The sequence below is a fragment of the Nonomuraea sp. NPDC050383 genome (genome assembly GCF_044459125.1).
GTDB lineage: Bacteria > Actinomycetota > Actinomycetes > Streptosporangiales > Streptosporangiaceae > Nonomuraea.
Window position 1 is genome coordinate 391330 of sequence record NZ_JBITIP010000003.1, and the last position, 108998, is coordinate 500327.

Below are 108998 nucleotides of genomic sequence, written 5' to 3' on the forward strand. Positions count from 1 at the left end.
GTACGCCGCGTCATCGTCAACACCGCCATCAGCCGGGCCCGCCGCCGGAAGATCCTGAGCATCATCCCGACGCGCGTCCTGCCGGAGACGCCGGCGCGCTCGGCCGACGTCGACCTGCGCCACGTGCTCATGGACGCGCTGCGCGACCTGCCTCCCCGGCAGCGCGCGGTGGTCGTCCTGCGCTACTGGGAGGACCTCAGCGAGGCGCAGGCCGCGGAGGTGCTCGGCTGCTCGGTCGGCACGGTCAAGAGTCAGGCGTCGAAGGCGCTGGCCAAGCTCCGTACGGCGCTTGGCGAGGAATCCATGGAAGGAGTGATCGGCAATGCCCGCGCTTGAGGACCAGCTCCGCCAGATCATGGCGGACGAGACCGCGAAACTGCACGCCGCACCGGACCTCGCCTGGCGGGTCATGCGGTCCTCCCGGCGGAGAAGGGGACGGGGCAGGATCGCGGCGGTGGCCACGTCGCTGGCCGTCGCCGCGGCGGCGCCCCTCTATCTGACGGTGGCCCCGGGCGCCACGCAGGCGCCCGCCGCCCACGAAACGGCCTCGGCCTCGGAGGCGCCGGCCGAGCCCGCCATCGACGACACCCCGGCCGCGCCGTCCGAGCCCCCGAGCCTCGGTGACCTGGGCGACGGGAAGGCGTTCGGGCGGGTCAAGGTGGGGTACCTGCCCGACGGCCTGCAGTGGTCCCACTGGTCCGTGGACTACGGTGACGCGTACACGACCTCGTGGAACTACGACGGCGACAAGCACGGCTTCTACTGCGTCCAGATCTATGTGTACGAGGACCAGACCGTCCAGGAGATCGACGACCGGGTGAAGGCGCACCGTGACGAGGGCGAGGGCGAAGAGGTGACCGTCGGCGACCGGACGGGATACACGGTCGTCCAGGGGGTGGGCGAGGACGGCGGGAAGGGTACCCCCACGCTCTTCCTGAACATGGGCGAGCGGCGGCGGGCCGAGATCATGTTCAGCCCGATGTACGTCAAGAAGCTCGACGGCCCCGAGGCCGTCGCCCGCGAGCTGAAGAAGATCGCCGAAGGACTCACCGCCGCCGACTAGGGGCGCATCGCCTCCGGGGCCGGCTGGATCCGATCCCGGAGGCCCGCAGGCCCTGGAGGCGTCGCGACCAACGATCAGCTGGTGATGCGCGTCCGGGCACGGAGCAGGGAGGCCACGATCACCTCCTCCCGCTCCGGGCTGAGGCGGACGAGGGGGATGGAGCAGCTCAGAGCCTCGTTGGGGACCGCGGAGCCGAAGTGCAGCGCGACGGCGAAGCAGCGCAGGCCGATGGTGGACTCCTGCTCGTCCACGGCGTGGCCGCGGCGCCGGATCTCCTGGAGCTCGCCGCACAGCGCCGCGCGGTCGGTGATCGTGTGGGTGGTGCGCGGCTCCAGGGTCTCCGGCAGGAGCTCGTCCACCTCCTCCCAGGGACGCTCGGCGAGGATGGCCTTGCCGAGGCCGGTCGCCCATGACGGCAGCCGCCGGCCGGGCCGGGAGACGACGGCCAGGGAGTGCCGGGAGATGTTGGTGGCCAGGTAGACGACCTCGGATCCGTCGAGACGTGCCAGGTGCACGGTCTCGTCGAGCTCGGCGTTCAGCTCGTTCATCACCGGCTGCGCCCGCTGGACCACGTCGTCCCGCTCGACGTACGCCGCCCCGGCGCGCAGCGCTCGGATGCCGATCCGGTAACGGCCGACGCCGTCGGTCTCCAGCCATCCCGTGTTGACCAGGGTGGTGAGGAGCGCGTAACCGCTGGCCCGGGGCATGTCCAGCGCGGTGGACACGTCGCGCAGCGAGCACGCCTCCTTGGCGGAGCTGAGGTATTCGAGCACGGCGATGGTCCGCTCGGCCGATTTGACGCTGCGGACGCCTCCTCCGGTCTCGGGGGGGCCGGTCGATGCATTGGGGGACATGATCCCCATCTACACCCCTCTTGACGTTTATGGAAACACCAACTTAATGTCTCGGCTACAAATATAGATGCGGTCTCCATATGTAGACAAGAGGTAGCCGTTGATGTCCTCCACCGTCCCGCGGGTCGCCGCCACGCTGACCGGTCTGCTCGCCTTCCCCGTCACTCCGTTCACGGAGTCGGGGGACGTGGACCTGTCCCGTTTCCGATCCCACCTGACCGACGTGCTCGACGCGAAGCCGGGTGCGATCTTCGTCGCCTGCGGGACCGGTGAGCTGGCATCCCTGACCGCCACCGAGCACCAGGCGGTGGTGAGCGCGGCCGTCGAGCACGTCGCCGGCGCCACCCCCGTGCTCGCCGGCGTCGGCGGCGGCACCCGGACGGCCGCGGAGTTCGCCCGTGCCGCGCAGGCCGCCGGGGCCGACGGCGTGCTCGCGCTTCCGCCGTACCTCCAGGTCGGTCCGCAGGCCGGGCTCGTGTCCCACTACCGCGAGGTGGCCGCCGCCACGGACCTGGACGTGATCCTCTACCAGCGCGGCACCGCGATCTTCTCGCCCGAGGCGGTGGCCGAGCTCGCCGAGGTGGACAACATCGTCGCGCTGAAGGACGGGCACGGCGACATGGAGCTGCTCCAGCTCATCCAGATCGCCACCGGCGGACGGCTCCCCCTGCTCAACGGCATGCCGACCGCCGAGGTCTTCGCCCGCTCCTATGTCGGTCTCGGCGCCCGCGCCTACTCCTCGGCGGTGCTGGCGTTCCTCCCGGAGGTCGCCGTCGCGTTCTTCCAGGCGTTCGAGAAGGGCGACGAGGCGACCCAGGACCTCCTGCTGCGCGAGTTCTACGCCCCGCTCGCCGAGCTGCGCCAGACCACTCCCGGCTACGCCGTCTCCCTGGTCAAGGCCGGGCTGGAGATCCGCGGCCGCTCCGCGGGACCCGTCCGCGCGCCGCTGGCCCAGGTCACACCGCAGCACCGCGAGCAGCTCGCCCGCATCATCGACCGCGGGCTCGCCGCCCTCAGCGCGACGCCCGTCGCATAGCACGTCGCCTGCCCGGCACCGGCAGCAGGCGTTTTCGGAGGAACCATGACCACAACACCGCGCGTGTTCAACACCCCTCACCGCCGTCAGGCGGCCTCAGCCCTCCTGGCACTGGGCACGATCCTGTCGGCCGGCGCCTGCTCGGTCGCGAACAGCGACCCGGAGCCCTCGTCCGGAGCGGCGGCGGCCACCGTCCGCATCGTGCTGCCCGAGGAGCCCCCGACGCTGGAGCCGTGTGACGCCTCCCTCACCGCCACCGGGCGTGTCACCCGGGCCAACATCACCGAGGCGCTCACCGAGCGCGACCCCAGCACCGGGGCGCTCCAGCCGGCGCTGGCCACGGAGTGGAAGCAGGACTCGCCGACCGAGTGGACCTTCACCCTGCGCAAGGGCGTGAAGTTCCACGACGGCACCGCGTTCGACGCCAAGGCGGCGGCCTTCTCCATCGACCGCACCCTCGGCTCCAAGATCGACTGCAACGTGAACGGCTACGTCTTCGGCGGCATCAAGCTCACGGCGACGGCCGTGGACGACGCGACGCTCAAGGTCAAGACCGCCAAGCCCGACCCGATCCTGCCGCTGCGGCTGTCGTTCGTCGAGGTCGTGCCGACCACCACGAGCACCACCGGCAAGGTCCGCGAGCCCGTCGGCACCGGCCCGTTCAAGCTGGCGAAGTGGGACACCGGCCGCAGCCTCCGCCTGGAGCGGTTCGCCGGCTACTGGGGCAAGGCCCCCGAGTTCGCCGCCGCCGAGTACGTCTGGCGTACCGAGGGCAGCATCCGCGCGGCCATGGTCAAGAGTGACGAGGCGGACGTGGCCATCGGCCTCGCCCCGGAGGACGGCGCCGGCGACTCGGCCGTGCAGTTCCCCAACAACGAGACCTCCTACCTGCGCATCGACGCCACCAGGCCGCCGCTGAACGACATCCGCGTGCGCCAGGCGATCAACTACGCCATCGACCGGAGCGGCCTCGTCGCCTCGGTCTTCGCCGGGCTGGGCAAGCCGGCGGGACAGCTCGTCCCCGAAGGCGTGACCGGACACAGCACCGCCATCCAGCCGTGGCCGTACGACATGGCCCAGGCCAAGAAGCTGATCGCGGAGGCCAAGGCGGCCGGCGTCCCCACGGACACCCCCATCAAGATCATCGGCCGGAACGGGATCTACCCCAAGGCCGCCGAGGCGATGGAGGTCGTGCAGAACTCGCTGATCGAGGCCGGGCTGTCGGTGAAGATCGAGATGCTCGACGTGAACGCCTGGCTGGAGTACCTGCTGCGCCCGTTCCCCAAGGACCCCGGCCCCACCCTGCTCCAGGCCCAGCACGGCAACCAGGCCGGTGACGCGGCCTTCACGATGGGCCAGATCTACGGCAGCAAGGGCGCCCAGAGCAGCTACGGCACCGCCGAGCTGGACAACCTGATCAACACCGCCGAGCAGGCCTCCGCGGAGGAGCGCCAGGCGGCGTTCGCCAAGGCGCTGGAGTACCAGAACAAGGAGGTCGTGCGGGACGCGGTCATGGCGCACATGACCGGCATCCTCGCCCTGTCGCCCAAGGTCTCCTACAAGCCCAACGCGGCCACGAACGACGAGATGCGCCTCGCCGACATGCACCCGGCCGGCTGAGAGGAACGCGTGTGCTGACCTTCCTGCGGCGTCGCATCGTCTCCAGCGCGATCCCGCTGGTCATCGTGGTCCTCGGGGTGTTCTGCCTGGCGCGTCTCACCGGCGACCCGGCGAACCTCTACCTGCCGCTCAGCGCCACGCCGGAGATGCGGGCCGAGTTCTCCGCCCGGCACGGGTTCGACCAGCCGCTGCTCGTCCAGTTCGGCGAGTACCTGGGCCAGGTCGTACGGCTGGACTTCGGCGAGTCGCTGCGGACCGCGCAGCCGGCGGCCGAGGCCGTGCTGCGGGCGTTCCCGGCGACGCTGCAGCTCGCGGGGGCGACCATGATCCTGGCGATCCTGGGCGCCGTCGTCGTCGGGAGCTGGGCGGCCTACCGTCCCAACTCCGTCGCGGACCGGGTCGCCAGCTTCACCTCGACCACCGCGGCGAGCATGCCGGACTTCTGGTTCGCCATCATGGGCGTCCTGGTCTTCGCCGTGGCCCTCGGCTGGCTGCCCACCTCGGGCACGGAGGGCGCGGCGGCGTGGGTGCTGCCCGTGCTCACCCTGCTGATCCGGCCGTTCGGCGTGCTCGTGCAGGTGGTGCGCGGGGCGATGGTCACCGCGCTGTCCGCGCCGTACATCAAGGTGGCGCGGAGCAAGGGCGCGGGCGAGATCCGCGTGGTGTTCGGCCACGCGCTGCGCAACGCCGCCCCTCCGGCGCTGACCGTGGCCGGAGACCTCACGGTCGGGCTGGTCAACGGGGCCGTGGTCGTCGAGACGATCTTCGGCTGGCCGGGCATCGGCAAGCTGATGATCACCTCGATCCTGCAGCGTGACTTCGCGGTGCTGCAGGCCGCGGTCCTGGTGACCGCGCTCACGATCTTCGCGCTCAACATCGTCATCGACGCCTGCTACGCGATCCTGGACTCCCGTGTCCGCCAGGGCGTGACGACATGACCAACGGAGACCTCATGTCCACGACTCAGGCCGGGCCGGAGCGGCCCGCCGAGACCCCCGCCGCGGGGCCCGCCGCCGTCCGGCGGGTCACCTGGTGGCGGCTGCTGCTGCGGGACCGGTTCGCCTGCGTGGCGGTGGTGATCCTGCTGGTCGTGGCCGCGTGCGCCATCATCGGGCCGATCCTGCTCGGCGACCTGGCCACCCGGCAGAACCTGCGGGCGGTCAACCGGCCGCCGTTCAGCCTCGACGACGGCTTCGCGTTCCTGCTCGGCAGCGACTCGCTCGGGCGCAGCGTGCTGGCCCGGCTCATCGTGGCCAGCCGCACGACGCTCTCCGTCTCGGTCCCGGCCGTCCTGATCTCGCTGGTCATCGGGTCGGTCTGGGGCATGTGGGCCGGTTACCACCGCGGCCGGCGCGAGAACGTCTCCATGCGGATCGCCGACGTCATCCTCAGCTTCCCCTCGCTGCTGCTGGCCGTGGTCGTGCTGTACGTCTTCTCGCCCAGTGCCATGAACATCGTCCTGGTCCTGGCCGTCGCCCGCATCCCGATCTACCTGCGGGCCGCGCGGGCGGAGTCGGCCGAGCTGCAGAGCCGGCTGTTCGTCGACGCGGCGCGGACCTTCGGCACCGGCAGCTGGGCCATCATCGGCCGGCACGTGGCGCCGACCGTGCTGCCGACCCTGTTCACCGTCGCGACCCTGGACTTCTGTTTCGTGATGCTGACCGAATCGTCGCTGAGCTTCCTCGGCATCGGCATCCAGCCGCCGGACATGAGCTGGGGCCTGATGGTCGCCCAGGGCCGGCAGGTCCTCCAGAGCGCCTGGTGGATCGCCGTCTTCCCCGGTCTCGCCATCGTGGTGACCACCGTCTCGGCGACCGTCCTCGCCTCGTGGGCGCGGCTGGCCATGGACCCCGGACAGCGGTGGCGGCTCACCCTGCCCCGCTCCCGGCGCAAGATCAAGGAGGTGCGGGCGTGAGCGAGTCGAACGGCACGGCGATCGCCGCCGCGAAGCCGGGACGGCCGGTGCTGGAGGTCGACGAGCTGGCCGTCGACATCAGGACCCCCGCCGGGACGGTCCGCGCCGTGCGCGAGGTCAGCTTCTCCGTCCGCTCCGGCGAGACGCTGGCGCTCCTGGGCGAGTCGGGCTGCGGCAAGAGCATGACGGCGCAGGCCATCGTCGGCCTCCTCGACCCGGTGGCGCACGTCGCCGGCGGCGCCGTGCGCCTGGACGGGACCGACATCCTCACCCTGTCGCCGGCACAGCGCCGCAAGCTGGCCGGTCCCGGTCTGTCCATCGTGTTCCAGGACGCGCTGACCGCGCTGAACCCCGTGCAGACGGTCGGCGCCCAGCTCGCCGAGCCGTTCCGGATCCACCAGGGCCTGTCGCGCCGCGCGGCGCGGCAGCGGGCCGTCGAGCTGATGGAACGGGTCGGCATCCCCGAGCCGGGCGCCCGCGTGAGCGCCTATCCGCACCAGTTCTCCGGCGGCATGCGGCAGCGGCTGCTCATCGCGCTGGCGGTGGCCCTGCACCCCAAGGTGCTGCTGGCCGACGAGCCCACCACCGCCCTCGACGTCACCGTGCAGGCCCAGATCATGGAGCTGCTGCGCGAGCTGCGCACCGAGCAGCAGACGGCGCTGATCCTGATCACCCATGACCTCGCGGTGGTGGCCGAGCAGGCCGACCACGTGGCCGTCATGTATGCGGGCGCCGTCGTCGAGACCGGCCGGGTGGCGGACGTCTTCTCCAGCCCCCGCCACCCCTACACCCGCGGCCTGCTGGACTCGGTGCCGGCCGAGGTGGCGCGCGGCACCACCCTGAAGTCCATCCCGGGCAGCCCGCCCGACCTGCACTCCGTGCCCTCGGGATGCGCCTTCCGCGCGCGCTGCCCGATGGCCGGCGACGTGTGCGCGGAGCAGCGCCCTGTCCTCGTCGAGACCGGCCCCGGCCGTCTGTCGGCGTGCCACCACTGGAGGGAGCTGACCGATGACTGAGCCCGCCACGCCCACCCTCGCGGCGAAGGAGACGGCCGTTCCCCTGCTGGAGGTGACAGGGGTCAGCAAGTCCTTCCACGTGGCCCGCGGCGCCTCCGGCCGCAACCGGCTGCGCGCACTCGACGGGGTGGACCTGCGGCTCGGGCACGGCGAGACGCTGGGCCTGGTCGGGGAGTCCGGCTGCGGCAAGTCGACCCTCGCCCGGGTGCTGCTCATGCTGGAACGCCCTGACCAGGGCACTGTCCGGTTCGAGGGCGTGGACCCGTTCGCGCTGCGCGGCAAGGAGCTGCTGAAGTGGCGGCGCCGGGTGCAGATGGTGTTCCAGGATCCGTTCGCGTCGCTGAACGCCCGGCTGTGCGCCGAGGACATCGTCGGCGAGCCGTGGCGCACGCACCGTGACCTGGTGCCGGTCAAGGAGCGCGGCAAGCGGGTGGCCGAGCTGCTCGACATGGTGGGGCTGCGGGCGAGCGACGCGCGCCGTTATCCGCAGGAGTTCTCCGGAGGCCAGCGCCAGCGGCTCGGGATCGCCCGCGCGCTGGCGCTCGAACCGGACGTCATCGTGTGCGACGAGCCGGTGTCGGCGCTGGACCTGTCGGTCCAGGCGCAGGTGCTCAACCTGCTCACCGACCTCCAGGCCCGGCTCGGGGTGTCGTACGTCTTCATCTCCCACGACCTGTCCGTGGTCCGCCACGTCGCGGACCGCGTCACGGTCATGTACCTCGGCAAGATCGTCGAGACCGGCCCGACGGAGCAGGTCTTCGACCGGCCCCGCCATCCCTACACCGCCGCGCTGATGTCCGCGGCGCCGGTGCTCGACGTCAGCCAGGGGGCGCGGCGGGAGCGGATCCTGCTCAAGGGCGAGGTGCCCTCCCCGCTCGACCCGCCGTCGGGGTGCCGGTTCCGTACCCGCTGCTGGAAGGCGGAGGACGTCTGCGCCCAGGACGTGCCGCCGCTGGAGCCGTCCCTGGGCGAGCCGCTGCACGCGGCCGCCTGCCACTTCCCGCTCCAGGAGGCGCCCGCCAGGTGAGCAGGCCGGGTGAGCGGGCCGGGTGAGCGGGCGTCAGTGGTGCGGGCGCATCCAGCCGAACGTCCGCTCCACGGCCCGGCGCCAGTTGTCGTACTCCTCGTCGCGGCGCTTCGGGTCCATGGCCGGCAGCCACTGGGCGGCGCGGTGCCAGTTGCGGCGCAGGCCCTCCAGGTCCGGCCAGTAGCCGACGGCCAGCCCGGCGGCGTACGCGGCCCCGAGTGAGACGGTCTCGGCCACCATGGGGCGGACGACCGGGACATCCAGCACGTCGGCGATGTACTGCATGAGGAGGTTGTCGGCGGTCATGCCGCCATCGACCTTGAGACCGCGCAGGTCGAGCCCGGAGTCCGCGTTCATGGCGTCGACGACCTCGCGGGTCTGCCAGGCGGTGGCCTCCAGGACCGCCCGCGCGAGATGCCCCTTGGTGATGTAGGACGTGAGCCCGACGATGACGCCGCGGGCCTCGCTCCGCCAGTGCGGGGCGAACAGCCCGGCGAACGCCGGCACGATGTAGCACCCGCCGTTGTCGTCCACCGTCTTGGCCAGCGTCTCGATCTCCGGAGCGCTGTTGATCAGGCCGAGACCGTCGCGGAACCACTGCACCAGCGCCCCCGTGACGGCGATCGGCGCCTCCAGGGCGTACACCGCCGGCTCGGCGCCGACCTGGTAGCCGACGGTCGTGAGCAGCCCGTGGGTGGAGCGGACCGGCTCGTCGCCGGTGTTGAGCAGCAGGAAGCCGCCGGTGCCGTAGGTGCACTTCGCCTCGCCCGGCGCGAAGCAGGTCTGGCCGAACAGCGCCGCCTGCTGGTCGCCCAGCGCGGCGCCGATGCGGACGCCGGGCAGGACGCGGCTGGCCACCCCGTACGTCTCGGTCGAGGGCCGGATCTGCGGCAGCATGGCGCGCGGGACGCCGAAGAAGTCGAGCAGGTCGTCGTCCCACTCCAGCGTGGTCAGGTCCATCAGCAGGGTGCGGCTGGCGTTGGTGACGTCGGTGAGGTGCAGGCCGCCGCCGGGGCCGCCGGTGAGGTTCCAGATGAGCCAGGTCTCCATGGTGCCGAACAGCACCTCGCCCCGCTCGGCGCGCTCCCTCAGCCCGGGGGTCTCGTCGAGCAGCCAGCGCACGCGCGGGGCGGAGAAGTAGGTGGCCAGCGGCAGGCCGCAGCGTTTCTGCACCATCGAGGAGTCGGGACGGGCGGCCAGGTCGTCGACCAGCGCGTTCGTCCGGGTGTCCTGCCACACGATCGCCCGATGGAGGGGCAGGCCGGTGCTCCGGTCCCACAGGAGGGTGGTCTCCCGCTGGTTCGCGATGCCGACGGCCGCGAGCTGGTCCAGGCCGACCCCCGCCTGGCGGAGCGCCGCGGGGGCGATGCGCTCCAGGTTGCGCCAGATCTCGACGGCGTCGTGCTCGACCCACCCGGGGTGCGGGAAGTGCTGGCGATGCTCGCGCTGGGTCACCGACACCAGGCGTCCCTGCTGGTCGAAGATGATGCACCGGGTCGACGTCGTACCTTGGTCGATGGACATTACGTAGCGCGCGGCCATGGCGTTCACCTCGGTATGTATGAGTTAGGTGTCACCAGCGCGAGGCACCGAGGTCCCGGGAGACCGCGCGTGCGGCGTCGCGCACGAACGTCACCAGGACGGTGTTGGGCTGGCCTTTGGCGTCGCATATCCGTTCGACGGCGCCCGAGATCCCGATGGCTCCGACGACGAGTCCGCCGTGACCGCGGATGGGAGCGGCGATGGCGGCCTCGCCGACGGCCATCTCCTCCACCTGCGAGGCCCACCCGACCTCGCGGATGCCCGCCAGGCTGCGGGCCAGATCCCGGGGGGCGACGATGGTCCGGCGGGTGTACGCCTCCAGCGGCCCGTTGCCGAGGGCGGCGCTCGCGCCGGAGTCGAAGGCCAGCAGCACCTTTCCGAGGGCGGTGGCGTGCATCGGCATCAGCGAGCCGACGTCGAGGGTCTGCAGGGTGTCGTCGGGACGGAAGACGTGGTGCACCACGAGGACCTGGCCGTCGAGGACGGTGCCGATCTTGACGGATTCGCAGCTCCGCGCCGCGAGCGCGTCCGCCCAGTTGATCGCGCGTGAGCGGAGCTCGTTGACGTCCAGGTAGCTCGTGCCGAGGTGGAGCAGGGCCGCGCCGAGCTGGTACTTGCCCGTCGCCCCGTCCTGCTCCACGAAGCCGACCAGTTGCAGGGTGCGGAGCAGTCCGTGGGCCGTGCCGCGGGGCAGCCCGAGCGAGGTGGCGATCTCTCCCACGCCGAGTCTTCCCGAGCTGCGCGCGAGGAGGCGGAGGATGGCGGCTCCTCGCTGGATGGACTGCACTGGACCAGGCACGGCATCGAGCCTAGCCCTCTGCGGCCGACGTTCGACAATGTCGGCAGTGGTCAAGAAAAAAATTACACATATCACCTCATACAGGGCGCGATGTGCGCTGCCCCATAGCATCAGACCATAATCCCGCATGTCATAGCTGACTAGTGTTCGACATTGTCGGCACCATGTCGTTGACGCTGTGGTTTTCCTCACTTAGCTTCCAAGTCATCCGTGAGGTGGTGGTCGCCTCACCGGACTTCATGCCTTCGGCGGCATCCGTTCCTGCCCGAGGACGGCGATGTGGCCGGGCACTTCGAGGAGGAGACATGGCGGAACGGTTGAAGGCCCGTACCATGCTCGGCGAGCTGGCCGCCGAGTTCGCGGGCACCCTGATCCTCATCCTGTTCGGCGTCGGTGTGGTGGCCCAGGTGGTCGCGGGCGGCTTCGGGGACCACGACAGCATCGCGTGGGCCTGGGGGCTCGGCGTGACCCTGGGCGTCTACGTCGCGGCGCGGATCAGCGGCGCGCACCTCAACCCGGCCGTCACCATCGCCATGGCCGTGTTCAAGGGCTTCGAATGGCGGAAGGTGGCGCCGTTCGCGCTGGCACAGATCGCGGGGGCGTTCGTGGCAGCACTCATCGTCCGCTTCAACTACGCCGAGGTGCTGGCCAAGGTCGATCCTGGCCACACCGTCAAGACGCAGGGCGTCTTCTCCACCCTGCCCGGCAACGGCGTGCTTCCGGTCGGGACCTGGGGCGCCTTCCGCGACCAGGTGATCGGCACCGCGATCCTGCTGTTCCTGATCCTGGCCGTCACCGACGTCCACAGCACCCCGCCGCTCGCCAACCTCGCGCCGTTCATCATCGGCCTGATCGTCGTCGCCATCGGCATGGCCTGGGGCACCAACGCCGGGTACGCCATCAACCCGGCCCGCGACCTGGGGCCACGTCTGGCGTCGTTCATCACCGGGTATCACACGGCCTGGCGAGACCAGTACGGACAGCTCTATTTCTGGGTGCCCATCGTGGGGCCCATCATCGGCGGTCTGCTCGGCGCCGGCCTCTACCAGCTCCTGGTGGGACGGTTCCTGCCGATCGCGGAGGGCCCCGAGCCCGGCCGGGTTCCGGAGAAGGACTCGCTCGAGAACGCCTGACCACCACCCCATCCCGTTGAGGAGGCACGATTCCATGCCGGACTTCGTCGGAGCCGTCGACCAGGGAACGACGAGCACCCGCTTCATGATCTTCGATCACGGCGGCAGCGAGATCGCCCGCCACCAGCTCGAACACGAGCAGATCCTGCCGCGCGCCGGCTGGGTCGAGCACAACCCGACGGAGATCTGGGAGCGCACCCGGGCGGTGATCGAGACCACGCTCACCAAGGCGAATCTCGTGGCCTCCGACCTGGCCGCGCTCGGCATCACCAACCAGCGCGAGACCTCCGTGGTGTGGAACCGCGCCACCGGCCGGCCGTACTACAACGCCATCGTCTGGCAGGACACCCGCACGGACAGGATCGCCTCGGCGCTGGACCGCGACGGCAGGGGCGACGTCATCCGCGCCAAGGCCGGTCTGCCGCCCGCGACGTACTTCGCCGGCGGCAAGATCCAGTGGATCCTGGAGAACGTCGAAGGGGTGCGCGAGGCGGCCGAGGCCGGCGAGGCGATCTTCGGCACCACCGACACGTGGCTGCTGTGGAACCTGACCGGCGGCACCGACGGCGGGCGGCACGTCACCGACGTGACCAACGCCAGCCGCACCATGCTCATGAACCTCGAGACCCTCGACTGGGACGACGAGCTGCTGTCGTTCTTCGGCATCCCGCGGCAGATGCTGCCGAAGATCGTGCCCTCCTCCCACGCCGAGGGGTTCGGGCACACCCGCGCCGACGGCCCGCTGCGCGCGGAGATCACGCTCGGCGGCGTCCTCGGCGACCAGCAGGCCGCCACCGTGGGGCAGGTCTGCTTCGGGGTCGGCGAGGCCAAGAACACCTACGGCACCGGCAACTTCCTGCTGCTCAACACCGGCACCACCCCGGTCCACTCCAAGCACGGGCTGCTCACCACGGTGTGCTACCAGTTCGGCCAGGAGGCTCCGGTGTACGCGCTGGAGGGCTCCATCGCGGTGACCGGCTCGGCCGTGCAGTGGCTGCGCGACCAGCTCGGCATCATCTCGGGCGCCGAGCAGAGCGAGTCCCTGGCCCGGCAGGTCGAGGACAACGGCGGGGTGTTCTTCGTGCCCGCCTTCTCCGGCCTGTTCGCCCCGTACTGGCGCTCCGACGCCCGCGGCGCGATCGTCGGCCTGTCGCGCTACAACAACAACGCGCACATCGCCCGGGCCACCCTGGAGTCCATCTGCTACCAGAGCCGGGACGTGGTCGAGGCGATGCGCCAGGACTCCGGCGTCACCCTCGACGTGCTGCGGGTGGACGGCGGCGTCACCGCCAACGACCTGTGCATGCAGATCCAGGCCGACGTCCTCGGCGTCCCCGTCTCCAAGCCCGTGGTGGCGGAGACGACCGCGCTCGGCGCCGCCTACGCCGCCGGGCTCGCCGTGGGCTTCTGGAAGTCCACCGACGAGCTCAAGCAGAACTGGCAGGAAGATCGCCGCTGGGAGCCCACCTGGTCGCAGGACCAGCGCGACGCGGGCTACGCCACCTGGAAGAAGGCCGTCACCCGCACCCTCGACTGGGTCGACGTCGGCTGAGCCGCACGACCGCCCGGACCGTGGCCCCGCACGCCCATGCGGGGCCGCGGCCCCGGGCCCGCACGATTCTCTGAGATGAGGAGCCTTACTGTGACATCTGTACCGCTGGGACCGGCGTACCGCGCGGAGACGCTGCGACGGATGGGCGACGACGAGTTCGACGTCCTGGTCGTGGGCGGCGGCGTCGTGGGCGCCGGCGCGGCGCTCGACGCGGTGTCCCGTGGCCTTTCCGTCGCGCTCGTGGAGGCCCAGGACTGGGCGGCGGGCACGTCGAGCCGGTCGAGCAAGCTCGTCCACGGCGGTCTGCGCTACCTGGAGCAGCTCGACTTCAAGCTGGTCAGGGAGGCCCTCAAGGAACGCGGCCTGTTGCTGACCAGGCTCGCGCCCCACCTGGTGCGCCCGGTGCCGTTCCTGTTCCCGCTGCGGCACCGGCTGTGGGAGCGGCTCTACGTCGGCGCGGGGATCGCCCTCTACGACATGCTCGACGGCGGGCGCGTCCTGCCCCGCCACCGCCACATGAGCCGGCGCCGCGCGCTGGCCGCCGCGCCCTCCCTGCACCCGGAGGCGCTCATCGGCGCGGTGCAGTACTACGACGCGCAGGTCGACGACGCGCGGTTCGCGATGACGCTGGCGCGCACCGCCGCCGGGTACGGGGCGGCCGTCGCGACCCGGACGCGCATGACGGCGCTGGAGCGCGACGGGGCTCGGGTCACCGGCGCCCGGGTGCGCGACCTGGAGAGCGACCGCGAGATCGTCGTGCGCGCCCGCCAGGTGATCAACGCCACCGGCGTCTGGACCGACGAGACCGCCCAGCTGGCGGGCAACGAGGGCGGCCTGCGCGTCCGGGCGTCCAAGGGCGTCCACATCACCGTTCCGCGCGACCGGATCACCCTCCACACCGGCCTGATCCTCCGTACGGAGAAGAGCGTGCTGTTCACCATCCCGTGGGGACGGCACTGGATCATCGGCACCACCGACACCGACTGGAACCTCGACAAGGGCCGTCCCGTGGCCAGCCGGGCCGACATCGACTACCTGCTCGACCACGTCAACCAGGTGCTGGGCACGCCGCTCACGCACGAGGACATCGACGGCGTGTACACGGGGCTGCGGCCGCTGCTGGCCGGGGACGCCTCCGACACCGCCAAGCTGTCCAGGGAGCACACGGTCGCCCGGCCCGCGCCCGGCCTCGTCGTCATCGCCGGCGGGAAGTACACCACCTACCGGGTCATGGCCAAGGACGCCGTGGACGTGGCCGTACGGGAGCTGGACGCGGCCGTGCCGCCGTCGGTGACGGACCGGCTGCCGCTCCTCGGGGCGGAGGGGTACGAGGCGCTGCGGAACGGCCGCACCCGGCTCGCCGCGCGCGCCGGCATCGACGTCGCCCGCGTCGAGCACCTGCTCGGGCGCTATGGCTCGGCCGTCGAGGACCTCATCGGGCTGATCGAGGCGGACGCCTCGCTCGGCGAGCCCCTGACCGGGGCGGCGGACTACCTCCGGGCGGAGGCGGTGTACGCGGTCACCCACGAGGGGGCGTTGCACCTGGAGGACGTGCTGGTGCGCCGTACCCGCATCTCCATCGAGGAGCGTGACCGGGGCATCGGCGTCGCGTCCGAGGTGGCGGAGCTCATCGCGCCCGTGCTCGGCTGGGACGAGGAGGACATCAGGCGGGAGACCGACCGCTACCGGACGACGGTGCACGCCGAGATGTCGGCGGAGCTGCAGCCCGACGACCTGTCCGCGGTCGCCGCCCGCGAGGAGATCTTCGACGGGGCCGGCCCGCTCGAATCCTCAGCGGGCCGGCTCTGACGAGCCCCCGCGGGCCAGGCGCCGGCCGAGACGCTGCATGGGCTGCTCGATGAGGCGATGGGTGAGGCGGCTGGCCGGCAGGATCAGCAGCAGGGCGGCCGCCACGGTGGCCAGCTGGTGCGGCAGGGGGGACCAGCGCCGCTCCCCCAGGATCTCCATCATCACGAGGAGGATCGGGAGATGCGTCAGGTAGAGCGAGTAGCTGATGCCCCCGAGCCAGGTCAGGGGGCCGGGCAGGCGGCGGGCGCGTAACGCCATGCCGCCGGCGAAGGTGGCGGCGGCCAGGGCGATCGTGGTGATCCACACGTCCGGTCGCACCCACCACCAGCCCGCGCTGATCGCCCAGATCGGGACGGCGGCCACGGCGGCCAGGGTGAGCGCGACCGGCCACAGGGAGCCCGAGCCGCGCTCCCACCGGTGGATCGCGGTGCCGGCGAACATCACCGCCAGCATCGCCAGCCCGAACCACGGCACCCGGCTGCTCAGCAGCGGCAGCGCCAGCCCCATCACCCCCAGGACGCAGGAGGCGAGCGTGGACAGCCGCCCCGTGAGCACGCACGCCATCCCGGCGGCGAAGACGCCGAGCGAGATCCACGCCGGCCACGCTCCCGACAGCGGCGCCGAGGACATGGTGACGCCGGCCACCAGCGCCGCCGCGCCCAGCACCACCGCGATCAGGCCACGGCCCGCGTGCGCCCCGACGGCGAACAGGGCGGCGACCACCAGGTAGAAGACCATCTCGTACGACAGCGTCCACATGGTGTTGACGACGCCGCCGACACCGACCACGTCCAGCAGCATCGTGGCGTGGGCGGCGGCCGCGTGCGGCTCGCGCGGCACCTCCTGGCGGACGGGGATCCACCATGACAGGGCCAGCATCAGCCCCAGGACGGCGAGGTAGAGCGGGTAGAGCCGGAAGAAGCGGCCGATCCAGAAGGCGCGCACGTCGCCGCCGCGCTCCAGCGAGACCGGGATGATGTACCCGCTCACCATGAAGAAGACCAGCACGCCGTAGACGCCGAGGTTGAACTGCGTGGGCCGCAGCCACGGCATGGACCAGGTGAGCAGGTGCTCACCCACCACGGCCAGCGCGCCGACGCCACGCAGCGCGTCCAGCCAGGCGAGCCTGCGGGTCACCGGCCGGATCGCCTCGGAGGGGGTGGCTGGGGCGAGTGACATGTCGCCAAACGTACCGAAATGCTGAAGTTCCAGGGCGGCGACCGTCTCAGTTGGGCCACGACCTGGAGCGCGGCTCGGACGTGCGGATACGCTGGACAGGATCCCCGCTGGTGCCCGTCGCGACGGCGACGGCATCGACGCAGCGACGGAGAGGCGGCGACATGACACGCCTTGCGATCGGGACGGAGCGGCACGGCGATGTCGCGGTGGTCCACCTGACGGGCGAGCTCGACATGAGCACGCAGCACCTGCTGGCCGATGCCCTCGGCGAGCCGCTGTCCGCCGAGCGGCCCAGGATCGTGGTGGACATGGCCGGGCTGAGCTTCTGCGACTCCAGCGGGCTCTGGCAGCTCATCAACTGCCAGCGCCAGGCCGAGGCCCGCGGCGGCGGGCTACGCCTGATCGGCGTGCACGGCATCATGGCCCGGCTGCTGGTGATCACCCAGCTCGTCGACCAGTTCCCGCCCTATGGCACGCTCGAACGCGCCTGCCAGTGGTCCACGCTCCCCTGATCGCCCGCCTCCGCTGAGTCCCGGCGCTACGATGGCCGCCCGTGATCATCAAGGAGGGTGCCGTGGCGGGCTTCGGAGTGCTGTGCGTCCATGCCCATCCCGACGACGAGGCCATCTGGACCGGCGGCACGCTGGCCAGGTACGCCGACGAGGGCGCCAGGACGGCCGTCGTCACGTGCACCTGGGCCGAGGGGACCGTGCGGGCCGGGGAGCTGGAGCGCTCGCTCGGCATCCTCGGCGCGGGCGAGCCGAGGCTGCTGGGCTACGCCGACGCGAACAAGCCCGAGTCGGCTCCCGGCGCCCCGCGGTTCCTGGACGTGCCGTTCGACGAGGCGGTGGGACGGGTCGTCGGGCACATCAGGCGGTTCAGGCCGGACGTGGTGCTCACCTACGATGCGTACGGCTCCTACGGGCATCCCGACCACGTCCACGCGCACCGGGTCACCATGGCCGCGGTGGAGGCGGCCGGGTACGACCAGCTCCACCCCGGCACGGGCGAGCCGTGGCGGCCCCGGGCCCTCTACCTGTCGACCGTTCCGCGCTCCGTCGTGGTGTCGCACTGGCGGTCGGTGTTCGGGACGGACCCGGAGCCGGGCCAGACGCTGCCGGGCGTCCCGGACGAGCAGGTCACCACGCGGCTCGACGTGGGGCGATGGGCCGAGCGCAAGTGGGAGGCCATGCACGCGCACGCGTCGGAGGTGGGACGCGGCGCGTCGATGACCCTGCTGACCGGCCTGCCCGAGCAGGCACGCGCCCAGATGCTGGCCAACGAGTGGTATCGCCGCGTCGGCCACACGGGCCCGCCGGAGACGGCTCTCGGCGCGTAGCCGGGTCTCCGCGGGCCCGTTCGCGGCGGCGGGGTCAGCCGGTCGGGAAGGCGTCCGGGGTGCGGATGCGGTCGCGCATGTACGTGCCCGACTGCGTCAGGACGGCCGTCCCCGCGTATGTGCTGCCGGAGCAGGTGCCCGGCTTGAAGGCGGCGCTGCTCTCGTCGGCGTCGGAGTACGTCCAGTTGGCGTAGCTGATCTTGTACTGGTCCAGCAGGTTCAGCCAGGTCGTGGTGCTGGCGAGGTCCACCGTGCCACCGCCGGTGTAGGTGACCGTGCCGAACTCCGTGACGAACAGCGGGATGCGGGTGGCCGCCCGGCTGACCGCCGCCCGGTAGGAGTCCCCGTGGGAGGCGGCGTAGAAGTGGAAGGTGTACATGACGTTGGCGGCGTTGACCGGGTTGTTGACGACCTCGCTCTCGTTGCCGCCCTCCGACACGCCCAGCGACGACCAGCCGCGGGTGCCGACCACGACGACGGCGTCCGGGTCGTTGGCGCGGATGACGGGGATGACCTGCTCGGCGTAGCTCTTGATGGTCGACCAGCTCACGCCGTTGGGCTCGTTGGCGATCTCGTAGATGACGTTCTTCTTGGCGGCGTTGCGGGTGGAGACGGCGGCGAAGAACGTCTTGGCGCGGTCGAGGTTGTACATGGGGTCGCCGGGAGTCAGCGTGTGGAAGTCGATCAGGGCGTACATCCCGCGCGCCTCGGCCATGTCGACGAGGTTGTTGACCTGGGCGGTGAAGGCCGGCGGGTTGGTCTCGTAGCCGTCCTCCTGGACGTACATGGAGATCCGGAGCAGGTCGGCCTTCCAGTCGTTGGCGAGCGCGTCGAGGGAGGCGGTGTTGTAGCACTTGGCGAACCACTGCAGGCCGTGCGTGCTCATCCCGCGTAACTGGATGGGCTTGTTGTACTGGTTGCAGAGGTTGACGCCGCAGACGCGCAGTTGCCCGTTGATGCCGACGGGGGTGCCGTCCGTGGGCGGGACGGTCGGGGTCACCGTGGGGGTCGGGCCGGGGGTCGTGGAGCCGGTGCAGGTGACGCCGTTGAGCGTGAACGAGGTGGGCGCCGGATTGGCGCCCGTCCAGCTCCCGTTGAAGCCGATGGTGGTCGAGGCGTTGGTGGCGAGCGAGCCGTTGTAGCTCAGGCTGCGCGCGGTCACGGCGGCGCCGTTCTGTCCGTACGTGGCCGACCAGCCCTGGACGACCTTCTGGCCGGCGTCCGGGAAGGTGAAGCCGAGGGTCCAGCCGTTGACGGGGTCGCCGAGGTTCTTGATGGAGATGTTGGCGCTGAAGCCGCCCTGCCAGGTGCTGGCCGTGTAGGTGACGGCGCAGCCGGTGGCGGCGGCGGCGGTGACGGCGGGGGTGACCGCCACTCCTCCGAGGGTGAGCGCGGCGACGGCGCCGATCGCGAGGGCGGCACGTCCGCGGAGCGGGCGCGGGAGCAACTTCACGGTGGTGGCCTTTCGGGTTCCGAATGAGCCGGTGGGGGGATCGCGGGAGGCGTGCCGGCGGGGGGCGCGCGATCGGGGGCAAGGTATCAACGTGGGTGCTCTGAGCTGTAGGAACGTGCCCGTCCCGGCCATGCGGCGGCCGGGGAGATCGCGGGTGTTTGTCCTGTTCGGCGGGGTCGGCGCGGGGTGCCCGGTGGTTGAAAGTTTCAGGTCGGCCGAAAATCTACAGACGTTGAATTCTGGCGGGCGCCGACCTAGCGTGAGGTCGTCATGCCGACGACCACGGTGAGGGAGAGGGACATGCTCGAAGTCATCGGCGCGGGCCTGCCGCGTACCGGGACGACCTCGATGAAGGCGGCGCTGGAGCGCCTCGGCTTCGGCCCGTGCTATCACATGTTCGAGGTCATGACCCATCCCGACCACGTGGATCGGTGGCACTCGGTCACGGCCGGCGAGGTCCGCGGCCGGGAAGGGTGGGACCGGGTGTTCGCGGGAGGCTACCGGTCGGCGCAGGACTGGCCGGCCAGCCACTACTGGCGCGAGCTGGCCGAGGTCTATCCCGACGCGAAGGTGGTGCTGACCGTCCGCGACCCGCGCTCCTGGTATCCGAGCATCAACATGCTCCTGTCCGGTCCCGGGGCCGCCGCGGCGACCATGAACGGCCGGCCGTTCGAGGAGCTTCCTGAGCCCGTCCGCGCGATGCTCACCGGCATGGGCCGGATGGGGCCGGTCCTGGAGGCCATCGGGCGGTCGTACTTCGGCCCCGGCTGGAGCTTCGGGCAGGGCGTACCCGACGAGGAGTACGCCGTCGAGGCGTTCGAGCGGCACGTGGCCGCCGTCAAGGCGGACGTGCCCGCGAAGCGCCTGCTCGTGTTCGACGTGCGCGAGGGGTGGGAGCCGCTGTGCGGCTTCCTCGGCGTCGAGGCGCCCGCGGAGCCGTTCCCGCACCTCAACGACGCCGACTCGATGCGGCAGACGTTCGAGCGCTTGATGAGCGGCGAGCCGATCACCTTTCCACAGCCTCGCTGACCGCCTCCTCCCGCTCCTCCTGACCCTTGTCCTGACCGCGGGAGCGCAGCAGGCTCGCCGTGACCGCGGTGACGAGGATCGCGGCGACCACCCCCAGTGAGAGAGCCGTCGGAATCTTGTACACCTCCAGGAGCAGCATCTTCACGCCCACCCAGACCAGCACCAGCGCCAGGCCCAGCTTGAGGTAGGTGAACCGGTGCATCAGGCCGGCGAGCATGAAGTACATCGCCCGCAGGCCGAGGATGGCGAAGGCGTTGGAGGTGAAGACGAGGAACGGCTCCGAGGTGACCGCGAAGACGGCCGGGATCGAGTCCACCGCGAAGACGATGTCGCTGACCTCGACCAGCACGAGCACCGCCAGCAGCGGCGTGGCCACCCAGCGGCCGCTCTGACGCACCAGGAACCGCTGACCGTGGTAGTCGTCGGTGACGGGGATCAGCCTGCGGAACAGGCGCAGCGTCCTGCTGCTGCCCGGATCGATGCTCTCGTCCCGGTGACGGGCCATCCGGATCCCGGTCAGCACCAGGAAGGCGCCGAACACGTACAGGACCCACGAGAAGCTCGCGATGAGCACGGAGCCGGCGGCGATGAACACGCCGCGGAACACCAGCGCGCCCAGCACCCCGAAGAACAGCACGCGGTGCTGGTAGCGCGCCGGGACCGCGAAGTAGCTGAAGATGATCGCGAAGACGAAGACGTTGTCGACCGCCAGCGACTTCTCGATGAGGTAGCCGGCGTAGTACTGCCCGGCGAGCTCGGCTCCCCACAGCCACCAGATCACGGCGCCGAAGGCCAGGCCGAGCGCGATCCAGATCGCCGACCAGAACGCGGCCTCGCGCACACCGACCGCGTGCGCACGCCGATGGGAGAACAGGTCGATCGCCAGCATGACGGCGATCACGCCCAGCACGGCAGGCCAGGCCCAGAAGGGGACGTCCAACGTGATGCCTCCGGTCCGATGTCGTCGGCCGGAGGTCTCCCCGCCCTCCCACGGCTCTCGCGCGCGAGACGGCGTCAGGACCGGGCGGGCCTCGGGGCTCGCCGTATTGACGACCCTGACGGTTTCGGGTACTCCCCTCCGCCCACCAAGGTACGACAGGGATATCTCATGTCAAAATCCCCCACGGACCCTCCAAGGCTGCCCGTGACAGCGGCGCGTGTCCCCGGGCGGCGGCCCGGACCGGCCGCCCCGGCACGACAGGCCGGACACGACAGGTCGCGGCGCGCGGGCGATCCGCCCCCGTGGCGGGGCTTCAGCGGTCCGCCGCGACGCGGCGCACGGCCGCCACGATGTCGCTGTTGGGCAGCCCCTTGAGGAGGTACTCGGCGACGCCTGCCCGGCGCATCTCCTCGACGGCGCCGGAGTCGCCGTAGGCGGAGAACGCCATGACCCGTGTGCCCGGGCAGCGGTCGCGGATCACCCGGGCCGCGTGGGCGCCGCCGCCGGGCATCCGCACGTCGAGGATGGCGACGCGGGGCGTGTGGCGCTCGGCCAGGGCGATGGCCTCCTCGGCGTCCCGGGCGAGCGCGACGACGCTGAGGTCGGGCTCGGCCTGGAGCACCTCACTCAGCACGTCACGGATCATGGGCTCGTCGTCGCCGATGAGCACGGTCAGCCGCCCGCCCGCCGGCGTACGACCGTCCTCTCCGGTCATACGCGACCGTCCTCACCGCCCGAGGCCAGTGCGGGCACCCAGAACTCGACCATCGTGCCGTCGTCCGGCCGGCCTCGGATGCTCCACCAGCCGCCCGCCATCTCGGCGCGCTCGCGCATCTCGATGAGGCCGAAGTGGTCGGGCACGGCGAGGAGGCCGGCGGGGTCACTGACGCCGACGCCGTCGTCGGCCACGCGCGTCAGCACGCCGTGGCCGCTGGAGGCCAGGGACACGGTCACCGCCTTCGCCTGTGCGTGCTTGCGGACATTAGTCAGCGCCTCCTGACATATCCGAAAAATCGTGATCGCTGTCTCGGCGGGTGGCTCCCGGTCGAGCTCGTGCCGCAGCGTGTACGTCAGCCCCGCGCCGGTCACCACCTGGTCCAGGTACGTGGTCAGCCCCTCCACCAGCCCGTCCCGGTCGAGCCCGGGCGGCCGGAGGCGGAAGGTGAGGTCGCGCAGCCGGTGGATGGCCGCCGACACGGTCTCGTTGAGCCGCCGGGCCCCCACGGCGTGCTCGCCCTCCAACTGGTCGGCGAGCAGTTGCAGGCGCATCCCGACGGCCACCATCGACTGGATCGTGTCGTCGTGCACGTCCCAGGCGATGCGGCGCCGCTCCATCTCCTGCGCGTGGACGAGGTGGGTCAGCAGCCTGCTGCGCTCGTCCAGCGCCCGCTCGGCGGTGCGCCGCTCGGTCATGTCGCGGGTCACCTTGCCGAACCCGCGCAGCTCGCCGGTGTCGTCGTACAGCGCCGTGATCACCACGTTCGCCCAGAACCGGGTGCCGTCGGCCCGCACCCGCCAGCCCTCGTCCTCCAGCCGCCCGTCCGCCGCGGCCACCACCAGCTCACGGGCCGGCTTGCCCGCCGCCACGTCCTCAGGCGGGTAGAAGGCCGAGAAGTGACGCCCGATGATCTCTTCGGCCCGGTATCCCTTGATCCGCTGCGCGCCCGCGTTCCAGCTCACGATCCGGCCCTGCGGGTCCAGCATGAAGATCGCGTAGTCGACGACGTTCTGCACGATCAGCCTGAAGCGCTCCTCGCTCTCCCGCAGGGCCCGCTCGGCGATGCGCCGCTCGGTCATGTCGCGCGTCACCTTGCCGAACCCGCGCAGCTCGCCGGTGTCGTCGTACAGCGCCGTGATCACCACGTTCGCCCAGAACCGCGTGCCGTCGGCCCGCACCCGCCAGCCCTCGTCCTCCAGCCGCCCGTCCGCCGCGGCCACCACCAGCCCATGAGCCGGCTTGCCCGCCGCCACGTCCTCAGGCGGGTAGAACACCGAGAAATGACGCCCGATGATCTCTTCCGCCCGGTATCCCTTGATCCGCTCCGCGCCCGCGTTCCAGCTCACGATCCGGCCCTGCGGGTCCAGCATGAAGATCGCGTAGTCGACGACGTTCTGCACCAGCAGCCGGTAGTCGGTCTGGGCGATCTCGGAGGGGCTTGACTCAGGCATAGTGCAGCTTCGCACGCCCGGATGTCAGTTGGCCCAGACGGGGGCGGGAACGGCGGCCAGCTCGCACCAGACGACCTTGCCGTCCCCTTGCGGAATGGACCCCCAGCGGATGGACAGGCGCTCGATGACGTTGAGGCCCCAGCCGCTCTGCGGGCCGGGCTCGCGCGGCTCGGGCAGCCGGGGACTGGAGTCGCGGACCTCGATGCGCACCCGGGAGGGGCCGACGACCAGGTGGAGCACCGGCGCGCCGGCGCCGTGCACCAGTGCGTTGGTCACCAGCTCGGAGACGACCAGGAGCGCGTCGTCGTGCAGGCCGGTGTATCCGCTCTCGGCCAGCGCCCGCCGGGTCAGGTCGCGGGCCGTCGTGATGCTGTCGAGCTCTTGCGTCAGATGGTGCTCAACCGCATACACCGAACCCTCTGTACCCATCCTCTCAGGATCGCCGGTGTACCCCGGTGTCACGAGAGTCACCGGCTCCATCTGGTCTGGTGCAGTCGTGGCGTCCCGAGTAGTGCATCTGCGTCAGTCGATGAGGCCCTCGCGACGGGCGATCGCGACCGCCTCCAGCTTGGAGCCGGCACCCAGCTTCTCCAGGACGCGCTGGATGTGGTTGCGGGCGGTGTTGTGCGCCACGCCGAGCCGCTCGCTGATCTGCGCCGTGCTCGCCCCCTCGGCCAGCAGGAGCAGCGTCTCCCGCTCCCGCGCCGTCATCCCCGCCCCCGCGAGCCGGATCCTGCCGGTGAGCCGGTCCAGCACGCCGGCCAGCAACTCCGGCGCGAACGCCACCCCACCCTCGGCCACCTGCCGCACCGCCGCCTCCAGCTCGTGCAGCGCCGACGACTTCAGCACCAGGCCCACCCCGCCGGCCTCGGCCACCCGGGTGGCGGCCGACGCGGACGCCTCGCCTGTCAGGACCAGCACCCGCGCCTCCGGGGCGGCGGCCATGAGCCGGCCGATCGCGGAGATCCCGTCGCCGTCCGGCAGCCGCCGGTCCAGCAGCACCACGTCCGGCTTGAACCGCGCCGTGTCGGCCACCGCCGCCGCGATCGACGCGGACCGCCCCACGACCTCCACCCCGTCCGTCTGTCCCAGGGCCAGGCCGATCGCCTCGGCCACCATGTCGTGATCCTCGACCAGCAACAAGCGGATCGACGGGGACGCCGACCCTGCGGGGGGCGGTGACATCACGGGAATCCTCACGACGACGATGCGCGGCGCGACCATGCCGGCACGACCATTCTCCCGCGTCCGAAGGCTTTCAATCACGCCGGGTACCACTGTGGTGACATCCGGATGTGCCCCGGTATGACCTGCCTCCCGGTCAGGGTGTGAGGACACACGTCGACGAGGCGGAGCGTCATGACCCCTGCCTTCGACGCCGAGGGATCGGTCATGCGGTTCGGCCGGACGACCGCGCCGGCCGATCGGCCGGTCGGAGGGTCGGGGGTCGGCCGGTCGGAGGGTCGGCCGGTCGGAGGGTCGGGTACGCCCTCGGACTCCGCGTGCAGGCGGGCCCGCCGGCGGCGTCGGTGGCGGCTCGCCTGCACGCGGTCTGCTTCGCGTGGGGCGCGGGCTCCGCTGGTGGGCCGGGTCACCTCGGCGGCTACTCGGCGTAGGGCTGGTCCGCTCCCTGGGCGCTGTAGCCGAGACTCCAGACGTAGCCGTCCGGGTCCGCGAAGGAGCCGCCGTACCCGCCCCACGGCAGGGCGCCGGCGGGCTTGAGGATCGTGGCGCCGGCCTTCTCGGCCTCCGCCATGATCTCGTCGACCCGCGCCTCACTGCGGACGACGTACGTGAGCACCAGCCCGCTGAAGCCGTTGCCTTCCGGGCTCGTGCCCACCTGGTCGGCCAGGCCCTCACGGCCGTAGAAGCCGACGGGCGAGGCTCCGTCCGACTCGAAGAACACCGAGATGCCGTAGTCGTTCTTGATCTTCCAGCCGAGCCCCTCCGTGTAGAACTGCTTGGCCCGGTCCATGTCCCGGACGGCGAGGAGGATGGAACTGACGTGCGCCTTCATGCCTTGTCTCCTTCGTTCTTCGGGGGTGATCCCCGTGGAGACAACGCTACGGAGAGCCCCATGCCCGGCGCTTCTTCATTCCTGATCGGTTGGTCGCCCGTGCCCGGGTGACCGGCGCCGCTGCCCTCCCGGCCGTCCTGCCCTGGCCGGTCAGGCGGCTGCCTCCACCCGGGTGAGGGAGCCGCTGATCGCCACCGGGTTCCTGATCAGGTTGAGGATCGGGCAGACCCGCTCCACCTCGGCGTGCAGCCGGGCCAGCTCCTCGTCCGGCGCGGGCGAGGACAGGCGCACCTCGTACCGGAAGTCGTACGGGTGGACGGGGATGCCCGTGGCGTCCGGCGCCTGGGCGCGCGGGTCGTACTGGGCCTGGACGTCGACTTCGAGCGAGTCGAGCGGGATCTCCAGCTCCGCCGCCTTGATGAGGAAGATGTGGGTGACGCAGCTTCCCAGCACACCGGCCTGGAGCTCCGGCGAGCCCGGACCGAGGCTGTAACCCGCCAGGTCGGGACCGCTGTCGCTGATGATCTGGAAGTCTCTGATCCTGATGCGGCGCACGCCGCTGCGGCCCTCGGCGGTGACGTGGGCGTGCAGCGGCACGGGGCCGCCCGACGGCGCGGCGCGCCGGGCCAGCAGCGCCTCGCGCTTGTGGGACAGGTATTCGCGAAGAGTGGTCATTGCGGGAGATGTCCTGCTTTCCGGGAGGGGCGGTCAGGTGAGGGTCACTGGGCCGCGCGGGGTGTCGAGGTGGGCGCGCAGCGCCGGCTCCGGGCCCTCGGTGACCTCCAGCCCGGCCTCCAGCGCCGCCAGGTCCGCCCGTACGGACTCCGGGTCCGGATGGGACGCGGTGAACGACACCAGGCCGAGCTGCGGCAGTCCCGAGGCGGCCGGGTGCGGCGCGTCGCCCCAGTCGATGAGGAACGGCACCAGCCGCACCGCCTCCGGGTCGTCCCGGCGGGTGAGCACCCAGTCGAGCCTGACCCCGTCCGGCCGGACCCGGGAGAGCGGCTCGACCTTCCCCGGGTCGTAGCCGCGCTCGCGCGCCCGCCGTACGCGTGCCTCCAGGTCGTCGCCGCGCACCGCCCACGCGGTCAGCCGGGGCTCGGTGAGCGTCTCCAGCCCGAACGCCCGGGGCCGCGCGCCCGGACCGGCGGCCGGGTCGGGGCCGATGATCTCCAGGTACGCGCCGGGGCCGAGCCCGACCAGGTGATTGGCGGTGCCACCCGGGTGACTGCCGCCGGGGACCGGCTGCACGCCGGTGCGCTCGGCGAACTCCTCCACGCCGGCGAGCAGGTCGGGCACGGCGTAGACCAGGTGGTCCAGTTCGAGATGGGTCATGACCTACTCCTTGTTCGAGCTGTTGGAGCCGTTCGAGCCGTTCGAGCCGTTCGAGCCGTTCTGGCCGTTCGAGCCGTTCGGGCCACTTCGGCCGTTCGGGCCGCTTGACCCGTTCGGGCCGGCCGGCGCGGGTGGGGCGGTCGGCTCGCCGAGGGACAGCATGAGCCGGTTGGCCCAGTTGAAGAACGCCGCCGCGTGCAGGACGTCGCTGATCGCCAGGTCGTCCAGACCGGCGGCGCGCAACGCGTCGAGGTGCCCGGCGGTGAGCGCCGACGGGGTGGCGGCGAGCGCCACGGACGCGTCCACGACCGCCCGCCACACCCGGTCCTGCTCCGCCCCGACCCCCTCGTCCAGCAGCCGCTCGACGTCGTCGGGCCGCCTGGAGTAGTGGGCGGCGAAGCGGGCGTGCACGGAGGCGCAGAAGACGCAGCCGTTGTGGCGCGAGGTCGCGGTGGCCGCCAGCTCCCGCTCGGCGCGCGGCAGTCCGCCGTCGGCGTTGTGGAAGATGTCGAGGTCGGTCTTGGTGCGCGCGTGCAGGACGGCGGGGTCGCGGGCGAGCAGGCGGAAGTACGGCGAGTCGACGCGTGCCTGGTCGATCAGCGCCTCGCGGTGGGCGTCGGTCAGCTCGGCCTCGGCGAGCGGCTCCAGCCACGGCTCCCAGCCGAGCCGGTCCGTGGTGAAGGCGAGTGGTGCGGCGGTCAAGGACGGGCCTCCTGGTACTCGTGCGAGGTCTGCGTGGTGGCGCCGAGCAGGCGCAGGCCGGTGGCGACCCGGATCTGGAAGGTCAGGAACGAGACGAGCTGCGAGAGGGTCACGATCCCGGTCGTGCTCCAGCCCGCGCGGGCCAGCGCCCGCAGCGCCTCCTTGTCCGCCTCGCGCGGCCGGAACACGAGGAGGTGCGCGTGCTCGAGCGCGGCGGCGAGCCGCTCACCGAGCGCGGTGCGGTCGCCGACCCGGTGGACGAGGCCGGGGACGCTCTCGCCCGCCAGCGGGCCCTCGGGGTAGATGCCGTACGGTCCGGTGGTGGTGGCTGCCTCGACCTCGGCCGCCACGGCCGCCGCCAGCTCGGGGGCGTCGGCCGCGAGCAGCCCGGCGTAGTGCCCGATCGCCGGGGCGTCCTGGTGCAGCCCCGCGACGAACGCCGCCACCGCGTGCCGCTCCACCCGGCTCACCTCCCCCGTGCCGGTGTCCGGGGCCGGGGCCGGGGACTCGGGGAAGAGGGCGAGGTAGCCGCGCTGGGCGTGGTCGCGGGCGTCCGGGCGGCGGCGCCGGAGCCGGTCGAGCGGGGAGCCGGGCTCGATGCCCGCCAGCCGGTCGATGATGTCGGTGCTCATGGCGTACTCAGTTCGTTCGGTGAAGGGACGGGGACGGGGACGTGTTCGCCGGTGAGAGCCCGTCCGGGGAGGGGGGCGCCCAGCCGAGAGCGGGCGCGACCTCGGTCGCGAGCAGCTCGATGGAGCGCAGGATGCGCGGGTGCGGCGGATCGACGGAGTGGACCTGGAAGACCAGGTCGGTGACCCGGTCGAGCGTGGGGTCGGCGCGCAGGCTCGCGATCACGTCGTCGGGCGTGCCCACGTGGACGTCGAACGCCGCGACGAGCCGCTCGATCCCGCCGTCCGCCGGCACGGGGAAGCCGCTCAGCTCGAAGTGCCGTACGGCCCGCGCCAGGCCCGTCTCCGCGTACCGCAGCGCCTCCTCCCGCGTGTCGGCCACGAACGCCGTGCGGGAGGCCATGATCCTTGGTGCCGCCCCGGCCGGCAGGTGCTCGTAGTAGGCGTCCACGATGGGCCGCTGGATCTCGGCCAGCGTCAGGCCGGGCGCGTCCTTGGGCCGCGGCTGCGTGCGCGACAGCATGAGCCCGTTGCCCGCCCGCCCGGCCCGCTCGCCCCCGCCGACCGAGAACGTGGCCTCCCACACGGCCCCGAGCAGCCGGGGGGCCGCCGGGTAGAGCCGGTTGCCGCCGCCGAGGTCGCCGCCCGACCAGGCGTTGACCAGCACGGCGAGGTGTTCGGCGTACAGGGCGGCGCGTTCGGCGCTCTCGCGGCCGAAGGCGGCGAACGACGACGGAGTGCCGCCGCTGCCCACGCCGACCTCCAGCCGCCCGCCGGAGAGCTGGTCGAGCACGGCGGTGTCCTCGGCCACGCGTACCGGGTGCTCCAGGGGCAGCGTGATGATGCCGGTGCCGAGCCGGATGCGGCTGGTCTTGGCCGCGACGTGGGCCAGGAGGACGAGCGGGGCGGGCAGGCCGCCCTCGGTCGCGCTGAAGTGGTGCTGCGCGACCCACGCCGTGTCGAAGCCGTGGCGCTCCGCGTGCGCGATCTGCTCGGCGGCCAGGCGGTAGCGCTCGGCGGGCGGCGCGTCGTCGAGGAGGCGGGTGAAGAACCCGAGCCGGCGGCCGGTGACCGGGTGCTCTGTCATCGGGCCGCCTCCTGGGCGGCCGTGCCGGGCACGGCGGCCAGCAGCGCGCGGGTGTAGGCGTGGCTCGGGTTCTCGAAGAGCCGCCGGGTCGTTCCGGTTTCCACGATGCGTCCTTTGCTCATGACGGAGACGGTGTGCGAGATCTGCCGCACCACCGCCAGGTCGTGCGAGATGAACAGGTAGGTGAGTCCGAGGTCGCGTTGCAGGTCGCCGAGCAGGTCGAGGATCTGCGCCTGGACGGTGACGTCCAGGGCCGAGACCGCCTCGTCGAGCACCACCACCTGGGGGTCCGGCGCGAGCGCGCGGGCGATGGCGACGCGCTGGCGCTGCCCGCCGGACAGCTCCCCGGCCCGGCGGCCGAGCACGTCGGCGGGCAGCGCGACCCGGTCGAGCAGGTCGCGCACCCGGTCGCGGCGGGCCCGCCGGTCGCCGAGGCCGAAGTTGCGCAGCGGCTCCTCGACGATGTCGGCGATGCTCTGCCGGGGGTCGAGCGAGCCGTACGGGTTCTGGTAGACGAGCTGGACGTCCCGGCGCAGCGCCCGCAGCCGCGCGCCGCGCAGCCCGGCCGTCTCGACGCCGCCGATGGCCACCGAGCCGGAGGTGGGCTCGGCCAGCCGCATGACCATGCGGGCGGTGGTGGTCTTGCCCGAACCGGACTCGCCGACCAGTGCGTGCGTGGTGCCCCGCGGCACCTCGAAGGAGACCTCGTCCACGGCGCGGAACGGCCGCCCGCCGGCGCGGAACTCCTTGACCAGGTCGCGCACCACGATGGCCGGCTCGCGCGGCTCGTCCGCGACGAGGAAGTCCGGTGCTCTCAGCGCCGGCGCGTCCCGCAGCAGCCGGGCCGTGTACGCGGCCCGGGGCGCCCCGAGCACGGCGCGGGTGGCGCCCCGCTCCTCGATCCGCCCGTCCTTCATCACGACCAGCCGGTCGGAGCGGTCCATGGCCACGCCCAGGTCGTGGGTGACGAGCAGCACCGCCGTGCCCGACTCGGCGCGCAGGTCGTCGATCAGGTCGAGGATGCGCCGCTGCACGGTCACGTCCAGGGCGCTGGTGGGCTCGTCGGCGATGATGAGCCGGGGTTCGAGCGCCACGGCGATGGCGATCAGCACCCGCTGCCGCATACCGCCCGACAGCTCGTGCGGGTACTGCCGGGCGCGCACCTCCGGATCGGGCAGCCCGACCCGTTCCAGCAGCTCGACGACCCGGCGCGCGATCGTGCGCCGGTCGCCGCGCCGGTGGATGCGCAGCGCCTCGCCGATCTGGGCGCCGACGGGCTTGACCGGGTTGAGGGAGTTGGCCGGGTCCTGCGGCACCAGGCCGATCTGGGCGCCGCGCACCGCCTGGAGGCGGCGCTGCGACCAGCCGGCGATGTCGGTGCCGCCGAGCAGGATGCCGCCGCTCTCCACTCGCCCGTTCGGCGGGAGCAGGCCGATGACGGCCTGGGCCGTGGTGGTCTTGCCCGAGCCCGACTCCCCGACGACGGCGACCACCTCGCCGGGGTCCACGGTGAACGACACCCCGTGGACCGCCGGGCGGGGCTGTGCGCGTCCCCGGCGTCCCTTCCGCGTGTACGACACGGTGAGGTCGCGAACCTCCAGCAGGCTCATCCGCTCTCCCTCCCGATGGACCGGCTGATCCGGCTGGCCGCGAGCACGACCGCCACCACCACCGTTCCCGGCAGTGTGGTGAGCCACCACGCGGTGGCCAGGTAGTTGCGCCCCTCGGCGATGAGCAGTCCCCACTCCGGCGTGGGGGGCTCCGCGCCGTACCCGAGGAACCCGAGCGTGGAGATGGCCAGGATCGCGACGCCGAACTGGAGGGCGGCCAGCGCGACGACCGGGACGAGCGAGTTGGGCAGCACGTGCCGCCACAGCACCGCGAGGAACCGGCCGCCGCTGCCGAACGCCGCCTCCACGTAGTCGGTACGCCGTACCCGCACCACCTCCGAGCGCGCCAGGCGGGCGAACGAGGCGACGGACCCCACTCCCACGGCGATCGCCACGTTGACCGTGCCGGGCCCGAGCAGGATGATCACTGTGAGCGCGAGGAGCAGCCCCGGCACGGAGAGCAGCACGTCCACGACCCGCATGACGACCTCGTCCAGCGCCCCGCCGGCCGAGCCGGCGAGCAGGCCGAGCAGCGTGCCGAGCACCAGGCCGACCGCGACGGCGACGAACGCGCCGGACAGCGAGTGGACGGCGCCGTGCACCACCCGGGCGAACAGGTCACGGCCCACGGCGTCGGTGCCGAACAGATGGCCGGGGCCGGGTGCGGTCAGCTTCTCCGCCGGCACCCCGGCGATCGGGTCGTACCCGGTGAACAGGCCGGGCGCGAGCGCCCACAGGGCGACCAGCACGACCAGCGCCCACGAGAGGATCAGGCCGGGCCTCACGCGACGGCCCTCCTCAGTCTCGGGTCGAGCACCGGGTACAGCAGGTCCACGACCAGGTTGACGAGCACGAACACCGTCGCGGCGAGCACGACGACGGCCAGCAGCACCGGCGTGTCCTGGGCGTTGACCGCCTGCTCGGTGAGCCGGCCCACGCCGTTGCGGCCGAAGACCGTCTCGGTGACCACCGACCCGGCGATGAGCTCGCCGAACGTCAGCCCCGCCACGGTGAGGGTGGGCGGGAGGGCGTTGCGCGCCACGTGCCGCCACAGGATCCACCCGGGCGAGGCCCCCTTGGCGGCGACGACGGGCACGAACGCCTGGGCCCGCACCTGGTCGAGGCTGCGCGCGAGGATCTGCGCGATGGGCGCCGAGATCGGCACGGCGAGCGTGAGCACCGGCAGCAGGAGCTGCTGCGCCTCGCTGCCGCCGATCACCGGCACCAGCCGCAGCCGGAACGAGAACACCTGGATGAGCACGATGCCGAGCCAGAACGCCGGGACTGAGATGAACAGCGACGGCACCGCCTGGAGCGCCCCCCGGATCCAGCCGAGCCGGGCGTGGCAGGAGGCGAACGCGACGGCCACGGCGATCAGCACGGCCAGCGCGAACGCCGAGCCCGCCAGCCTCGCGGTGGCCGGCAGGCCCTCGGCCAGCCGCTCGGCCACGGGCGTCCCGGTGTCGATCGAGTAGCCGAAGTCCGCCCGCAGGAAGCCGATCAGCGTGTGCAGGTAGGCGCCGGGGCCGTTCGTGCCGTAGTAGGCGCGGATCTCGGCGATCTGCTCGGGTGACAGGCCGAGCTCCGGGTTCTGGAACTTGATGAGGATCGCGTCACCGGGCAGGAGCTGGAGGAGCACGTAGCCGGCGGTGAAGGCGGCCCACAGGACGAGCGCCGCCTGCCCCGCGCGCGACAGGAGGTACCTGGCGGATCCGCTCATGACTTCCAGACCGAGTAGAAGCTCGGCCGGGCCACCGCTTCGAAGGCGACGCCGTGGACGTTCGGCGCCACGCCGTACACCTGCGGCTCCTCGAACAGCGGGATGGCGTACGCCTGGTCGATCACGTAGCGCTGGATCTCGGCGACCTTGGCGTTGCGCTTGGCCACGTCGGCGAGGGCCGACTCCTCCTCCAGCAGCCGGTCGAGCGTCTTGTCGTTCGACAGGATGACGTCGCGGTTCTTCGTGTGGAAGTGGCTCTTGATGACGTCCTGGTCGGCGCGGCCGACCATACTGTGCGCGATGGCGGTCTTCTCCGCGTTCTTGATGTCCACGGCCTGCGTGCCGGCGTCGGCGGGCCGGATCTCCAGCTTCACGCCGAGCTTGGCCCACTGCTGGCCGACGAGCTCCAGGGTCTGCTTCGACAGCGGCTGGGGGCCGGAGACGAAGACGCCGAGCTGGAGCTTCCTGCCGTCCTTCTCGCGGACGCCGTCGGCGCCCTTCGCCCAGCCGGCCTCGTCGAGCAGCTTCGCCGCGGCGTCGGGGTCGTAGGCCAGCTCCTTGGACAGGTCGACGTAGCCCTGCGCGAGGTGGCTGAGGACCGACGTCGCGACCGGATAGCTCGGGGTGAAGAGGGTGTCGACGACCTCCTTGGCGTTCGTGCCCTTCTGGAGCGCTCTCCGGACCTTGACGTCCCGCAGGATGCTGTTGGCCGGACGCAGGTAGAGGCCGTTGTTGACGCCCCGGGTGGGCTCGGCGCGGATGGTGAACCCGGCGTTCTTGACGGTCTGCTCGTCGTACGCCTGCACGTAGCGGACGTAGTCGGCCTGGCCGGAGGTGAGCGCGCCGACGCGGACGTTGTCCTCGGGCGTCACAATGATCTTGATCTGGTCGAGGTACGCGCGGCCCTGATGGGCGCTGGACTTGGGCGCCCAGTCGTAGTCCTTGCGGGCGGCCAGGTCGATCTCCTTGTCCACGACCTGACCGGCGAGCGTGAACGGGCCGGAGCCGACGACGTTCTTGAGCTGGCACTGCTCCTCGTACGGCAGGGAGATCGTCTTTTTCGACACCAGGCCGGCGCCGATGACGGAGGTGCCCTGGAGGAAGCCGGGCGAGGGCTTGCCGAAGTGGAAGCGCACGGTCTTGTTGTCGATGACCTCGCTGCGCTCGTAGTTGTTGACGAACTCGGCGACGGGCAGCTTGAGCGCGGGGTCGCCCTTGCCGTACACGTCGAAGTTGGCCGCGACGGCGTCGGCGTCGAGCGGCGTGCCGTCGCTGAAGGTCACGCCGTCACGCAGGTGGAAGGTGTACTGCGTGGCGTCCTTGTTCACCTCCCACGAGGTGGCGATCCACGGCTCGATCTCCAGCGTCTCCGGGTTCTGCCAGGTGAGCTTGTCGGTGAGCTGGTTGAGCACGCCGCCGTTCGGATAGAAGCCGGCCGCCGGCAGGTAGAGGCAGGTCGGCGCCTGGTGTTCGAGGTACGTCAGCGTCCCCCCGTACACCGGCTTGCCGGCCGCCGCGGCGGCGCCGGCGGCCGGGGCCCCGCCGCCGCCACAGGCGCTGAGCAGGCAGGCGGCGACGGCGGCGGCGAGGGACGCGAGGACCGGGCGGGGTGTGGACGATGACATGCGAATGCCCTTCGGGGAACAGGGGGACAGGCCGCCGGGTCCCAGCCCGGCGCCTAATCCATATTAACCTACCTGTTTTATAGGCATTAGGCACGCCCGCATGCTGAGACGGCCCTGCGTCAGGGCGTCAGGTTCGCCGCTACGGGGCGCCGGGCCCCTCGTCGGGCTCGGCGTCGTCGTCGGGCAGGTCGTACCAGTGGACGTCGCCGGGGAACTCCTCCGGCTCGCCCGAGCCGTGCGCGCCGGCGGCGTCGTGGGCGGGTCTGGTCGTGGTCACGGAGGACTCCTCCAGAGGAGGCGCGCCGGTACGCCCCGGCGCGCGCAGCACAGGGTAACAACCGATCAGGAGGCGGCCAGGCGGTCGCGGTCGTGCGGGGCGTCCCAGTCAGCCTCCACCGGCTCGACGGCGATCCGCACGAGCCCGTCCCCTCCGGACGAGCTCGTGCGGATCGTGGCGAAGTCGGTCGTCTCCCGGAAGGCGGGCCGCTGGTAGAGGTCGCGGGCGTACCCCCACAGGGCAGGGAAGTCGGTCAGGGCCCGCTCGCTGATCCGCGCCTGCGGGTTGTGGAGGAGGTCGAACCGGGCCAGCGTCGGCCACAGCCGCACGTCTGCCTCGGTGATCCGGTCGCCGAGCAGGAACCGCCGCGTCGCCAGCCGCTCCTCCAGGCGCTCCAGCGCGGCGACCGCGCGGTGGCGCGACTCCTCGTACTCGTCCTGCGTCCCGGCGGCGGCCACCCTGCCGGGCGCGTGGTTGACCTCCTGGAGGATCTCCTCGTTGAGCGCGTCGATCTCCTCCCGCCGGTCCTCGGGGTAGAGGTCCACGGACGGGTCGGCCCACTCCCGGAACTGGGTGCCGAGATCGAGGGTGATGTCGGGGAAGTGGTTGCTGACGATCCGGCCGGTACGCCGGTCCCAGAGCACGGGCACGGAGATGTGGCCGCGGTAGCCCGGCTCCGTGGCCTCGTAGGCCTGCTCCAGCAGCGTGAAGCCGTTGACCGGGTCGGGGCCGCGGCGCTCGCGGAAGGCCCAGCCGCGGCCGTCGCGGTCGTCGTCCACGTACGACAGCGACACCACGTCCTCCAGCCCGGCCAGCTTCCGCGCGATCGCGGCGCGCTGCGCCCAGGGGCAGACCCAGGCGACGTAGAGGTGGTAGCGGCCGGGCTCGGCCCGGTAGCCGCTGGAGCCGTCGGCGGTCACCCGGTCCTGGAAGGGGTAGATCGGGCGGCTCCACATCGGGGAGGTGTGCAGGCGGCCGGGTCCGTACGGGCCGTGGGTCTCAAGATCGGCCACGCTGGCGTAGGCGGGCGCGTCCGTGGTCGCGGTCATCAGAGAGGCTCCTCACATGTAAAACCAGTAGGAACAGTAGGGAACAGGTAGACGGATGGACCTCGATACGGATGCGGTCAGTCAGGAGGCGGCCAGGGCGGTGGGCGGCAGCGGGATGGCGGGGAACGGGTTGTCGGGCAGCAGGATCACCCGGCGTGCCCGGGCGGCCTGGCCCGCGGCGTCGAGGTGGAGCAGCGCGGCGCCGATGCCGGCCGCGCCGACCATGTAACCGGTGTCCGCGCTGACCTCCTCCGGCCGCAGCCGCCGGTACGCCTGGTACCACCGGTAGCCGTGACCGTCGTGGTCGCTGGCCCGGCCGATGAGGTTGCCGGCCAGCGTGCGGGCGAAGTCCAGGTGGGCCACGCGCCCGGTCGCCGCCCACAGCCCGACGAACAGCTCGATCAGCCCGGCCGCGCCGCAGCACTGGCAGGCCACGTTCCAGTAGCCCTCGGTCTGCCGGTACGGCACGCCGCTGCTCGTGATGCCCCGCGCCAGGCGCTCCACCCAGTCGAGGTCGCCCGGGTCGCCGGCCACCTGGTGCAGCTCGTAGAACATCCGCGCCACCCCGGCCGAGCCGGAGCAGAAGCCCAGGTAGTGCAGGCCGCGGGCGTGCGGCACGTGGTGGGGCACCACCGCTGAGTCGCCGCTCACGATGCTGACCTCGCGCACGAAGTCCGCCCCGCTGCGCGCCGCGCGCAGGAAGCGGTCGTCGCCGCTGACGCCGTACAGGCGGGCGAGCAGGAACGCCGTGCCGGCCGTACCGGCGAGGAAGCCCGGCGTCACCGCGTCCACCGGCAGGTCGGCGCAGTCGCCGAACAGGTGGCCCGGCACGGGCAGCCGCGCGATGCGCAGACCGGCCTCGACGGCGAACTCCTCGTAGGCCGGCACGCCCAGGTGGGCCCCGGCCCTCAGCAGGCCGAGCACGATGCCGCCGTCGCCGCGCTGCGCCGGGTCGGGCGACCAGCCGGCCTCGCCGTCGGCCGTGCGGCCCCTGCTGACGATCAGGTCGGCGATGGCCCTGGCCTCGGACTCGAAACGGGCGTCGCCGAGAGCCCAGCCGGCCTCCATGAGTGCGATCATGACGCCGGTCAGGCCATGGTAGAGAGAAAGGTCGCTCTGGTCACGCCAGGTGGCGGCCAGGCGGCGGGCTCCGGCCCGGGCGTCGTCGAGGTACGCCTCGTGGCCGGTGGCGGCGGCGAGCTCCAGGAAGAACAGCACGATGCCCGCGCCGCCGGAGTACAACGACCAGGGCTCCTCGGGGGTGGCCGCCGACCGGCCGCGGAGATCGGGGTTCGCCTGCCAGTGCCGGCCCTGCGCGTCGTCCACCGCCGCCGACCTGATCCACCTGCCGGCCAGGATCGCGGCGGTCAGCGGGGATTCCGCGCGGGCGCTGGGTGAGCGGGTCCTGTCCAGACTCATGACTAGATTATCCCACACATTTGGTAGGAAAATAAGGATTGACGGAGCATGGAGAGAAGGAAGGACGAGGACGATGCCGCTGCCCCACTTCCTGGTGATCGGCGCCCCCAAGGCCGGCACCACGGCCCTGCACGCCGCGCTCCAGCAGCACCCCGGACTCCATCTGCCGCACGTGAAGGAGCCGAAGTTCTTCCTGACCGACGGACCGCCCCCCACCCGCGGCGGCCCCGGCGACGCGCCCACCTACCGGGAGCACGTCTGGCGCAGAGCCGACTACGAAGCCCTCTTCGCCGGCGCGCCGCCCGGCGCCCTGCTCGGGGAGGCCACCCCGTTCTACCTGTACGACCTGGACGCGCAGCGGCGCATCCATGCCCTCATCCCGCACGCGAAGCTGATCGCCATCCTGCGCGATCCCGTCGAGCGGGCCCACTCCAACTGGACGCACCTGTGGTCGGCCGGGCTGGAACCCATCGGTGACGTGGTGCGCGCCTGCGCCGACGAGCGCCGCCGGATCGCGGCCGGCTGGGCGCACTTCTGGCACTACGTCGGCCTCGGCCGGTACGGCGAGCAGCTCGCGCACCTCTACACCCTCTTCCCCCGCGACCAGGTCCTCGTCTTCCGTTACCGCGACCTCGTCGACCGGCCCGCCGAGACCCTCGACCGGATCACCGGCTTCCTCGGGGTCGAGCGGGGCCTGGTCACCGAGGTGCCCCGCGAGAACGTCACGGCCCACCCCGAGCAGGACGGGCGGCACCGCCTGCTGGCGGCGGCGACCCGCACGGCGCGCTTCCTGCCGCACGGGCTGGAGCGGGCGCTGAACGGCCGCCTGGAGCACCTGATCCAGCGTCGCGGCAAATCTCGCCGGCCGCTCACCTGGGAGCAGCGGCGGGCGCTGATCCCGTACTTCGCCAAGGACGTCGAGCTGCTGCAACAGGTCACGGGGGCGGACTTCAGCGACTGGCTGCAGCCACGGGAGCGCTCCGGCGGCCTGGTGGGCGCCCGCCCGCCGGGCCAGCGCCAGGCCCGCAACGGCCGCCCGAAGCAGGGCTGACCCGCTCGCCGTCCCCGCCCGCGCCCCGACGACGAGGCGCGGGCTCATGCGAGGCATGGGCCGGGGCGCCGCTCAGGCGGGGCGGAGCTCGGTGCGCAGCTCGTGGCTGCCGTCGGCGCAGGTGTACTCGTAGTACAGGCGCACCCCGCCCTCCGGCAGGTCCACCACGTCCAGGTAGCGCAGCCCGCCGCCCCCGTGCGGGGACGAGGCGGCCGGGGCGTCGCCCAGGGGTGTCAGCGCCGCCGGGTCCGTCCCGGTCGCGATCCCGGTGCGCTCCTCGTAGTTCTCGGCGGCGCTCGCCCGGCCGTCGTAGAAGGCCAGCACGCCGGCCGGGGTGAAGCGCACGGCGCTCACCCGGGTGCCGCGCGAGTCCCACGTGCCGGGGCGGCCGCTCAGGGCCGTGCCCTGCCACGTCCAGGACAGGCCGTCGTCGCTGGTCGCGTAGTCGGTGACCATCTGGTCGGCCTCGTCGGGGTCGGCCAGCGGGTGGCAGGAGGCCCACAGGTGCCAGGTGCCGCCCCGCCGTACGATGACCGGGTCCTTGACGCCCGTCTTGGGGTCGCCGGGCAGGACGGTGGCACGCGCGGCCGGGTCGAAGGAGCCGGGGTCGTCCGCTTCGAGGACCTCGACGCGCCAGTGCTTGGTCCCGTACGTGGCGCAGCTCAGGTAGAGGCGCCAGCGCCCGCCGGGCAGGCGGACGAGCGTGGGACGCTCCAGGGACTCGGCGTCCATCTCCGCCCGCGTGATCGTCAGCAGCGGCTCGAACCGCTCGCCGTCGGTGGAGCGGGCCACGACGACGGCGTGGCCGCGCCCCTCCCCGATGGGCCGGCGCAACCGGTACGCCAGGTGGATCACTCCGTCGTGGGCGACCGCGCTGGGCGCGCCCACCCAGTGCCCGGCTCCGGACGACTCGGGCACGACCGCGGCCACCGAGCGCTCCGGGGCGGGGATCAGTGCCTCCACGGCCGGGGCGTTCCCGTCTTCGATCAGCATGGGCACGAGGGTAGGCGTCCGGACCGGGAGATTCATGAAGATTCGCCCTTCATTGGCGTCGAGATCAAGGCTCCTTGACCATTCCAACAATTCCTATTGCTTTCATAGGAAATATAGCGCATGATCGAGGCCGCTGACGGGATCGGCGAACGGCGGGTGGAGGAATGGGGTGCCTCCGCCCGCCTCCTCCTCCCGGTCCGGGGACGTCGGCTCAGGAGAGGTGCCGCCTGATGGCGGCGACCTCCTCGCGCTGCTCCTCGACGAGCCTGCGAGCGAGCTTGACCGTGGGCGCGTGCTTGCCGAGGGCCTGCGCCACCTCGGCCATCTTCACGCCGGCGTCCAGGTGGTCGGCCAGCGCCTTCAGCCACGCCCGGTCGAACGCTGGTCCGGACAGCTTCTTCAGCGCCGCCAGGTCGTCGGCCGACACCATCCCGGCCATGTTCGTGCCCGACTCCATACCCGGCATGTCATGACCGGCGTGGCCCTCGTCCGGCACCTCGGCCTTCCACGAGCGCAGCCACGACGTCATCTGCGTGATGTCCTTCTGCTCGGCGGCGACCAGCTTCCCGGCGAGGTCACGCACGTACGCCGTGTCGCTGCGGTCCGGCGCCAGCTCGGCCAGCCGGATCGTCAGCCGGTGGTGCGTGATCATCTCCTGCGAGAACGAGACGTCGGCCTCCGCGTGGCCGTCCTGCGTCGCCGCCCCGGCCATCGCGGCGGGCGGGGCGGGCTGGGCCTGGGAGGCGGCTGCGCATCCGGCGACGAGCTGGACACCCAGCACGGCCAGAACGGCCACGACGCGCTTCTGGGGCATGCTCGCTCCTCGGGGATCGGTGGGTTCGGGAGTTCGGGCTCGTTCCCAGGTACGCGCCCCTCGCCCCACCGGTTCACCCCTCGGGTTAGTCTCCCGCTGTGACCTCGGTTCTGATTCTCAACGGCCCCAACCTCAACCTCCTCGGCACCCGCAGGCCGGAGATCTACGGCTCGGCCACGCTCGCCGACGTGGAGGAGCTGTGCCGGCAGGAGGCCGGCAAGCTCGGCCTCGACACGGTCTTCCGGCAGTCCAACCACGAGGGGCAGCTGGTCGACTGGATCCAGGAGGCCGGCGCGGAGGTCAAGGCGGGCCGGTGCATCGGCGCGGTCCTCAACGCCGGCGCCTACACCCACACCTCGGTCGCGCTGCACGACGCCATCGAGGGCGCCGAGCTGCCCGTGGTGGAGGTGCACATCTCGAACGTCCACCGGCGCGAGGAGTTCCGGCACCACTCGTACCTGTCGCCGGTCGCGCGCGGCATCGTGGTCGGCTTCGGCGTGTACGGCTACGCCCTGGCCGTCAACGGCCTGTACCACGCGACCAGGGCGTAGGCCGCCGGGCCCCTACCCGGGCAGGCGCCAGGCGGCCGTCCACAGGCGCGTGCCCGAGCGGCGGTCCAGCCGGCGCAGGAACGACAGCACCCCTGCGGTCCCCGTGGCCCAGGTGTACCCGGCCTTGTCCAGGTCGTTGCCCGGGAACACCGGCCGCTCCGGCTCTCCCCCGGCGCGCACCAGCATGAGCTCGGCGATCTGCTCCGCCCCGCGCCAGTGGCGGTCGTCGCCCGTGACCAGGGCCAGGTCGATCAGCGCCTCGCCCATGCCGGCCAGGCCGCAGCACTGCGAGACCACCCACGCCTGCGGGGCGACCGTCAGCCCGGCCAGCGCGCCGCGTTCGGCCAGCGCCAGGTAGCCGTCGTCGCCGTACGCCGCCGCGGCGTGCGCCAGCGCGCTGGCGATGCCCGACACGCCCTGGCACCAGGACGCGCCCATCGGCCGCGCCTCCGGCCCCGCCAGCTCGGCCAGCATGGCCTCGGCCCGTACGGCCAGGCCCGCGAACCGCTCCCTGGCCGCCTCGCCGGCCGCCGGGTCGCCGGTGGCCTCGTGGTAGGAGAGCAGGAAGTCCGCGCAGCCGGCCTCGCCGTGGGCGAACGCGGCGTCCACGGCCACCCCCGATCCGGGCGGCGGCGGCACGTCCTCCTCGGGCGCGGTGACCTCCCCGGCGAGCAGGCGCCTGGCGCACTCCGCAGCGACCTCCAGATGCCGGGGGTCGTCGCCGATCGCGGCCAGCGCCAGGTGGCCGGCTCCGATGCCGGCGACGCCGTGCGCCTGGTCGGCGCGCTGGGGGCCGTCGAGCGTGACCGGCTCGGGCACGGCCAGCTCCGGCACGGCGGTCAGCCGGGCGGCGGTCAGGAACAGCGCCGTCCCGGTGCGGCCGAAGTACAGGGACGGAGGGAGCACGGCGGGCGGCATGACGCGGGCCGTCCAGCGGGCCAGGTCGGCGGCGACGGCCTTGGCCTCGGGGTGGTGCAGCAGCTCCATGCCGACGCCGGCGCAGCCGCCGTAGACGTTCGTGACCGGCGGGCTCGCCCGGCGCGCGTCCTCGGGGGCGTCCATGAGGCGCTCGGCGAAGGCGACGCACTCGCGGGTCGTGTGGTCGAGGACGCTCGCCAGCAGGTCTCCGGTCAGCCTCGGCGGCACGGGCCGCGTCCGGGCGGGGAACGCGGACGCCCCGCCCAGGCCCGACCTCAGCGCCGCGGCGGCCTCGGTGCGCTCCTCCGGGTCCAGGCTGAGCAGCGACGGCAGCAGGCCGCGCACGCCCCCCGGAGCGCCGGGGGACATCCGCGCGAGGCACATCAGCGTGCGCTCCAGGTTGCGGACCGGGTCGGGGTCGATCATGACGGGGTTCATGCCGGTGGTGGCGAAGAACAGGGTGGCGCCGAGCGAGAAGTAGTCGTCGGCGGGCCCGGACTCCCGGTCGGTGTGCTGGTCGGGCACGCTGTAGCCGCGGCTCCAGCCCGGGAGCTGGAGGCCGTCGTACCGGCTGTTGCCGAAGTCGATGAGCGTGCAGCGGCCGTCCTCGCCCAGCACGACGTTCTTGGGCGACAGGTCCCGGACCACCACCCCGCGCGCGTGCACGGCGTCCAGCACCTCCAGCAGGCGCGCGGCCAGCGCGCCGAGGTCGCGCTCCCCTGGCCCGGCCCCGGCGGGCCGGTCGGTGAACAGGCCGTTCTCGGCCACGAACCGGTTGAGGTCGCGGCTGCCCGCGTCGGTCATGACGAGGAACTCGTCGTCGCCGTGGCGGAAGTGGTCGATCGGCTCGGGCACGCCGGGCACGCCCTTGAGGGCCTGGAGGACGCGCAGCTCGTTGCGCAGGTACATCCGCAGGTCCCAGCCCTGGGTGTTCTCGCCGACGTACGCGCGGGCCTCCTTGACCACGACGGGCCGGCCGGCCGCGTCGGTGGCCCGGTAGACGTTGCCCCGGGGGCCGCGCACGACGCCGGAGGTCACGCGGTATCGCCCGCCGATCAGCCTGCCTCCGGAGCCGGCCTCCGCGGCGGACGAGCCGGAGCCGGCCTCCCCGGCGGGTGAGGGGTCGCCGGGCCGGAACGGGTCGGTGGTCCACGGCGGGCAGGAGTACTCCGGGCCCGCCGCCCCTGGCAGCCGCTCCCCGTCCGGCCCGACCACCACCAGCTCGAAGTCCCCGTTGTCGTCCACGCGGTACTGCGGGGCGAAGGGCGCGTACCGGTAGTAGACCGGCGCGTCGCTGCGGATCCGCCGGTCGCTGACGATGCGCGGCGCGGCCATCCCGGCGAGCGCGCTCGCGAGGGCGTGCCCGATCTCCACCACCGCGTTCTGCGCCGGGTAGACCGTCATGGCCTTGCCCACGGCGCCGGGGTCGAGGTCGCCCGAGTTGAGCTCCATGAGCGTGTGCGCCGAGCGGGCCACCTTGAAGGCGCACCCGGCGGCGGCGAGGACGGGCAGGGCCCGGTCGAGGGTGTCGGCGAGGGTTCCGGGACGTGCCGAGACGTGGAGCTTCCAGCCTTGGACCGGGGTTTCCGCCTCAGGGTCGTGAACGCTGATCCACGTGTCGTCCTCGTAGATTTCCCTACCATACGAATCGGCAAATCGGGTAAGGCGGTCGCGCACATTTACGTCCATCGTGACCCTTCGATCGCGGAGCGCTTATGCCGATGAAAGGAAAGGCCACCGGAACTGCGCCGATGGCCTTTCCACAGCGCTTTGCACGGCCACGCGTCCCCGCATGGCCGCGAGCGGGTTACCGGATGGAGCTACACGATGGACGGGCAGCAGGGGAAGCTGCTGCAAACCGTGCGCTTGCAGGTGTTGACGCAGGCCTGGGGACCGTGGAGCAGCTTGCCCAGCTCACCTTCGAAGTCGACCATGAGGTCTTCGAACTCGATGACGCCTGCGTCGCGGGGCTCAAGGGCCAGCACGGACATGGGGGCTCCTTCCTTGGCCGTCGATGGACGGCCGCTGTAGGGATCTGAGCCTCGGGATGACGCTGGTAAGCGCCTTTTCCCGTGCCCTGTGCGCCGTCGAGAATCGCGTTCACGACCAAGGCGACGCACAAACGGTCGCATTATGAGCAGATATCCGGACGCATGTCCAGAGGCATCGCGGATTGCCAAAAAGGCATTTACTTCGTCCTTTACACTGCCGCGACGGTCACTTAGATTGACTCCGTGATTCGGGGAACTCCGCCGTGCCGGCTGTCACGAGAGGGCCTCCCCGCGTGAGGCTGTGGCGCAGGCGGGGGCCCGACGTCCCGGACGACAGGTCCGGGCTGGTGGTCGCCTACTGGGAGAGCCACGACGAGCACCTCCTGACCACGACGCTCGGCACCATCGCCCGCCGCCTCCCCTCGCTCGTCGCCGCCGCGCTGCGGCTGGCCTGGCAGGCGAGCCGCCGAGACACGGCGGTGGCCGTGACGGGCAGCCTCGCGGCCGGCGTGTTCACGGTCTTCGGCCTGATGGCGACCTCCGACGTGCTCGCCTCCCTGTTCGCCGCCGGGCCCACCCCCGAGCGGGTGCGGGCCGCGCTGCCCTCACTGGTGCTCGTCGCCGCCGCGGCCGGGCTGCGCGGCGCGCTGCTGACGGGCGCCGGCTGGGCGCAGGCCCGGCTGAAGCCGCTGGTCGAACGGCTCGCGGAGACCAGGCTGTTCGAGCTGACCACCCGCGTCGACCTCACCGCGTTCGACGACCACGACTTCCACAACGGGATGCGGCGCGCCCGCGACAGCGGCGTGCCCGACAGCGCGACCGTGGTCGAGACGGCCATCGCCGTGCTCACCGCCGCCGTCGGCGTGCTGGCCTCCGCCGCCGCGCTCGGCCTGCTGCACCCGGTCCTCATGCCGCTGCTGCTGGTCACGGCCGTGCCCGCCGGCTGGGCGGCCGTACGCGCCGCCCGCCTCGGCTACCAGGGGTTCTACCGGCTCTCCGCCGCGCGGCGGCGCAAGTTCATGCTGTCCGACCTGATGGCCGAGCGGTTACCCGCCGCCGAGGTGCGGGCCTACGGGCTGCGCGACTTCCTGCTCGGCCAGTACGCCAAGGTGGCGGACCTGGAGCAGGAGGTGCAGCTCGACGTGGCCCGCCGGCGCACCGCCGCCAAGGCGGCCGGCGACCTGCTGACCGGGGTCGCCACGGCCGGCGTGTACGCGGCCCTCGGCGGGCTGCTCGCGGCCGGGATCGTCCCCCTGGCGGTGGCCGGGGCGGCGGTGCTCGCCGTCAGGACCGGCCAGGGCTCGCTGACGGGCCTGGTCCAGGCCATGAACCGGCTGTACGAGGCCGGCCTGTACTTCGGCGACTACCTGGCCTTCCGCGAGCTGGCCGAGGATCGCGTCGCCCGCACGGACGGCACGCTCCCGCCCGCGCCGTTCCGCCGGCTGACCGCCGACGACGTGACCTTCACCTACCCGGGAGCCGACCGCCCCGCGCTGTCGGGCGTCAGCGTGACCGTGAACCGCGGCGAGGTCGTCGCCCTCGTCGGCGAGAACGGCTCGGGCAAGACCACGCTGGCCAAGCTCCTGGCCGGGCTCTACCGGCCGGACCAGGGCGCGATCCGCTGGGACGGCGCCGACCTCGGCACGCTCGACGCCGACGCGCTGCGCCGGCACGTCTCCGTGATCGCCCAGGACCACACGCGCTGGCCGCTCACCGTCCGGGAGAACATCGTCATGGGCGAGCCCGTGGACGAGCACCGGCTGGCCGCCGCCGCGGAGGCGTCGGGCGCGCACGAGGTGGTGGCCGCGCTGCCGGACGGGTACGACGCCCTGCTCGACCGCCGCTTCCGCGGGGGACACGACCTGTCGGGCGGGCAGTGGCAGCGCATCGCCGTGGCGCGCGGCTTCTATCGCGACGCGGCGCTGGTCATCTTCGACGAGCCCACCTCGGCGCTGGACGCGCGGGCCGAGCACGCCCTGTTCGAGCGGATCAGGAAGCACGCCGACGGCCGTACGATCGTGCTCATCACCCACCGGCTGGCCAGCGTCCGCTACGCCGACCGGGTCTACGTGCTCGACCACGGGCGCGTGGCCGAGCACGGCACACACGAGGAGCTGATGGCGCGCGACGGGCTCTACGCCGACCTCTACGAGTTGCAGGCGTCCGCCTACCAGGGGGTGCCGTGATCGTCCTCGCGTCCGCGTACCTGGCGGTGGCGGCGGTGCTGCTGGGGGCGGCCCTCGGCAAGGTCCGCGACGTGCGCGGGTTCGCGGCGACCATCGACGGCTACCGGGTGCTGCCCGCCCCGCTGGCCCTGCCCGCGGCGGTGACCGTGCTGGCCGTCGAGGTGGCGGCCGCGGCGCTGCTGCTGGCGCCGGGCCTGCGCCGGCTGGGGTCCGTGGTCGCGGCACTGCTGTTCGCGGTGTTCCTCGCGGCGATGGGCTCGGTGCTGCGGCGCGGCCTGCGCGTCGGCTGCGGCTGCTTCGGCGGCCGCGACCTGGTCGGGCCCGGGACGATGGTGCGGACGGGGGTGCTCCTGGCGCTGGCGCTCATGGCGGTCGCGGCGGGGCCGTCGCCGTTCGCGCCGGCTCAGGTGGCGGTGGCCGCCGCGCTGCTCGGGCTCGCGTTCGTGCTTCCGATCCTGCTGCCCGGTGCCGGACGTCACGGCTCGTCCGGCGGGCGTACCGATACGTCCGGTCGTACCTACGCCACCGGACGGACCGAGCACGGGCCGCGGGCCGGCACGCCGTTCGCGCTGGAAGGGGCACCGGAGCGGGCCTCGGACCGGGTCCTGTACGCGCTGGTCTCGCCCGGGTGCGGGCTGTGCACCACGATGCTCCCCCACTTCGTGGCCATGGCCGCCCGGATGGAGGTCGTCCTGGTCACCGCGGCGCCCAAGGACGAGGCCGACGGGCTGGACGGGCTGCCCCGGGTGGTGGACCCGGACGTGTACGAGCGCAACGACATCCCGTGGCCGCCGTACGCGGTCGTCACGGACCGCCACGGCGTCGTCCTCGCCGCCGGAGGCACCTCCGAGCCGGCGCAGCTCCAGGCCGTCCTGGACAGCGCCGCCTCCGCCCGTCCCGCCTGACGGACGAGGCGGTCAGAAGCGGCGGGAGCGGCGCATGTCCGAGGGACGGCCGTCGGGATCGACCGCGACCCGGTACAGCGGCATGGCCAGCAGCTTGCGCACCCGCCCCAGCTCCGGAGCCGGGTGCGGCCGCAGGCGGCCCGGCGGACGCGGGCCCCGGCGCCCGTCCCGGTGCCAGGCGTCCAGGCGCCGCGCCGACTCCGCCAACGCCTCGAAGGCCGCCTTCGGGTCGCACAGGTCGTCCACGTCGTCCGGGTCGCGGTCCAGGTGCTCGGCGGCCAGCGTGAGCCGCAGCTCCCGGGCGAACCGGCGGCCACCGGCGGGCGGGCGCGGGTCGGGCTCCTCGTCCACGACCGCGCAGCTCAGCTCCGAGTCGTACGTCCACGACCGCAGGTTGACGTTGTCGGACCCGACCGACGCCCATACGTCGTCCACCACGCAGACCTTGGCGTGGACGTAGACCGGGGTGCCCGCGTGGTTCTCCAGGTCGTACACCGCGACCCGGTCGCCGCCCGCCTGCTTCAGCCGGCGCAGCGCCTCGCTGCGGCCGATGAGGCTGGCCGGGCCGGCCAGCCAGCCGTCCTGGTCGGGATGGCGCGGCACCACGATGATCATGCGGAGTTCTTCCTCGCGCTCCAGCGCCTCCGCGAACGGCTCGATCACCTCGGTGGACCACAGGTACTGGTCCTCCAGGTACACGAGCGAGCGGGCCCTGCGCAGGACCTTCTGGTAGGCGCGGGCCACGCTCCGCTCGCCGCGCGGGGCGAACGGGTACGGGCGGCGCCGGTAGGGGTAGGTCCGCAGCAGCTGCACGGCGTGCGTCCCCGCCGGTCCGGGAGCCGGGCCCGGCGGCGGCAGCGCGGGCACGTCGTCCATCCGCTCCAGATGGTCGCGCAGCCTCCTGAACGGCTGCCGCGTCTCCGGGGCCGGGTCCTCCCACCGCTCGCGGAACACGGTCTCCACCTCCGCGACGGCCGGCCCGTGGATCGCCACCTGCACGTCGTGCCACGGCGGGCTGTCGCCGTACACGTCGGGCATGGGCGCGGCCTGCGGGTCGCCGTGGTGGGCGGCGTCGTCGCGGCGGCTGTGGCACAGGTCGACGCCGCCGACGAACGTCACATCGTGGTCAGGGTCGCCGCGTCGCCGGATGACGACGAACTTCTGGTGGTGCGCGCCGCCGGGCCGTACCCGGGTGTCGAGCACCGCCTGACCGCCGGCCGCCTCGATCTTCTCGCCGAGGTGCCGGTTCTCCTCGGCGCTGAAGCGCAGCGCGTCCAGGTGCGAGCGCCAGATCAGCCCGTTGACCAGCGCTCCCCTGGCGGCCACCCCCGACAGCGCGTCGGAGATCTGCGGTCCGCCGTCGGCGAGCCGCTCGTCGGGGTCGCCGCGCCAGTCGGCGAACAGCACCAGATCGTGCGCCCGCACGCTGTCCAGGCACGTCTTGAGCTCGGCGAAGTAGGTCGCCCCGTGGATGAGGGGGCGCACCAGGTTGCCCGTCGTCCAGGCGCCCAGCCGGGTGGCCGGGTTGTCGCGTTCGTCCTGGGTGAGGAACCAGTCCGCGAAGTCCATTCGGCTACGGCTACCCGGTGGGCGTGCGGGCATGCGTCAGCAGCCTCCACAACCGCTCGGGCGTCAGCGGCGTGACCGTGATCTCGCCGGCGACCTCCGGCAGGGCGGCGGCGACCGCGTTGCCGATGGCGGCGGGCGGCCCGATGGTGCCGGCCTCGCCGACGCCCTTCATGCCCCCGGGCGTGATGGGCGAGGGCGTCACCAGCGTCGCCAGCTCGATCGTGGGCACCTCCCTGGTCGTGGGCAGCAGGTAGTCGATGACCGGCTGGCCGTCGGCGGTGTGGACGACCTCTTCAGTCAGGGCCATGCCGATGCCCTGCGCGATGCCGCCGCTGAGCTGGCCCTCGACGATCGCCGGGTTCACCAGCACGCCGGCGTCGTTGACCGCCCAGTAGCCCTCCACCTCGACCGCCCCGGTCTCCGGGTCCACGGCGACGGCCGCGGCGTGGGCGCCGTAGGCGTAGGTGTAGGCGGCCGGGTCGTAGACGGCCCGCTCCTCCAGGCCGGGCGAGGCGCCCTCGGGCAGGTCCCAGCCGCGCCACGCCGACGTGGCGACCTCCCGCAGCGTCAGCGAGGCGCGCGGGTCGCCCTTCACCCGTACGGCCCCGTCGGTGATCTCCAGGTCCTCCGGCGCGGCCTCCAGCCGGTGCGCGGCGATGGTCAGGATCTTGTCGCGCAGCCGGGCCGCGGCCTGGACCAGCGCTCCCCCGCCGACGGCGAGCGCCCGGCTGGCGATGGAGCCGATCGGCGAGTAGGGCGTCGCCGCGGTGTCGCCCAGCACCACCCGGACCCGGCCGGGATCGACGCCCATCCGGTCGGCGGCGAGCTGGGCCAGCGTCGTCTCGATGCCCTGCCCGATCGCGGCCACGCCGGAGGCGACGACGACCGAGGCGTCCGGCTCCATGCGCAGCACCGCGATCTCGTACCCGCCGACCTGCTGCCCCGCGGACTTCATGTCCTGCGACGGCCCCAGCCCGGTCGCCTCCACGTGGCACGAGAACCCGACGCCCCGCCGGCGCCCGTCGCCGCCGGGGAACACCCTGACCATGTCCCTGAGCGTGCGCAGGGCGCGCGGGTAGTCGCCCGAGTCGTACGGCTGCCAGATCCGCGTCACGCACGGCAGCTCCTCCGGCCCGAGCAGGTTGCGCAGGCGCAGCTCCACCGGGTCGAGCCCGAGCCGCCGCGCCGCCTCGTCGATCAGCCGCTCCCGCGTGTACGTCGCCTCCGGCTGGCCGAAGCCCCGGTACGAGCCGGTCGGCGTGGTCGTCGTGACGACGCCGCGCAGCCGGACCCCTGCCCGGTCGAAGCGGTACGGGCCGGGCAGCATGATGGCGGTCACCGCGAACGGCGAGATGCCGACGTTCGACGGGTGCGCCCCGAGGTCGCCGACGACGTCGGCGTGCAGCGCCACGAACCGGCCGTCGGCGTCCAGCGCCAGCCGCGCCCGGTGGACGGCGGCCCGGGCGGGCAGGGTGGCGACCAGCCGGTCGCCGGGCGACTCCGTCCAGCGCACGGGCCGGCCGCCCAGACGCATCGCGGCCAGGCAGACCAGCGTCTCGTCGGGGTAGATGTGCTCCTTGCCGCCGAACCCGCCGCCGGTGTCGCCGCTGACGACGCGCACCCGGTCGTGGGTGAGCCCGAGCGCGTCGGCGGCGTGGTCGCGCACGTGGTGCGGCGCCTGCGTCGAGATGCGGATCGTCAGCTCCCCGTCGATGAACGTGGCGACGAGCGCGCGCGGCTCCATCGGGTACGGCGACGCCCTGCCGTACCGGAAGGCCAGCTCCACCACGTGCTCGGCGCCGGCGATGGCCTCCTCGCAGTCCGCGTCGCCGAGGACCGAGTCGGTGAGCACGTTGGAGCCCCAGTCGGGGTGGAGGAGAGGGGCGTCCGGCTCCATCGCGCGCTCCACGCCGACGACCGGGGGCAGCTCGTGCAGGTCGAGGTCCAGCAGCGCGGCGGCGTCGGCGGCGGCCTCGGGCGTCTCGGCGACGACCACGGCGAGCGGCTGGCCCACGTACCGGATGGTCTCCTCCAGGACCGGGTAGGAGGTGTCGCGCTGCCCGGCGGCGAGCGTCACGCACGGCAGCCGCACGTCGACGGCGTCGGCGGGCGTGATGACGTCGAGCACGCCCTCGACCGTCCACGCGGCCTTGGCGTCGCACCCGGTCAGCCGCCCGTGCGCGACGGGGCTGCGCACGACGACGGCGTGGGCCGTCCCGGGCAGCCGCACGTTGCCGGCGTACCTGGCCCGGCCGGTCAGCAGCCGGGCGTCCTCCCGGCGCGGCGCCCGCGCGCCCACGTGCCCGCCCGTGCCCCCATCAGTAACGGCACCATCGCTCATGGCCTGATTGTGAGCGCCGTCCCCCGGCGGGTCCATACACAACGCGCACAGCGGGAGGCGCGTTCGGCGGGAGACGCGTTCAGTGGGACGCGCGTTCAGCGAGAGGCGCGCCACTCCGCGACGACGCGCTCCACGTCGAACGGCAGCAGGTTGAGCGGCGGGCCGGACAGGCCGGTGCGGATGGCCTCGCGGATCCTCGCGTTGATCTCCTCGACGATCTGCCGCGCCTCGCGCTCGGAGCGGGCGGCGCGTGCCTCGGCCAGCGCCTCCTCGGCGTCCTTGCGCAGGGCGAGCGTCGGCGGCAGCGGCATGGACAGGCCCTCGCTGCGCAGCTTCTGCTTGATCCACCACATGTCGTCGTGCGGCTTGTCGAGGTCGGGCAGCGGCTTGCCCTTGCCCGGCAGGTCATCGAACTCGCCCCGCTCCTCCGCCTCGCGGATCTGCCGGTCGATCCACGACTCGAAGTTCACCCCGTACGGCTTGCGGTCGCTCAAGATGCGGCTCCCCGGATGACGACGGTCCCTCCTGCCAGGCTACGTGCCCCATGGGGATCATGAAATGGTGCCGTGATGGAATGGCGGGACAGGTGTCACTGAAGGAGGCCCCGTGGCCATCGTCTCGCGCGGCTTTCGCGGCCGCCCCAGAGAGGGCGGCGACCGGCTGCCGCCCGGCCAGTACCTCGTCGAGGACTTCCCCGTGCTGTCGGCCGGGCCGACGCCGCGGGTGCCGCTCGACCGGTGGGAGTTCACCATCGACACCGAGGCCGGCGAGACCCACCGCTGGTCGTGGCAGGAGCTCATGGCGCTGCCCGGCGAGCGGCCGACCGTCGACATCCACTGCGTCACCAAGTGGACCAAGCTCGGCACCCAGTGGGAGGGCGTCTCGCTCGACGTGCTCTTCGAGAACGTGGAGAGCGCCGCCGAGTACGCGCTGGTCCACTCGTACGGCGGCTACACCACCAACCTGCCGGTCGAGGACCTGCTCGACGGCAAGGCGTGGATCGTCCACACCTTCGACGGCGAGGAGCTGGCGCCCGTCCACGGCGGTCCGGCCCGGCTGCTGGTGCCTCACCTGTACTTCTGGAAGTCGGCCAAGTGGGTGCGCGGCATCCGGCTGGTGAACGAGGACTGGCCCGGCTTCTGGGAGACGGCCGGCTACCACAACTACGGTGACCCGTGGCGCGAGCAGCGCTACGAGGGCGACTAGTGGGGCGGCCGGCGACCCGCCGCGTGAGCTGGCGGCCCGCCCGGCTGACCGAGGTCCGCGACGAGACGCCCAGCGCCCGCACGCTGCGCTTCGCGGTGCCCGGCTGGTCCGGCCACCTCGCGGGCCAGCACGTGGACGTGCGGCTGACGGCCGACGACGGCTACAGCACGCAGCGCAGCTACTCGCTGGCCGCGCCCTCCGACGGTGAGACGGTCGAGCTGACCGTCGAGAGCGTGCCCGGCGGGGAGGTCTCGCCGTACCTGACCGAGATCATGGAGATCGGCGACGAGGTGGAGCTGCGCGGGCCGGTCGGCGGGTGGTTCGTGTGGCGGCCGGAGAGCGCCGCGCCGGTGCTGCTCGTCGCCGGCGGGTCTGGCATCGTGCCGCTGATGGCGATGCTCCGCGAGCGCCGCCGTGTGGGCAGCCGCGTGCCGTTCCGGCTGCTGTACTCGCTGCGCGGGCCCGGCAGCCGCTACTACGCCGAGGAGCTGCGCCGGCCCGAGCCCGGCGTCGACGTGACCTTCCTCTACACGCGCTCCACGCCCGTCCCCTGGCCCCGGCCGGCCGGGCGCGTCATGCTGGACGACCTCGCCGAGGGCGGCTGGCCCTCCTCGTTCGAGCCCGACTGCTACGTGTGCGGCCCGACGGGGTTCGTGGAGGCCGCCGCCGACCTGCTGCTCGCGCTCGGCCACGCCCCCGAGCGCATCCACACCGAACGCTTCGGCCCCACCGGGGGCTGACCGGACACCAGACATCTCGGCCTCACAACAGGCTGACCGGACCATCAGGGGACAGGCATGACCGCTGAACACCTCGACGGGAACGCGCTGGCCGGCCCGCTGGCCGAGCTGTTCGCCGTGGACGTCACCGCGGCGACCGGCCGGTGCGCGAGCTGCGGCCTGGCGGGGCCGATCGCCGCGCTGCACGTGTACGGCCCCGAGCCGGGACTGGTGGGCCGCTGCCCGGGGTGCGAGGAGGTCGTGCTGCGGGTGGTGCGCGGCCCCGGCAGCGCCTGGCTGGACCTGCGCGGCGCCCTGTCGCTCCGGGTGCCGCTGCCGGACTGACCATCAAGTCCGGCCAACCGGATATTTCGCCATCCTTACGTCCCCCATACGCGAGATAAGTACACTCGGCGTGGTTCAACCGGCCGAACATCTGCGCCACCAGGCTCTGGCCACGGGCGGTCCCCCCTCGGCCCCGTCTTTGGGAGTCATGTGAGCAGCGGGCTTGTCGACGCGCCGCCGTCCCCCCCGACCGGCACGTCCCGGCGCGGCCGGCGACGCTGGACGCGGTGGGTCCTGGTGGTCGCCGTCACGGTCGTCCTCCTGATCGCGGGCGGCGCGGTCGCCGTGTACGCCCGGCTGACCGGCAACGTCAAGCACACCGACGTGACCTCCGAGGACCTCGGCCCGACCCGCCCGCCCAAGGTCGCGGGCACGGCGCTCAACGTGCTGATCGTCGGCTCCGACCAGCGCAACGGCAAGAACGCCAAGTACGGCCGCGTGGCCGGCGAGCGCACCGACACCATCATGCTCGCCCACCTGTCGTCCGACCGGAACAACGCGATGGTCGTCAGCTTCCCCCGCGACTCGCTGGTCCAGCTCCCCGCCTGCCGCGCCAAGGGGAGCCTGCCCGGCCAGCAGGCCCACCTCGGCATGATCAACGAGTCGTTCAACTCCGGCGGCATCGCCTGCACGTGGCGGACCGTCGAGTCGCTCACCGGCATCCACATCGACCACTTCGTCAAGGTGGACTTCACGGGGTTCAAGGGCATGGTGGACGCCATCGGGGGCGTCGAGGTGTGCCTGCCCCAGGCCGTGAACGACAAGAAGGCCCTGCTCCACCTGCCCGCCGGCCGCCAGAGCCTCAACGGCGAGCAGGCGCTCGGCTACGTGCGCGCCCGCTACAGCCTCGGCGACGGCTCCGACATCGGCCGGATCCAGCGGCAGCAGATGTTCATCGCCTCGATGGTCAAGAAGGTGATGAGCGGCCAGACCCTGACCGACCCGGCCAAGCTGCTCGGGTTCCTCGACGCGGGCACCAAGGCCGTCACCACCGACCCCGGCCTCACCCCGTCCGTGATGAAGGATCTGGCGAGCAACCTCCAGGGGCTGAACGCCGGGAAGATCCGCTTCATCACCACGCCCTGGCACTACTCGCTGACCCAGCCCGGCCGGGTCGAATGGGTGCAGCCGCAGGCCGCCAGGCTGTTCCAGATCGTGGCCAAGGACCGCAGCCCGGAGGGCGTCAAGGGCGGCCAGACCAAGGTGGCCCGCTCCAAGGTCCAGATCGAGCTGCGCAACGGCACGTACCGCGGCGGCCTCGGCACCCAGGTCGCCGCCGCCCTCGAACAGCGCGGCTACCACATCACCAAGGTCGGCGACACGGCCCGCAAGCCGTACCCGAAGACCTCGGTCTTCTACTCGCCGAGCGGCGAGACCAGTGTCCCCACGCTGAGCAAGGACCTGCCGGCCGTGACGCCGCGCTCCGTCCCCAAGGCCAGGACGAGCCGGCTGATCCTCGTCATCGGCGACGACTGGAAGGGCCTGAAGCCGCTGCCGCCGGACGACACGGAGGCGATCGCGGGCTTCGACGCCACCCACGACACCTGCGCCGCCACCTGACCCGTCCGGCCGGGATGCAACCGGGCGCCTCATGGCCGCCGAAGGCGGGGGCAGGAGGTGGCCATGACCACAGACCATGGCGGTGGGCGGCCCCGGGCCGGCGAGGCGTACGACACCGGCTGTGTCGTCGTCGGAGGCGGGCCGGGGGGCGTCATGCTCGCGTACCTGCTGGCGCGCGGCGGGGCGCGGGTGACGCTGCTGGAGTCGCACGGCGACTTCAACCGCCGCTTCCGCGGCGACTCGATCGCGCCCGCAATTCTCGACTACCTGCACACGCTCGGGCTGGCCGACGAGATGCTGGAGACACTGCCCCACACCGTGGCCGGGGAGTTCGTCTGGCGGGCCGGTGGCCGCGCCTACATCCTGGCCGACTATCGCCGCGCCAGCCGCCGCTACCCCTACTACGCCCTCATCCCACAGGCCCGGTTCCTCCCGTTCATGGCGGAGAAGGCCGCCGCCTATCCCGGGTTGGAGCTGCGGATGGGGGCCCGTGTCGGCCGGCTCCTGCGCGACGGGGACGGCGGCCGGGTGAACGGGGTCGCGTACACGGAGGATGGCGTCACGCGCGAGCTGCGGGCCCGCGTGGTGGTGGCCGCCGACGGCCGCAACTCGAAGCTGCGCGGCCTCGGCGGCTTCACGGCGACCGAGCTGGGCGCCGGCCTCGACGTGCTCTGGTACGCGGTGCCGAGGACGCCGGACGACCCGCCCCTGTCGGGCCTGCAACTGGTCACCGCCCCCGGCGCCCTGCTGGCCGTGCTGAACCAGGACACGAGCTGGCAGCTCGGATACCTGATCGCCGCGGGCAGCCACGGCCGCGTCCGGGAGAGGGGCGTCGGGGCCGTCGTGGAGGCGTTCACGCGGGAGCTGCCGTGGCTGCGCGACCGGCTCTTCTCGCTGACCGACGTCAACCAGCTCACGCTGCTCCCGGTGCGGATCACCACGGTCGACACCTGGTACCGCCCGGGGCTGCTGCTCATCGGCGACGCCGCCCACGTGATCTCCCCGGTCGGGGGGAACGGCATCAACCTCGCCATCGCCGACGCCGCGGCCACCGCCAACGCGCTCCTGCCCTGCCTGCTCGACCCCGCCGCGCCGGCCGCCGCGCTGGACGCGGCCTGCCGCGAGGTGGAGGCCGTCCGCCGCCCGCCGACGGACAAGGAGCAGCGGAGTCAGCGGCGCGCCGAGCGCGCGGCGGCGGCCCGGATGGCCAAGGGGACGACGGCGCCGCCGTTCGTCTTCCGGCTGTTCGACCGGGTGCCGGCGCTGGCCACCCTGAACGGGCGGCAGAACGCCTCGCTCATCCGCGTGCCGTCGCCCCGGTCCGAGATCCTGCGGGCGTGACTCAGAGTCCGACATATCGCCGTATACAGTCCTTTCTCATGCTGTACGGCAGAGTCTCGGAGACCAGCGCGATCACCGGCCTCCTCGCCTCGGCCGCCGCCGGGGAGGGCGGGGCCCTGGTGCTGCGCGGCGAGGCCGGGGTCGGCAAGTCCGCCCTCCTGTCCCTGGCCGCCTCGCTGGGAGAAGCCTCCTCGGAAGGCCGCGCCATGCGGGTGCTGCGGGCCGGTGGGGTGGAGCCGGAGGCGGACCTCGCGTTCGCCGCGCTGCACCAGCTCCTGCGGCCCGTGACCGGCCTGCTCGACGCGCTCCCCGGGCCGCAGCGCGACGCGGTCGCCGGGGCGCTCGGTCTGGCCGCGCCCAGCTCGGACCGGTTCCTGGTGTCGGCCGGGGTGCTGTCACTGCTGGCCGAGGCGGCCGTACCGGACGGGCTGCTGTGCCTGGTGGACGACGTGCAGTGGCTCGACCGGGCGTCGGCGGACGCGCTGCTGTTCGCGGCCCGGCGGCTGCGCACCGAGGGCGTGGCGATGCTGCTGGCCGTCCGGGGTGACATGCCCGTGAAAGGGGTGCCGGAGCTGCGGGTGGGCGGGCTCGACGCGGACAGCGCGGGCGACCTGCTCGGGTCGCGGGTGGCCGTGACGCTCGGGTCCGGCGCCGGGGTGGCACCGGTCGTACGGGATCGGCTGGTGGCGCTGTCGGGCGGCAACCCGCTCGTGCTGAGGGAGACGGCGGCGCGGCTGACGGCCGGGCAGCTCGCCGGACGCGCGCCGCTCCCGGACCCGCTGCCGGGGGGCGAGCAGCTCTTCGGCGACCAGGTGGCGGGGCTGGGCGAGGCGGCCCGCCTGGTGCTGCTGGCCGCCTCGCTGGAGAGCGATCTCGACGTCGTCCTGCGCGCCTCGTCCCGTCTGAACGGCACCCTCCCCGACCCCGGGAACGGCCTCAGGAACGGGCCCGGGGACGACCCCGGGAACGGGCCCGGGAACGGGTTGGTGGAGGCGGAGGCGGCCGGTCTGGTGGCGGTGGAGGGCACGCGGGTGCGCTTCCGGCATCCGCTGGTCCGGTCGGCGGTCCACGCGTGGGCCGGCTCGGCGCGGCTGCGGCAGGCGCACGCGGTCCTCGCGGGGCTGGTCGAGGGTGACAGGCGAGCGTGGCACCTGGCCGCCGTCGCCCTGGCGCCGGACGAGGAGGTGGCCGCCGCCCTGGCCGCGTCGGCCGGGCGGGCACGGGCGCGCGGCGGGTACGGCGACGCGGCCACCGCCCTGGCCCGGTCCGCCGAGCTCACCCCCGACCCCGGCCGCCGGGCCGAGCGCCTGGTGGAGGCCGCCACGGCCGCCTGGCTCGCCGGCCGCCCAGGACAGGCCGAGACCCACCTCGCGGAGGCCCGCGAACTCGCCGAAACCCTGCCCGGTCATCCCACTGACCCCGGCGACACCCCGTACGACGAGACCGGGCGCCCCGCATCCCAGGGCGGGGTGCGGACGGTGGCGGAGCTGGTCGGGGAGATCGCGCGGTTGCGGGGCCGGTTCGAGCTGAACGGGGGCGACGCGGCCGAGGCCGTGCGCATCCTGGGCGCCGGCGACTCGCTGGAGGCGCTGGCCGACGCGTCCGAGGCGGCGAGCTACGTGGGTGACGTGGACGCCATCGTGGAGCTGGGGCGCCGGGCACGGGCCCATCCCAGGGGCTTCCTGCGGGACGCCGTGGCCGGCGTCGGCGCCATGCTGGATCCCGGCGGCGACGACGGTGAGGAGCTGCTGCGGGCGGCGCTGGCCCGTACCGGGGAGCTGCGGGAGGCCGCCGAGTTCCTGTGGGCGTGCGCGGCGGCCAGCTACCTCGGCGAGGCGGACGTGTCGGCCGAGCTGGCCGGCCGGGCGGGCGCCGTGGCCAGGATGTCGGGCATCGCGGGGCAGCTCCCGGTCGTGCTGGAGTTCGTCTCGACGGCCGAGCGCATCAGGGGCCGGCTGGCGGAGAGCGCCGCCATCGCGGAGGAGGGCCTGGCCCTGGCCCAGGAGGCCGGCTACACGAACTCGGTCGGCGCCCACCTGGCGAACCTCGCCGTCGTGGCCGCTCTGCGCGGCGAGGAGGAGACCTGCCGGCGGTACGCCGCCGAGGCGCTGGCCATCGCGATCCCGCACCGGGTCGGCCTGCGGGCGGCCGTCGCCTCGTACGCGCTGGCCATGCTGGATCTCGGGCTCGGCAGGTTCGAGGCCGCGCACGCCCGGTTCGTGTCGATCACCACGGCGGGGCCGGGCGCGGGGCACCCGACCGTGGTGTGGCGCTCGACCCCGGACCGGGTGGAGGCGGCCGTGGCGGCGGGCGATCCGGAGGCGGCGCGCGAGGCGGTCGAGGGGCTGGAGCGGTGGGCGGCCGGCGCGACGACCCCCGAGTCCAGGGCGCTGCTCGCCCGGTGCCGCGCCCTGGCCGGGGGCGGCGACGAGCTGTTCGAGGAGGCGCTGCGGCTGCACGGGGAGCCGTTCGAGGGGGCGCGCACGGCCCTGCTGTACGGCGAGCGGCTGCGCCGGACCCAACGGCCCGGACAGGCACGGGCGCACCTGCGGGCGGCGAGGGAGACGTTCCAGCGGCTGGGCGCCGAGCCGTGGGCGCGGCGGGCGCACGGCGAGCTGCGGGCGGCGGGCGAGACGGCGGCCCGGCCGCAGAGCGACGCGCTCGCGGCGCTCACGCCGCAGGAGCTGCGCATCGCGCGGCTGGTGGCGGCCGGCGCGTCCAGCAAGGAGGTGGCCGCCCAGCTCTTCCTCAGCCCGCGCACCGTCGAGTACCACCTGTACAAGGTGTATCCGAAGCTCGGCATCACCTCACGTACTGAGCTGGCCCGGCTGCTGTGAAGCCCAGTAGTCCTACGGAAGGCGTACGGGCGCCGGCCCGGCAGAGTTGCGGCATGCAAACGAACCTGATCGACATCGACGGCGTCCAGCTCCACACCGAGGAGTTCGGCGACCCGGCACACACGCCGATCCTGCTCATCATGGGCTCGATGACGCAGGGCGTCCTGTGGCCCGACGCGTTCGTGGGCCGGCTCGCGGCCGGCGGCCGGCGGGTGATCCGCTACGACCACCGCGACACGGGCCGCTCGTCCACCTTCGACTTCGCCGAGCACCCGTACACGTGGAAGGACGTCACGGACGACGTGCTGCGGGTCATGGACGCGTACGGCCTGGACAGCGCGCACCTCGTCGGCCATTCGGCGGGCGGGCTGCTCGGCCAGCTCATCGCCGTCCGGCACCCGGAGCGGGTCAGGACGCTCACCGTGATCGGCTCCTCCCCGCTCGGCGGGCACGAGGGCGAGGTGCTCATGCGGGCGCTCATGGGCGAGCCGCAGCCGGAGGGCAGCCTGCCGCCGCCCAGGCCCGAGTTCGTCGATCACTACCGGAAGGTGATCGCGAGCCCGCCGCCCGAGGGCCGGCGCGAGCGGATCGACGGCATGATCGAGGAGGCGCGGGTGCTGCACGGCACCGCGCTGCCGTTCGACGAGGACGCCGAGCGGCGGCTGCAGGAGCGCGTCCACGAGCGGGCGCGCGACCTCGCCGCCGCCGCGAACCACCGGCTGGCCTTCGCCGCCAAGCCCGACTTCGAGCCGGAGGGCGTGCTGCACCAGGTGAAGGCGCCGACGCTGGTCGTCGAGGGCACGCACGAGCCGGCCAAGCCGGGGCACGGCGCGATCATCGCGGAGCGGATCCCCGGGGCGCGGCTGCTCATGGTCGAGGGCATGGGGCACACCCTCCCGCCCGAGACGCACGAGGAACTGGCCGGCGCCATCCTCGCCCACACCGCCACCCGGACATGACCCCGGCGCGGCCGGCCGGTGGTGTACGGGGCGCCGAGGGTGCTCGACGCCCCGCTACGACTGGACGGCCGCCGGACGGTACGCCGGACCCGGCAGCCCGCTCGTGCACCACGACCCGGCGGTCCGGGACGAGCCCGAGGAGTCCGGGCGGCTCAGAAACGTCACGCTCGCGCCGGCCAGGCACGCCCGCGTCACCGCGCGGGCCCGTGCCCGTGCGCACACCTCGTGACCCGCCGCGACTGAGCAGCCCGGACCCGCCTCAACGGGCGGGCTCGGACTCCTGCTCGGACGACGTCACCGGATACAAGTCGTCACGCCTCGAGTCGACGCCGAGCTCCTCGCGCAGCCGGTCGTAGTCGATGGTGTGGCTGGTGTACTTCAGCTGGCGAGCGACCTTTGTCTGCTTCGCCTTGGCTCTTCCTCGGCCCATGGCAACTCCCTAGTCCCCGCTGTCATCCTAGCCAACAACGTTACGACTTGAAGAATTATGCAAGTGAACTGGATTAGTCTGTCACTATGCACGTGGAGGTCTACCAGGCCAAGGCCGACTTCTTCCGCACTCTCGGCCACCCCGCTCGCGTCCGAGTGCTGGAGCTGCTGCAGGAAGGACCGCTCCCCGTAAGGGATCTCCTGGCCCAGATCGACATCGAGGCGTCGAGCCTGTCCCAGCAGCTCGCGGTGCTGCGCAGGGCCGGGATCGTGAGCGCCATCCGCGAGGGCAGCACGGTCGTCTACACACTCGCGACCCCCGAGCTGTCCCAGCTCCTCGACACCGCCCGGCGCATCCTCACCGACATGCTCGCCGACCAGGGTGAGCTGCTGGCGGAGCTGCGAGCCGAGGTCACCTGACGAGCTCACCTGATCGGGGCGGCGCGAAGGTGTTCGGTTAGGCTCTGGCGCATGGTCTCCGAGCTGTTCGATCCCAAGGCGTGGCAGGCGGTCGAGGGATTCGACTTCACCGACATCACCTACCACCGGGCGGTCGACCAGGGCACGGTCCGCGTTGCGTTCAACCGCCCGGAGGTGCGCAACGCCTTCCGGCCGCAGACGGTCGACGAGCTCCACCGCGCGCTCGACCACGCCCGGCAGACCACCGACGTCGGCTGCGTCCTGCTCACCGGCAACGGCCCGTCGCCCAAGGACGGCGGCTGGGCGTTCTGCTCGGGCGGCGACCAGCGCATCAGGGGCAAGGACGGCTACCAGTACGCCGACGGCTCCCCCTCCACGGGCCGCCTGCACATCCTGGAGGTGCAACGGCTCATCCGGTTCATGCCGAAGATCGTGATCTGCGTGGTCCCCGGCTGGGCGGCCGGCGGCGGACACAGCCTGCACGTCGTGAGCGATCTCACACTGGCGAGCGAGGAGCACGCCCGCTTCAAGCAGACCGACGCCGACGTGGCCAGCTTCGACGGCGGCTTCGGCTCGGCGTACCTGGCCCGGCAGGTGGGCCAGAAGTTCGCCCGCGAGATCTTCTTCCTCGGCGACACCTACTCGGCGGCCGACGCGCACCGGATGGGCATGGTCAACGCCGTGGTGCCGCACGCCGAGCTGGAGGCCACGGCCCTCGACTGGGCCCGCAAGATCAACGGCAAGTCGCCGACGGCGCAGCGGATGCTGAAGTTCGCCTTCAACATGATCGACGACGGGCTCGTGGGGCAGCAGGTCTTCGCGGGCGAGGCGACCCGGCTCGCGTACATGACGGACGAGGCGGCCGAGGGGCGCGACTCGTTCCTGGAGAAGCGGGCGCCCGACTGGTCGCCGTACCCCTGGCACTACTGAGATCTCCCACGATGGAGATCGTGGTGCCGCCGGCGCTGACCGCGCTGCACGTGAAGCTCGACGGTGAGGCCGGGCGGGCCTGGTCGGCGGGGCTGCCCGCGCTGGCCGAGCGCTACCTGGAGGAGTGGGAGCTGCGCCTCGACGGCGGGCCGTGGCACGGCATGGTCTCGCTGGTGCTGCCCGTGGTGCGCGCCGACGGCACGCGGGCCGCGCTCAAGCTCCAGCCGGTGACCGACGAGAACGCCACTGAAGGCCCCGGCCTGCGCGCCTGGGCCGGGCGCGGCGTCGTACGGCTGCTGGAGGACGACCCGAGCACGGGCACGCTCCTGCTCGAACGGCTCGACGCGGACCGGTCGCTCTCGTCCGTGCCCGACGACATGGAGGCGCTGCGGATCCTGACGGGGCTGCTCGGGCGGCTGGTGGCCCTGCCCGCGCCGCCGGGGACGCGGCGGCTGGGCGACATCGCCCGCGGCATGCTGGACGACGTGCCCGCGACCGTCGGCGGGCTGGGCCGCGACGGCGACCGGGAATGGGTGGAGACCTGCGCGGCGGCCGTCGCCGAGGTGGCGGGCGAGCCGGGCGACCGGCTGCTCCACTGGGACCTGCACTACGACAACGTGCTCGCCGGTGACCGCGAGCCGTGGCTGGCCATCGACCCGAAGCCGCTCGCCGGCGACCCCGGGTTCGACCTCATGCCCGCGCTCCACAACCGGTGGGACGAGGTCGTGGCGTCAGGAGACGTGCGGCGGGCGGTGCTGAGGCGCTTCGACCTGATGACGGACCTGCTCGGGCTGGACCGGCCGCGGGCGGCCCGCTGGACGCTCGGCCGGGCCCTGCAGAACACGATCTGGGACGTCCAGGACGGCTCCGGCCGGATGAACGAGGTGCAGCTCGCCATCGCCCGGGCCGTGCGCGAGCGCGTCTAGCCGTCACAGCCAGTAGGCCGGGTACCGGTGGGCAGGCAGCAGCCGGCCGAGCAGCACGCCGCTGGCGATCACGACGGCGCTGGCCACGGCCACCGGGGTCAGCAGGTACCACGGGGCGGGCGCGGTGAGGCCTATGAGGGCCGCGGTGGCGGCGGCCGGCGGGTGCGGGGCGCGCAGCAGCAGCATCGGAGCCGTGGTGAGCGCCGCGGCGACGGCCGCCGTCCAGATCGACGGCCCGCCCACCGCGGTCACGGCCAGAGCCACCACGGTCGCGCCCGCGTGCCCGAGGACGACGCTGCGGGGCTGCGCGAACGGCGCGGCCGGGGCCAGGGCCACGATGGCGGCGCTGGCCACGAACGGCAGCGCGAACAGCGCCAGCCCGCTCACTCTGGCCACACCGGCGAGCACGAGCAGTGCCGCGAGCGCCGCCCCGGTCGCCGTCACCACCGTCCGGACCGGCACCCGGGCGGGAGCCCCCGACACGATCGCGCTGCGGAGGGCCAGGAGGCCCCGGTACCCACCGGTCCGCTCCCCGCGCGAGCCGAGTGAGGACGGCTCGGCGAGCGGTCGTGGGCCGCCCCTGAGGTCCGCCGCCTCGGGGGCCGTCGCGTCGCCGGGATGGAGGGGGCGCCGGACGTCCGCCGGTGCCGTCCCCCGTACGCGGCCCGGAGTGGCCGCCGGGTGGTCGGGTGACGGGGCCGGGCGGGACGGGCCGGCGGGATGGTCGGCGTGGCGGCGCTTGCGCGGGCGGTGGGGCATCGAGGCTCCAGACGTGGCGGCCGAGAGGACGGGGGAGGCCGCCAACCGGCTAAATCGCTTTGACCGGTTAAGTGGTAGCATGGCAAAAGATAACCGGTCAAACCGATTTGAGAGGTTAGCCAAGTGAGAGTCCGCCCGCTTCGCGGGGAGCCCGTGGCGTTGGACCTGGTCAACACGGTGTGGGTGGAGCACGGCGCGCGGGCCGACCAGCTCGACGACCTCGACGGGGTTCGTGCCTGGCTGTCCGACCACGCGATGGCCGCCGGCCCGGACTCCGATCTGGAGGCGGTGCGCGACCGGCTCGTGCCGGCCCGCGAGGCCGTACGGGACGCGCTCGAAGGCCGGGGTCACACTGGCCTCAACGACGTGCTCGGCCATGGCGCGGTCCGGCCGGTGATGCGTGACGGCGAGCCGGGCGAGCTGGTCGTCGTGGACGAGCCGGCCTGGCTGCCGGCGTGGACGGCGGCGGCGGCGTTCGTGCGGATGATGGGCGAGCGGCCGTCGCGGGTGCGCAGGTGCGCGCACCCCGACTGCATCCTGTGGTTCCTCGACGTGAGCAAGAACGGCAGTCGCCGCTGGTGCTCCATGGAGGGCTGCGGCAACCGCGCGAAGGTGGGCCGGTTCAACCAGCGGCACAGGACCACCGGCTGACCGGCCCCTGCCGGGCATCAGCCGACGATGAGGGCGATCTTGCCGCGGCCGTGGCCGGTCTCGATCTCCCGGTGCGCGTCCGCCGCCTCCTCCAGCCGGTACGTCCGCCGGATCGGGAAGAGCAGCCGGCCCGAGGCGTACTCCGCCGCGTACCGGCCGAGGCGCTCGGCCGTGCGCTCACCCCGCGTCACCTTGATGCCCAGCTCGGCGGCCTTGCCGTGCTCGACCAGCGTGAGGACGCGGGCCCGATCCTTGACCAGCTCCAGCGAGACGTCCACCGCCACCCCGCCGGCCCCGTCGAGGGCCACGTCCACGCCGCCGGGCGCGAGCGCGCGGACCCGGTCCGCCAGGCCGTCGCCGTACACGACGGGAACGGCCCCGAGGGCGCGCAGGTGCTCGTGGTTCTCCTCGCGGGCCGTGCCGATCACCGTGGCGCCCCGCCACCGGGCGATCTGCACCGCCGCCGTGCCCACCGCGCCGGCCGCGCCGTGGACGAGCAGCGTGTCGCCCTCGCCCACCGCGAGCCCGTCCAGCGCCAGCTCCGCCGTCTGCACGGCCGCGGTCAGCGCGCCCGCCACCTCCCACGGGACCCCGCCGGGCTTGGGGGTCACGTGGGCGGCCGGCACGACGATGTACTCCGCGTACGCGTTGAGCAACGAGAACCCGAGCACCTCGGTCCCCGGCTCGACACCTGACGCACCCTCCCCCACCTCGTCCACGACACCCGCGAACTCATTGCCGGGCACGCGCGGCAGCCCGCCGGTGACGCCCGGAGGGGTCCAGCCCCGACGAACCGCCGTGTCGAACGGCTGCACGCCCGCCGCCCGCACCCGCACCCGCACCTGCCCGGGCCCGGGCTCGGGCAGGGGCACCTCCATGACCTGGAGCACTTCGGGGCCGCCGGGGGTCGCGAACGCCGCTGCTCTCATCGTTGCCTGACTCATGCGCCGAGCGTGCCGCCTCAACCGCACTTGAGGTCAAGCGATGTTTTACGTGAAACATGCTCCGGGAAGCTCCGGACGCGCACCGGCGAACCGATCACCCGGCCGTCCTCACCAGTCGAGAGCAACGGGCCGCGCCGGCTATCAGCCCAGCAGGGCCAGGGCCGTCGTGATCGAGGGCTCGCTCGCGGGCAGCAGGGGCAGTCGGACGTCGGGTGTCGGGATGAGGCCCTGGGCGTGCAGGACGCCCTTGGTGACGGCCGGGTTCGGCTCGGCGAACAGGGCGGCCGACAGCCGGGTCAGGCGATGGCCGAGGTCCCGTGCCCGCGTCACGTCGCCCGCGCTCCAGGCCGCGGCGAGGTCGGCGAAGTCCGCGGGGGCGAGGTTCGCCGAGGCCATGATGCCGCCGGAGGCGCCCGCGGCGAGCAGCGGCGAGATGACCGCGTCGTCACCGCCCAGCACGTCGAAGCCCTCGGGCAGGTCGCCGAGCAGGTCCAGGACGTCCTGGTCCACGCCGCCGGTCGCGTACTTCACCCCGGCGATCATCGGGTGCCCGCCCAGGCGGCGCAGCGTGGCGGCGCCCACGGCCTGACCGGTGCGGTAGGGGATGTGGTAGATCACCAGCGGCACCGGTGTCCCGTCGGCCAGCGCCTCGAAGTGCGCGACGACGCCCCGCTCCGAGGGGCGCAGGAAGTACGGAACGGTCACCAGCGCGGCCGTGACGTCCGGCGGCAGCTCCTCCAGCGCCGCGAGCACCGAGCGGGTGTCGTTGCCGTTGATGCCCACGGTCAGCGGCGCCCCGCGCTCCCGGCAGACCTCGGCGCATACCTCGACCACCTGCGCGCGCTCGGCCGGCGTCAGCGCCGCGACCTCACCGGTGGTGCCGAGCGCCACCAGGCCGGACGCGCCCTCGTCGAGCACGCGGCGGGCGAGCTTGTCCAGCGCCCCGGCGGCCACCTCCCCGGTGGAGGCGAACGGCGTGACGAGCGGTACGTGGATTCCCTTCAGCATGCTTCGAGCCTGGCCTGGGCCCGTACGTCAGGTCCAGTTCGGATTCGTGCGGTTGAGCCTAAGCTGGACTGATGCTCGACCCTCGGAAGCTGCGCCTGCTTCGTGAGCTGGCCAGGCGCGGCACGATCGCCGCCGTCGCCGAAGCCGTCATGTTCACTCCCTCGGCGGTGTCGCAGCAGCTCAGCGCGCTGGAGCGGGAGGCGGGCGTGCCGCTGCTGCGGCGGACCGGCCGCGCCGTCACGCTGACCCCGGCGGGTCGCCTGCTGGTGGAGCACGCGCAGGCCGTACTGGAGGAGCTGGAGCGCGCGTCGGCGGCGCTGGCGGCCGTCCGGGGCGAGCCGTCGGGGCCCGTGCGGATCGGCGCGTTCCCGACGGCGGCCCGCGCGCTGATGCCCGCCGCGCTCGCCGAGCTGGCCCGCGCCTGCCCGGCGCTGGAGCCGATGGTGTCGGAGATCGACCCCGCCGACGTCTCCGGCGCGCTGCGGGCGGGCGAGCTGGACGTCGCCCTGGTCCACGAGTACGACTTCGTGCCGCCGGAGGCGGACCCCGCGCTGGCCACGGAGCCGCTGTTCGCCGAGTCCATGTACCTGACCGGCCGGACGGCGCTCGCCGAGGCCCGCGACGACCCGTGGATCACCGGCAAGCCCGGCACGCTCTGCCACGCCATGACGATCCGGGCCTGCCAGGCGGCGGGGTTCGAGCCGCGGGTGCGTCACCAGGTGGACGACTTCGACACGGTCCTCGCGTTCGCGGCGGCCGGGCAGGGCGTCGCGCTGGTGCCGCGCCTGGCCGCGCTCGCCCCGCCGCCGGGCGTGACGCTCACCGAGCTGCCGCTGAGCCGCCGCACGCTGGCGGCCTTCCGCAGGGGGTACGGCGGCCACCCGGCGATCGGGGCGGCCGTGGCCGCGTTCCGCGCCGCGATCGGCCGCCTCCCTCTGTGAGGCGGGTGTCAGTCTGTGAGGCGGGTGTCAGTCCGTGAGCCCGGTGTCAGTCTGTGAGCCCGGTGTCAGTCCTCCCTGAGCACCTCCTCCAGCGCCACCGCGGCGCTCGACTGCTCGGCGCCGTCGTACTCGCCGGCCGTGAGAGCCACCACCATCCGCCGTTCGGGGACCACCACGATCCGCTGGCCGCCGTTGCCGGTCGCGCCCACCCACTGCCCCGGGCTCACGTACCACTGGTACCCGTAGGCGAACCCCTCCGAGATCTCGACCCGGGGCCGCAGCATCTCGCCGATCCACCACTCCGGCACCAGCCCGCGCCCGCCGTCGAGCACCAGCGACCCCAGCCCGGCCAGGTCACGCGGGCGCAGCCGCAGCCCGGCGGCGGCGAGCACGACCCCGCCGTTGGCCGTCCACTCGAACGGCATCCCGAGCGGCCCGAACAGCCGCTCCCGCGCGAACTCCTCCAGCGGCACGCCCGCCCCGTCGGCGATGAGTCTGCCGAGCAGCGCGGACGCCCCGCCGCAGTAGTGCCACCGCTTCCCGGGCTCCTCCACGACGGGACGCTCCAGGACGTACCGGTAGCGGTCGGGCGCCGCCTCCATGGCCAGCTCGCTGTTGGCGGTGCTGGTGTACGGCACGTTCTCGTTCCAGTCCAGGCCGAGGGTCATGGTCAGCGCGTGTTCCACCGTGAGGCCCTCCCTGCCCTCCGCCAGGTCCGCGTACGCGGGGAAGGCCGGCAGCAGCGGCTCGCCGGGACCGGGCACCAGGCCGTCGCCCAGGGCAATGCCGTACAGGAGGGCGACCACGCTCTTGGTCACGGACCGGACGTCGTGCAGCACGTCCGGCCCGAACGTCACGTGCCCCAGGGGCTCGCCCAGCCGGAAGTCCTCCCCGTCGCCGTACCGCTCCAGGACCACCCGCCCGTCTCGGACCACGACGAGCCCGTGCAGGCCCGGCGCCCTCCCGGCCGCCAGCAGCCCGTCGACCCGCTCGGCGATGCCCATGCGTTCCTCCTCCGTAGCCGTCGTCATGAGAACAGGCGTACAGCCTGCCACGGTGTCAGACTCCACCCCCGTGGCGCCGAGCGGCCTGAGGCTCCTCTCAGCGTCTCTCAGGGACGGCTCAGCGAGCACCAGGCAGGCTGGGCGCATGGACCAGCTCATCGGCTCCCCCGCCATCGCCCGGGGCCTGCGCGACGTCGAGGACCGGATCGGCCGGCTCGGCGGCTCCTCCGCGCTGCCGGGCATCAACGCGGGCGCCGGCCGGATCATCAGCGCCGGCGGCAAGCGGCTGCGGCCGGCGCTGACCCTGGCCACCGCGCTGGCCCTGGGCCGGACGCCCAACCGCCGGGTCGTCACGGCCGCCGCCTGCGTGGAGCTGATACACGCCGGATCGCTGGTCCATGACGACCTCATGGACGGCGCGACCGAGCGGCGCGGCGCGCGCACGCTCAACGCCGAGCTGGGCGACGGCAAGGCACTGGTCATCGGCGACTTCATGCTGGCCAGGGCGGGGCTGGCGGCGATCACCGCGGTGTCCCGGCCGGTGGCCGAGGTGCTGGCCGCGGCCGTGGTGGAGCTGGCCGAGGGGCAGTACCTGGAGACGGCCTCCCTGTACGACCCCCACCGCACCGTCGAGGCGGCGCTGGCCTCGATCCGCGGCAAGACGGCCGCGCTGTTCCGCGCCGGGTGCCTGGTGGCGGCGATCTGCGCGCGGGCCACCGCCGAGGAGCGGGCCGGGATGGCGGCGTACGGGGAGCGGTTCGGGCTGATCTTCCAGATCCTCGACGACCTGCTCGACCTGACCGCGCCGAGCGGCCTGCTGGGCAAGCCGGCGGGCCAGGACCTGCGCCACGGCGTCTACACGCTGCCGCTGCTGCTGACCCGGGACGCGGGGGCGACCGGGTCGCTGGGCGGGGAGCTGACCGGCGAGCAGGTGGAGGAGGTGATCCGGGAGCTGCGGGCGGCGGGGATGGTGGAGCTCACGCTGGAGTACTGCCGCGGGCTGGCCGCCGACGCGGTCGCCGCGCTCCCGGTGCTCCGCCACGGCGAGGCCGCGGCCCTGCTGTACGGCCTGCCGACCGCGTACCTCCGGCAGGTGAGCGAGATCGTCGGGTCGACGAGCGTCGGCTGCGATTTGTTGGAATGATTGGAAGGAATAACCCGACAGATCCCCGAAATTGTGCTCATACTGGAGGCAGCTGGCCCTCTACAGGAGCACCTCATGCGGAAGACACCCCCTCGCATGACGCCGGAGGAGGAGCTGTCTGCGACCCAGTTCCTCCAACTCGCCGCAGTCGACTTCACCGGCATCTACGCCGTCCACCTCGCCGCCAAGGACGAGCGGCTGAAGATGACCAGGCTGGGGATGAGTCTGCTGTCCGGCCCCTTCCTGGCGACCATCGCGCTCATCAGCGCCAAGGTGGTGGACCCGCGCGCCCTCACCTCCTGGCACACCGTGCCGTGGTACCTGTTCGCCCTGGTGACGGCGTTCGGGCTGCTGACCGGGCTGCCGTTCCTGCGGCTGATCGAGGCGGTCAACGCGCACGCCCGCACCGCGCGGGCGATCAACAACTTCCGCCTCCTGTACGCGACCCGGCTCAAGGACGAGCTGGCCTGGTCGCCGAACCTGCCGGTGGACCCGCGCTACCCGGAGACGTTCGCGCCGCTCGCCTGGCCGGGGATCAACGTCATGATGCTGGCCGTCGCCGACAGCGCCTACCTGGTGGTCGGCGTCACCGGCCTCAGCGGCCAGGCGCCCAACGCGGTGCTGCTGAGCACCAGCATCGCGCTGGTGGCGCTGGTCCACTACTCGGTCTACTACGTGCGCTGCAACGTCACGAGGCGGCGCCGCCTGCCACGCAATCCGTACGAGTTCCCGAACGTGGAGACCTGAATGCCCGGCCCTGCGATGTGGGCGTCATGTGGGGAGGCGTGGATCTGGATGATGCGCCATGTGTGGACGGAGGGCGCGCTCGGCGACGACGACCGCGGCCCCGTCATGGAGGGGCCGCCCGTGCTCTTCGAGATGGCGCAGGTGCGGCGGGACGACCCGCTGCTGGAGAGGTACGGCGACGCCGACCGGCTCGCGCTCTACTGCCGCAAGTTCACCCAGGACACGGTCGTGTCCCCGTTCAAGTACAGCTACGGGGCCCGGATCCGGGGGCAGCTCGGGTGGGCCGTGGACCTGCTGCGCACCAAGCCGTACAGCAAGAGCGCCTGGATCTCGCTGACCGGGCCGGGTGAGCCGTACGACTCGGTGCCGTGCCTGAGCGGGCTGGCCTTCCGGATCCGCGACGGCGGGCTGGTGATGACGGCGGCGTTCCGGTCGCAGAACGCGTTCACCAGCTACCTGAACTACGTGCCGCTGTCGGACGTCCAGACCGGGGTCGCGCGGAGCCTCGGCCTGGACTGCGGTCCGATGCGGGTGTTCGTCGACGTGCCGCACCTCTACCTGTCCGACAGCACGCAGGTGCTGAGGGTCATGCGGCCGTGTCCACCGAAGCCGCCGTGAGCGGCGCGGCGATCTCCTCCAGGCCCTTCTGCTCGGCCTTGACCCCGAGGAACAGCTCCACGATCCCCGCGGCGATCATGATGACGGCGCCGATGCTGAACGCCAGCGCCGTGTCCCCCGGCACGCCGGTGGAGACCAGCCCGGCGAAGACCAGCGGACCGGCGATGCCGCCCGCCGCGGTGCCGATCGCGAAGAAGAACGCGATCGCCATCGCCCTGGTCTCCATGGGGAAGATCTCGCTGACCGTCAGGTAGGCCGAGCTGGCGCCCGCCGAGGCGACGAACAGCACCGCGCACCAGCAGGCGGTCAGCGTGACGGCGGTGAGCATGCCCTGGCTGAACAGCCACGCGGTGCCGAGCAGCAGCAGGCCCGAGCCGATGTACGTCGCCGAGATCATCGGCACCCGGCCGACCGTGTCGAACAGCTTCCCGAGCAGCAGCGGCCCGAGGAAGTTGCCGACCGCGATCACGGCGAAGTAGTACCCGGTATGCGTGTCGATCTTGTAGAACGTGGACAGGATCTGCGCGTACCCGAAGGTGATGGCGTTGTAGAGGAACGCCTGCCCGATGAACAGCGACAGCCCGAGGATCGTGCGCTTGGGGTAGAGCGCCACCATGGTGTGCGCGATCCGGCCGAAGCCGATCGACTTGCGCTGGTGGATGGTGACCGAGCTCTTCGGCTCCGGCAGGTCGCCGCCCACCTGCTCCTCGATCTCGCCGACGAGCTGCTCGGCCTCCTTGCCCCGGCCGTGGATGAACAGCCAGCGCGGGCTCTCCGGCACGTGCCGGCGTACGAGCAGGATGGCCAGGCCGAGCACCACGCCGAGACCGAAGGCGACCCGCCAGCCGATGTTGACCGGCAGGTCGTTGAGCAGCGGCACGGTCAGCAGGGCGCCGCCCGCCGCGCCGAGCCAGTAGCTGCCGTTGATGATGATGTCGATGCGGCCCCGGTGGCGGCTCGGGATGAGCTCGTCGATGGCCGAGTTGATGGCCGCGTACTCCCCGCCGATGCCGAATCCGGTCATGAACCTGAACAGGAAGAACCACCAGGCGTTGAAGGAGAAGGCCGTCATCGCCGTCGCCACCAGGTACACGACGAGCGTGATGATGAACAGCTTCTTACGCCCGTACTTGTCGGTCAGCCAGCCGAAGAACAGGGCGCCCAGACAGGCTCCGGCCACGTACAGGGCGGCGGCGGTCCCGGCCACCTGGCCCTGGGTGATGTCGATGCCGCTGCCGGGCTTGGCGAGCTGGGCCGAGAGGTTTCCGACGATGGTGACTTCGAGGCCGTCGAGGATCCAGACGGTGCCGAGTCCGATGACGATCATCCAGTGCCAGCGTGACCACGGCAGCCGGTCCAGCCGTGCAGGCACCTTGGTGGTGATTGTGCCGGTATCCACGTCCCTCATGAAGAGAACCTGGTACCCGAGCGGCGGATCGCAAACGTCGCCTCACCCGGCGGCGCGGGGCTTTCGGGCCTCCAGCATCCAGGTCCTGAACCACGGCCCGCCGTACCAGAATCGCCAGCCCAGGTCGCGCCGGCGGACGTCCACGACGCCGAGCTCGCGCAGCGTGTCCTCGTAGGCGGGCGTGTGCTGGAAGTCCGCGAGCAGCATGAGCCCGCCGGGCCGCAGCACGCGGTGCGCCTCCCGGACGGCCTTCTCCCGGCCCGCGGCGTCCGGGATGTTGTGGATGGCCAGGCTCGACACCACCACGTCGAACGACTCGTCGTCGAACGCCAGCTCGCGCATGTCGCCGGTGACGAGGTCGACCGAGACGCCCTCGGCCTCGGCGTTGGCCCGGGTGACGCTCTCGTCGTTGCCCGACTGGTCGCGCGAGCGCCACAGGTCCACGCCGGTGGCCCGGCCCTCGGGCAGCCGCCGCGCGGCGAGCACCAGCACCGCGCCCCGCCCGCAGCCGAGGTCGAGCAGCCGCTCGTCGCCCTTGAGCCGCTCCAGCTCGGCCGCCCACACGGCGAACTTGCCGCGCCGGGTCGTGTAGAGGTAGCTGGCCGCGCTGGCCAGCGTGTAGAGACCGCCGAGGAGGAAGGCGATCCCGGCCGCCGGGACGTCCTGACCGAAGGACGTCACCGCCAGGACGAGCAGGATGACGGCCCCGGCCACGAGACCGAGCAGGGCCATCGGGGCGTCGAACCCGTAGCGTCCACGTCTCATACTCACGTTATATCGCAAGTATCAGTTGACCGGGAATTGGTACGACACTTCCCCTAAGCCGCCCTTATTCGACATCAAACCATCACTAACGTGGAGGACAGCTGCGCAAAACAGGGGGTTGACCAGGGATGACGAGCAGAGACCGTGACTTCGGTCCCGGTGCGGCGATCGCGCTGACCCTGGGATCGGCGCTCCTGTGGGGCGTGGCACATGTCGCCACGGATCGTCGTAAAACCGGCTTCGCGCTCATGGTGACGTACGTGCTGGTGCTGGCCGTGATCATCACCGCGGTGACCGCCTTCGGCACCAAGGTGCTGGCCCTGGCCGTGCAGCCCCTCTGGCTCACGGTCTTCTCTGTCGCGCTGGCCGCGCTCGCCCTCGCCTGGTCGGCTGTGATCGTCCGGTCGTTCGTGCTCGTCCGGCCCCGCCGGTCCAACGCCGTGGGGCGCGTCCTCACCGCGACCTTCACCGCCGCGCTGTGCGCGCTCGTCCTGGTGCCCACCGCGTACGCGGCCCGGCTCGCCTACGTGTCACACGACGTGGTCGACTCGATCTTCACGGCCGACATGACCCCGATCGTCGCCGACGACCCGTGGAACGGGGCCGCGCGGATCAACGTCCTGCTCATCGGCGCCGACTCCGCGCCCGGCCGTCCCGGCGTGCGGACCGACAGCATGACCGTGGCCAGCGTCGACACCGCGACCGGCAACACCACCCTGTTCGGCCTGCCGCGCAACCTGGAGCACGTCCAGATGCCGCGCGGCCCGGCCCGCCGGCGCTTCCCGCAGGGCTTCACCGGCGACGGCCCCGACACGCCCGGCCTGCTCAACGAGGTCTTCCAGTACGCCGAGGACTACCCGGAGACGGTGCCCGGCGTGCGCCGCGGCCAGCGCGGACCCGACCTGCTCAAGCGGACCGTCAGCGACATCCTCGGCATCCCGGTGACCTACTACGCGATGGTCGACATGAAGGGCTTCGCCCAGATCATCGACGCCATGGGCGGGGTGAAGGTCACCATCAAGCAGCCCATCGTGTACGGCAAGTACCGCGAGGGGCTCCTGTCCGCCGGCACCCGCAAGCTCTCCGGCCAGGAGGCGCTGTGGTTCGGCCGCTCCCGTACCGACAGCGACGACTACGTGCGCATGGGACGCCAGAAGTGCCTGCTCTACGCCGTCGCCAAGCAGGCCGACCCGGTGACCGTGCTCAACAGCTTCGAGAAGCTGGCCGCGGCGACCAAGCGCGCCATCTCCACCGACGTCCCGCAGAACCTGCTGCCGCCGTTCATCGAGCTGTCGGACCGGGTGAAGCACGCGCGGATCAGGAGCCTGAGCTTCGTGCCGCCGCTGATCAACACCGCCGCCCCCGACTGGAGCCTCATCCGGGCCAAGGTCGCCAAGGCGCTGGCCGACCGGCCCGCCGTGCGCGCCCCGGGGCAGCCCAGGGCCGGTGCGACCGTGCAGGGCTACGACCGGCCGATCGCGCTGGACGCCGCCTGCCACTAGGACGAGCCCGGCCGGGACGGGCCGTCAGACCGTCTCGTCCAGGTGGTCGGCGTAGTAGGTGATCGCCCGCTGGTACTGGCCGGCCGCCTCGGTGCCGGCCAGCACCTTGAGCAGCGTGGACACCGCCTCGCGCGCCCAGCCGGCGTTGTAGAGCGCCATGGACATGAACGTCCGCAGCCCCGGGTCCTCCGGGAACTCGGCGAGCCCGCGCCGGAACGCCGCCAGCGCCTCGTCGTACCGCCCGAGCACCCTGAGCGTGCTGCCGTAGCCGGTGTACGCGCCCAGCCGGTCCTCGGGCTTGAGCCCCTCGCCCGCCAGCGCGCGCTCGTAGAAGGGCGCCGCCTCCTTCTCCAGGCCGAGCACGTCGTGGACCCACGCCGTCTGGTAGGCCACCTCGGCGTCCTCCGGATGCCGCTCCGCCAGGCCGAGAAGCAGCTCGCGGGCCTCCTCACGGCTGCCCGCTTCCCGCAGCCGCACGGCTCGCGCCAATTCGTCGTCGCGCATGGGGCCAGTGTGGCATGATGGGCGCCATCGAAAACGACAACGGTTTTCATCATCATCGGGAGCTATCGTGAGGGTGGCCTTCGTCGGCAAGGGCGGCAGCGGCAAGACCACGATGTCGGCGCTGTTCGCGCGGCACGTGGCGAGCCAGGGCGGGCCGGTGGTCGCCATCGACGCCGACATCAACCAGCACCTGGCCCTGGTCCTCGGCGCGGAGGAGCGGCCCGAGCCGCTCGGCGCCCGCCTCGCCGAGATCAAGGAGCACCTGCGCGGCGACAACCCCCGCATCCCCTCGGCCGAGGCCATGGTCAAGACGACGCCGCCGGGGCGCGGGTCCCGGCTGCTGGGCTTCGACGACCTCGCCGCCTCGCCGTACGCGGTGACGACGCCCGACGGCGTCAGGCTGCTGGCCACCGGCTCGTTCGGCGAGGAGGACCTGGGCGTCGCCTGCTACCACTCCAAGGTGGGCGCGGTGGAGCTGCTGCTCAACCACCTGGTCGACGGGCCCGGCGAGTACGTCGTGGTGGACATGACGGCCGGGGCCGACTCCTTCGCCTCGGGGCTGTTCACCCGGTTCGACCTGACGTTCCTCGTGGCCGAGCCGACGCGGCAGGGCGTGGGCGTCCACCGGCAGTACGCCGAGCACGCCGCCGGGTTCGGCGTCCGCGTGGCCGTCGTCGGCAACAAGGTCCACGGGCCGGCCGACGTCGACTTCCTGCGCGCGGAGGTGGGCGAGGACCTGGTGGCCTGGATGGAGCACTCGGCCGCCGTCCGCGCCATGGAGCAGGGCCGGCCGCTGGCCCTCGACGACCTTGAGCCGGCCAACTCCGACACGCTCGCCACGCTGCTCAAGCACGTGGACGCGCAGGAGAAGGACTGGACGACGTTCGGCCGCCAGGCCGAGGAGTTCCACCTGCGCAACGCCCGTGCCTGGGCCGACGCGCGCACCGGCCTCGACCTGTCCCTGCAGATCGACCCGGGGTTCACCTACGGCCGCCGGTGAGCACACGAGTGTCCCCCTCCAGCCATCTGGAGTCCCACGCCGACGGCTCATAGCGTCGGTTCGATCCCCTTCGAGAGGAGACAGCATGTCGCTGACCGTTCCGAACGACCTGCTCGACCAGGCCAGGACCGGCGAGATCGAGGACGCGGCGTTCGTCGCGTGCGTCCGCGACTCCCTGCCCTACGCGTGGTCGGTGATCAGCGAGCTGGTCCAGCAGCGGGAGCGCGACGGAGCCGAGTTCGCCGACAACGAGGTGCCCCCTCCGTCAGAGGAGGCGCGCGGCCAGCTCCTGCGGTGCCTGGCGAGCGACGCCATGCGCGGCGCGCTGGAGCGCCACTTCGGGGTACGGCTCGCGTTCCAGAACTGCCACCGGGTCGCGGTCTTCGACCCGGCGGCGACCGAGGCGCTGGGCGCGTTCGTCACGCCTCGCGCGCAGATCCTCAACCAGAAGCCCGAGCTGGTCGACTGCTGACCGGCGCACCGGCCGCGCGCCCGCCCGCACGACGACGGCGGGCGCGTGGCTCCGCGGGATCGGCGGCGGGCGCGTGCCCCGGCGGGCGCGTGCCCCGGCGGGATCACAGGGTCGCCGCCCGGACGCGGGGCAGCACCTCGGCGCCCAGGCGGCGGACGTTCTCCACGGCCCGCCGGTGGTCGCCGATCCCCTCGACCATGAGGATCAGCCGCCGCACCCCCGTGGTCTCGGCCGTGCCGAGGATCGCCTCCACGCACCGGTCCGCCGACCCGACCGGATGCACCCGGGTCAGGAAGCCGGCGTACGCGGCCACGTCCCGGCGGGGCCTGGGCCGCCCGTCCACCGGCAGGTAGCCCGCCAGGCCGGGCTCCAGCCAGCGCGGCATCGCCTCCCTGAGCTCCCGGACGGCCTGCCGCGTCGAGTCCGCCACATGCCCCACGGCCGCCGCCACATGCCCGGCCTCCCCCGGCCGGTGCTCACGCAGGGCGTCGTACGCGGCCACGGCGGCGGCCTTCTCCCGGTCGTCCACGTGCATCCCGAGCAGCATCGGCAGCCCCCGTTCGGCGGCCAGCGCCAGCGTCGCCTCCGACGTGCAGGCCACCACCGGCCGCAGCGTCGCCGCGGGCACCATGGCCACCTCCCGGAACCGGAAGAACTCCCCCTCGGCCGACACCCGGCCACCCGACAGCGCCCGTACGAGCAGGTCCAGCGACTCCCGGAACCCGCGCTCGAACCGCTCCGGCCCGGTCCCGAACACCTCCAGGTCCACCCACGGCCCGCCCCGCCCGACCCCCAGCGTGAACCGGCCGCCCGACAGGTGGTGCAGCATGGCCGCCTGCTCGGCCAGCGCCACGGGATGCCAGGTGGACAGCACGCTCACCGCGGTGCCCAGGCCGATCCGCGAGGTGCGCCCGACGGCCACGGCGGCCAGCGTCGTCGCCGACGGGCACACCCCGTACGTCATGAAGTGGTGCTCGGCGATCCAGGCGTCGTCGAACCCGGCCTCCTCGGCCGCCACCACCAGCTCGACCGTGTCGGCCAGCACCCGCCCCGGGTCCCGCCCGGGGAAACCGGCCGCCACCAGGAAGACGCCGACGCGCACCGGACCTCCCTATCCGAACAGGCTGACCTGGCCCTCGCTCGCCGCCGGATCGCGGTGGCGCTTGAGGTGGCGCCACTGCGGCAGGTCGTCGAGGTAGGACCAGGACATGCGGTGGTGCTCGGTGGGCCCGAGCCGGGCCAGCGCCTCCTGGTGCACGGGCGAGGGGTAGCCGGCGTTGTCGGCGAAGCCGTAGTCGTCGCAGCCGAGCGTCGCCATGTGCGCGTCGCGCCGCACCTTGGCCAGCACCGACGCGGCGGCCACCGAGACGCTGGCCGCGTCGCCCCTGACCTCCAGGCGCACCGGCCAGGGCGGGCCGATGTAGTCGTGGGAGCCGTCGAGGATGACCGCGCCCGGCCGTACCGGGAGGGCGTCGAGGGCGCGGCGGGCGGCCCGGCGCAGCGCCTCGGTCATGCCCAGCGCGTCGATCTCCTCGTGCGTGGCCTCGCCGTAGCCGATGCCCGCGGCCCACGACGGCAGCTCGGCGGCCAGCGCCTCGCGCCGGGCGGCCGTGAGCTGCTTGGAGTCGGTCAGCCCGGCGGGCGGCTCGGACAGGTCGGTGACGACCGCGCAGACGGTCACGGGCCCGGCCCAGGCGCCCCGGCCCACCTCGTCCACTCCGGCCACCGTGCTGACGCTGGGCTGGGAGAGCAGGAGGCGCTCGATGTCGTACGTCGGCGGCATAGCCGCACACGCTACCGGTCGGCGAGCCGTATCGGGTCCAGGTCGGCGGCGATGTAGCGGGCCGCCACGTGCACGGCCCGCAGCGTCACCGACACCGACGGCCGGTGGACGCTCGATCCGCGGGCGACCGCGTGGATCTCCCGCCCCACCGGGTCGCCCGGGAACTGGCGCACCGCCACCCCCCGTACCCCCGCCGCGAGCGCGAGCGCCGGCACGGCGGCGATGCCCAGCCCCTTGGCCACCAGCGACAGGATCGCGCCCAGCCCCTCGAACTCCCACGGCGTCGGCCGCGTGCCGCCCACGTCGGAGAGGAGCCGGTCCACGGCCAGCCGCGACGGCTCGCCGTCCGGGGTGGCCATCCACGGCTCGTCGCGCAGCTCGCGCAGGTCGATCGGCACGTCCGGGTCGGCCAGCCGGTGCTTGCGCGGCACCACCAGCACGAGCGGGTCGCGCAGCAGCGGGAAGACGCGCAGGTGCTCGCTGTCGCGCGCGCGGCCGTACCAGTCGTCGACCAGCGCGATGTCCACCTCGCCCGACTGCACCTCACGCATGCCCCGGCCGGAGCGGCTCTGCCGAAGCCGGAGGGTCAGCTCGGTGTGGCGGCGCAGCGAGCGGGCGAGCGCGGGCGCGAACGCCACGGCACCCGTCGGGAAGGCCGTCACCACGACCCGCCCCGAGGGCGTGCCCGCGTGCGCGGACAGGTCCGACTCCGCCTCCTCCACCATGGACAGGATGCGCTCGGCGTGCGCCACCAGCCGGCGGCCCGCGTCGGTCAGCTCGGCGCTGCGCGCGGTCCGGTCGAGCAGGGCCGTGCCGGTCTCGCGCTCCAGGGCGACGAGTTGCTGCGAGACCGCCGACGGGCTGTAGCCGAGCGACGCGGCGGTGGCGGCGATGCTGCCCCGTCGAGCGAACTCGCAGATCAACGTCAGCCGCCGCAAATCGAGCATCGGACCTTCTTTCGCCTACCCACAAAAAGCCTCGCTTGTCCTGATGCAATACTTTAAGCAGGCTGGGAACGTGACAAACATGAGCATCACCCTCTCCGCCACACTGGCGGCCAACGAGGACATCGAGCGAAGACGGCGCGCCGGGGAGCGCGTGCTGCACCTGGCTTTCGGGGAGGCAGGTCTGCCCGTCCACCCGGCGCTGCGCGACCGGCTGGTCGCCGCGTCCGGCCGCAACGGCTACGGCCCCGTCGCGGGCGCCCCCGAGCTGCGCGCCGCCGCGGCGGGCTACTGGGCCCGGCGCGAACTCCCCACCGACCCCGACCTGGTCGTCTGCGGACCGGGCAGCAAGCCCCTCCTGTACGCCCTGCTCCTCGCGATCGGCGGCGACATCGTCCTGCCCGCGCCGAGCTGGGTCAGCTACGCCGCGCAGGCGGACCTCGTCGGCTCCCGATCCATCCTGGTGCCCCCGCCCGCCGGCGAGGGCGGCGTGCCGGACCCCGGCCGGGTCGCCGAGGCGGTCCGCCACGCCCGCGCGCGGGGCCGTACCGTGAGCTCCCTCCTCGTGACGCTGCCGGACAACCCGACCGGCCGCCTCGCCACCGCCGAGACCATCGGCCGTCTGGTGGGCGTGGCCCGCGAGCTGGACCTCGTGATCATCTCCGACGAGATCTACCGCGACCTGATGCACGACCCCGCCCCGCCCTACACCTCGCCCGCCGACCTCGCGCCCGAGCGCACGGTCGTGACCACCGGGCTGAGCAAGAGCCTCGCGCTGGGCGGCTGGCGGATCGGCGTGACGCGGCTGCCCGAGAACGCGCACGACCTGCGCGAGAGGCTGCTCGCCGTGGCCAGCGAGATCTGGTCCTCACCGGCCGCGCCGGTGCAGCAGGCGGCGGCCTGGGCGTTCACCGAGCCGCCCGAGCTGGCCGAACGCGTCGCGCTGAGCCGCCGCCTGCACGGCGCGGTCGCGCGGGCGGTCCACGCCCGCTTCGCCGCGGTCGGCGCCCGGACGCCGGAGCCGCAGGGCGGCTTCTACCTCTACCCGGACCTCGGCCACCTCCGCCTCGGCGGCTCGGCCGCCGTCACCCGCCTGCTGCTGGAGGAGCACGGCATCGGCGTCCTGCCCGGTCACGCGTTCGGCGACGACCCCTCCGCCGCCCGCGTGCGCGTCGCGGTCAGCCTCCTGTACGGCGAGACGGCCGAGCAGCGGCTGGCCGCCCTGGACGCCCCGAACCCCGTCACGCTGCCGTGGATCTCGGCCGCCCTGGACCAGCTCTCGGACGGCCTGTCGGGGCTCGCGAAGGGCCGCCCGGAGGCGGCGCGTGAACGACGGCCGGCGCTCGTGCCGACCGCATGTCACGGTTAGGCGAAATCTTCGCCCAGCGGGCCCGTCCGAAACCCGGAATCCCCCCGCTGACCTGGGCAAACACCATGTTGCCCGAAACCCGCCGAAGAAGGTGCTCGCGGCCTGGTCACAACGGGCCCGGTCAGCCCTCATCATGTGCTCATGCCCGCTCTTGTCACCCTGTCCGGGCGCCTCGTGCGCCTGGAACCTCTCAGCCCCGCGGCGATCGACGACCTCGTCGCCGCGGCGAGTGAAGACCGCTCCACCTATGCCTTCACTCGCGTCCCGAACGGCCGGGACGAGATGGTCTCCTACGTGGAGGCCGCGCTGGCTGAGCAGGCGGAGGGCCGCACGCTGCCCTTCGCCATCCGGTGGCTGCACACCGATCGACTGATCGGTGCCACCCGTCTCATGAACCTGGAGTACTGGCAGGGCCCCATGCCCTGGCCTCCGGGCGCACAGAGCGTGGTGGGCGAGGTCCCGTCCGTGGCGGACATCGGCTACACCTGGCTGGGCGCCTCCGCCCAGGGCACGGGTGTCAACCGGGAGAGCAAGTTCCTGCTGCTCTCACACGCCTTCGAGACCTGGAACGTCCACCGCATCACGCTCAAGGCTGACGTACGCAACGTCCGATCCAGGGCCGCCATCGAGGCTCTCGGCGCACACTTCGACGGGGTGCGGCGAGCGGAAAGCCGGGGCGCCGACGACACGGTCCGAGATACGGCGTTCTATTCGATCCTCCACTCCGAGTGGCCGGCCGTCCGTGAACGGCTGGCGCGAAGACTCGGGCTGGTGGAGGCCGCGTAGAAACCATGTCCGCCAAGGCCCCGCCCGGGTGATCAGGGCGGGGCCCGTATTCCGTTCCGGGAGGCATGACCGCCCCCGCTTCGTTCCGGGGCCATGCCTCACTTGCTGCTCAGCATCCGCTCCGGTACTCAACGCCCGATCAACACCGAATCAACGCCTTAACCCGAAAATACGAAGAGAATCCCGCTAGAGCCCCTTTCGGCGAAGATCGCGATGCGCCGGAAGTTTTCCCGGCAGAGGGGCATGCCTATGTGTCAGGCAAGGTTCGCTCTATGATTTGGTAACAAATCGTTCCATTGCCCTGGAGACATACGGCATGGCTGGTCAGAGCGTCGAAGGCGGCCTGCGGTTCGCCGTGCTCGGTCCCGTGCGCGCGTGGCGTGATGGCGAGGAACTCGACCTGGGCACGCCCCTGCAGCGGTCCATTCTCGGCATGCTGCTCCTCCGCGAGGGCCGCGCGGTCACCCCCGCCGAGATGATCGACGCCGTCTGGGGGGACGACTCGCCGCCCAGAGCCCTCGGCGCCCTGCGCACGTACGTCTCCCGGCTGCGCACGGTCCTCGAACCCGACCGGCCCGCCCGGTCGCGCCCCGAGATCCTCACCTCGGTGGGACGCGGCTACGCGCTGCGCCTGTCCGACGGCGCGCTCGATCTCGTCCGCTTCGAGCGCGGCCTGCACGAGGCGGAGACGGCCCGCAAGGCCGGGCGGCCCTCCGCCGCGGCCGGGGCGCTGCGCGCCGCCCTCGCCCTGTTCGAGGGCGAGCCGCTGGCCGGCGCCGTCGGCCCCTACGCCGAGCACCAGCGCGACCGCCTCGTCGAGTGCCGGCTGAGCGCCATCGAGACGCTCATGGACGTGGACCTGGAGCTGGGCCGCCACGCCGACGTGGTGTCCGAGCTGATCGCGCTGACCGCCGACCACCCGCTGCGCGAGCGGCTGCGGGCCCAGCTCATGCTGGCGCTGTACCGGTGCGGGCGGCAGGGCGACGCGCTGGCCGTCTTCACCGAGACCCGCCATGCCCTGATCGACGAGCTGGGCATCGAGCCCGGCCCCGACCTGTCCGCGCTGCACCAGCGCATCCTGGCCGCCGACCCGTCGCTCGCCGCCGCCGCTCAGCCGGCCGTCGCGGTCGCCCCGGAGCCCCCGGAGGAGCCGGAGCCGCGCGAGGAGGAGCCGGTCCACGAGCTGCCCCGCCCGGCGCAGCTCCCGGCCACGGTGAGCGACTTCACCGGCCGCAAGGAGATCTCCAGGCGGCTGCGCACGATGCTCGGATCGCACACGGGCGCGCTCTCGTCGCACACGGCCGAAGGCGTGCCGGTGGCCGTGATCTGCGGCATCGGCGGCGTCGGCAAGACCACGCTGGCCGTCCACGTGGCCCACGCCGCCGACGACCTCTTCCCCGACGGACAGCTCTACGCCGACCTGCGCGGCTACACCGGCGAGGCGACCGCGCCCGAGTCGGCTCTGGGCGCGTTCCTGCGGGCGCTCGGCATCCCGCCCGACGTGATCCCCGAGGTGCCGGCCGAGCGGTCAGCGCTGTTCCGGTCGCTGCTGGCCGACCGCCGCATCCTCGTCCTGCTCGACAACGCCCGAGACGCCGAGCAGGTCATCCCGCTGTTGCCGGGATCGCCCGGCTGCGCCGCCATCGTCACCAGCCGGGTCAAGCTGGCCGACCTGCCGGGGGCGCGGCTGTTCGACCTCGACGTGATGGAGCCGGACGAGGCGCTGTCGCTGTTCGCGTCCGTGGCCGGGCCGGAGCGGGTCGCCGCCGAGCACGCGGCGGCCATGGACGTGGTGGCCGCGTGCGGGTTCCTGCCGCTGGCCGTGCGGATCGTCGCGGCGCGGCTGGCCGCCCGGCCGTCCTGGACGGTCGCCTCGCTCGTTCCCCGGCTCGCCGACGAGCAGCGCCGCCTCGACGAGCTCCGCGTCGGCAACCTCGCCGTGGAGGCCACGTTCGCCCTCGGCTACGGCCAGCTCGACCCCGCCCAGCAGCGCGCGTTCCGGCTGCTGTCGCTGCCCAACGGCCCCGACATCTCCGCCGGCGCCGCCGCCGCGGTGCTGTCGCTGAGCCCGTTCGAGGCCGAGGACCTGCTGGAGTCGCTGGTCGACGCCAGCCTGCTGGAGGCGCCCGCGCCGGGCCGCTACCGCTTCCACGACCTGCTGAAGCTGTTCGCCCGGCGCATCCTCGACAGGACCGAGCGGCAGCAGGCCAAGACGCTGGCGCTGCGCCGGCTGCTCGGCTTCTACCTGGCCTCGGCCCAGTCGGCGCACCGGCTGGCCTACGAGGGCAGCATGATCGCCGACAACCTCGTGGTGGTCGGCACGGGCCGGGCGTTCGGGGCGGCCGACGAGGCCGTGGCCTGGCTGATCGCCGAGGGTGACTCGCTGTTCGCCGCGATCAACCAGGCGGCGTCCGACTCGCGTACCGCCGAGGAGCTGCTGCCCGCGGCCGACCTGCTCGTGGCCATGGAGCCGCTGATGGAGTCGGGCACCCACACCCGCGAGTTCGACCACGGCACCCGGGCGGTCCTGGCCGCGGCGCTGCGGATCGGCGACGCCGGCAGCGAGCTGCGCTCCCGCTACGTGCTCGGCCGGGTGCTGTTCGCCGGCAACCGGCTGACGGAGGCCGAGGAGCAGTTCAGGACGGTCCACGAGCTGTCCGTGGAGCGCGGCGAGAAGATCGTCACCGGCGAGGTCAAGAACGCGCTCGCCGTCGTCGTCGGGCGGCAGCGGCGCCACACCGAGGCCCTGTCGTGGTTCGACTCGGCCATGCGCTGGTACCGGGAGAGCGGCGTGCCCGCCGGCGAGGCGCTGGTGCTCAGCTACTCCGCGCGCGACCATCTCGGCCTCAACCGGCCGGAGGACGCGATCGCCGCCGCCGAGAAGGGCCTGGCGATCTTCACGGAGATCGGCAGCGGCGCCGGCACCGCCCGTGCCCGCTACCACCTCGGCATCGTGCTGTCCCGCGTCGGCCGCCTCACCGAGGCCGTCCACCACCACGCCGAGTGCCTGGCGTTCTTCCGGGCGAGCAAGCAGCGCGTGTGGGAGCAGCGGGTGTGCTCGCGGCTGGCCGAGACCTTCATCGCCGCCAAGCGCTACCCGGAGGCCGTGCGCCACGCCGAGCAGGCGCTGGTCGTGTCGCGGGAGATCGGCCACCCGTACGGCGAGGCGCTTTCGCTGGCCGTGCTGGGCAAGGCGCTCAAGGGCCTGGGCAGCACCACGCGCAGCACCGACTGCCTACGGCAGGCCTTCGACATCTTCTCCAGGCTCGGCGCTCCCGAGGCCGGAGACCTCAAGGCCCTCCTGGACTCCGCCGCCGCCCCCGCCTCCGTGGTCGAGGCCGTCGACGGGCCCCTCGTCGAGTCCTGAGTACAGCGTGTCGTCCAGTCGTGTCATCCACACATGGTTGATCAAGGCTGTCCTTAGGGAGTCACGAGCCCCCGTGACCGTTCGTCTGAGGAGTGGTGCAGCCCGGCCGGCCATCTCGGTCGCCGCGCGTCGCCAGGGGGCCCGGATGTCGGGTTGCTCCGCGCGACGGCCAGCCGCCTCACACAGACGACCGGCCGGACCCGGCACCGGCCTCGAACCCCCCGGGGCCGGTGTCGTGCTCCAGAGCCTCCACCGGAGGGCTCAACATCGGATCAACACCGGATTGCCGCACCGGTCAACGCCGTTGTGACTCGCGGAGTCAGAGCGTGAAGTAGCCCTCGGCGATGAGGGGGCGAAGGGAGTCGGCGCCCAGCACCTGGCCGTCGCCGACCAGCTCGGCGATCACGTTGAGCAGCGGGCCCAGCGCCAGCTCCCCGTCGCACACCCCGGCCAGCGCCGCCTCCACCGTGCCGACCTCCCGGCTGCGGCGCAGGCCGTCCGTCTGGCGCAGCACGATCCGCATCGGGTCCTCGGCCCCCGGCAGTCCGACGCGCTCGTCCAGCAGTCCCTCGGCCGTGCGCAGCCGCGCCGTCTGGAGGTCCTCGACGCGGTGGGCCGTCGCGATGGCGTCGAGCACGCCGTCGACGTAGTCGCCCACCGGCAGCGAGACCTGGTGGGTGAGCCGCTCCAGGCGTACGACGGGGTCGAGCGTGCCGGAGTTGCGCATGGAGATCCAGCCGAAGCCGACCGCCTCCACCTTCCGCTCGTCGAACCACGACAGCCAGCGGTCGTAGTGCTCCGTGTAGCCGGGGGTGCCCTGCTCGGCCGCGTCGCGCAGCCACAGCTCGACGTACTCGGCGGGGTCCTGGACGTCGCGCTCCACCACCCAGGCGTCGCAGCCGGTGCCCGCCAGCCAGCCGCCCACGCGGTCGCGCCAGTCATCGCCCTCGACGTGCATCCAGTTGGCCAGGAAGTGCGCCTGTCCACCGGGGCTGAGGTGGCGGGGCGCCTGCCGTACGAGGTCACGGCAGAAGTCGTCGCCGTCGCCGCCCGTCTCGCGGTACGTCAGGTGGCCACCGGGCGAGATGACGAACGGCGGGTTGGACACGACCAGGTCGAACAGCTCGTCCTCGACCGGCTCGAACATCGACCCCGTGCGGGCGTCCACGCCCGTGATCCCCGACAGCTCCCAGCTCAGCCGCGCCAGCTCGACGGCGCGCGGGTTGACGTCCGTGGCGGTGATCTCCCCGGCCCGGTCCGCCAGGTGCAGCACCTGCACGCCGCAGCCCGTGCCGAGATCCAGGGCCCGGCCCACGGGGCGGCGGGTGGCGAGCTGGGCGAGGTTCGCGGAGGCGCCGCCCGCGCCCACCACGTGGCCGGCGCGCAGGGCCGGGTCGCCGGGCCGCACCTTGCGGTCGGAGACCACGTAACCGCCGGTCTCCCACGGCTGGAGATGCACCTCGGCCCGCACCATGCCGTCGCCGGCGCCGCCGTCCGCGCCGACCAGCCCGCACTCGCGCACCACCGCCGGCAGCCGGTCGGCCGGAACCGGCACACCGAGCCACCACAGCCTGATCAGCGTGCCCAGCGGATCGCCGTCCGCCGTCGCGCGCAGCGCCGGAACCAGCTCCTCACGCGCCAGCGCCGAGGCCGCCACGTCACCCAGGCGGTCGCGGACGCCGTCGATCGTGTAGCCGTTCTCCAGCAGGTGGTCGCGCAGTCGTGCCAGTTCCACAGGGTCCATCCTTTCATCGCAAAGGCCCGCGCATGATCCGATACCCACAGTGACCGTACTGTGACCGAGATACCCAAGCGTTCTGCAAGCGCGGGACAAGCCGGGCGCGATATCTCTTAGGGACCCAGCTCGCCGTTCGAAAGAGGAGCGGAACCCATGCTCATCCCGTGCCTGGCCTGCGAGTCCCGGTTCGTGCCTGACGAGTACTTCCGCGCCTGCTCCGACTACAACCGCGGCCTGGACCTGGTGTCGTGGACCTGCCCGCGCTGCGGCAACCGCGACGACCTCCGGGTGCTGCCCGGCGAGCTCGGCTTCGGCTACCCGCACAGGGGGCGGTACGACGTGCACGCCCGCGTGCGGGTGCCCGGCCTGCGCAGGCAGCGCGGCGACCTGCGACTCGACATCTCACTCGACAAGGCGTGCTGGCGGGTGGCCACCCGGGTCCGCCAGGTCGCCTGAGATCTGCTGCGCTCCCTGCCCGATCAGCTCTCGGCGCGCTGGCGCAGGCTCTGCCAGGCGGCCTCGCCCAGCCCCCTGATCTCCTCGTCCGTCGGCGTATGGGCGCCGGCGAACCACAGCCGGCACATCTCCTGCGCCGGGCCGAGCCACAGGACGTAGCACATGGTCGGGTGCACGGGCTGGAGCAGGCCGTTGTGCATGTGCGGCCGCCACCAGTCGGAGACACGGCGGAAGAAGGCCCTGCGCTGCTCGGCGACCTCGGCGCCGCCCGGCTCGTGCTTGCGCGGCGGGCGCTCGCTCACGAGGAGCCTGGCGCGCTCGGGGTGCTCGCCCGCCCAGCGCATGTGGAGGGCGACGACGGCCTCGATGCCGTCGCGGGCGGACTCGTGCTTCTCCAGCTCGGCGATGAACGCCTCCTGGTAGGCCTCAAGGATCTCGGCGTACAGGACGCCGAAGACGTGCTCCTTGCTGGCGAAGTGGTGGTAGAAGCTGCCGACGCTGACGCCGCTCTCCTCGCGGAGGCTGGCCAGCGTGGTGGCCGAGACCCCGTCCTGGCTGAATCGGCGCAGGGCTCCCTCGATGATCCGGGTACGCCCGTCGCGTCCGTTCTTGGCACTCTTCACGTTGTCAATGGTGAGGCACCAGAACGTTATTCCGCAAATACGGGCGTCCGATTGATCATAGCCGTCACCTCGACGGACCCGGAAGCGACCTTCATCGTGGCGTCGGGCCACTGCCTGCGGATCATCCTCAGCGCCCGCCGGTTCTCCCCCAGGACGTCCATCCCGACCGTCGTCGCGCCGCGTACGGCGGCCCTGAGCAGCAGCGTGTCGATCAGCCGCGGCCCGAGCCCGAGGCCCTGCCACTGGTCGGTCACCACCACGGCGATCTCCACGTCGGCCGTGCCGCCCCGGTAGCTCATGGCGTGGCCGATGATCTCGCCGTCGAGCGTGGCCACCAGGGCGTCCCGCCGCTCGTCCAGCGCGAGGAGCGTGCGCACCATGCTCGCGGCCGGCCGGCTGAAGCCGGTGAAGAAGCGCAGCGTCCGGGTCTGCAGGGAGAGCCCGGACAGGAAGCGCCCGATCCGCTCCACGTCGTCGGGGCGGGCGGGACGGATCTGAGTTCCCAACATGGACTCAGCTTCCCGCGTGACGTCTGAGTCTGTCAATTGAACTCAGGTATGATATGACGCATGATCCTGCCTTTCCGGGTTGAAAACTGCTCCATCGAGCGCACCCTGGAAGTCGTCGGGGAGAAATGGACGTTCCTGGTGCTGCGTGAGGCGTTCCGAGGGGTACGCCGCTTCGCCGACATGCAGGCCGCCACCGGCGCACCCCGTCAAGTCCTGAGCGCCCGGCTCGCCCGGCTGGTCGAGGAGGGCCTGTTGCGGAAGGAGCCGTACCGCGAGCCCGGCCAGCGCCAGCGCGACGAGTACCGGCTGACCGACAAGGGCCGCGACCTCTATCCGCTGCTGGTGGCGCTCATGCACTGGGGCGACACGTACCTCGCCGACGCCGGCGGCCCCCCGGTCCTGCTGACGCACCGCGACTGCGGCGCCGCGATCGAGCTGCACCTGCGCTGCGAGGAGGGTCACGACGTCGAGGGCCCCCGCCAGGTCACCGCCCTGCCCGGCCCGGGGACCCGCCTCCGGACGGCCTAGCCGCGCGGCCTCGGCGACCCAGGAGGTGAAGCGGCCGTTCGCGGCTCAGGAGGTGGAGCGGCCTTTCGCGGCTCAGGGGGCCGGGCGGAGGGCGCGCAGGCAGCGACGGAAGTCCAGCAGCGTCAGCAGCGCCGCCCCCGACAGCAGCACCGCGACCGCCGACGTCCGGACGAGCAGGTACGTCTCGATCGTCTGGCTCAGCAGCAGCCACAGGCTCAGCGTCGCGTTGCCGAGCTGGGCGCAGCCCCAGACGAGCGACTGACGCGTGAAGAAGCGCCGCATGACCGGCTCCTCCATCACATGCGCCGGCAGCGGCACGAGGTCCTCCGCCACCCGCCGGGCCAGCGGCCTGCGCACCCGCGCGGTCCCCAGGAAGCCCGCGCTCGCGCAGAACACGCCCAGGGTCGGCTGGAGGAAGAACAGCACCGGGCTGTCCGCCAGCAACGCCAGCACCGCCCGCACGGTCACCATGCCGGCGGCCAGCAGCACCGCGCCCGGCACGCTCCTGCCCCGGACGAGCCGGTAGAGCACTCCGCCGTACACCCAGGCCACGGCCACCACCACGCCGCCGGCGAACCCGGAGACGACCAGGCCCACGTAGAAGACGGCGACCGGGAGGATCATGCCCTCGACCACCCGCGGAACGGCGTGGCGGAGCAGGGCGGCGAGCTTGGGCAGCTCGAACACGTGCCCTTCGGGGGGCGCGGCAAGCACGGTCATGGGGCTGCTGGAGGGCCTCTCGGGGGGCTCGGCTGAGGGGAGTCCGCGGTTCCCGTGCGGGCCGCGCGGCACGAATCACGACCGTACGCGATGAACCGGCTTTCGGTAAGGGTTTCGACCAGATTGCGATAAGGTCACGCCCGCGCCACGGCGGATGGGGTACGGTGCGCCCCCGTCGCGTCGCGCGAGGCGAGGCCAGGCAGGTGAGGAGGCACGGGGGGCGGTGCCTACCCTTGAAGGGTGTACCGGTTCCTGCTGACGCCCCGCTGGGTCGCGCTCCACGTCGTGGTGCTGCTCGTGATCCCCGCCTTCGTGTTCCTGGGACGCTGGCAGTTCGGACGGTTCGAGGAGCGCTCGGCCAACAGCCACCAGGTCACCGCCAACATCGAGGCCGCGCCGGTGCCGCTGGAGAGCCTGGCCGGCCAGAGCGTCAAGGAGTCCGACCGCTACCGCACCGTGACCGCGGCCGGCACCTACGACGCCGCCCACGGGCTGGCGGTGCGCCGGCGCCCCCAGGACGGCCGGGCGGGCTTCTACGTGCTCACGCCCCTGGTGCTGGGCGACGGCCGGGCCGTGATCGTCAACCGCGGCTGGGTGAAGGCCGGCGCGACCGCCGACACCCCGCCGGACGTGCCCCCGCCACCGGCAGGTCAGGTAACTGTCACCGGACGGCTACGGCTGAGCGAGACCGAGGAGTCCAGCGGCATCAAGGACCGCCCCGGCCTGCCGCCCGGCCAGGTCCTGCTCATCAACGCGGCCTCGATCGGCAAGGGCGTGCCGTACCGGCTGGTGGACGGATACGTCGAGCTCACGCAGCAGAAACCGGCCACCGACCCCGCGCCCGAGCCCGTCCCCGCGCCGGACGTGGGCGCCGGAGGCGGCCTCAACCTGGCCTACGGCGTGCAGTGGTGGCTGTTCATCGGCGTGGCCATCGGCGGCTGGATCCTGCTGATCCGGCGCGAGGCGGCCGACCTGAGGAGCCGCGAAGGCGCCGGCTCCCCGGACGATCCCGCGGCCGGCCCGGCGAGCCGGACTGAGTCGATCTCCGGTGGGTAGGGGGCGCACCGGGGTTCGCGTGAGCGGCACCCTCACGGAGCGGGCCCCGCACGGTCCGGGATCGTCCGTCATCCCCCTCCAGGCGGTCCCGGGCCCCGGGGACCGGGCCGTGCCGGGCGTCCGGCGGAGCCGCGGTGGATATCCAACGGAGACGTCGCAGCTTGTTCGACGTTATCCCGCCGTCGTACGGTTACCTGCGTGACTACGCCGCTGCTCCCCGATCCGGATCCGAGGCGGCGCGACTATGTGATCATCTCCGCCGACGATCACCTGATCGAGCCCCCTGACCTCTTCGAGGGCCGGCTCGCGGAGAAATATGCCGAAGTCGCGCCCAAGGTCGTGGAGACGGAGGCCGGTCACCAGGTCTGGCGCTACGGCGGCGCCACCTACCCGTGCGCGGGCATGGACGTCGGCGCCGGCCTCCCCCGCGAGCAGTGGACCCTGGACCCCATCCGCTTCGAGAGCATGCGCCCCGGCTGCCACGACATCGAGGCGCGCATCGAGGACATGGACCTGGCCGGTGTCTGGGCGGCCCTGTGCTTCCCCGGCATGCTGGCCAACCAGGCCGGCATGCCGTTCGCCAAGACCCGCGACCAGGAGCTCGGCCTCGCCCTCGTCCGCGCGTGGAACGACTGGCACATCGACGTCTGGGCCGGCACCTACCCCGAGCGGATCATCGGCCTGCAACTGCCCTGGCTGCCGGACCCCGACGTCGCCGCCAAGGAGATCCGGGCCAACGCCTCACGCGGGTTCAAGGCCGTGGTGTTCCCCGAGTTCCCGACGCGGCTGCGGCTGCCGTCGATCCACAGCGGCCACTGGGACCCGTTCTTCGCCGCCTGCGAGGAGACCGGCACGGTCGTCGCCCTGCACACCGGGGCGTCGAGCTGGTCGCCCGTGCCCTCGCCCGACACGCCCATCGAGGCCATCACCACGCTGATCCCGACGAGCGCGATGTTCGCCTGCGCCGACTGGCTGTGGTCCGGCGTGCCGTTGCGCTTCCCCAACCTGCGCATCCTCATCGTCGAGGGCGGCGTGGGCTGGCTGCCGCTGCTCGCCGAGCGGGCCGACTACGCGCTCGACCACCCCGTGGCGGGCGAGGCGCAGTGGGACGGCGGCCTCAAGCCCAGCGAGGTGCTGCGCCGCAACTTCTTCTTCGGCACGCTGAACGACCACGCGCTGTCGGGGGTACGGCTGGCGGTCGGGCTCGACCACGTGCTCCAGGAGAGCGGCTACCCGCACTCCGACTCGACGTGGCCCGACACGCAGCAGTCCGTCGCGCACAATCTGGGAGCGCTGTCACCCGCCGACATCGCCAGGGTCGCGTACGGCAACGCGGCCCGGCTGTTCGGACACCCGCTGCCGTCACGCGCCTGGCTCCGCATGGAGGAGATCTAGCCGACTCCGGACCCGCTCGTCTAGGCGTCGAGCGTGCCGTGCACGACCTTGCGCTCGTGGTCGAGGTAGCGGCCGCTCTCGCCGAGCAGGGACGCCATCAGCCAGAGGAAGACCCCGAAGTCGTCCGCGACGCCGATCAGGACGAGGAAGTCCGGCACGAGATCGATCGGGGAGATCAGGTAGAGCACGCCGAGGCCCATCATGGCCAGCTTGCCCTTGCCCATGCCCGCGTACCGGCCGCTCATCACCGCGCCGATCAGTCGCGGGATCGCCCGCAGGCGCGCCATCACGCCGGGGGTGCCGGGCTTCTTGACGTCCCGGTACACCCGCCAGGCCGCTGCGGCCCGTGCTGCTTTCGCCATCATGCGCCCCCTCTACCCCGGCCTCTCACGACATAACGCGTTAGCCGGCGCCCGGAGTTCCCCGGGAGGTCAGGCGGTGGGGGCGAGATCCCGTACGGCCTGCTCCAGCGGCACCTCACCGCCGGGGACGGGCGCGAGGACGGGCGTGTCCAGCCCGTTGGCCACGTACTCGCGGATCCGGGCCCGGCACGTCGCCGCGTCCCCGTGCACCACCAGCGCGTCCACCACCTCGTCGGGGATAGCCTTGAGCGCCGCCTGCCGGTCGCCCGCCGCCCATGCCTCGCGCATGGGCCGCAGCACCTCGCCACGTCCCAGCCACTCGTGGAAGGCCGCGTACACCGGCACGGTCAGATACGCGGCGAGCATCCGGCGGGCCAGCGCCCGCACCCGGTCCGCGTCCTCGCTCACGCACACGAACAGCCGCGCGATCAGCTCCGTGTCCGGCCCGATCTCGGCGCGCACCTTCTGGACGTCCTCGGGCGAGAGCCAGTTCGTGATGGCCCCGTCCGCCTCCTCGGCCGCCAGCCGCAGCATGCGGGGCCGCAGCGCCGCCAGCACGATCCTGGGCGGCTCCACGGGTGCACGCTCCAGCTTGAACCCGCTGATCTCGAACGTCTCGTACGTCTCGGTCACCTTCTCGCCCGCCAGCGCCCTCCTGAGGAAGCGCAGGGTGTCCCGGGTCCGGGCGTACGGCTTGGCGAACGTGCCCGCGTTCCAGCGCTCGACGATCGCCGGCGAGGACGACCCGATGCCGAGCACGAACCGGCCGGGCGCCAGGTCGGCCAGCGTGGCGGCGGACATGGCCAGCAGGCCCGGCCCGCGCGTCGAGACGGGCACGATCGCCGTGCCCAGCCGCACCTGGGGCGCCCACTGGGCGGTCAGCGCCAGCGGCACGAACCCGTCAACCCCGCTCACCTCGGCCGACCAGACATCGGTGTAGCCGAGGGCGGGCAGCCCCTCGACCAGCTCGCGCGACTCCGCCAGCGAGCGATCCTGGAAGGGAAGGGTCATGCCCCAGCCCTGCTGGGTGGTCTGCCCGGTCGTGTGCCCCGTCGTGTGCTGAGTGGTCTGCTCCGTCATCGCGGCCTCCGGCTCGGCATCCGTGTTCCGGCGACCATACCAACCGGGCGGTATGCCGTCGCGGAGAGGCTCACGCCCGCAGCTCGTGCACCGCCGCGATGAAGTCCTTGGTGATCCCCCGCAGCCCCGGTAGGTGCGACAGCCCCACCAGCCGGTCCACCAGCGGCACGGTCACGTCGATCAGCCGGTACGTGCGCTCACAGCCGGGCGAGGTGTCGTGCACCCAGAACAGCACCATGCCCATCGACAGCAGCCACAGCAGCTCGGGCAGCTCCTCGCGCAGGTCCTGGTTCATGCGGTCGCGCGAGCCCTCGACGACCTGCCGGTAGATGGCGATCGACGCCTCACGCGCCGGCGAGGTCTGCGCGCTGAACGGGCTCAGCGGGTTGGTGGGCTCCGCCGCGTGCTTGAAGAACTTCACCGCGAACTCGTGGTACGGCTCCGACACGCGCACCCACTCGCGCAGCACGCCGCTGAGCCGCGCGGCGAAGGAGGTCTCCGTGTCGAGCAGCTCGCGGCAGGCGACCTCGTGCTCGGTCTGGGCGCGGTCGTAGTACGCCTGGATCAACGCCTCCTTGCTCTCGAAGTAGTAGTAGGCGTTACCCACGGACACCCCGGCCTCGGTCGCGATGGCGCGCATGGTCGTCGCGTCGAAGCCGCGCTCCCGGAACAGTCGCAATGCCGTCTCGACGATGACCTCTCGGGTGCTCTCCGATCCTCGGTTTCGGGCTTCGGACACGCTGGTCACTTTACGGGTTCGTACCGGGTCAGGTCATGGAGCCGCACGGTGATCGCCGCCACAAGGCAAAATCCCTCAGCGACGGGAGTTATCCGGTGTGAAGCATGGGATTGATGTTTTCAGGCGGAAGGGCTATTTCCGCGAAAAGGCACCGACATGTGGATACGTGGAAGAGTGCGGCCTCTGCTGGCCGCGTTCCTCGGCATTGAGATCTCCATAATCGCGCTGGCGTCCGCTGCTGCGGCCGCTCCCATGACAGGTGACGGGGAGCAGCGGATGGCACCGCCAGTGATCATCAGGTCGTACTCCGTCAGCCTCCCGCGACGGGGCTCCGCCAAGCACCGGGCATCGCAGACGCCGGACCTGGAGCAGGTCCGCGCCCGCAACGCGCCGATGGTGCGGATGTCGCACGACCTCGCCGCCGGCTTCCTGGAGGAGGCGGGGATGCGCTACAAGTCCTCCGGACACTGCACGAACCGGCAGGTCTTCACCTGTACGTCGCTGGAGTCGGTCCGAACCGGGACGATCAGCCGGATCATCGAGCTCAAGGAGGAGAGCGACTGCCGGATCACGGTGACCGGCGGCACCGAGGTGGGCCACGCGCCCGGCCGCTACAGCCACGGCGCCGGCTACAAGCTCGACATCGCACACAACCGCTGCATCGACCGGTACATCACCGACCACTACCCGCGCACCGAGACCCGGGGCGACGGCTCGCCTCTGTACCGCTCGGAGGCCGGCACCATCTTCGCCGACGAGCCGGACCACTGGGACATCCTGTTCCGCTGACGGCTCCACCGCGCGACCAGGGGACGCCTTCCATCCGGTCACACCGACGAACGTTCCCCGCCCGGCAGAACCCGGGCCACCACACCAGCATCCGGCGCCACCGCGCCACCCACTGGTCCACACGCGCCACCGCACCGGTACGCGTACTGAGCGTGCACGCGTACTGAGCCCGCACGCGCAGCGCCATCCGAAGACCCGGCACCGCACACACGCCCACGGCCCGCGGCAGCACACGCCCACGGCCCTGTGCGCCACGCCCACGAACGGGTGTGAGGAGCCGCAGAAAACCTCGACGGGCCGCGGCCAGGAGCCGCGGCCCGACGAGCGGAGCCGGCCCTACAGCTCGCGCGCGACCAGCTCGGCGATCTCCGCCGCGTTGAGGGCGGCGCCCTTGCGCAGGTTGTCGCCGCACACGAACAGGTCGAGCGTGTTGGGGAAGTCGATCGCCTGCCGGATCCGCCCCACATAGGTGGGGTCGTTGCCGACCACGTCCAGCGGCGTCGGGTAGACCCCGTTGGCCGGGTCGTCCATGAGCACCACGGTCGGCGCCGCCTCCAGCACCCGGTGGGCGTCGGCGACCGTGATCTCCCGCTCGAAGCGGGCGTGGACGGCCAGCGAGTGCGTGGTCACCACGGGCACCCGGACGCAGGTCGCGGAGACCTTGAGGCCGGGGATGCCGAGGATCTTGCGGGACTCGTTGCGGAGCTTGATCTCCTCGGAGGCCCAGCCGCCGTCCTTCAGCGAGCCCGCCCACGGCACCACGTTGAACGCGATGGGCGCCGGGAACGGCGAGTCGCCGGGCAGCTTGTTGGCCAGGACCTTGCGCACGTCGCCGGCCGTCTGGCCGATGGAGCGGTCGCCGGCCAGCGCCTCGACCTCGTCGTACAGCCGGGCCGGGCCCGCCACGCCCGCGCCCGAGACCGCCTGGTACGACGCGACGACGAGCTCCTGCAGGCCGTACTCGGCGTGCAGGGCGCCCATGGCCGCCATCATCGACAGCGTGGTGCAGTTGGGCGTGGAGATGATGCCCCGGGGGCGCTGACGCGCGTCCTGCGGGTTGACCTCGGGCACGACCAGCGGGACGTCCGGCTCCATGCGGAACGTGCCGGACTTGTCGATCGCGATGGCGCCGCGCTGGGCCGCGATCGGCACCCACTCGGCCGCCACCTCGTCCGGGACGTCGAAGATGGCGATGTCGATGCCGTCGAACACCTCGGGCGCGAGGGCCTGGACGACGACGTCCTCGCCGCGCACCTTCAGCGTCTTGCCCGCGGAGCGCGGGGAGGCGACGAGACGGATCTCGCCCCAGATGTCGTCACGGGTCGACACGATGTCGCGCATGACGGTGCCCACGGCGCCGGTGGCGCCGATCAGGGCGAGGTTGGGCCTGCTCATCGTCCGGTACCTCCGTACACCACGGCTTCGACCTGGTCGGCGTCGAGGTCGAAGGCGCTGTGCGCGGCCGCCACGGCCGCGTCGACGCCGTCCTGGCCGACGACCACTGAGATGCGGATCTCCGAGGTGGAGATCATCTCGATGTTGACCCCCGCGTCGGCGAGCGCCGCGAAGAACGTCGCGGTGACGCCGGGGTGCGACCGCATGCCCGCGCCGATCAGCGAAACCTTGCCGATCTGGTCGTCGAACAGCAGCGACTCGTAGGCGATGTCACCCTGGATCTTCTTCAGCGCCGTCAACGCGGTCGAGCTGTCGGCCGTGGGCAGCGTGAAGGAGATGTCGGTGCGGCCCGTCGCCGCGGCCGAGACGTTCTGCACGATCATGTCAATGTTGATCTCGGCGTCGGCCAGAGTTTTGAAGATCGCGGCAGCCTCGCCGACCTTGTCGGGCACCCCGACAACGGTGATCTTGGCCTCGCTCCGGTCGTGCGCGACGCCGGAGATGATCGGCTGCTCCATCTCGGTTCCTTCGGTGTAAGGGTCGGAGACGACCCAGGTGCCTTCCTTGGTGCTGAACGAACTGCGGACGTGGATCGGCAGGTCGAACCGGCGCGCGTACTCGACGCACCGCAGGTGGAGGATCTTGGCCCCGCAGGCCGCCATCTCCATCATCTCGTCGTACGAGATCCTGGGGATCTTGCGTGCCGGGGGCACGATGCGCGGGTCGGCGGTGAAGATGCCGTCCACGTCGGTGTAGATCTCGCACACGTCGGCCTGCAGAGCCGCCGCGAGCGCCACCGCGGTCGTGTCGGAGCCGCCCCGGCCCAGCGTGGTGATGTCCTTGGTGTCCTGCGAGACGCCCTGGAACCCGGCCACGATCGCGATGTGGCCGAGGTCGAGCGCCTCGCGGATGCGGCTCGGCGTCACGTCGATGATGCGCGCCTTGCCGTGCGTGGAGTCGGTGATCACGCCCGCCTGCGAGCCCGTGAACGACCGCGCCTCGTGGCCCAGGTTGGCGATCGCCATCGCCAGCAGGGCCATCGAGATGCGCTCGCCGGAGGTCAGCAGCATGTCGAGCTCGCGGCCCGGGGGCAGCGGCGACACCTGCTCGGCCAGGTCGAGCAGTTCGTCCGTCGTGTCGCCCATCGCTGAGACGATGACGACGACGTCGTTGCCGGCTTTTTTCGTCGCGACGATCCGCTGCGCGACCCGCTTGATGCAGGACGCGTCGGCGACGGACGAACCACCGTACTTTTGCACAACGAGCGCCACGAGAGTCTCCCGATTCGGACTGTGAGCTGTCAGTCTACTGGGGGCTTCTCATGCGGCCGCTGGCTCATACCACTATGTGGGACGCCCAGGTCCTCTCCGTGGACTGCCGGATCAGACCGCCGTGGTCTCCTCCGCGACGTCGAGACGGGAGTGAGCGGCCAGCGCCTGGAGGGCCCTCATGGCCGCGCCCGCGTGGTTGCCCCAGGTGTTGAAGTAGGAGTACTGCCACCACCACAGCGCCTCGTGCGGCCGGCCCGCCTGGTAGTGGCGCAGCCCGTGGATCAGGTCGGCGGCGACCGCGGTCAGGTCGTCGGACAGCCGGTACGGCGTGACGTTGGTGTCCTTGTACGGGTCGAACACCTCGGCGTAGTCGTCCACCGCCCCCAGCCGCTCGGCCAGCGCGGTGCGGACGCCGTCGATGTCCGGGTCCTCGCTCAGCGGGGGCTCGTTGTTCCCCGAGAGGATCACGTCCTCGTTCGCGCCGAGCTTGGCTCCCGCCAGACTCATCTGGGCCACCTCGACCAGCAACAGCGACCAGATCGCGTCGCCGCCCTCGCCGCCCGCGACCCTGGTCAGGCCGTCCACGTAGTTCTGCGCGTGCGCCGCGATCTCCTCGGCCAGCGCGCTCCACTGGTCAGACATCCAACAGCCTCCGTCCTTCGAACGCCCGGCCCAGCGTCACCTCGTCGGCGTACTCCAGGTCACCGCCCACGGGCAGGCCGCTGGCCAATCGTGTCACCTTCATGCCCATCGGCTTGACCAGCCTGGCCAGGTAGGTCGCCGTCGCCTCGCCCTCCAGGTTGGGGTCCGTGGCGAGGATCAGCTCCGTGACCCGGCCGTCGGCCAGGCGCGTCATGAGCTCGCGGATGCGCAGATCGTCGGGCCCGATGCCGTCGATCGGGCTGATCGCTCCGCCGAGCACGTGGTAGGTGCCGCGGAACTCGCGCGTCTTCTCGATCGCGACGACGTCCTTCGACTCCTCCACCACGCAGATCACGTGGGTGTCGCGGCGCGGGTCGCGGCAGATGCGGCATTCCTCCTCGGACGCCACGTTGCCGCAGACCCGGCAGAACCGGGCTTTCTCCTTGACCTCCAACAGAGCGTGCGCCAGCCGCTTGACGTCGGCCGGATCTGCCGCCAGCAGGTGGAACGCGATGCGCTGCGCGCTCTTCGGCCCGACCCCCGGCAGCAGCCCGAGCTCGTCGATGAGGTTCTGGACGACGCCTTCGTACATGGTCTAGAACCCTGGCAACTGACCGAGACCGCCGCCGCCGAGCCCCTGCGCGAGCGGCCCGAGCTTCTCCTGCTGCAGGTCGGCCGCCGCCCGGACCGCGTCGCGGACGGCCGCGATCACCAGGTCGGCGATGGTGTCGGCCGTGTCCTGCGGGTCGCCGGCGTCGACGACACTCGGATTGATCTTCAGCTCCAGCAGCTCTCCCGAGCCGTTGACGACCGCCGTGACCAGGCCGCCGCCGGCCGAGCCCTCGATCTGCGCGTCGTTGAGCTCCTGCTGGGCGCTCACGAGCTGCTGCTGCATGAGCTGAGCCTGCTCCAGCAGCTGCTGCAGGTTGACATCCCCTGGGTTCACCGTCGTGCGCTCCTCGTGGCTCCGCGTTCTTGACTGCCACGAGCCTACGGTGTTTGGGGCCCGTCATGTACTGGGGGCTTACCAGTGTTTCGCCCTCGGGGGGTTTTGTTCGGCCGGGTCCCGGCCCCCCTCCAGTGTCCGAGACCCGGCCGGCACGCCGGCCGGAGCGGCCGCGCCGAGCCGGCGTTCGAGGACCGACCGTAGACTTCCTCACGTTGCACACACGTTGCGATCGGGTCATCACTGTGCGCGATCCGTCGAAGCACTTGCGCCGACCGCCCCGAGCGCGGATGCTCGCCCTACGGGTCGACTACTTGGAGTGGCCGATGAGTTACGCCCACCGCGACGCGTACTCCCGCCGCCTGCACGCCGCCCACGACGCCGCACTGAGTGACTCCCTGCTGGGCGACGCCGACCTGGGTGACGCCGTGCCGGGTGACGCTCGACCGCGTGACGGACGCAAGAGGGGCGAGCCCGCCACGGCGGTCCCGGACAGGCCCGCGACGCCCACCTCGACCGCCGGGACCGCCGCGGCCGCCGCGGCCACCGCGGCCACCGGGGGCGCCCCCGGAGCTCACGGGAGCGCTGCGAGCGACGGGAGCAGGTCCGGCAGCGGGAGCGCTGCGAGCGACGGGACACGCGGGCTCATCTCCGCCTCCTGGCGCCGCTCCATCCAGGCAGGCGTCGACCCGGAGGACGGTCCCGCCCCGCTCGCCCTCGACCTGTCCCGCCTCGGCGACCTGCGCGAATCCCACCCCCTGCGCCCCGTGCTCCCCCTGCTCACCGAGACGCTCGCGCGGACTGCCGACGAGTCGCAGCACGTCGTGGTCATCACCGACAGGGAGGGCCGGGTGCTGTGGCGCGACGGCAACCCGGGCGTCATGCGCCGCGCCGACACCATCGGCCTGACCGACGGCCACGGCTGGTCCGAGGAGCGCATGGGCACCAACGGCATCGGCACCGCCCTGGCGGTCAGGCGCCCGGTCAATGTCTACTCCGCCGAGCACCTGCTGCGCCTGCTGCACATCTGGTCGTGCAGCGCCGCCCCCATCGTCGATCCCGACTCGGGCGAGCTGCTCGGCTGCGTCGACGTCAGCGGCACCGCGCTCAGCCTGCACCCGGCCACCGCAGCCCTGGTCGGCGCCGCCGCGCGGCTCGCCGAGTCGGAGCTCGCGCTGCGCATGTACGAACGCGACGAGCGCCTGCTGCGCCGGTACGAGGCGCTGCGCGGCCGCCCCGCCGTCCTGCTGTCGGCCACCGGCCGCGTCATCGCCGGCGACCCGGGCGGCGCCCTCGGCTCCCGCGTGCAGCTCCCGAACGGAGGCGAGCGCCTGCTGCTGCGCGACGGCAGGGTGGCGACGATGGAGCCGTTCTGCGGCGGCTACCTGGTACGGGCCACAACGGCGGCCACGACGACGGCCACGACGACCGCCGCGCCGCCGCCGCTCCGCCTCGGCTTCCTCGGCGAGGGAGTCCCGACGGCCACGGTGAGCGACCGCCGCCTGCCGCTCTCCCTCCGCCACGCCGAGATCCTCGCCCTGCTCGCGCTCCACCCGCGCGGCCTCAGCGCCGAGCAGCTCTCCTTCCACCTGTACGGCGACGCGGGCAACCCGGTCACCATCCGGGCCGAGATCCACCGGCTGCGCGCCCAGCTCCGCGGCACCATCGGCGCCAAGCCGTACCGGCTCACGTCCTCCGTGGAGGCGGACTTCCTGGAGCTGAGACACCTGCTGGCGGCCAACGACCCGGCGGCGCTGGCACGCACGTACAACGGGCCGCTGCTGCCACGCTCTGAGTCGCCGGAGATCCGCCGCGAACGCGACGAGCTGGAGGTCCAGGTGCGCGCCTGCCTGCTGCTGCACGGCTCGCCGGACGACCTGTGGACCTACGCCCAGACGGCCAACGGCCGGGACGACCTGCAGATCCTCGAACGACTGGCGGAGTCCTTACCCTTCACCGACCACCGCGCCGCAGCGGCCCGAGCCCGCCTCTACACCTGCTGACCCTGCCGGCCACCCTCCCGCCTCTCTCGACACCCCGCGCCCCGTCGCGGACCGCCCCTTCGCGGACCGCCCCCTTGAGGCCGTCGCCCGCCCAGTCCCACACGCCCCCGACGCCTCCACCGGAGAGGCCCCTCAGGCCCGTCCCGGCGCACACGCCCGACACGGGGCCCGTACCAGCGCAGAAGCCCACCCGGGCAGGAGCGCAGAAGCCCACACCCGGGCAGGTCAGCGCAGAGTCCCGACACCCGCGCAAGTCCGGCGCAGAAACCCGACAGCCGGGCAGGTCCGGCGTAGAAGCCCGACACCCCGCGCACGTGCGGCGCAGAAGCCCGACAGTCGGGCAGGTCCGGCGTAGAAGCCCGACACCCCGCGCACGTGCGGCGCAGAAGCCCGACAGTCGGGCAAGTCCGGCGTAGCAGCCCGACACCCAGGTCACCGGCCCCTGCTCGACTCCTGAGCCGCCCCATCGCCGCACCGGCACGCGCCGCTCCAGGCCCGGCGGGACCGGGCAGACCAAGCCAGTGCGGGGCGGGGGGCGGGGTGTTTCTCCGCCTTACCGTCAGGTTTGGTCGAGCTCGCCGATGACCGTGGCGCCCAGCTCGCGTTGGAGCAGGGCCATGCCGCTCAGCTCGTCCACGTCGGCGTTGGCGTCGTTCAGGGGGTCGACCTCGTCGGAGTCGAACGCCCTGCCACGGCCCGGCACCGTCTCCGGCCAGGCGGACGTGGCCGCTTGGCGGGAGACCGAGGCGCGGGAGCCCGGAGCGCGGGGGCCCGCCTGGGCGGCGGCCTTGGCGGCGGACCGGGCGGCGGCCAGCCCAGGGCCGACCGCCCCGGGGCCTGCCGTGCCCCCGTTCGCCGTGCCTCCGCTCGCCAGGCCTGCCGCCGCCAGGGCGCCTCCCTGCGAGCCCGGCTCCCCCGCGTCCCACGACGCGCCGCCCCTGCCGGGGCTGGTCTGCGTGGGGTCGGGGGACGGCGGTGAGCCGAGTCCGGGATCGTCCGGAGCGTCGGGCCACGACTCGTCGGTCGTCGGCCTGCCGCCGGCGGACGCCTGACCACCCTGAGGTGCCCAACCCCCCTGAGGCCCTTGACCGCCCTGTGGTCCCTGGCCGCCCTGAGGCCCTTGACCGCCCTGTGGTCCCTGGCCGCCCTGAGGTCCCTGGCCGGGCTCAACTCCATGACCGGCCGGAGCTGCCTGACCGGCCTCGACTCCATGACCGCCCGGAGATCCCTGGCCCGCCTGACCACCAGGTTGCGGCCCGCTGCCCGGGTGGGCCGGGGCGCCTGGCTCGCCCGCCTCCTGGGCGCCGGTCCCGTCGTGGGACGAGCCGTGCGAGCCCGTACGGCCGGACGGCGCGTGCGCGGCGGCACCCCCGGGCGCCTGGGATGTCTGGGCGGCGGACTGCTGCGGCACCGACTGGGACTGCGGCCTCGCCGGGCCTGGCGGAGGTCCGCCCTGTGTCGCCCGCGATCCGGCCGAGACCGGGGAGCCGCCGACCACGGCCTCCACCCGCCACGTGTTGCCGAGGACGTCGCCCAGCGCGGCGGCCACGACCGCGTCCTTGCCGCCGCCGGTGAAGTTCTTCATCGCGCCGACCTGGCTGAAGCCGAGCGTGACGAGGTTGCCCTCGACGCCGACGACCTGCGCGTTGGTGCTGACGTTGGCCCAGACGACGATGCTGCGCTGCTTGAGCGCCGCGAGCACGGCGGGCCACTGCTGTTGCATGAGCCCCAGCCCCGACCCCCCGGCGGCGGCTCCACCGGCCTGACCCGGCTGACCAGCCTGACCGGCCTGACCGGCCTGACCCGCCGAAGCGTGGCCGGGCACGTCCTGCGCCTGACCGTGAGCGCCCTGCCCGAGCCCTTGGGCGCCTTGCGCGTACCCTGAACCGCTCTGCGCCGGGGCGCCGGGACGGGCCGGCTCCGGCCAACCGTCGTCCTCCTGCGCGGCTCGCGGCGCGCCCGCCGCCTGGCCCCCCGCAGCCTCGGCGGCCTGGCCGCCGGCGCCGGACGCCTCACGGACCGGAACGGCCTGGATGGGCTGAACGTGCTGGACCGGCTGGGCGACGGGAACGGCGGGAGCGGCTGCGACACCGGGCCCGGGCGCTCCGCCGGCGGCCGTACCCGTACCCGCCATGGCCGATGCTCCCGAGCGGGTGGCCATCGCGGCGACCGCCCCGCCGCGCTCCAGACGTTCGAGCCGCGCGAGCAGCGCCTCCTCGCCCTGCGCGGCACCGGGCAGCAGGACGCGCGCGCACATCAGCTCCAGCAGCAGCCGGGGCGCGGTCGCGCCGCGCATCTCCGTCAGCCCCGCGTTGAACACCTCGGCCGCCCGCGTCAGCTCGGCGGGCCCCATCGAGGCGGCCTGCTGAACCAGGCGCTCCAGCTCGTCGGCGGGTCGGTCGAGCAGGCCGCTGGAGGCCGCCTCGGGGACGTTGGCCAGGATGACCAGGTCGCGGAAGCGCTCCAGCAGGTCGGAGGCGAAGCGGCGCGGGTCGTGGCCGCCCTCGATGACGCGGTTGACCGTGTGGAAGACCCGGGCGCCGTCGCGGGCGGCGAACGCGTTGACGACCTCGTCGAGCAGGTCGCCGTCGGTGTAGCCGAGCAGGGAGACGGCCTTGGCGTACGTGATGCCGTCGTCGTCGGCGCCCGCGAGGAGCTGGTCGAGGATCGACAGCGAGTCACGCGCGGAGCCCGCGCCGGCCCGTACGACCAGGGGCAGGGCGTTGGGCTCGTAGGGGACGCTCTCGGAGCTGAGGATCTCCTCCAGCAGCGCGCGCAGCGTGGCCGGAGGCATCAGCCGGAACGGGTAGTGGTGGGTGCGCGACTTGATGGTGCCGATGACCTTCTCGGGCTCCGTCGTCGCGAAGATGAACTTCAGGTGCGGCGGGGGCTCCTCGACGAGCTTGAGCAGCGCGTTGAAACCCTCGCGGGTCACCATGTGCGCCTCGTCGATGATGTAGATCTTGTAGCGGGCGGAGACCGGGGCGAAGAAGGCCCGCTCGCGCAGGTCGCGCGCGTCGTCCACGCCGCCGTGGGAGGCCGCGTCGATCTCGATGACGTCGAGGTGGCCGGGGCCGGTGGGGGCCAGCGCGACGCAGGATTCGCAGACACCGCAGGGTTCGGGCGTGGGGCCCTTCTCACAGTTGAGGGAGCGGGCCAGGATGCGGGCGCTGGACGTCTTGCCGCATCCCCGGGGGCCGCTGAACAGGTAGGCGTGGTTGATGCGCCCCGTGCGCAACGCCTGCCGCAGCGGATCGGTGACGTGCTCCTGTCCCTTGACCTCGGCGAAGGTCCCGGGTCGGTACTTGCGATAAAGCGCAAGGCTCATGCGACCATCCCGCCTGCGAGGGGCCCAAACGAAGAGAACCCCTCGCACACCCGCCAGAGCCCGCTTATCCTTGCTGCCTTCCGGCCCTGGGGAGGTTCACAGGATGACGCCGCGCGAGGGGTCCTTGGACAGTCTAGCGGGATACGGCAGTGCTCGCTGCAGCGAAATCCACCTGTGAAATCGTGGTCTCCGCACCGCCGGAAGTCCGGTAAGCTCATCGGCGGAGGATTCGCCTAGTGGCCGAGGGCGCACGCTTGGAAAGCGTGTAAAGGGCAACCTTTCGGGGGTTCAAATCCCCCATCCTCCGCCAGCTCAGAGGGGTCATGCCGTGATCAACGGCATGGCCCCTCTCGCTTTGGGTCTCGGTCGGCTCTTCAGGGGCCACGGTCCACCGGATGCCGCCTGTCACATGCTGCTACCGCGCCCGCCATGCCCGTGCGCTCCGGCACGTCGAGGATGAGCAACCCCCGTGACGGACGTCGCGAAGACGTGCTCCTCCGCGTAGACCGGCGGCCTCGGGTCTCTAATCGTGAACGGGGCGGCTATAGGCGGGGTGGCGGGCGACGGTGCCGGGTTGCTGCGGTGTCGCGTTGCCGATCAGGGCCTCCACGAGCCGGTCACGTACGGCGCTCAGCTCCGCGATCCGCTCGTCCAGGGCCGCGACCTTCCTGCTCACCGCTTCCACACTGGGCGGGCAGGCCGGTCCCAGCGAGACATCGCCATCGTCCAGGCAGGGCAGGAAGCCTCGTACGTCCTGAGCGGTGAAGCCGTTCGACAGCAGGAGCCGGATGTTGCGGACCTTGGTCACCGCTCTGCCGTCGTACTGCCGGTAGCCGTTGGAGGTCCGTTCCGGCTGCAGCAGACCCTGCTGCTCGTAATAGCGCAGGGCCCGGACGGTGACGCCGCTCGCTCGCGCCAGCTCCCCGATCAGCACTGTCCCAGTTTATGCCTGCTGCCCCGCTGCCACGGAGAGGCCGCCGTCGACGCGAACCACCGTGCCGGTGAGGTAGCCGGCCTCGGGCCGCGCCACGTTCACGATCCACCAGGCGATCTCGCCGGGCTGGGCGACGCGGCCGAGCGGGATGCGTCCGACGAGTCCCTTGCCCGCGGCGGCGATCTGCTCCTGGGTGAATCCGGCGTGCGCCAGCACGGGTGTGGCGGTGATGCCGGGCGCCACGGACACGACCCGCACGCCCTTGGGGGCGAGCTCGACCGCCCAGGTGGCCGTCAGGAAGTCGAGAGCGACCTTGGTGGAGCCGTACACCGAGTTGTCCGGCCAGCCGCCCCAGGGCGGGTTGGAAGACACGTTCACGATCGTCCCCTTCGCGGAGGCCAGGTGCGGCAGGGCGGCCTGGGCCAGGAAGATGGGAGTGAGCAGGTTGGTGGCGATCTGCTCTTCGGCGGTACGGCGATCGATGGTCCCGAGCGCGGCCGGCCGAGTGATCGCGGCATTGTTGACCAGGACATCGATCCGGCCCAGCCGCTGCACCGCCGCCTCGACGATCCGCTCGGGCCCGTCGACCGCCGCGCCGTCAGCGGCGAAGACACTGATCGAGGAGTGCGCGGCAGCGGTCTCCTCCAGGCGTGCCGCGGTGCGGCCGACGACGAGCACCTGCGCGCCTTCGGCGGCGAACCGATGAGCCGTGGCGCGGCCGATCCCCGTGCCGCCTCCGGTGATGACCACGCCCTTGCCTGCCAGGCTGCCCGAAATGTCGCCCATGAGTGTCCCCTCTGTCCGCAGGTGAGTGGACGTGACGCTAAAGGCTGACCTGGGCGTCAAGGTCAAAGCGCGAAGCTCCGTCCCGGGTCGGGAAGATTCCGGCCACCGGACTCGGCATCCGCTCGTGATGAGGGCGGCGAGTGGTCTGCCCCGGCGTGACTGCTCAAGATCTAGACGGCGACGAGCCGCACCCGGTCGCCACAGAACCTCGCCATGTCGTCGATGTCAGACGTGAGCATGACAACTGGCCGCTGTTGCCGTACGGCCATCTCCGCGACTACGGCGTCGATCGCGTACTTGTGACCATGGAGCCCCGCCGCGACCAGCATCGTGGACGCGGCTCTCGCTTCCTCCTCGCCGACGTGGACGATTCGCATGCCGGACAAGAGCCAGGCGAGCCGAGCCTGGTTCGTCCGGCGGTGAGTCGCTTCGACGAGGGTGAGTGAACTGGTCACTACCTCCATGCCGCGGCTGCGCGCCTCCGCGACCAGAGCGACGACAGGCGGCTGATCGCTGACGAAGCCCGACAATCCCTCGCAGTCGAGAACGAGGGTGCCCTGGCGCATCAGCCCGCGGCGCGCCAATCCTCCTCCTCGGCGAACACGTCATCGAAGACCTGACGAGCCTGGTCCCGATCGGAGGCCGGCACAGGCCCGTTACGTCGTTCGTAGTCGGTCAGATATTCGTCCAGGATCTGGCCGCGCAGCTCGCGCTCAACCGCTGCGGTGATGAACGAGGAGAACTCCCGCTTCCCGACGCGACGGCGGATCGCCTCGGCCGTCCCTTCGGGCAAGGAGAGACTCACCCGGGTCGAGGGCCCTTCGCCAATGCTGTAGTCCTCTGCCATGGGCCAAGATTATCAAAGAAGTAGGAATTCTGACGTGGCGGCAGAGCATGTCGTGGCATTTTGCACCAAGCGCCGCAGAACATGTAGCGTTCGACGCATGGCCCGACCGCGAACCTTCGACGAGGACCGGGTGCTCGACCAGGCGATGCGCGCCTTCTGGCGGCACGGGTACGAGGGCACCTCCACGCGTGACCTGTGCGAGGCCACGGGACTCGACCGCAGCAGCGTCTACAACACCTTCACCAGCAAGCACGAGCTGTTCAGGCGGGCGCTGGCCCGCTACACCGAGGCCATGACGGCCGCCCAGCTGGAGATCCTGGAGAGCGGCGACCGCCCCGCCGTCGAGCGGATCCGCGCCCTGTTCGCCAAGATCATCGACGACGAGTTCACGTACCGGGGCGACGCGCCCAGCATCGGCTGCCTCGGCGTGAACACGACCGTGGAGTTCCGGGGACGCGACCCCGAGATAGCCGGGCTCCTCGAACGCGACGCGACCATCCGCCTGGAGTCGTTGCGCGCGGCCGTCGAGGCCGGGCGGCGCGACGGCGACGTCCGCTCGGCCCGCGACTCGGTCTCGCTGGCCCGTTACCTCAACGCCGTGACCGCCGGCATCCGCGTCGCCGCCCAGGGAGGAGCCGACCGGGCCACCCTGGAGTCCCTCGCCGAGACCGCGATGGACGCCCTCACCCTGTCCTGATCCGACTGTCCCGATCCGACCGTCCTGATCCGACCGTCCTGATCCGACCGTCCTGATCCGACCGTCCTGATCCGGCGGGTCACCGGCCCGCCGTCCCGTTCCCATGCCTGCCATGCCTGCCATGCCCAGATTCTGCAACGCTCGATGCAAAACCGGAGGAGCACTCCTTGCCCAGATCCGTGTACGTCCTGGCCTTCGGCATCTTCGCCATGGTCACCAGCGAGTTCGCCGTCGCCGGGCTGATGCCCCAGATGGCGCGGGGCCTCGGCGCCACCATCCCCCAGATCGGGTACCTCATCACCGCCTTCGCGGTCGCCATGGCCGTCGGCGGGCCGTTCATGACCGTGGCCGTGACGCGGCTGCGACCCAGGGCCGCCCTGATGACGTTGTTCGCCGTCTTCCTCGCGGGCAACCTGCTGGCCGCCGTGGCCCCGTCCTACCCGGTCATGATGGCGGCGCGGATCATCACCGGCGTCGCCTCCCAGGCGTTCTTCGGCGTCACCGTCTCCCTGGCCGTGCGGCTGGCGCGGCCCGAGGTGCGCGGCCGGGCCATCGCCGTGGTGATGAACGGGCTCATGGTCGGCACCCTGCTCGGCCTTCCGCTGTCCACGTTGATCGGCGAGCGGTTCGGCTGGCGGGCCGCGTTCTGGGCGGTCGGCGTGCTCACGCTGGTCGCCGCGCCGGCCACGCTCGCGGGCGTGCCGCGTCTCGAACGCGCCGAGGGCGACGGCGAGGGCGACGGCGACGGCCTGCGCGGGCAGACGGCGGTGTTCCGCAGCCGCCGCCTGCTGCTGGCGCTCATCACCAGCACGCTCATCATCGGCGCCACGTTCTCCGCGTTCAGCTACCTCAACCCGATCCTCACCGGCCTGGCCGGCTTCTCCACCGGGAGCGTCCCGTACCTGCTCGTCGCGTACGGCGCCGCGACGGTGGCCGGAAACCACGTCGTCGGCCGCCTCGCCGACCGGCACACGATCGCGGTCCAGGTGTACGGCCTGGCGCTGAACGCGGTGTTCCTGACCGGGTTCGCGCTGCTGGCCCACGTGAGCGCGGCGGCGCTGGTCTTCATGCTGGGCGTCGGCCTGGTCGGCGTCACCATGAACCCGGCCATGGTCACCCGCGTCCAGCGCGCCGGGAACGCGGGACCGCTGGTCAACACGGTCCACTCGTCGTTCATCACGCTGGGCGTGGTCATCGGCTCCTCGGCCGGCGGCCTGGCCATCGACGCGTACGGCCTGCGGGCCCCGCTCTGGCTGGGCGCGGCGCTGGCCGTACTGGGACTGCTGGCCCTGCTGCCGGAGCGCGGCAGGACGCGGGGGCTCGCCGAGCCCGTCCCGGCGAGGACCCCCGCCTGACCCGCAGGCGGGTCAGGCCGTCAGCAGTGCCTTCGACCGGTCGGTGGCCAGGCGGATGGCGATGCCGCCGAGCACGGCGCCCATGAAGTACCGCTGGACGCGCAGCCACAGCGGGCGGCGGGCCAGGAACACGGCCAGGCTGCCCGCGCTGACCGCGATGATGCCGTTGACCAGCGTGCCGATGGCGATCTGCACCGACCCGAGCGCGAGGCTCTGGAGCAGGACGTGGCCCATGTCCTGGTCGATGAACTGCGGCAGCAGCGACAGGTACAGGATCGCGATCTTGGGGTTGAGCAGGCAGGTCAGCAGGCCCATGGCGAACAGCTTGCGCGGCGGCTCGACCGGCAGCTCGCGCGGCTCGAAGGCCGAGGTGCCGCCCGGCTTGACGGCGTTCCAGGCCAGCCAGAGCAGGTACGCGGCGCCGCCCAGCTTGAGCGCCGTGTACGCGGCGGGCACGTACGCGAAGATCGCGGTCAGGCCCAGGCACGTGGCCGTCAGGTAGATCGTGAAGCCCAGCGCGACGCCGGTGAGGGAGATCAGGCCCGCCTTGCGGCCCTGGGTGATGGAACGCGACACAAGGTAGATCATGTTCGGTCCGGGCGTGAGAACCATGCCGAGGGACACGAGCGCGATCCCGATCAAGCCTGCGGTCATTTCCCGAGATTATCGGACATGTCCACGGAGAATTCGGGGGCCTGCCCGAGCGCCCCGACCACGAGACCGCCACCCGGCGTGGAATCTCCCGCCGCCTTTCGGGAAGCTGTCATGCGGGCACACCGAGCATGCGGCATGCGGGCGCATGGAGAAGGGACGTTGGCGATGGACTTCCGAGACGACGTCAATCTCGATTCCTCCCAGGTGGAGGACGTCGGCGGCAGCGGCGGTGGTGGCGGGGGCGGAGGGTTCCCCGGCGGGATGGTCCTGGGTGGCGGCGGCATCGTCACCCTGATCGTGGCGGTCGTGGTGTTCCTGCTGAACAACGCCGGCGGAGGTGGCGGCGGCGGAGAGCCCGCCCAGCGGCAGCCGGCCTCGAACCTCTCGCAGGAGTGCAAGACCGGCAAGGACGCCGACCAGTCGGAGAAGTGCCGGGTGATCGGCGTGGTCAACAGCATCCAGGACTACTGGAAGGACGAGGTCTCGGGTTACC

At 72.6% G+C, this 108998-nt stretch carries 107 protein-coding genes, 1 tRNA gene, 1 other RNA gene and 1 pseudogene (2 of these 110 only partly in view); 50 read left to right on the forward strand and 60 right to left on the reverse strand.

Translation table 11 applies throughout. The features are described 5' to 3' along the window. Together ACIBG4_RS10120 and ACIBG4_RS10125 are read left to right on the forward strand one after the other, a co-directional pair. Positions 1–336 carry the 3' portion of a SigE family RNA polymerase sigma factor gene (locus ACIBG4_RS10120; RefSeq protein WP_397201524.1) on the forward strand. 177 nt of this gene lie to the left of the window's left edge, so only the last 336 of its 513 coding nucleotides appear in the window; its start codon lies off the left edge, out of view; its stop codon occupies positions 334–336. Beyond that, positions 323–1063, forward strand: coding sequence for a hypothetical protein (locus ACIBG4_RS10125; RefSeq protein ID WP_397201525.1), 741 nt, complete (start codon positions 323–325; stop codon positions 1061–1063). The genes ACIBG4_RS10120 and ACIBG4_RS10125 overlap by 14 nt, the downstream gene beginning before the upstream one ends. A 74-nt stretch (positions 1064–1137) precedes the next feature. Here the strand turns inward: ACIBG4_RS10125 and ACIBG4_RS10130 are convergent, their stop codons facing one another. Continuing rightward, on the reverse strand, positions 1138–1917 hold the full coding sequence (locus ACIBG4_RS10130; RefSeq protein ID WP_397201526.1) for an IclR family transcriptional regulator: 780 nt from the start codon (positions 1915–1917) through the stop codon (positions 1138–1140). 103 nt (positions 1918–2020) lie between these two features. Between ACIBG4_RS10130 and ACIBG4_RS10135 the strand changes: the two genes are divergently transcribed. Genes ACIBG4_RS10135 through ACIBG4_RS10160 form a run of 6 tightly spaced genes read left to right on the forward strand, consistent with a single transcriptional unit; the run spans position 2021 to position 8531 of the window. Then, complete coding sequence (locus ACIBG4_RS10135) at positions 2021–2953, forward strand: 5-dehydro-4-deoxyglucarate dehydratase (RefSeq protein WP_397201527.1); 933 nt, start codon at positions 2021–2023, stop codon at positions 2951–2953. Positions 2954–2998: 45 nt separating this feature from the next. Then, on the forward strand, positions 2999–4573 hold the full coding sequence (locus tag ACIBG4_RS10140) for an ABC transporter substrate-binding protein (protein WP_310707931.1): 1575 nt from the start codon (positions 2999–3001) through the stop codon (positions 4571–4573). 11 nt (positions 4574–4584) lie between these two features. Beyond that, positions 4585–5511 carry an ABC transporter permease gene (locus ACIBG4_RS10145; protein WP_355438463.1) on the forward strand — a complete coding sequence of 309 codons (927 nt, stop codon included), beginning with the start codon at positions 4585–4587 and terminating at the stop codon, positions 5509–5511. Positions 5512–5525: 14 nt separating this feature from the next. Next, on the forward strand, positions 5526–6488 hold the full coding sequence (locus tag ACIBG4_RS10150) for an ABC transporter permease (RefSeq protein ID WP_355438465.1): 963 nt from the start codon (positions 5526–5528) through the stop codon (positions 6486–6488). After that, complete coding sequence (locus ACIBG4_RS10155) at positions 6485–7504, forward strand: ABC transporter ATP-binding protein (protein WP_310707928.1); 1020 nt, start codon at positions 6485–6487, stop codon at positions 7502–7504. Before ACIBG4_RS10150 ends, ACIBG4_RS10155 begins: the two co-directional genes overlap by 4 nt. Continuing rightward, positions 7497–8531, forward strand: a complete 1035-nt coding sequence (locus tag ACIBG4_RS10160; RefSeq protein ID WP_397201528.1) for an ABC transporter ATP-binding protein — start codon at positions 7497–7499, stop codon at positions 8529–8531. The genes ACIBG4_RS10155 and ACIBG4_RS10160 overlap by 8 nt, the downstream gene beginning before the upstream one ends. Before the next feature lie 33 nt (positions 8532–8564). Here the strand turns inward: ACIBG4_RS10160 and glpK (ACIBG4_RS10165) are convergent, their stop codons facing one another. Both glpK (ACIBG4_RS10165) and ACIBG4_RS10170 read right to left on the reverse strand, forming a co-directional pair. Beyond that, positions 8565–10073: a glycerol kinase GlpK gene (glpK, locus tag ACIBG4_RS10165; protein WP_397201529.1), complete on the reverse strand. Its 1509-nt coding sequence runs from the start codon at positions 10071–10073 to the stop codon at positions 8565–8567. 31 nt (positions 10074–10104) lie between these two features. Continuing rightward, positions 10105–10872: an IclR family transcriptional regulator gene (locus tag ACIBG4_RS10170; protein WP_310707925.1), complete on the reverse strand. Its 768-nt coding sequence runs from the start codon at positions 10870–10872 to the stop codon at positions 10105–10107. A 305-nt stretch (positions 10873–11177) separates the two neighbouring features. Here ACIBG4_RS10170 and ACIBG4_RS10175 point away from each other — a divergent pair, with 305 nt between their 5' ends. From ACIBG4_RS10175 to ACIBG4_RS10185, 3 genes are all read left to right on the forward strand, one after another. After that, positions 11178–12005 carry an MIP/aquaporin family protein gene (locus tag ACIBG4_RS10175; protein WP_397201530.1) on the forward strand — a complete coding sequence of 276 codons (828 nt, stop codon included), beginning with the start codon at positions 11178–11180 and terminating at the stop codon, positions 12003–12005. Between the two features lie 34 nt (positions 12006–12039). Next, positions 12040–13557, forward strand: coding sequence for a glycerol kinase GlpK (gene glpK / locus ACIBG4_RS10180; protein ID WP_397201531.1), 1518 nt, complete (start codon positions 12040–12042; stop codon positions 13555–13557). Positions 13558–13632: 75 nt separating this feature from the next. Then, positions 13633–15366 (forward strand): glycerol-3-phosphate dehydrogenase/oxidase, encoded by a 1734-nt coding sequence (locus tag ACIBG4_RS10185; protein WP_397201532.1) that lies wholly within the window; start codon positions 13633–13635, stop codon positions 15364–15366. On the opposite strand, the gene ACIBG4_RS10190 is transcribed toward ACIBG4_RS10185, so the two are convergent. After that, entirely contained in the window at positions 15349–16545 is a 1197-nt protein-coding gene (locus tag ACIBG4_RS10190; RefSeq protein WP_397201533.1) for an acyltransferase family protein, read from the reverse strand. The two genes, ACIBG4_RS10185 and ACIBG4_RS10190, sit on opposite strands and share 18 nt — an antisense overlap. 161 nt (positions 16546–16706) lie before the next feature. Here ACIBG4_RS10190 and ACIBG4_RS10195 point away from each other — a divergent pair, with 161 nt between their 5' ends. Together ACIBG4_RS10195 and ACIBG4_RS10200 are read left to right on the forward strand one after the other, a co-directional pair. After that, complete coding sequence (locus tag ACIBG4_RS10195) at positions 16707–17057, forward strand: STAS domain-containing protein (RefSeq protein WP_310707921.1); 351 nt, start codon at positions 16707–16709, stop codon at positions 17055–17057. A gap of 41 nt (positions 17058–17098) precedes the next feature. After that, positions 17099–17884, forward strand: a complete 786-nt coding sequence (locus tag ACIBG4_RS10200; protein WP_397201534.1) for a PIG-L family deacetylase — start codon at positions 17099–17101, stop codon at positions 17882–17884. 34 nt (positions 17885–17918) lie between these two features. Here ACIBG4_RS10200 and ACIBG4_RS10205 read toward each other — a convergent pair whose 3' ends face one another. Further along, complete coding sequence (locus tag ACIBG4_RS10205) at positions 17919–19337, reverse strand: cellulase family glycosylhydrolase (RefSeq protein WP_397201535.1); 1419 nt, start codon at positions 19335–19337, stop codon at positions 17919–17921. A 300-nt stretch (positions 19338–19637) separates the two neighbouring features. Between ACIBG4_RS10205 and ACIBG4_RS10210 the strand changes: the two genes are divergently transcribed. Beyond that, a complete protein-coding gene (locus tag ACIBG4_RS10210; protein WP_397201536.1) occupies positions 19638–20366 on the forward strand; it encodes a sulfotransferase family protein in 729 nt (242 codons plus the stop codon). On the opposite strand, the gene ACIBG4_RS10215 is transcribed toward ACIBG4_RS10210, so the two are convergent. From ACIBG4_RS10215 to ACIBG4_RS10300, 18 genes are all read right to left on the reverse strand, one after another. After that, a complete protein-coding gene (locus tag ACIBG4_RS10215; RefSeq protein WP_397201537.1) occupies positions 20344–21306 on the reverse strand; it encodes a TerC family protein in 963 nt (320 codons plus the stop codon). The two genes, ACIBG4_RS10210 and ACIBG4_RS10215, sit on opposite strands and share 23 nt — an antisense overlap. Before the next feature lie 313 nt (positions 21307–21619). Next, complete coding sequence (locus tag ACIBG4_RS10220) at positions 21620–22021, reverse strand: response regulator transcription factor (protein WP_397201538.1); 402 nt, start codon at positions 22019–22021, stop codon at positions 21620–21622. After that, positions 22018–23475: a PAS domain S-box protein gene (locus tag ACIBG4_RS10225; protein WP_397201539.1), complete on the reverse strand. Its 1458-nt coding sequence runs from the start codon at positions 23473–23475 to the stop codon at positions 22018–22020. Before ACIBG4_RS10225 ends, ACIBG4_RS10220 begins: the two co-directional genes overlap by 4 nt. Before the next feature lie 24 nt (positions 23476–23499). Next, positions 23500–23886 carry an ATP-binding protein gene (locus ACIBG4_RS10230; RefSeq protein ID WP_397201540.1) on the reverse strand — a complete coding sequence of 129 codons (387 nt, stop codon included), beginning with the start codon at positions 23884–23886 and terminating at the stop codon, positions 23500–23502. A gap of 111 nt (positions 23887–23997) precedes the next feature. Further along, on the reverse strand, positions 23998–24660 hold the full coding sequence (locus tag ACIBG4_RS10235; protein WP_397201541.1) for a response regulator: 663 nt from the start codon (positions 24658–24660) through the stop codon (positions 23998–24000). A 418-nt stretch (positions 24661–25078) separates the two neighbouring features. Further along, positions 25079–25492: a VOC family protein gene (locus ACIBG4_RS10240; RefSeq protein WP_397201542.1), complete on the reverse strand. Its 414-nt coding sequence runs from the start codon at positions 25490–25492 to the stop codon at positions 25079–25081. 150 nt (positions 25493–25642) lie between these two features. Next, on the reverse strand, positions 25643–26167 hold the full coding sequence (locus ACIBG4_RS10245; protein WP_310707911.1) for an OsmC family protein: 525 nt from the start codon (positions 26165–26167) through the stop codon (positions 25643–25645). Between the two features lie 33 nt (positions 26168–26200). Beyond that, positions 26201–26827 (reverse strand): VOC family protein, encoded by a 627-nt coding sequence (locus tag ACIBG4_RS10250; protein WP_397201543.1) that lies wholly within the window; start codon positions 26825–26827, stop codon positions 26201–26203. Positions 26828–26830: 3 nt separating this feature from the next. Next, positions 26831–27529, reverse strand: coding sequence for an alkylhydroperoxidase domain protein (locus tag ACIBG4_RS10255; RefSeq protein ID WP_397201544.1), 699 nt, complete (start codon positions 27527–27529; stop codon positions 26831–26833). Beyond that, entirely contained in the window at positions 27526–28161 is a 636-nt protein-coding gene (locus tag ACIBG4_RS10260) for a CMD domain protein (protein ID WP_397201545.1), read from the reverse strand. Before ACIBG4_RS10260 ends, ACIBG4_RS10255 begins: the two co-directional genes overlap by 4 nt. Positions 28162–28168: 7 nt before the next feature. Next, positions 28169–29245, reverse strand: a complete 1077-nt coding sequence (locus ACIBG4_RS10265) for a putative FMN-dependent luciferase-like monooxygenase (protein ID WP_397201546.1) — start codon at positions 29243–29245, stop codon at positions 28169–28171. Continuing rightward, positions 29242–30855, reverse strand: coding sequence for a dipeptide ABC transporter ATP-binding protein (locus ACIBG4_RS10270; RefSeq protein WP_397201547.1), 1614 nt, complete (start codon positions 30853–30855; stop codon positions 29242–29244). Before ACIBG4_RS10270 ends, ACIBG4_RS10265 begins: the two co-directional genes overlap by 4 nt. After that, positions 30852–31640 carry an ABC transporter permease gene (locus ACIBG4_RS10275; RefSeq protein ID WP_355438509.1) on the reverse strand — a complete coding sequence of 263 codons (789 nt, stop codon included), beginning with the start codon at positions 31638–31640 and terminating at the stop codon, positions 30852–30854. Before ACIBG4_RS10275 ends, ACIBG4_RS10270 begins: the two co-directional genes overlap by 4 nt. Further along, on the reverse strand, positions 31637–32575 hold the full coding sequence (locus tag ACIBG4_RS10280) for an ABC transporter permease (protein WP_310707904.1): 939 nt from the start codon (positions 32573–32575) through the stop codon (positions 31637–31639). The genes ACIBG4_RS10275 and ACIBG4_RS10280 overlap by 4 nt, the downstream gene beginning before the upstream one ends. After that, positions 32572–34200: a TIGR04028 family ABC transporter substrate-binding protein gene (locus tag ACIBG4_RS10285; protein ID WP_397201548.1), complete on the reverse strand. Its 1629-nt coding sequence runs from the start codon at positions 34198–34200 to the stop codon at positions 32572–32574. The genes ACIBG4_RS10280 and ACIBG4_RS10285 overlap by 4 nt, the downstream gene beginning before the upstream one ends. 139 nt (positions 34201–34339) lie before the next feature. Next, positions 34340–34477, reverse strand: coding sequence for a hypothetical protein (locus ACIBG4_RS10290; protein WP_397201549.1), 138 nt, complete (start codon positions 34475–34477; stop codon positions 34340–34342). A 65-nt stretch (positions 34478–34542) separates the two neighbouring features. Beyond that, positions 34543–35526: a glutathione S-transferase C-terminal domain-containing protein gene (locus ACIBG4_RS10295; protein WP_397201550.1), complete on the reverse strand. Its 984-nt coding sequence runs from the start codon at positions 35524–35526 to the stop codon at positions 34543–34545. A gap of 81 nt (positions 35527–35607) precedes the next feature. Next, complete coding sequence (locus ACIBG4_RS10300) at positions 35608–36945, reverse strand: lanthionine synthetase LanC family protein (RefSeq protein WP_397201551.1); 1338 nt, start codon at positions 36943–36945, stop codon at positions 35608–35610. Positions 36946–37018: 73 nt separating this feature from the next. On the opposite strand from ACIBG4_RS10300, the gene ACIBG4_RS10305 reads away from it, so the two are divergent. Then, entirely contained in the window at positions 37019–37996 is a 978-nt protein-coding gene (locus tag ACIBG4_RS10305) for a sulfotransferase family protein (protein ID WP_397201552.1), read from the forward strand. Positions 37997–38068: 72 nt separating this feature from the next. Here the strand turns inward: ACIBG4_RS10305 and ACIBG4_RS10310 are convergent, their stop codons facing one another. Continuing rightward, on the reverse strand, positions 38069–38989 hold the full coding sequence (locus ACIBG4_RS10310; RefSeq protein ID WP_397201553.1) for a hypothetical protein: 921 nt from the start codon (positions 38987–38989) through the stop codon (positions 38069–38071). A 211-nt stretch (positions 38990–39200) separates the two neighbouring features. Next, the gene (locus ACIBG4_RS10315; RefSeq protein ID WP_397201554.1) at positions 39201–39803 is read right to left on the reverse strand and encodes a DUF305 domain-containing protein; all 603 of its coding nucleotides are present in this window, start codon (positions 39801–39803) and stop codon (positions 39201–39203) included. Positions 39804–39901: 98 nt separating this feature from the next. On the opposite strand from ACIBG4_RS10315, the gene aroQ reads away from it, so the two are divergent. Next, the gene (gene aroQ / locus ACIBG4_RS10320; RefSeq protein WP_310707890.1) at positions 39902–40354 is read left to right on the forward strand and encodes a type II 3-dehydroquinate dehydratase; all 453 of its coding nucleotides are present in this window, start codon (positions 39902–39904) and stop codon (positions 40352–40354) included. 12 nt (positions 40355–40366) lie between these two features. On the opposite strand, the gene lanL is transcribed toward aroQ, so the two are convergent. After that, positions 40367–42949 (reverse strand): class IV lanthionine synthetase LanL, encoded by a 2583-nt coding sequence (gene lanL / locus ACIBG4_RS10325; RefSeq protein WP_397201555.1) that lies wholly within the window; start codon positions 42947–42949, stop codon positions 40367–40369. A gap of 143 nt (positions 42950–43092) precedes the next feature. After that, complete coding sequence (locus ACIBG4_RS10330; RefSeq protein WP_310707888.1) at positions 43093–43263, reverse strand: hypothetical protein; 171 nt, start codon at positions 43261–43263, stop codon at positions 43093–43095. 293 nt (positions 43264–43556) lie between these two features. On the opposite strand from ACIBG4_RS10330, the gene ACIBG4_RS10335 reads away from it, so the two are divergent. Next, positions 43557–45449 carry an ABC transporter ATP-binding protein gene (locus ACIBG4_RS10335; protein ID WP_397201556.1) on the forward strand — a complete coding sequence of 631 codons (1893 nt, stop codon included), beginning with the start codon at positions 43557–43559 and terminating at the stop codon, positions 45447–45449. Then, on the forward strand, positions 45446–46354 hold the full coding sequence (locus ACIBG4_RS10340) for a MauE/DoxX family redox-associated membrane protein (protein ID WP_397201557.1): 909 nt from the start codon (positions 45446–45448) through the stop codon (positions 46352–46354). Before ACIBG4_RS10335 ends, ACIBG4_RS10340 begins: the two co-directional genes overlap by 4 nt. Positions 46355–46366: 12 nt before the next feature. On the opposite strand, the gene ACIBG4_RS10345 is transcribed toward ACIBG4_RS10340, so the two are convergent. From ACIBG4_RS10345 to ACIBG4_RS10355, 3 genes are all read right to left on the reverse strand, one after another. Continuing rightward, positions 46367–47923, reverse strand: a complete 1557-nt coding sequence (locus tag ACIBG4_RS10345) for a phospholipase D family protein (RefSeq protein WP_397201558.1) — start codon at positions 47921–47923, stop codon at positions 46367–46369. A 10-nt stretch (positions 47924–47933) separates the two neighbouring features. Further along, the gene (locus ACIBG4_RS10350; protein ID WP_397201559.1) at positions 47934–50264 is read right to left on the reverse strand and encodes a xanthine dehydrogenase family protein molybdopterin-binding subunit; all 2331 of its coding nucleotides are present in this window, start codon (positions 50262–50264) and stop codon (positions 47934–47936) included. A gap of 95 nt (positions 50265–50359) precedes the next feature. Beyond that, the gene (locus ACIBG4_RS10355; RefSeq protein WP_397201560.1) at positions 50360–50758 is read right to left on the reverse strand and encodes a DUF1992 domain-containing protein; all 399 of its coding nucleotides are present in this window, start codon (positions 50756–50758) and stop codon (positions 50360–50362) included. Positions 50759–50870: 112 nt separating this feature from the next. Here ACIBG4_RS10355 and ACIBG4_RS10360 point away from each other — a divergent pair, with 112 nt between their 5' ends. The 8 genes from ACIBG4_RS10360 (at position 50871) to ACIBG4_RS10395 (ending at position 59460) form a co-directional block, all read left to right on the forward strand. Then, a complete protein-coding gene (locus ACIBG4_RS10360; RefSeq protein ID WP_310707882.1) occupies positions 50871–51470 on the forward strand; it encodes a sulfite oxidase-like oxidoreductase in 600 nt (199 codons plus the stop codon). 23 nt (positions 51471–51493) lie between these two features. Then, the gene (locus ACIBG4_RS10365) at positions 51494–52210 is read left to right on the forward strand and encodes a ferredoxin reductase (RefSeq protein WP_397201561.1); all 717 of its coding nucleotides are present in this window, start codon (positions 51494–51496) and stop codon (positions 52208–52210) included. A gap of 57 nt (positions 52211–52267) precedes the next feature. Next, the gene (locus ACIBG4_RS10370; protein WP_310707880.1) at positions 52268–52534 is read left to right on the forward strand and encodes a DUF6510 family protein; all 267 of its coding nucleotides are present in this window, start codon (positions 52268–52270) and stop codon (positions 52532–52534) included. A gap of 150 nt (positions 52535–52684) precedes the next feature. After that, positions 52685–54094, forward strand: coding sequence for an LCP family protein (locus ACIBG4_RS10375; RefSeq protein WP_397201562.1), 1410 nt, complete (start codon positions 52685–52687; stop codon positions 54092–54094). A gap of 63 nt (positions 54095–54157) precedes the next feature. Next, complete coding sequence (locus tag ACIBG4_RS10380) at positions 54158–55435, forward strand: FAD-dependent monooxygenase (protein ID WP_397201563.1); 1278 nt, start codon at positions 54158–54160, stop codon at positions 55433–55435. Between the two features lie 38 nt (positions 55436–55473). Then, on the forward strand, positions 55474–58272 hold the full coding sequence (locus ACIBG4_RS10385) for a LuxR C-terminal-related transcriptional regulator (RefSeq protein WP_397201564.1): 2799 nt from the start codon (positions 55474–55476) through the stop codon (positions 58270–58272). Positions 58273–58325: 53 nt separating this feature from the next. Then, on the forward strand, positions 58326–59231 hold the full coding sequence (locus ACIBG4_RS10390) for an alpha/beta fold hydrolase (protein ID WP_397201565.1): 906 nt from the start codon (positions 58326–58328) through the stop codon (positions 59229–59231). A gap of 103 nt (positions 59232–59334) precedes the next feature. Then, positions 59335–59460 (forward strand): hypothetical protein, encoded by a 126-nt coding sequence (locus ACIBG4_RS10395; protein WP_397201566.1) that lies wholly within the window; start codon positions 59335–59337, stop codon positions 59458–59460. 30 nt (positions 59461–59490) lie between these two features. Here ACIBG4_RS10395 and ACIBG4_RS10400 read toward each other — a convergent pair whose 3' ends face one another. Beyond that, entirely contained in the window at positions 59491–59661 is a 171-nt protein-coding gene (locus tag ACIBG4_RS10400; protein WP_397201567.1) for a DUF3073 domain-containing protein, read from the reverse strand. A gap of 86 nt (positions 59662–59747) precedes the next feature. Here ACIBG4_RS10400 and ACIBG4_RS10405 point away from each other — a divergent pair, with 86 nt between their 5' ends. The 3 genes from ACIBG4_RS10405 to ACIBG4_RS10415 are packed head-to-tail and all read left to right on the forward strand — an operon-like array spanning position 59748 to position 61936. Next, on the forward strand, positions 59748–60080 hold the full coding sequence (locus tag ACIBG4_RS10405; RefSeq protein WP_310707872.1) for a metalloregulator ArsR/SmtB family transcription factor: 333 nt from the start codon (positions 59748–59750) through the stop codon (positions 60078–60080). 51 nt (positions 60081–60131) lie between these two features. Next, entirely contained in the window at positions 60132–61010 is an 879-nt protein-coding gene (locus tag ACIBG4_RS10410; protein ID WP_397201568.1) for a 1,4-dihydroxy-2-naphthoyl-CoA synthase, read from the forward strand. Positions 61011–61021: 11 nt separating this feature from the next. Then, complete coding sequence (locus ACIBG4_RS10415) at positions 61022–61936, forward strand: aminoglycoside phosphotransferase family protein (protein ID WP_397201569.1); 915 nt, start codon at positions 61022–61024, stop codon at positions 61934–61936. A gap of 3 nt (positions 61937–61939) precedes the next feature. Here the strand turns inward: ACIBG4_RS10415 and ACIBG4_RS10420 are convergent, their stop codons facing one another. Next, complete coding sequence (locus ACIBG4_RS10420; protein ID WP_397201570.1) at positions 61940–62695, reverse strand: HPP family protein; 756 nt, start codon at positions 62693–62695, stop codon at positions 61940–61942. Positions 62696–62848: 153 nt separating this feature from the next. Between ACIBG4_RS10420 and ACIBG4_RS10425 the strand changes: the two genes are divergently transcribed. After that, complete coding sequence (locus ACIBG4_RS10425) at positions 62849–63346, forward strand: CGNR zinc finger domain-containing protein (RefSeq protein WP_397201571.1); 498 nt, start codon at positions 62849–62851, stop codon at positions 63344–63346. Between the two features lie 17 nt (positions 63347–63363). Here ACIBG4_RS10425 and ACIBG4_RS10430 read toward each other — a convergent pair whose 3' ends face one another. Both ACIBG4_RS10430 and ACIBG4_RS10435 read right to left on the reverse strand, forming a co-directional pair. After that, the gene (locus ACIBG4_RS10430) at positions 63364–64275 is read right to left on the reverse strand and encodes an NADP-dependent oxidoreductase (RefSeq protein ID WP_397201721.1); all 912 of its coding nucleotides are present in this window, start codon (positions 64273–64275) and stop codon (positions 63364–63366) included. A 156-nt stretch (positions 64276–64431) separates the two neighbouring features. Further along, positions 64432–65298, reverse strand: coding sequence for a 4-hydroxy-tetrahydrodipicolinate synthase family protein (locus ACIBG4_RS10435; protein WP_397201572.1), 867 nt, complete (start codon positions 65296–65298; stop codon positions 64432–64434). A gap of 71 nt (positions 65299–65369) precedes the next feature. Between ACIBG4_RS10435 and ACIBG4_RS10440 the strand changes: the two genes are divergently transcribed. Next, on the forward strand, positions 65370–66239 hold the full coding sequence (locus ACIBG4_RS10440) for a LysR substrate-binding domain-containing protein (RefSeq protein ID WP_397201573.1): 870 nt from the start codon (positions 65370–65372) through the stop codon (positions 66237–66239). A 65-nt stretch (positions 66240–66304) separates the two neighbouring features. On the opposite strand, the gene ACIBG4_RS10445 is transcribed toward ACIBG4_RS10440, so the two are convergent. After that, a complete protein-coding gene (locus ACIBG4_RS10445; RefSeq protein WP_397201575.1) occupies positions 66305–67270 on the reverse strand; it encodes a serine hydrolase domain-containing protein in 966 nt (321 codons plus the stop codon). A 118-nt stretch (positions 67271–67388) separates the two neighbouring features. Here ACIBG4_RS10445 and ACIBG4_RS10450 point away from each other — a divergent pair, with 118 nt between their 5' ends. The 3 genes from ACIBG4_RS10450 (at position 67389) to ACIBG4_RS10460 (ending at position 69752) form a co-directional block, all read left to right on the forward strand. Next, positions 67389–68387, forward strand: coding sequence for a polyprenyl synthetase family protein (locus ACIBG4_RS10450; RefSeq protein ID WP_397201576.1), 999 nt, complete (start codon positions 67389–67391; stop codon positions 68385–68387). A gap of 75 nt (positions 68388–68462) precedes the next feature. Next, on the forward strand, positions 68463–69134 hold the full coding sequence (locus ACIBG4_RS10455; RefSeq protein ID WP_355438586.1) for a hypothetical protein: 672 nt from the start codon (positions 68463–68465) through the stop codon (positions 69132–69134). Between the two features lie 48 nt (positions 69135–69182). After that, complete coding sequence (locus tag ACIBG4_RS10460; RefSeq protein WP_397201577.1) at positions 69183–69752, forward strand: hypothetical protein; 570 nt, start codon at positions 69183–69185, stop codon at positions 69750–69752. Here ACIBG4_RS10460 and ACIBG4_RS10465 read toward each other — a convergent pair. Next, on the reverse strand, positions 69721–71160 hold the full coding sequence (locus ACIBG4_RS10465; RefSeq protein WP_310707860.1) for an MFS transporter: 1440 nt from the start codon (positions 71158–71160) through the stop codon (positions 69721–69723). The two genes, ACIBG4_RS10460 and ACIBG4_RS10465, sit on opposite strands and share 32 nt — an antisense overlap. Before the next feature lie 42 nt (positions 71161–71202). Continuing rightward, positions 71203–71925 (reverse strand): class I SAM-dependent methyltransferase, encoded by a 723-nt coding sequence (locus ACIBG4_RS10470; protein WP_397201578.1) that lies wholly within the window; start codon positions 71923–71925, stop codon positions 71203–71205. A gap of 128 nt (positions 71926–72053) precedes the next feature. On the opposite strand from ACIBG4_RS10470, the gene ACIBG4_RS10475 reads away from it, so the two are divergent. Continuing rightward, positions 72054–73427 carry an LCP family protein gene (locus ACIBG4_RS10475; protein ID WP_397201579.1) on the forward strand — a complete coding sequence of 458 codons (1374 nt, stop codon included), beginning with the start codon at positions 72054–72056 and terminating at the stop codon, positions 73425–73427. A 24-nt stretch (positions 73428–73451) separates the two neighbouring features. On the opposite strand, the gene ACIBG4_RS10480 is transcribed toward ACIBG4_RS10475, so the two are convergent. Continuing rightward, complete coding sequence (locus ACIBG4_RS10480) at positions 73452–73931, reverse strand: tetratricopeptide repeat protein (RefSeq protein WP_397201580.1); 480 nt, start codon at positions 73929–73931, stop codon at positions 73452–73454. A 67-nt stretch (positions 73932–73998) separates the two neighbouring features. Between ACIBG4_RS10480 and ACIBG4_RS10485 the strand changes: the two genes are divergently transcribed. Continuing rightward, complete coding sequence (locus ACIBG4_RS10485) at positions 73999–74931, forward strand: ATP-binding protein (protein WP_397201581.1); 933 nt, start codon at positions 73999–74001, stop codon at positions 74929–74931. An 85-nt stretch (positions 74932–75016) separates the two neighbouring features. Then, positions 75017–75403, forward strand: coding sequence for an SCO5389 family protein (locus ACIBG4_RS10490; protein ID WP_397201582.1), 387 nt, complete (start codon positions 75017–75019; stop codon positions 75401–75403). Positions 75404–75506: 103 nt separating this feature from the next. Here the strand turns inward: ACIBG4_RS10490 and ACIBG4_RS10495 are convergent, their stop codons facing one another. The 3 genes from ACIBG4_RS10495 to ACIBG4_RS10505 are packed head-to-tail and all read right to left on the reverse strand — an operon-like array spanning position 75507 to position 78133. Then, positions 75507–76505, reverse strand: coding sequence for an LLM class flavin-dependent oxidoreductase (locus ACIBG4_RS10495; protein ID WP_397201583.1), 999 nt, complete (start codon positions 76503–76505; stop codon positions 75507–75509). A gap of 9 nt (positions 76506–76514) precedes the next feature. Beyond that, positions 76515–77186 carry a ribonuclease HII gene (locus ACIBG4_RS10500; RefSeq protein ID WP_397201584.1) on the reverse strand — a complete coding sequence of 224 codons (672 nt, stop codon included), beginning with the start codon at positions 77184–77186 and terminating at the stop codon, positions 76515–76517. Between the two features lie 11 nt (positions 77187–77197). Further along, positions 77198–78133, reverse strand: coding sequence for a LysR family transcriptional regulator (locus tag ACIBG4_RS10505; RefSeq protein ID WP_310707852.1), 936 nt, complete (start codon positions 78131–78133; stop codon positions 77198–77200). 79 nt (positions 78134–78212) lie between these two features. Here ACIBG4_RS10505 and ACIBG4_RS10510 point away from each other — a divergent pair, with 79 nt between their 5' ends. From ACIBG4_RS10510 to ACIBG4_RS10520, 3 genes are all read left to right on the forward strand, one after another. After that, a complete protein-coding gene (locus ACIBG4_RS10510) occupies positions 78213–79499 on the forward strand; it encodes a pyridoxal phosphate-dependent aminotransferase (RefSeq protein WP_397201585.1) in 1287 nt (428 codons plus the stop codon). A 141-nt stretch (positions 79500–79640) separates the two neighbouring features. After that, a complete protein-coding gene (locus tag ACIBG4_RS10515; protein ID WP_310707850.1) occupies positions 79641–80285 on the forward strand; it encodes a GNAT family protein in 645 nt (214 codons plus the stop codon). Between the two features lie 316 nt (positions 80286–80601). Further along, positions 80602–83652, forward strand: coding sequence for an AfsR/SARP family transcriptional regulator (locus tag ACIBG4_RS10520; protein ID WP_397201586.1), 3051 nt, complete (start codon positions 80602–80604; stop codon positions 83650–83652). Between the two features lie 319 nt (positions 83653–83971). On the opposite strand, the gene ACIBG4_RS10525 is transcribed toward ACIBG4_RS10520, so the two are convergent. Further along, positions 83972–85396 (reverse strand): methyltransferase, encoded by a 1425-nt coding sequence (locus ACIBG4_RS10525; RefSeq protein ID WP_397201587.1) that lies wholly within the window; start codon positions 85394–85396, stop codon positions 83972–83974. 147 nt (positions 85397–85543) lie between these two features. On the opposite strand from ACIBG4_RS10525, the gene ACIBG4_RS10530 reads away from it, so the two are divergent. Beyond that, positions 85544–85846, forward strand: coding sequence for a hypothetical protein (locus ACIBG4_RS10530; protein WP_310707847.1), 303 nt, complete (start codon positions 85544–85546; stop codon positions 85844–85846). Between the two features lie 23 nt (positions 85847–85869). Here the strand turns inward: ACIBG4_RS10530 and ACIBG4_RS10535 are convergent, their stop codons facing one another. Both ACIBG4_RS10535 and ACIBG4_RS10540 read right to left on the reverse strand, forming a co-directional pair. Then, positions 85870–86469: a TetR/AcrR family transcriptional regulator gene (locus ACIBG4_RS10535; protein ID WP_397201588.1), complete on the reverse strand. Its 600-nt coding sequence runs from the start codon at positions 86467–86469 to the stop codon at positions 85870–85872. 26 nt (positions 86470–86495) lie between these two features. Continuing rightward, complete coding sequence (locus ACIBG4_RS10540) at positions 86496–86978, reverse strand: GNAT family N-acetyltransferase (RefSeq protein ID WP_397201589.1); 483 nt, start codon at positions 86976–86978, stop codon at positions 86496–86498. A 60-nt stretch (positions 86979–87038) separates the two neighbouring features. On the opposite strand from ACIBG4_RS10540, the gene ACIBG4_RS10545 reads away from it, so the two are divergent. Next, positions 87039–87506, forward strand: coding sequence for a winged helix-turn-helix transcriptional regulator (locus ACIBG4_RS10545; protein WP_397201590.1), 468 nt, complete (start codon positions 87039–87041; stop codon positions 87504–87506). 72 nt (positions 87507–87578) lie between these two features. Here ACIBG4_RS10545 and ACIBG4_RS10550 read toward each other — a convergent pair whose 3' ends face one another. Beyond that, complete coding sequence (locus ACIBG4_RS10550) at positions 87579–88226, reverse strand: VC0807 family protein (protein WP_397201591.1); 648 nt, start codon at positions 88224–88226, stop codon at positions 87579–87581. Positions 88227–88466: 240 nt separating this feature from the next. Here ACIBG4_RS10550 and ACIBG4_RS10555 point away from each other — a divergent pair, with 240 nt between their 5' ends. Both ACIBG4_RS10555 and ACIBG4_RS10560 read left to right on the forward strand, forming a co-directional pair. Further along, the gene (locus ACIBG4_RS10555; RefSeq protein ID WP_397201592.1) at positions 88467–89282 is read left to right on the forward strand and encodes an SURF1 family protein; all 816 of its coding nucleotides are present in this window, start codon (positions 88467–88469) and stop codon (positions 89280–89282) included. A 198-nt stretch (positions 89283–89480) separates the two neighbouring features. Next, entirely contained in the window at positions 89481–90677 is a 1197-nt protein-coding gene (locus tag ACIBG4_RS10560) for an amidohydrolase family protein (RefSeq protein WP_397201593.1), read from the forward strand. 20 nt (positions 90678–90697) lie between these two features. Here the strand turns inward: ACIBG4_RS10560 and ACIBG4_RS10565 are convergent, their stop codons facing one another. The 3 genes from ACIBG4_RS10565 to ACIBG4_RS10575 form a co-directional block, all read right to left on the reverse strand. Beyond that, complete coding sequence (locus ACIBG4_RS10565; protein WP_310707840.1) at positions 90698–91042, reverse strand: YkvA family protein; 345 nt, start codon at positions 91040–91042, stop codon at positions 90698–90700. Positions 91043–91108: 66 nt separating this feature from the next. Continuing rightward, positions 91109–92050: an LLM class F420-dependent oxidoreductase gene (locus ACIBG4_RS10570; RefSeq protein WP_355447952.1), complete on the reverse strand. Its 942-nt coding sequence runs from the start codon at positions 92048–92050 to the stop codon at positions 91109–91111. Positions 92051–92189: 139 nt separating this feature from the next. After that, positions 92190–92858, reverse strand: a complete 669-nt coding sequence (locus ACIBG4_RS10575) for a TetR family transcriptional regulator (protein ID WP_310707838.1) — start codon at positions 92856–92858, stop codon at positions 92190–92192. Between the two features lie 276 nt (positions 92859–93134). Between ACIBG4_RS10575 and ACIBG4_RS10580 the strand changes: the two genes are divergently transcribed. Next, on the forward strand, positions 93135–93647 hold the full coding sequence (locus ACIBG4_RS10580) for a hypothetical protein (protein ID WP_397201594.1): 513 nt from the start codon (positions 93135–93137) through the stop codon (positions 93645–93647). Positions 93648–93983: 336 nt separating this feature from the next. Here ACIBG4_RS10580 and ACIBG4_RS10585 read toward each other — a convergent pair whose 3' ends face one another. The 5 genes from ACIBG4_RS10585 to ACIBG4_RS10605 form a co-directional block, all read right to left on the reverse strand. Beyond that, complete coding sequence (locus ACIBG4_RS10585; protein WP_355447904.1) at positions 93984–95042, reverse strand: aspartate-semialdehyde dehydrogenase; 1059 nt, start codon at positions 95040–95042, stop codon at positions 93984–93986. Next, complete coding sequence (locus ACIBG4_RS10590; RefSeq protein ID WP_310707835.1) at positions 95039–96313, reverse strand: aspartate kinase; 1275 nt, start codon at positions 96311–96313, stop codon at positions 95039–95041. Before ACIBG4_RS10590 ends, ACIBG4_RS10585 begins: the two co-directional genes overlap by 4 nt. A 111-nt stretch (positions 96314–96424) precedes the next feature. Then, positions 96425–96955: a DUF5063 domain-containing protein gene (locus ACIBG4_RS10595; protein WP_310707834.1), complete on the reverse strand. Its 531-nt coding sequence runs from the start codon at positions 96953–96955 to the stop codon at positions 96425–96427. Then, the gene (recR, locus tag ACIBG4_RS10600; protein ID WP_175590161.1) at positions 96948–97547 is read right to left on the reverse strand and encodes a recombination mediator RecR; all 600 of its coding nucleotides are present in this window, start codon (positions 97545–97547) and stop codon (positions 96948–96950) included. Before recR ends, ACIBG4_RS10595 begins: the two co-directional genes overlap by 8 nt. Before the next feature lie 3 nt (positions 97548–97550). Then, on the reverse strand, positions 97551–97901 hold the full coding sequence (locus ACIBG4_RS10605; protein WP_175604103.1) for a YbaB/EbfC family nucleoid-associated protein: 351 nt from the start codon (positions 97899–97901) through the stop codon (positions 97551–97553). Between the two features lie 326 nt (positions 97902–98227). Here ACIBG4_RS10605 and ACIBG4_RS10610 point away from each other — a divergent pair, with 326 nt between their 5' ends. Continuing rightward, positions 98228–99904, forward strand: coding sequence for a GAF domain-containing protein (locus ACIBG4_RS10610; RefSeq protein WP_397201595.1), 1677 nt, complete (start codon positions 98228–98230; stop codon positions 99902–99904). A 1414-nt stretch (positions 99905–101318) separates the two neighbouring features. Here the strand turns inward: ACIBG4_RS10610 and ACIBG4_RS10615 are convergent. Beyond that, positions 101319–103232: pseudogene (locus tag ACIBG4_RS10615) on the reverse strand (DNA polymerase III subunit gamma and tau); the annotation flags it as partial. Between the two features lie 30 nt (positions 103233–103262). Beyond that, an RNA gene (gene ffs / locus ACIBG4_RS10620) (signal recognition particle sRNA small type) lies at positions 103263–103358 on the reverse strand. A 96-nt stretch (positions 103359–103454) separates the two neighbouring features. On the opposite strand from ffs, the gene ACIBG4_RS10625 reads away from it, so the two are divergent. After that, positions 103455–103542 (forward strand) — tRNA-Ser (locus ACIBG4_RS10625). 213 nt (positions 103543–103755) lie between these two features. Here the strand turns inward: ACIBG4_RS10625 and ACIBG4_RS10630 are convergent. The 4 genes from ACIBG4_RS10630 to ACIBG4_RS10645 all read right to left on the reverse strand — a co-directional run bounded on the left by ACIBG4_RS10630 (position 103756) and on the right by ACIBG4_RS10645 (position 105799). Next, on the reverse strand, positions 103756–104166 hold the full coding sequence (locus ACIBG4_RS10630) for a MerR family transcriptional regulator (RefSeq protein WP_397201596.1): 411 nt from the start codon (positions 104164–104166) through the stop codon (positions 103756–103758). A 9-nt stretch (positions 104167–104175) separates the two neighbouring features. Next, positions 104176–104952: an SDR family NAD(P)-dependent oxidoreductase gene (locus ACIBG4_RS10635; protein ID WP_397201597.1), complete on the reverse strand. Its 777-nt coding sequence runs from the start codon at positions 104950–104952 to the stop codon at positions 104176–104178. 170 nt (positions 104953–105122) lie between these two features. Beyond that, positions 105123–105536 carry a DNA-binding protein gene (locus ACIBG4_RS10640; RefSeq protein WP_397201598.1) on the reverse strand — a complete coding sequence of 138 codons (414 nt, stop codon included), beginning with the start codon at positions 105534–105536 and terminating at the stop codon, positions 105123–105125. Beyond that, positions 105518–105799 (reverse strand): hypothetical protein, encoded by a 282-nt coding sequence (locus ACIBG4_RS10645; RefSeq protein ID WP_310707827.1) that lies wholly within the window; start codon positions 105797–105799, stop codon positions 105518–105520. Before ACIBG4_RS10645 ends, ACIBG4_RS10640 begins: the two co-directional genes overlap by 19 nt. A 97-nt stretch (positions 105800–105896) precedes the next feature. Between ACIBG4_RS10645 and ACIBG4_RS10650 the strand changes: the two genes are divergently transcribed. Together ACIBG4_RS10650 and ACIBG4_RS10655 are read left to right on the forward strand one after the other, a co-directional pair. After that, positions 105897–106496, forward strand: coding sequence for a TetR/AcrR family transcriptional regulator (locus ACIBG4_RS10650; RefSeq protein ID WP_397201599.1), 600 nt, complete (start codon positions 105897–105899; stop codon positions 106494–106496). A gap of 167 nt (positions 106497–106663) precedes the next feature. Next, positions 106664–107851 carry an MFS transporter gene (locus tag ACIBG4_RS10655; RefSeq protein WP_397201600.1) on the forward strand — a complete coding sequence of 396 codons (1188 nt, stop codon included), beginning with the start codon at positions 106664–106666 and terminating at the stop codon, positions 107849–107851. A gap of 12 nt (positions 107852–107863) precedes the next feature. On the opposite strand, the gene ACIBG4_RS10660 is transcribed toward ACIBG4_RS10655, so the two are convergent. Further along, complete coding sequence (locus ACIBG4_RS10660) at positions 107864–108505, reverse strand: LysE family translocator (RefSeq protein WP_355447885.1); 642 nt, start codon at positions 108503–108505, stop codon at positions 107864–107866. Between the two features lie 165 nt (positions 108506–108670). Between ACIBG4_RS10660 and ACIBG4_RS10665 the strand changes: the two genes are divergently transcribed. Next, positions 108671–108998 carry the 5' end (the start) of a neutral zinc metallopeptidase gene (locus ACIBG4_RS10665; RefSeq protein WP_397201601.1) on the forward strand. Its footprint extends 518 nt past the window's final position, so the window shows 328 of its 846 coding nt (coding positions 1–328); it begins with the start codon at positions 108671–108673; the stop codon falls past the right edge of the window.

What these genes read in the sequence shown, in the direction of transcription:
- ACIBG4_RS10305 (WP_397201552.1), top strand. Translation starts at nt 37,019, where the DNA reads ATGCCGCTGCCCCACTTCCTGGTGATCGGCGCCCCCAAGGCCGGCACC.
- ACIBG4_RS10240 (WP_397201542.1), bottom strand. Translation starts at nt 25,492, where the DNA reads ATGAAGGCGCACGTCAGTTCCATCCTCCTCGCCGTCCGGGACATGGAC.
- ACIBG4_RS10390 (WP_397201565.1), top strand. Translation starts at nt 58,326, where the DNA reads ATGCAAACGAACCTGATCGACATCGACGGCGTCCAGCTCCACACCGAG.
- ACIBG4_RS10430 (WP_397201721.1), bottom strand. Translation starts at nt 64,275, where the DNA reads ATGAGAGCAGCGGCGTTCGCGACCCCCGGCGGCCCCGAAGTGCTCCAG.
- ACIBG4_RS10210 (WP_397201536.1), top strand. Translation starts at nt 19,638, where the DNA reads ATGCTCGAAGTCATCGGCGCGGGCCTGCCGCGTACCGGGACGACCTCG.
- ACIBG4_RS10150 (WP_355438465.1), top strand. Translation starts at nt 5,526, where the DNA reads ATGTCCACGACTCAGGCCGGGCCGGAGCGGCCCGCCGAGACCCCCGCC.
- ACIBG4_RS10490 (WP_397201582.1), top strand. Translation starts at nt 75,017, where the DNA reads ATGTCGCTGACCGTTCCGAACGACCTGCTCGACCAGGCCAGGACCGGC.
- ACIBG4_RS10635 (WP_397201597.1), bottom strand. Translation starts at nt 104,952, where the DNA reads ATGGGCGACATTTCGGGCAGCCTGGCAGGCAAGGGCGTGGTCATCACC.
- ACIBG4_RS10570 (WP_355447952.1), bottom strand. Translation starts at nt 92,050, where the DNA reads ATGACCCTTCCCTTCCAGGATCGCTCGCTGGCGGAGTCGCGCGAGCTG.
- ACIBG4_RS10350 (WP_397201559.1), bottom strand. Translation starts at nt 50,264, where the DNA reads ATGAGCGATGGTGCCGTTACTGATGGGGGCACGGGCGGGCACGTGGGC.
- ACIBG4_RS10510 (WP_397201585.1), top strand. Translation starts at nt 78,213, where the DNA reads ATGAGCATCACCCTCTCCGCCACACTGGCGGCCAACGAGGACATCGAG.
- ACIBG4_RS10545 (WP_397201590.1), top strand. Translation starts at nt 87,039, where the DNA reads ATGATCCTGCCTTTCCGGGTTGAAAACTGCTCCATCGAGCGCACCCTG.
- ACIBG4_RS10265 (WP_397201546.1), bottom strand. Translation starts at nt 29,245, where the DNA reads ATGACAGAGCACCCGGTCACCGGCCGCCGGCTCGGGTTCTTCACCCGC.
- glpK (WP_397201531.1), top strand. Translation starts at nt 12,040, where the DNA reads ATGCCGGACTTCGTCGGAGCCGTCGACCAGGGAACGACGAGCACCCGC.
- ACIBG4_RS10405 (WP_310707872.1), top strand. Translation starts at nt 59,748, where the DNA reads ATGCACGTGGAGGTCTACCAGGCCAAGGCCGACTTCTTCCGCACTCTC.
- ACIBG4_RS10660 (WP_355447885.1), bottom strand. Translation starts at nt 108,505, where the DNA reads ATGACCGCAGGCTTGATCGGGATCGCGCTCGTGTCCCTCGGCATGGTT.
- ACIBG4_RS10415 (WP_397201569.1), top strand. Translation starts at nt 61,022, where the DNA reads ATGGAGATCGTGGTGCCGCCGGCGCTGACCGCGCTGCACGTGAAGCTC.
- ACIBG4_RS10245 (WP_310707911.1), bottom strand. Translation starts at nt 26,167, where the DNA reads ATGACCACTCTTCGCGAATACCTGTCCCACAAGCGCGAGGCGCTGCTG.
- ACIBG4_RS10475 (WP_397201579.1), top strand. Translation starts at nt 72,054, where the DNA reads ATGACGAGCAGAGACCGTGACTTCGGTCCCGGTGCGGCGATCGCGCTG.
- ACIBG4_RS10250 (WP_397201543.1), bottom strand. Translation starts at nt 26,827, where the DNA reads ATGACCCATCTCGAACTGGACCACCTGGTCTACGCCGTGCCCGACCTG.
- ACIBG4_RS10520 (WP_397201586.1), top strand. Translation starts at nt 80,602, where the DNA reads ATGGCTGGTCAGAGCGTCGAAGGCGGCCTGCGGTTCGCCGTGCTCGGT.
- ACIBG4_RS10565 (WP_310707840.1), bottom strand. Translation starts at nt 91,042, where the DNA reads ATGATGGCGAAAGCAGCACGGGCCGCAGCGGCCTGGCGGGTGTACCGG.
- ACIBG4_RS10465 (WP_310707860.1), bottom strand. Translation starts at nt 71,160, where the DNA reads ATGAGGGACGTGGATACCGGCACAATCACCACCAAGGTGCCTGCACGG.
- ACIBG4_RS10310 (WP_397201553.1), bottom strand. Translation starts at nt 38,989, where the DNA reads ATGCTGATCGAAGACGGGAACGCCCCGGCCGTGGAGGCACTGATCCCC.
- ACIBG4_RS10450 (WP_397201576.1), top strand. Translation starts at nt 67,389, where the DNA reads ATGGACCAGCTCATCGGCTCCCCCGCCATCGCCCGGGGCCTGCGCGAC.
- ACIBG4_RS10435 (WP_397201572.1), bottom strand. Translation starts at nt 65,298, where the DNA reads ATGCTGAAGGGAATCCACGTACCGCTCGTCACGCCGTTCGCCTCCACC.
- ACIBG4_RS10550 (WP_397201591.1), bottom strand. Translation starts at nt 88,226, where the DNA reads ATGACCGTGCTTGCCGCGCCCCCCGAAGGGCACGTGTTCGAGCTGCCC.
- ACIBG4_RS10645 (WP_310707827.1), bottom strand. Translation starts at nt 105,799, where the DNA reads ATGGCAGAGGACTACAGCATTGGCGAAGGGCCCTCGACCCGGGTGAGT.
- ACIBG4_RS10595 (WP_310707834.1), bottom strand. Translation starts at nt 96,955, where the DNA reads ATGTCTGACCAGTGGAGCGCGCTGGCCGAGGAGATCGCGGCGCACGCG.
- ACIBG4_RS10260 (WP_397201545.1), bottom strand. Translation starts at nt 28,161, where the DNA reads ATGAGCACCGACATCATCGACCGGCTGGCGGGCATCGAGCCCGGCTCC.
- ACIBG4_RS10650 (WP_397201599.1), top strand. Translation starts at nt 105,897, where the DNA reads ATGGCCCGACCGCGAACCTTCGACGAGGACCGGGTGCTCGACCAGGCG.
- ACIBG4_RS10175 (WP_397201530.1), top strand. Translation starts at nt 11,178, where the DNA reads ATGGCGGAACGGTTGAAGGCCCGTACCATGCTCGGCGAGCTGGCCGCC.
- ACIBG4_RS10220 (WP_397201538.1), bottom strand. Translation starts at nt 22,021, where the DNA reads ATGACCGGAGAGGACGGTCGTACGCCGGCGGGCGGGCGGCTGACCGTG.
- ACIBG4_RS10585 (WP_355447904.1), bottom strand. Translation starts at nt 95,042, where the DNA reads ATGAGCAGGCCCAACCTCGCCCTGATCGGCGCCACCGGCGCCGTGGGC.
- glpK (WP_397201529.1), bottom strand. Translation starts at nt 10,073, where the DNA reads ATGGCCGCGCGCTACGTAATGTCCATCGACCAAGGTACGACGTCGACC.
- ACIBG4_RS10295 (WP_397201550.1), bottom strand. Translation starts at nt 35,526, where the DNA reads ATGACCGCGACCACGGACGCGCCCGCCTACGCCAGCGTGGCCGATCTT.
- ACIBG4_RS10190 (WP_397201533.1), bottom strand. Translation starts at nt 16,545, where the DNA reads ATGTCACTCGCCCCAGCCACCCCCTCCGAGGCGATCCGGCCGGTGACC.
- ACIBG4_RS10300 (WP_397201551.1), bottom strand. Translation starts at nt 36,945, where the DNA reads ATGAGTCTGGACAGGACCCGCTCACCCAGCGCCCGCGCGGAATCCCCG.
- ACIBG4_RS10500 (WP_397201584.1), bottom strand. Translation starts at nt 77,186, where the DNA reads ATGCCGCCGACGTACGACATCGAGCGCCTCCTGCTCTCCCAGCCCAGC.
- ACIBG4_RS10505 (WP_310707852.1), bottom strand. Translation starts at nt 78,133, where the DNA reads ATGCTCGATTTGCGGCGGCTGACGTTGATCTGCGAGTTCGCTCGACGG.
- ACIBG4_RS10470 (WP_397201578.1), bottom strand. Translation starts at nt 71,925, where the DNA reads ATGAGACGTGGACGCTACGGGTTCGACGCCCCGATGGCCCTGCTCGGT.
- ACIBG4_RS10315 (WP_397201554.1), bottom strand. Translation starts at nt 39,803, where the DNA reads ATGCCCCAGAAGCGCGTCGTGGCCGTTCTGGCCGTGCTGGGTGTCCAG.
- ACIBG4_RS10140 (WP_310707931.1), top strand. Translation starts at nt 2,999, where the DNA reads ATGACCACAACACCGCGCGTGTTCAACACCCCTCACCGCCGTCAGGCG.
- ACIBG4_RS10370 (WP_310707880.1), top strand. Translation starts at nt 52,268, where the DNA reads ATGACCGCTGAACACCTCGACGGGAACGCGCTGGCCGGCCCGCTGGCC.
- ACIBG4_RS10420 (WP_397201570.1), bottom strand. Translation starts at nt 62,695, where the DNA reads ATGCCCCACCGCCCGCGCAAGCGCCGCCACGCCGACCATCCCGCCGGC.
- ACIBG4_RS10380 (WP_397201563.1), top strand. Translation starts at nt 54,158, where the DNA reads ATGACCACAGACCATGGCGGTGGGCGGCCCCGGGCCGGCGAGGCGTAC.
- ACIBG4_RS10125 (WP_397201525.1), top strand. Translation starts at nt 323, where the DNA reads ATGCCCGCGCTTGAGGACCAGCTCCGCCAGATCATGGCGGACGAGACC.
- ACIBG4_RS10345 (WP_397201558.1), bottom strand. Translation starts at nt 47,923, where the DNA reads ATGGACTTCGCGGACTGGTTCCTCACCCAGGACGAACGCGACAACCCG.
- ACIBG4_RS10515 (WP_310707850.1), top strand. Translation starts at nt 79,641, where the DNA reads ATGCCCGCTCTTGTCACCCTGTCCGGGCGCCTCGTGCGCCTGGAACCT.
- ACIBG4_RS10525 (WP_397201587.1), bottom strand. Translation starts at nt 85,396, where the DNA reads ATGGACCCTGTGGAACTGGCACGACTGCGCGACCACCTGCTGGAGAAC.
- ACIBG4_RS10455 (WP_355438586.1), top strand. Translation starts at nt 68,463, where the DNA reads ATGCGGAAGACACCCCCTCGCATGACGCCGGAGGAGGAGCTGTCTGCG.
- ACIBG4_RS10385 (WP_397201564.1), top strand. Translation starts at nt 55,474, where the DNA reads ATGCTGTACGGCAGAGTCTCGGAGACCAGCGCGATCACCGGCCTCCTC.
- ACIBG4_RS10440 (WP_397201573.1), top strand. Translation starts at nt 65,370, where the DNA reads ATGCTCGACCCTCGGAAGCTGCGCCTGCTTCGTGAGCTGGCCAGGCGC.
- ACIBG4_RS10580 (WP_397201594.1), top strand. Translation starts at nt 93,135, where the DNA reads ATGGCACCGCCAGTGATCATCAGGTCGTACTCCGTCAGCCTCCCGCGA.
- ACIBG4_RS10185 (WP_397201532.1), top strand. Translation starts at nt 13,633, where the DNA reads ATGAGGAGCCTTACTGTGACATCTGTACCGCTGGGACCGGCGTACCGC.
- ACIBG4_RS10540 (WP_397201589.1), bottom strand. Translation starts at nt 86,978, where the DNA reads ATGTTGGGAACTCAGATCCGTCCCGCCCGCCCCGACGACGTGGAGCGG.
- recR (WP_175590161.1), bottom strand. Translation starts at nt 97,547, where the DNA reads ATGTACGAAGGCGTCGTCCAGAACCTCATCGACGAGCTCGGGCTGCTG.
- ACIBG4_RS10460 (WP_397201577.1), top strand. Translation starts at nt 69,183, where the DNA reads ATGATGCGCCATGTGTGGACGGAGGGCGCGCTCGGCGACGACGACCGC.
- ACIBG4_RS10270 (WP_397201547.1), bottom strand. Translation starts at nt 30,855, where the DNA reads ATGAGCCTGCTGGAGGTTCGCGACCTCACCGTGTCGTACACGCGGAAG.
- ACIBG4_RS10285 (WP_397201548.1), bottom strand. Translation starts at nt 34,200, where the DNA reads ATGTCATCGTCCACACCCCGCCCGGTCCTCGCGTCCCTCGCCGCCGCC.
- ACIBG4_RS10445 (WP_397201575.1), bottom strand. Translation starts at nt 67,270, where the DNA reads ATGACGACGGCTACGGAGGAGGAACGCATGGGCATCGCCGAGCGGGTC.
- ACIBG4_RS10135 (WP_397201527.1), top strand. Translation starts at nt 2,021, where the DNA reads ATGTCCTCCACCGTCCCGCGGGTCGCCGCCACGCTGACCGGTCTGCTC.
- ACIBG4_RS10480 (WP_397201580.1), bottom strand. Translation starts at nt 73,931, where the DNA reads ATGCGCGACGACGAATTGGCGCGAGCCGTGCGGCTGCGGGAAGCGGGC.
- ACIBG4_RS10235 (WP_397201541.1), bottom strand. Translation starts at nt 24,660, where the DNA reads ATGTCACCGCCCCCCGCAGGGTCGGCGTCCCCGTCGATCCGCTTGTTG.
- ACIBG4_RS10160 (WP_397201528.1), top strand. Translation starts at nt 7,497, where the DNA reads ATGACTGAGCCCGCCACGCCCACCCTCGCGGCGAAGGAGACGGCCGTT.
- ACIBG4_RS10280 (WP_310707904.1), bottom strand. Translation starts at nt 32,575, where the DNA reads ATGAGCGGATCCGCCAGGTACCTCCTGTCGCGCGCGGGGCAGGCGGCG.
- ACIBG4_RS10195 (WP_310707921.1), top strand. Translation starts at nt 16,707, where the DNA reads ATGACACGCCTTGCGATCGGGACGGAGCGGCACGGCGATGTCGCGGTG.
- ACIBG4_RS10330 (WP_310707888.1), bottom strand. Translation starts at nt 43,263, where the DNA reads ATGTCCGTGCTGGCCCTTGAGCCCCGCGACGCAGGCGTCATCGAGTTC.
- ACIBG4_RS10530 (WP_310707847.1), top strand. Translation starts at nt 85,544, where the DNA reads ATGCTCATCCCGTGCCTGGCCTGCGAGTCCCGGTTCGTGCCTGACGAG.
- ACIBG4_RS10225 (WP_397201539.1), bottom strand. Translation starts at nt 23,475, where the DNA reads ATGCCTGAGTCAAGCCCCTCCGAGATCGCCCAGACCGACTACCGGCTG.
- ACIBG4_RS10130 (WP_397201526.1), bottom strand. Translation starts at nt 1,917, where the DNA reads ATGTCCCCCAATGCATCGACCGGCCCCCCCGAGACCGGAGGAGGCGTC.
- ACIBG4_RS10400 (WP_397201567.1), bottom strand. Translation starts at nt 59,661, where the DNA reads ATGGGCCGAGGAAGAGCCAAGGCGAAGCAGACAAAGGTCGCTCGCCAG.
- ACIBG4_RS10410 (WP_397201568.1), top strand. Translation starts at nt 60,132, where the DNA reads ATGGTCTCCGAGCTGTTCGATCCCAAGGCGTGGCAGGCGGTCGAGGGA.
- ACIBG4_RS10610 (WP_397201595.1), top strand. Translation starts at nt 98,228, where the DNA reads ATGAGTTACGCCCACCGCGACGCGTACTCCCGCCGCCTGCACGCCGCC.